The 115,343-nt window shown below is 41.9% G+C and carries 99 protein-coding genes (2 of these 99 only partly in view); 67 read left to right on the plus strand and 32 right to left on the minus strand.

The features are described from left to right. Together ACFSQ3_RS15190 and ACFSQ3_RS15195 are read right to left on the minus strand one after the other, a co-directional pair. On the minus strand, window positions 1-839 hold the 5' portion of the coding sequence (locus ACFSQ3_RS15190) for a sigma-54-dependent transcriptional regulator (RefSeq protein WP_380870424.1). 520 nt of this gene lie to the left of the window's left edge; 839 of the gene's 1,359 nt are visible here — the first part of the coding sequence; its start codon is at window positions 837-839; its stop codon lies off the left edge, out of view. Between the two features lie 20 nt (window positions 840-859). Further along, a complete protein-coding gene (locus tag ACFSQ3_RS15195; RefSeq protein WP_380870425.1) occupies window positions 860-2,173 on the minus strand; it encodes a TolC family protein in 1,314 nt (437 codons plus the stop codon). A gap of 302 nt (window positions 2,174-2,475) precedes the next feature. On the opposite strand from ACFSQ3_RS15195, the gene ACFSQ3_RS15200 reads away from it, so the two are divergent. The 6 genes from ACFSQ3_RS15200 to ACFSQ3_RS15225 all read left to right on the plus strand — a co-directional run bounded on the left by ACFSQ3_RS15200 (window position 2,476) and on the right by ACFSQ3_RS15225 (window position 14,495). Next, a complete protein-coding gene (locus tag ACFSQ3_RS15200; RefSeq protein WP_380870426.1) occupies window positions 2,476-3,729 on the plus strand; it encodes an efflux RND transporter periplasmic adaptor subunit in 1,254 nt (417 codons plus the stop codon). A 112-nt stretch (window positions 3,730-3,841) separates the two neighbouring features. Continuing rightward, window positions 3,842-6,211 carry an ABC transporter permease gene (locus ACFSQ3_RS15205; protein WP_380870427.1) on the plus strand — a complete coding sequence of 790 codons (2,370 nt, stop codon included), beginning with the start codon at window positions 3,842-3,844 and terminating at the stop codon, window positions 6,209-6,211. Window positions 6,212-6,323: 112 nt separating this feature from the next. Beyond that, window positions 6,324-7,001, plus strand: coding sequence for an ABC transporter ATP-binding protein (locus tag ACFSQ3_RS15210; RefSeq protein ID WP_380870428.1), 678 nt, complete (start codon window positions 6,324-6,326; stop codon window positions 6,999-7,001). 131 nt (window positions 7,002-7,132) lie between these two features. Next, complete coding sequence (locus tag ACFSQ3_RS15215) at window positions 7,133-9,523, plus strand: ABC transporter permease (protein WP_380870429.1); 2,391 nt, start codon at window positions 7,133-7,135, stop codon at window positions 9,521-9,523. A 26-nt stretch (window positions 9,524-9,549) separates the two neighbouring features. Further along, on the plus strand, window positions 9,550-11,976 hold the full coding sequence (locus ACFSQ3_RS15220) for an ABC transporter permease (RefSeq protein WP_380870430.1): 2,427 nt from the start codon (window positions 9,550-9,552) through the stop codon (window positions 11,974-11,976). Window positions 11,977-12,092: 116 nt separating this feature from the next. Continuing rightward, entirely contained in the window at window positions 12,093-14,495 is a 2,403-nt protein-coding gene (locus ACFSQ3_RS15225) for an ABC transporter permease (RefSeq protein ID WP_380870431.1), read from the plus strand. A 68-nt stretch (window positions 14,496-14,563) separates the two neighbouring features. Here ACFSQ3_RS15225 and ACFSQ3_RS15230 read toward each other — a convergent pair whose 3' ends face one another. After that, entirely contained in the window at window positions 14,564-14,947 is a 384-nt protein-coding gene (locus tag ACFSQ3_RS15230; RefSeq protein WP_380870432.1) for a hypothetical protein, read from the minus strand. Window positions 14,948-14,990: 43 nt separating this feature from the next. Continuing rightward, the gene (locus tag ACFSQ3_RS15235; protein ID WP_380870433.1) at window positions 14,991-15,380 is read right to left on the minus strand and encodes a DUF3192 domain-containing protein; all 390 of its coding nucleotides are present in this window, start codon (window positions 15,378-15,380) and stop codon (window positions 14,991-14,993) included. A gap of 166 nt (window positions 15,381-15,546) precedes the next feature. Between ACFSQ3_RS15235 and ACFSQ3_RS15240 the strand changes: the two genes are divergently transcribed. The 5 genes from ACFSQ3_RS15240 to ACFSQ3_RS15260 all read left to right on the plus strand — a co-directional run bounded on the left by ACFSQ3_RS15240 (window position 15,547) and on the right by ACFSQ3_RS15260 (window position 18,486). Next, complete coding sequence (locus tag ACFSQ3_RS15240; protein ID WP_380870434.1) at window positions 15,547-15,927, plus strand: hypothetical protein; 381 nt, start codon at window positions 15,547-15,549, stop codon at window positions 15,925-15,927. 84 nt (window positions 15,928-16,011) lie between these two features. Beyond that, entirely contained in the window at window positions 16,012-16,878 is an 867-nt protein-coding gene (locus ACFSQ3_RS15245) for an AraC family transcriptional regulator (protein ID WP_380870435.1), read from the plus strand. A gap of 10 nt (window positions 16,879-16,888) precedes the next feature. Continuing rightward, window positions 16,889-17,530: a DUF2911 domain-containing protein gene (locus ACFSQ3_RS15250; RefSeq protein WP_380870436.1), complete on the plus strand. Its 642-nt coding sequence runs from the start codon at window positions 16,889-16,891 to the stop codon at window positions 17,528-17,530. A gap of 139 nt (window positions 17,531-17,669) precedes the next feature. Continuing rightward, entirely contained in the window at window positions 17,670-17,873 is a 204-nt protein-coding gene (locus tag ACFSQ3_RS15255; RefSeq protein ID WP_380870437.1) for a hypothetical protein, read from the plus strand. A gap of 52 nt (window positions 17,874-17,925) precedes the next feature. Next, the gene (locus tag ACFSQ3_RS15260) at window positions 17,926-18,486 is read left to right on the plus strand and encodes a type 1 glutamine amidotransferase domain-containing protein (RefSeq protein WP_380870438.1); all 561 of its coding nucleotides are present in this window, start codon (window positions 17,926-17,928) and stop codon (window positions 18,484-18,486) included. Between the two features lie 92 nt (window positions 18,487-18,578). Here the strand turns inward: ACFSQ3_RS15260 and ACFSQ3_RS15265 are convergent, their stop codons facing one another. After that, window positions 18,579-18,956, minus strand: a complete 378-nt coding sequence (locus tag ACFSQ3_RS15265) for a hypothetical protein (RefSeq protein ID WP_380870439.1) — start codon at window positions 18,954-18,956, stop codon at window positions 18,579-18,581. Window positions 18,957-19,266: 310 nt separating this feature from the next. Here ACFSQ3_RS15265 and ACFSQ3_RS15270 point away from each other — a divergent pair, with 310 nt between their 5' ends. The 4 genes from ACFSQ3_RS15270 to ACFSQ3_RS15285 are packed head-to-tail and all read left to right on the plus strand — an operon-like array spanning window position 19,267 to window position 27,501. After that, window positions 19,267-21,663: an ABC transporter permease gene (locus tag ACFSQ3_RS15270; RefSeq protein ID WP_380870440.1), complete on the plus strand. Its 2,397-nt coding sequence runs from the start codon at window positions 19,267-19,269 to the stop codon at window positions 21,661-21,663. Window positions 21,664-21,715: 52 nt separating this feature from the next. Continuing rightward, complete coding sequence (locus tag ACFSQ3_RS15275; RefSeq protein ID WP_380870441.1) at window positions 21,716-22,690, plus strand: DUF4097 family beta strand repeat-containing protein; 975 nt, start codon at window positions 21,716-21,718, stop codon at window positions 22,688-22,690. Between the two features lie 6 nt (window positions 22,691-22,696). Next, entirely contained in the window at window positions 22,697-25,111 is a 2,415-nt protein-coding gene (locus ACFSQ3_RS15280) for an ABC transporter permease (protein WP_380870442.1), read from the plus strand. Between the two features lie 11 nt (window positions 25,112-25,122). Then, the gene (locus tag ACFSQ3_RS15285) at window positions 25,123-27,501 is read left to right on the plus strand and encodes an ABC transporter permease (protein WP_380870443.1); all 2,379 of its coding nucleotides are present in this window, start codon (window positions 25,123-25,125) and stop codon (window positions 27,499-27,501) included. Between the two features lie 206 nt (window positions 27,502-27,707). Here the strand turns inward: ACFSQ3_RS15285 and ACFSQ3_RS15290 are convergent, their stop codons facing one another. Beyond that, window positions 27,708-28,316, minus strand: a complete 609-nt coding sequence (locus ACFSQ3_RS15290) for a hypothetical protein (RefSeq protein WP_380870444.1) — start codon at window positions 28,314-28,316, stop codon at window positions 27,708-27,710. A gap of 200 nt (window positions 28,317-28,516) precedes the next feature. On the opposite strand from ACFSQ3_RS15290, the gene ACFSQ3_RS15295 reads away from it, so the two are divergent. Both ACFSQ3_RS15295 and ACFSQ3_RS15300 read left to right on the plus strand, forming a co-directional pair. After that, window positions 28,517-29,476, plus strand: a complete 960-nt coding sequence (locus ACFSQ3_RS15295) for a glycoside hydrolase family 43 protein (protein WP_380870445.1) — start codon at window positions 28,517-28,519, stop codon at window positions 29,474-29,476. A 166-nt stretch (window positions 29,477-29,642) separates the two neighbouring features. Continuing rightward, window positions 29,643-30,308 (plus strand): ABC transporter ATP-binding protein, encoded by a 666-nt coding sequence (locus ACFSQ3_RS15300; RefSeq protein ID WP_380870446.1) that lies wholly within the window; start codon window positions 29,643-29,645, stop codon window positions 30,306-30,308. Between the two features lie 258 nt (window positions 30,309-30,566). On the opposite strand, the gene ACFSQ3_RS15305 is transcribed toward ACFSQ3_RS15300, so the two are convergent. The 3 genes from ACFSQ3_RS15305 to ACFSQ3_RS15315 are packed head-to-tail and all read right to left on the minus strand — an operon-like array spanning window position 30,567 to window position 35,928. Beyond that, window positions 30,567-32,876: a GH92 family glycosyl hydrolase gene (locus ACFSQ3_RS15305; protein WP_380870447.1), complete on the minus strand. Its 2,310-nt coding sequence runs from the start codon at window positions 32,874-32,876 to the stop codon at window positions 30,567-30,569. An 11-nt stretch (window positions 32,877-32,887) separates the two neighbouring features. Continuing rightward, complete coding sequence (locus ACFSQ3_RS15310) at window positions 32,888-35,200, minus strand: GH92 family glycosyl hydrolase (RefSeq protein ID WP_380870448.1); 2,313 nt, start codon at window positions 35,198-35,200, stop codon at window positions 32,888-32,890. 26 nt (window positions 35,201-35,226) lie between these two features. Further along, window positions 35,227-35,928: a basic secretory protein-like protein gene (locus tag ACFSQ3_RS15315; RefSeq protein ID WP_380870449.1), complete on the minus strand. Its 702-nt coding sequence runs from the start codon at window positions 35,926-35,928 to the stop codon at window positions 35,227-35,229. Between the two features lie 199 nt (window positions 35,929-36,127). On the opposite strand from ACFSQ3_RS15315, the gene ACFSQ3_RS15320 reads away from it, so the two are divergent. The 3 genes from ACFSQ3_RS15320 to ACFSQ3_RS15330 are packed head-to-tail and all read left to right on the plus strand — an operon-like array spanning window position 36,128 to window position 39,134. Further along, the gene (locus tag ACFSQ3_RS15320) at window positions 36,128-37,558 is read left to right on the plus strand and encodes a sensor histidine kinase (RefSeq protein WP_380870450.1); all 1,431 of its coding nucleotides are present in this window, start codon (window positions 36,128-36,130) and stop codon (window positions 37,556-37,558) included. Window positions 37,559-37,567: 9 nt separating this feature from the next. Beyond that, a complete protein-coding gene (locus ACFSQ3_RS15325) occupies window positions 37,568-38,269 on the plus strand; it encodes a response regulator transcription factor (protein WP_380870451.1) in 702 nt (233 codons plus the stop codon). A gap of 22 nt (window positions 38,270-38,291) precedes the next feature. Continuing rightward, on the plus strand, window positions 38,292-39,134 hold the full coding sequence (locus ACFSQ3_RS15330; RefSeq protein WP_380870452.1) for a transglutaminase-like domain-containing protein: 843 nt from the start codon (window positions 38,292-38,294) through the stop codon (window positions 39,132-39,134). A gap of 45 nt (window positions 39,135-39,179) precedes the next feature. Here ACFSQ3_RS15330 and ACFSQ3_RS15335 read toward each other — a convergent pair whose 3' ends face one another. Further along, window positions 39,180-40,403, minus strand: a complete 1,224-nt coding sequence (locus ACFSQ3_RS15335) for a hypothetical protein (RefSeq protein WP_380870453.1) — start codon at window positions 40,401-40,403, stop codon at window positions 39,180-39,182. A 159-nt stretch (window positions 40,404-40,562) separates the two neighbouring features. On the opposite strand from ACFSQ3_RS15335, the gene ACFSQ3_RS15340 reads away from it, so the two are divergent. The 3 genes from ACFSQ3_RS15340 (at window position 40,563) to ACFSQ3_RS15350 (ending at window position 44,960) form a co-directional block, all read left to right on the plus strand. Then, window positions 40,563-41,735 carry a trans-sulfuration enzyme family protein gene (locus ACFSQ3_RS15340; protein ID WP_380870454.1) on the plus strand — a complete coding sequence of 391 codons (1,173 nt, stop codon included), beginning with the start codon at window positions 40,563-40,565 and terminating at the stop codon, window positions 41,733-41,735. Between the two features lie 75 nt (window positions 41,736-41,810). After that, window positions 41,811-42,260 carry a hypothetical protein gene (locus ACFSQ3_RS15345; protein ID WP_380870455.1) on the plus strand — a complete coding sequence of 150 codons (450 nt, stop codon included), beginning with the start codon at window positions 41,811-41,813 and terminating at the stop codon, window positions 42,258-42,260. A gap of 69 nt (window positions 42,261-42,329) precedes the next feature. Continuing rightward, window positions 42,330-44,960 carry a TonB-dependent receptor domain-containing protein gene (locus ACFSQ3_RS15350; protein ID WP_380870456.1) on the plus strand — a complete coding sequence of 877 codons (2,631 nt, stop codon included), beginning with the start codon at window positions 42,330-42,332 and terminating at the stop codon, window positions 44,958-44,960. Between the two features lie 118 nt (window positions 44,961-45,078). Here ACFSQ3_RS15350 and ACFSQ3_RS15355 read toward each other — a convergent pair whose 3' ends face one another. The 3 genes from ACFSQ3_RS15355 to floA form a co-directional block, all read right to left on the minus strand. Further along, complete coding sequence (locus ACFSQ3_RS15355; protein WP_380870457.1) at window positions 45,079-45,675, minus strand: Maf family protein; 597 nt, start codon at window positions 45,673-45,675, stop codon at window positions 45,079-45,081. Between the two features lie 8 nt (window positions 45,676-45,683). Then, on the minus strand, window positions 45,684-46,202 hold the full coding sequence (locus ACFSQ3_RS15360) for a KdsC family phosphatase (RefSeq protein WP_380870458.1): 519 nt from the start codon (window positions 46,200-46,202) through the stop codon (window positions 45,684-45,686). A 117-nt stretch (window positions 46,203-46,319) separates the two neighbouring features. Then, window positions 46,320-47,297 (minus strand): flotillin-like protein FloA, encoded by a 978-nt coding sequence (floA, locus tag ACFSQ3_RS15365; RefSeq protein WP_380870459.1) that lies wholly within the window; start codon window positions 47,295-47,297, stop codon window positions 46,320-46,322. Between the two features lie 127 nt (window positions 47,298-47,424). On the opposite strand from floA, the gene ACFSQ3_RS15370 reads away from it, so the two are divergent. The 7 genes from ACFSQ3_RS15370 (at window position 47,425) to ACFSQ3_RS15400 (ending at window position 58,332) form a co-directional block, all read left to right on the plus strand. Continuing rightward, the gene (locus ACFSQ3_RS15370) at window positions 47,425-50,862 is read left to right on the plus strand and encodes a response regulator (RefSeq protein WP_380870460.1); all 3,438 of its coding nucleotides are present in this window, start codon (window positions 47,425-47,427) and stop codon (window positions 50,860-50,862) included. Further along, entirely contained in the window at window positions 50,850-51,689 is an 840-nt protein-coding gene (locus ACFSQ3_RS15375; RefSeq protein ID WP_380870461.1) for a CheR family methyltransferase, read from the plus strand. Before ACFSQ3_RS15370 ends, ACFSQ3_RS15375 begins: the two co-directional genes overlap by 13 nt. Before the next feature lie 92 nt (window positions 51,690-51,781). Continuing rightward, complete coding sequence (locus ACFSQ3_RS15380; protein ID WP_380870462.1) at window positions 51,782-53,383, plus strand: response regulator; 1,602 nt, start codon at window positions 51,782-51,784, stop codon at window positions 53,381-53,383. An 84-nt stretch (window positions 53,384-53,467) separates the two neighbouring features. Next, window positions 53,468-53,998 carry a plastocyanin/azurin family copper-binding protein gene (locus ACFSQ3_RS15385; protein WP_380870463.1) on the plus strand — a complete coding sequence of 177 codons (531 nt, stop codon included), beginning with the start codon at window positions 53,468-53,470 and terminating at the stop codon, window positions 53,996-53,998. 136 nt (window positions 53,999-54,134) lie between these two features. Then, window positions 54,135-55,541 (plus strand): dihydrolipoyl dehydrogenase, encoded by a 1,407-nt coding sequence (lpdA, locus tag ACFSQ3_RS15390; RefSeq protein WP_380870464.1) that lies wholly within the window; start codon window positions 54,135-54,137, stop codon window positions 55,539-55,541. 94 nt (window positions 55,542-55,635) lie between these two features. Then, complete coding sequence (locus ACFSQ3_RS15395; protein WP_380870465.1) at window positions 55,636-56,037, plus strand: acyl-CoA thioesterase; 402 nt, start codon at window positions 55,636-55,638, stop codon at window positions 56,035-56,037. A gap of 102 nt (window positions 56,038-56,139) precedes the next feature. Then, a complete protein-coding gene (locus tag ACFSQ3_RS15400) occupies window positions 56,140-58,332 on the plus strand; it encodes a catalase (RefSeq protein WP_380870466.1) in 2,193 nt (730 codons plus the stop codon). A gap of 94 nt (window positions 58,333-58,426) precedes the next feature. Here ACFSQ3_RS15400 and ACFSQ3_RS15405 read toward each other — a convergent pair whose 3' ends face one another. Beyond that, on the minus strand, window positions 58,427-59,035 hold the full coding sequence (locus ACFSQ3_RS15405; RefSeq protein WP_380870560.1) for an ankyrin repeat domain-containing protein: 609 nt from the start codon (window positions 59,033-59,035) through the stop codon (window positions 58,427-58,429). A gap of 44 nt (window positions 59,036-59,079) precedes the next feature. On the opposite strand from ACFSQ3_RS15405, the gene ACFSQ3_RS15410 reads away from it, so the two are divergent. Then, window positions 59,080-60,264: an FAD-dependent monooxygenase gene (locus ACFSQ3_RS15410; RefSeq protein ID WP_380870467.1), complete on the plus strand. Its 1,185-nt coding sequence runs from the start codon at window positions 59,080-59,082 to the stop codon at window positions 60,262-60,264. Between the two features lie 166 nt (window positions 60,265-60,430). Here the strand turns inward: ACFSQ3_RS15410 and sucC are convergent, their stop codons facing one another. Continuing rightward, on the minus strand, window positions 60,431-61,624 hold the full coding sequence (gene sucC / locus ACFSQ3_RS15415) for an ADP-forming succinate--CoA ligase subunit beta (RefSeq protein WP_380870468.1): 1,194 nt from the start codon (window positions 61,622-61,624) through the stop codon (window positions 60,431-60,433). A gap of 89 nt (window positions 61,625-61,713) precedes the next feature. Between sucC and ACFSQ3_RS15420 the strand changes: the two genes are divergently transcribed. The 6 genes from ACFSQ3_RS15420 to ACFSQ3_RS15445 are packed head-to-tail and all read left to right on the plus strand — an operon-like array spanning window position 61,714 to window position 67,592. Continuing rightward, window positions 61,714-62,370 carry an ABC transporter ATP-binding protein gene (locus tag ACFSQ3_RS15420; RefSeq protein ID WP_380870469.1) on the plus strand — a complete coding sequence of 219 codons (657 nt, stop codon included), beginning with the start codon at window positions 61,714-61,716 and terminating at the stop codon, window positions 62,368-62,370. A gap of 8 nt (window positions 62,371-62,378) precedes the next feature. Beyond that, window positions 62,379-62,837, plus strand: a complete 459-nt coding sequence (locus ACFSQ3_RS15425) for a hypothetical protein (RefSeq protein ID WP_380870470.1) — start codon at window positions 62,379-62,381, stop codon at window positions 62,835-62,837. 7 nt (window positions 62,838-62,844) lie between these two features. Then, window positions 62,845-63,390 carry an HAD family hydrolase gene (locus ACFSQ3_RS15430; RefSeq protein ID WP_380870471.1) on the plus strand — a complete coding sequence of 182 codons (546 nt, stop codon included), beginning with the start codon at window positions 62,845-62,847 and terminating at the stop codon, window positions 63,388-63,390. Between the two features lie 42 nt (window positions 63,391-63,432). Next, on the plus strand, window positions 63,433-64,950 hold the full coding sequence (locus ACFSQ3_RS15435) for a S41 family peptidase (RefSeq protein ID WP_380870472.1): 1,518 nt from the start codon (window positions 63,433-63,435) through the stop codon (window positions 64,948-64,950). A gap of 60 nt (window positions 64,951-65,010) precedes the next feature. After that, window positions 65,011-66,564: a S41 family peptidase gene (locus tag ACFSQ3_RS15440; protein WP_380870473.1), complete on the plus strand. Its 1,554-nt coding sequence runs from the start codon at window positions 65,011-65,013 to the stop codon at window positions 66,562-66,564. A 17-nt stretch (window positions 66,565-66,581) separates the two neighbouring features. Then, entirely contained in the window at window positions 66,582-67,592 is a 1,011-nt protein-coding gene (locus ACFSQ3_RS15445; protein ID WP_380870474.1) for a LacI family DNA-binding transcriptional regulator, read from the plus strand. Between the two features lie 12 nt (window positions 67,593-67,604). On the opposite strand, the gene ACFSQ3_RS15450 is transcribed toward ACFSQ3_RS15445, so the two are convergent. The 3 genes from ACFSQ3_RS15450 to ACFSQ3_RS15460 are packed head-to-tail and all read right to left on the minus strand — an operon-like array spanning window position 67,605 to window position 69,727. Continuing rightward, window positions 67,605-68,180, minus strand: coding sequence for a non-canonical purine NTP diphosphatase (locus tag ACFSQ3_RS15450; protein WP_380870475.1), 576 nt, complete (start codon window positions 68,178-68,180; stop codon window positions 67,605-67,607). Next, complete coding sequence (locus tag ACFSQ3_RS15455) at window positions 68,173-68,739, minus strand: hypothetical protein (protein ID WP_380870476.1); 567 nt, start codon at window positions 68,737-68,739, stop codon at window positions 68,173-68,175. Before ACFSQ3_RS15455 ends, ACFSQ3_RS15450 begins: the two co-directional genes overlap by 8 nt. A 7-nt stretch (window positions 68,740-68,746) precedes the next feature. Further along, window positions 68,747-69,727, minus strand: a complete 981-nt coding sequence (locus tag ACFSQ3_RS15460) for a deoxyhypusine synthase family protein (protein WP_380870477.1) — start codon at window positions 69,725-69,727, stop codon at window positions 68,747-68,749. A gap of 323 nt (window positions 69,728-70,050) precedes the next feature. Here ACFSQ3_RS15460 and gltB point away from each other — a divergent pair, with 323 nt between their 5' ends. From gltB to ACFSQ3_RS15535, 15 genes are all read left to right on the plus strand, one after another. Then, entirely contained in the window at window positions 70,051-74,568 is a 4,518-nt protein-coding gene (gltB, locus tag ACFSQ3_RS15465) for a glutamate synthase large subunit (RefSeq protein WP_380870478.1), read from the plus strand. Between the two features lie 13 nt (window positions 74,569-74,581). After that, the gene (locus ACFSQ3_RS15470) at window positions 74,582-76,048 is read left to right on the plus strand and encodes a glutamate synthase subunit beta (protein WP_380870479.1); all 1,467 of its coding nucleotides are present in this window, start codon (window positions 74,582-74,584) and stop codon (window positions 76,046-76,048) included. Between the two features lie 103 nt (window positions 76,049-76,151). Beyond that, on the plus strand, window positions 76,152-76,724 hold the full coding sequence (locus ACFSQ3_RS15475) for a Crp/Fnr family transcriptional regulator (RefSeq protein WP_380870480.1): 573 nt from the start codon (window positions 76,152-76,154) through the stop codon (window positions 76,722-76,724). 102 nt (window positions 76,725-76,826) lie between these two features. Continuing rightward, window positions 76,827-77,240, plus strand: a complete 414-nt coding sequence (locus ACFSQ3_RS15480; RefSeq protein WP_380870481.1) for a VOC family protein — start codon at window positions 76,827-76,829, stop codon at window positions 77,238-77,240. A gap of 20 nt (window positions 77,241-77,260) precedes the next feature. Next, entirely contained in the window at window positions 77,261-77,710 is a 450-nt protein-coding gene (locus tag ACFSQ3_RS15485; RefSeq protein ID WP_380870482.1) for an SRPBCC domain-containing protein, read from the plus strand. A gap of 60 nt (window positions 77,711-77,770) precedes the next feature. After that, window positions 77,771-78,142, plus strand: coding sequence for an iron chaperone (locus ACFSQ3_RS15490; RefSeq protein WP_380870483.1), 372 nt, complete (start codon window positions 77,771-77,773; stop codon window positions 78,140-78,142). 83 nt (window positions 78,143-78,225) lie between these two features. Next, window positions 78,226-78,666, plus strand: coding sequence for an SRPBCC domain-containing protein (locus ACFSQ3_RS15495; protein ID WP_380870484.1), 441 nt, complete (start codon window positions 78,226-78,228; stop codon window positions 78,664-78,666). A 215-nt stretch (window positions 78,667-78,881) separates the two neighbouring features. Further along, on the plus strand, window positions 78,882-81,185 hold the full coding sequence (locus tag ACFSQ3_RS15500; RefSeq protein WP_380870485.1) for a putative monovalent cation/H+ antiporter subunit A: 2,304 nt from the start codon (window positions 78,882-78,884) through the stop codon (window positions 81,183-81,185). 8 nt (window positions 81,186-81,193) lie between these two features. Next, window positions 81,194-81,607 carry a Na+/H+ antiporter subunit B gene (locus ACFSQ3_RS15505; protein ID WP_380870486.1) on the plus strand — a complete coding sequence of 138 codons (414 nt, stop codon included), beginning with the start codon at window positions 81,194-81,196 and terminating at the stop codon, window positions 81,605-81,607. 5 nt (window positions 81,608-81,612) lie between these two features. Continuing rightward, the gene (locus tag ACFSQ3_RS15510; protein WP_380870487.1) at window positions 81,613-81,969 is read left to right on the plus strand and encodes a Na+/H+ antiporter subunit C; all 357 of its coding nucleotides are present in this window, start codon (window positions 81,613-81,615) and stop codon (window positions 81,967-81,969) included. Then, window positions 81,966-83,474 (plus strand): proton-conducting transporter transmembrane domain-containing protein, encoded by a 1,509-nt coding sequence (locus ACFSQ3_RS15515; protein WP_380870488.1) that lies wholly within the window; start codon window positions 81,966-81,968, stop codon window positions 83,472-83,474. Before ACFSQ3_RS15510 ends, ACFSQ3_RS15515 begins: the two co-directional genes overlap by 4 nt. A 6-nt stretch (window positions 83,475-83,480) precedes the next feature. Next, on the plus strand, window positions 83,481-83,957 hold the full coding sequence (locus ACFSQ3_RS15520; RefSeq protein WP_380870489.1) for a Na+/H+ antiporter subunit E: 477 nt from the start codon (window positions 83,481-83,483) through the stop codon (window positions 83,955-83,957). Further along, entirely contained in the window at window positions 83,954-84,226 is a 273-nt protein-coding gene (locus ACFSQ3_RS15525) for a cation:proton antiporter (protein WP_380870490.1), read from the plus strand. The genes ACFSQ3_RS15520 and ACFSQ3_RS15525 overlap by 4 nt, the downstream gene beginning before the upstream one ends. Then, the gene (mnhG, locus tag ACFSQ3_RS15530; RefSeq protein WP_380870491.1) at window positions 84,219-84,656 is read left to right on the plus strand and encodes a monovalent cation/H(+) antiporter subunit G; all 438 of its coding nucleotides are present in this window, start codon (window positions 84,219-84,221) and stop codon (window positions 84,654-84,656) included. The genes ACFSQ3_RS15525 and mnhG overlap by 8 nt, the downstream gene beginning before the upstream one ends. Before the next feature lie 115 nt (window positions 84,657-84,771). After that, window positions 84,772-86,169, plus strand: coding sequence for a peptidylprolyl isomerase (locus ACFSQ3_RS15535; protein ID WP_380870492.1), 1,398 nt, complete (start codon window positions 84,772-84,774; stop codon window positions 86,167-86,169). Between the two features lie 91 nt (window positions 86,170-86,260). On the opposite strand, the gene tpx is transcribed toward ACFSQ3_RS15535, so the two are convergent. Continuing rightward, window positions 86,261-86,758 (minus strand): thiol peroxidase, encoded by a 498-nt coding sequence (tpx, locus tag ACFSQ3_RS15540; protein WP_380870493.1) that lies wholly within the window; start codon window positions 86,756-86,758, stop codon window positions 86,261-86,263. Window positions 86,759-86,949: 191 nt separating this feature from the next. Between tpx and ACFSQ3_RS15545 the strand changes: the two genes are divergently transcribed. The 4 genes from ACFSQ3_RS15545 to ACFSQ3_RS15560 all read left to right on the plus strand — a co-directional run bounded on the left by ACFSQ3_RS15545 (window position 86,950) and on the right by ACFSQ3_RS15560 (window position 91,285). Further along, window positions 86,950-88,164: an OmpP1/FadL family transporter gene (locus ACFSQ3_RS15545; protein WP_380870494.1), complete on the plus strand. Its 1,215-nt coding sequence runs from the start codon at window positions 86,950-86,952 to the stop codon at window positions 88,162-88,164. Window positions 88,165-88,175: 11 nt separating this feature from the next. Further along, entirely contained in the window at window positions 88,176-89,480 is a 1,305-nt protein-coding gene (locus ACFSQ3_RS15550) for an SGNH/GDSL hydrolase family protein (protein WP_380870495.1), read from the plus strand. 104 nt (window positions 89,481-89,584) lie between these two features. Further along, window positions 89,585-90,001, plus strand: coding sequence for an OsmC family protein (locus ACFSQ3_RS15555; RefSeq protein ID WP_380870496.1), 417 nt, complete (start codon window positions 89,585-89,587; stop codon window positions 89,999-90,001). A gap of 153 nt (window positions 90,002-90,154) precedes the next feature. Beyond that, window positions 90,155-91,285 (plus strand): hypothetical protein, encoded by a 1,131-nt coding sequence (locus tag ACFSQ3_RS15560; RefSeq protein WP_380870497.1) that lies wholly within the window; start codon window positions 90,155-90,157, stop codon window positions 91,283-91,285. Window positions 91,286-91,470: 185 nt separating this feature from the next. Here ACFSQ3_RS15560 and ACFSQ3_RS15565 read toward each other — a convergent pair whose 3' ends face one another. Beyond that, window positions 91,471-92,799 (minus strand): PQQ-dependent sugar dehydrogenase, encoded by a 1,329-nt coding sequence (locus ACFSQ3_RS15565; RefSeq protein WP_380870498.1) that lies wholly within the window; start codon window positions 92,797-92,799, stop codon window positions 91,471-91,473. 75 nt (window positions 92,800-92,874) lie between these two features. Then, window positions 92,875-95,100 (minus strand): OstA-like protein, encoded by a 2,226-nt coding sequence (locus ACFSQ3_RS15570; protein WP_380870499.1) that lies wholly within the window; start codon window positions 95,098-95,100, stop codon window positions 92,875-92,877. 108 nt (window positions 95,101-95,208) lie between these two features. Between ACFSQ3_RS15570 and tilS the strand changes: the two genes are divergently transcribed. From tilS to ACFSQ3_RS15600, 6 genes are all read left to right on the plus strand, one after another. Next, window positions 95,209-96,543 carry a tRNA lysidine(34) synthetase TilS gene (gene tilS / locus ACFSQ3_RS15575; protein ID WP_380870500.1) on the plus strand — a complete coding sequence of 445 codons (1,335 nt, stop codon included), beginning with the start codon at window positions 95,209-95,211 and terminating at the stop codon, window positions 96,541-96,543. Window positions 96,544-96,550: 7 nt separating this feature from the next. Beyond that, window positions 96,551-97,030 carry a hypothetical protein gene (locus ACFSQ3_RS15580; RefSeq protein ID WP_380870501.1) on the plus strand — a complete coding sequence of 160 codons (480 nt, stop codon included), beginning with the start codon at window positions 96,551-96,553 and terminating at the stop codon, window positions 97,028-97,030. A gap of 83 nt (window positions 97,031-97,113) precedes the next feature. Next, window positions 97,114-97,413: a DUF4834 family protein gene (locus ACFSQ3_RS15585; RefSeq protein ID WP_380870502.1), complete on the plus strand. Its 300-nt coding sequence runs from the start codon at window positions 97,114-97,116 to the stop codon at window positions 97,411-97,413. A 21-nt stretch (window positions 97,414-97,434) separates the two neighbouring features. Beyond that, window positions 97,435-98,547, plus strand: coding sequence for a DNA replication/repair protein RecF (gene recF / locus ACFSQ3_RS15590; RefSeq protein WP_380870503.1), 1,113 nt, complete (start codon window positions 97,435-97,437; stop codon window positions 98,545-98,547). Beyond that, window positions 98,534-98,848: a DUF721 domain-containing protein gene (locus ACFSQ3_RS15595; RefSeq protein ID WP_380870504.1), complete on the plus strand. Its 315-nt coding sequence runs from the start codon at window positions 98,534-98,536 to the stop codon at window positions 98,846-98,848. The genes recF and ACFSQ3_RS15595 overlap by 14 nt, the downstream gene beginning before the upstream one ends. Beyond that, window positions 98,817-99,791, plus strand: coding sequence for an EamA family transporter (locus tag ACFSQ3_RS15600; protein WP_380870505.1), 975 nt, complete (start codon window positions 98,817-98,819; stop codon window positions 99,789-99,791). Before ACFSQ3_RS15595 ends, ACFSQ3_RS15600 begins: the two co-directional genes overlap by 32 nt. 23 nt (window positions 99,792-99,814) lie before the next feature. Here the strand turns inward: ACFSQ3_RS15600 and ACFSQ3_RS15605 are convergent, their stop codons facing one another. From ACFSQ3_RS15605 to pdxA, 5 genes are all read right to left on the minus strand, one after another. Continuing rightward, window positions 99,815-100,435, minus strand: coding sequence for an L-threonylcarbamoyladenylate synthase (locus ACFSQ3_RS15605; protein WP_380870506.1), 621 nt, complete (start codon window positions 100,433-100,435; stop codon window positions 99,815-99,817). Between the two features lie 45 nt (window positions 100,436-100,480). Beyond that, window positions 100,481-101,386: a tRNA (adenosine(37)-N6)-dimethylallyltransferase MiaA gene (miaA, locus tag ACFSQ3_RS15610; protein ID WP_380870507.1), complete on the minus strand. Its 906-nt coding sequence runs from the start codon at window positions 101,384-101,386 to the stop codon at window positions 100,481-100,483. 27 nt (window positions 101,387-101,413) lie between these two features. Then, window positions 101,414-102,001, minus strand: a complete 588-nt coding sequence (locus ACFSQ3_RS15615; RefSeq protein ID WP_380870508.1) for an IS1096 element passenger TnpR family protein — start codon at window positions 101,999-102,001, stop codon at window positions 101,414-101,416. A 34-nt stretch (window positions 102,002-102,035) separates the two neighbouring features. Beyond that, a complete protein-coding gene (locus tag ACFSQ3_RS15620) occupies window positions 102,036-103,457 on the minus strand; it encodes a CCA tRNA nucleotidyltransferase (RefSeq protein WP_380870509.1) in 1,422 nt (473 codons plus the stop codon). An 87-nt stretch (window positions 103,458-103,544) separates the two neighbouring features. After that, the gene (pdxA, locus tag ACFSQ3_RS15625) at window positions 103,545-104,600 is read right to left on the minus strand and encodes a 4-hydroxythreonine-4-phosphate dehydrogenase PdxA (protein ID WP_380870510.1); all 1,056 of its coding nucleotides are present in this window, start codon (window positions 104,598-104,600) and stop codon (window positions 103,545-103,547) included. 108 nt (window positions 104,601-104,708) lie between these two features. Here pdxA and rsmA point away from each other — a divergent pair, with 108 nt between their 5' ends. From rsmA to ACFSQ3_RS15645, 4 genes are all read left to right on the plus strand, one after another. Further along, the gene (rsmA, locus tag ACFSQ3_RS15630) at window positions 104,709-105,491 is read left to right on the plus strand and encodes a 16S rRNA (adenine(1518)-N(6)/adenine(1519)-N(6))-dimethyltransferase RsmA (protein WP_380870511.1); all 783 of its coding nucleotides are present in this window, start codon (window positions 104,709-104,711) and stop codon (window positions 105,489-105,491) included. Beyond that, window positions 105,488-106,660, plus strand: coding sequence for an FAD-dependent monooxygenase (locus ACFSQ3_RS15635; RefSeq protein WP_380870512.1), 1,173 nt, complete (start codon window positions 105,488-105,490; stop codon window positions 106,658-106,660). The genes rsmA and ACFSQ3_RS15635 overlap by 4 nt, the downstream gene beginning before the upstream one ends. Further along, complete coding sequence (locus ACFSQ3_RS15640; protein WP_380870513.1) at window positions 106,657-107,583, plus strand: NAD(P)-dependent oxidoreductase; 927 nt, start codon at window positions 106,657-106,659, stop codon at window positions 107,581-107,583. The genes ACFSQ3_RS15635 and ACFSQ3_RS15640 overlap by 4 nt, the downstream gene beginning before the upstream one ends. Before the next feature lie 69 nt (window positions 107,584-107,652). After that, complete coding sequence (locus ACFSQ3_RS15645; RefSeq protein ID WP_380870514.1) at window positions 107,653-108,429, plus strand: hypothetical protein; 777 nt, start codon at window positions 107,653-107,655, stop codon at window positions 108,427-108,429. Window positions 108,430-108,558: 129 nt separating this feature from the next. Here ACFSQ3_RS15645 and acs read toward each other — a convergent pair whose 3' ends face one another. Continuing rightward, the gene (acs, locus tag ACFSQ3_RS15650) at window positions 108,559-110,475 is read right to left on the minus strand and encodes an acetate--CoA ligase (RefSeq protein WP_380870515.1); all 1,917 of its coding nucleotides are present in this window, start codon (window positions 110,473-110,475) and stop codon (window positions 108,559-108,561) included. Window positions 110,476-110,703: 228 nt separating this feature from the next. On the opposite strand from acs, the gene ACFSQ3_RS15655 reads away from it, so the two are divergent. Continuing rightward, window positions 110,704-111,522: a hypothetical protein gene (locus tag ACFSQ3_RS15655; protein WP_380870516.1), complete on the plus strand. Its 819-nt coding sequence runs from the start codon at window positions 110,704-110,706 to the stop codon at window positions 111,520-111,522. Window positions 111,523-111,527: 5 nt separating this feature from the next. On the opposite strand, the gene ACFSQ3_RS15660 is transcribed toward ACFSQ3_RS15655, so the two are convergent. The 5 genes in view from ACFSQ3_RS15660 to ACFSQ3_RS15680 are tightly spaced (at most 4 nt apart) and all read right to left on the minus strand, a layout consistent with a single transcriptional unit that may run on beyond the window. Beyond that, entirely contained in the window at window positions 111,528-112,193 is a 666-nt protein-coding gene (locus ACFSQ3_RS15660; RefSeq protein ID WP_380870517.1) for a class I SAM-dependent methyltransferase, read from the minus strand. A gap of 4 nt (window positions 112,194-112,197) precedes the next feature. After that, window positions 112,198-113,010 carry a siderophore-interacting protein gene (locus ACFSQ3_RS15665; RefSeq protein ID WP_380870518.1) on the minus strand — a complete coding sequence of 271 codons (813 nt, stop codon included), beginning with the start codon at window positions 113,008-113,010 and terminating at the stop codon, window positions 112,198-112,200. A gap of 2 nt (window positions 113,011-113,012) precedes the next feature. After that, complete coding sequence (locus tag ACFSQ3_RS15670) at window positions 113,013-113,951, minus strand: siderophore ABC transporter substrate-binding protein (protein WP_380870519.1); 939 nt, start codon at window positions 113,949-113,951, stop codon at window positions 113,013-113,015. A gap of 4 nt (window positions 113,952-113,955) precedes the next feature. Beyond that, complete coding sequence (locus ACFSQ3_RS15675; protein WP_380870520.1) at window positions 113,956-114,717, minus strand: iron ABC transporter ATP-binding protein; 762 nt, start codon at window positions 114,715-114,717, stop codon at window positions 113,956-113,958. After that, window positions 114,714-115,343, minus strand: the 3' portion of a protein-coding gene (locus ACFSQ3_RS15680; protein ID WP_380870521.1) for an iron chelate uptake ABC transporter family permease subunit. Its footprint extends 321 nt past the window's final position; only the last 630 of its 951 coding nucleotides appear in the window; its start codon lies off the right edge, out of view; the stop codon is at window positions 114,714-114,716. Before ACFSQ3_RS15680 ends, ACFSQ3_RS15675 begins: the two co-directional genes overlap by 4 nt.

The raw sequence follows: 115,343 nt of genomic DNA on the forward strand, positions 1-115,343 counted from the left end.
TCCACCGGAACCGGATCGGCCGATCCTAGTGGAACCACTTGACGATTTTGTAAAACGCTCAATAATTTTGCTTGCTGATGCAAACTAATATTTCCAATTTCATCTAAAAATAAAGTTCCTGCATGGGCGTGCTCAAAACGACCTTTTCGATCTTCACGCGCATCCGTAAATGCACCTTTTTTATATCCAAAAAGTTCGCTTTCAAATAAAGTTTCCGTCAACGAACCCACGTCCACCTTGACGTAAGATCGATCGCGGCGCAACGATTGCTTATGAATAATTTGTGCGATTACATCCTTCCCGGTACCGTTTTCGCCCATAATTAGAATGTTCGCATCCGTCGGCGCAACCTTGCTAATCTTATATTGCAAATCCTCCATCACGGCGGAATTGCCGATGAGCGGATTATCTTCTTGTGTTTTCTTTTCGCTGACTTTCGATCGCTTCGTTTGCGCTTTCACTTCCGAAATCGCACTTTCCAAAGTTTCTAAAAGCTGTTCATTATGCCAAGGTTTGACAATAAAATCCGACGCACCCAATTTGAGTGCTTTTACTGCCAAATCCACAGCGCCATAGGCGGTAATCATCACCACACGAATGTGCGGATATTTATCTTTGATGGCTGAAAGCCAATACAATCCTTCGTTGCCGGTATGGATCGTACTTTTAAAATTCATATCCAACAATACCAAATCCACCGTTTCCTTGGCAAGAATATGGAGCAAGTTTTCAGGATTCGGTTCAATGAAAACCTGATGAACTTTTGGACGCAATAAAATTCGAACTGCGGTTAATAAATCCTGATCATCATCTACGACCAGTATGGAAGCCTTCTTCATAATTGTATGGCTAAATATAACTATAAATCCAGCGAACCGGCGTAGAAATCGTTGATATATTTTTGCAGCAACCATTCGTATCGCTTGATTAGCAATTGGTTTTGCGCGTTTTCTAATTTATTTTTTGCCGTTAAATACGTCACGGAGTTGGTCGCTCCCAAATCAAATTGAATTTGCGCTACGCGGAATGCTTCCGCATAACTTTGCTCCTGCTCCAACAGATTATCAATATTTCGCTTCGCGATCACCAAATCAAATACCGCTTTGGAAGTTTGTTCGCGAAGCTGATTTAATGCAATCTGCTCTTCCCATTGCACGCGTTCTAACTCTACTTTCGCCAAATCAATCTGGTTGCGCACCGCAAAGCGATTGAAAATCGGAATGCTCAAACCCACGGATGCGAATCTTCCCAAAAAATTGCGCGCTTGCGTAAAATAGGAAGCGCTGTTCAAACTTGAATAATTGGTATTCAATCCGGCATCGAATTGTAGCGACGGCATGAAGCCCGATTTTTCGCTTTTTATAATACTTTCTGCCTGTTTCTTGCGCCAATCCCAAGCCTTAAATTGCGGAAGATTCTGCTGTGCCAATTCATACAATTCCTGATCATTGGCAACTTGCATCTGCGCTGGAATGTCAATTCTCCTAAGTTGACCAATTTGATTGACCCGAACGTTTAATAAGCTGGCTAATTCGGTTTTACTATCATTCAGCGCTTTGCGATTCTGCTCAATCGTATTCAGGTTCATGCTGTATTCTCCTTTAATATCATAATAATCGCCTGGAGAAATCGCTCCTTCACGTTGCTTCACTTCGGCATTACGCAAGCGCTCTTTGGTCACTTCAAATTGTTGCTGAGTTTGTGTCACCAAATCTTCCGCGGTCAGCACCTGAATGTATGCAGTAATGACATCCAATTTCAGCATGTTGGCTTCGCCATCAAATTCCAGTTTCCCCGCTTCGCGTGCCGAAGATCGTGCACGGATATCGTGGAAAATCTTGAAACCATTCAGCAAAGTCAGGTTGGTATTCAAATTCATCCTACCGGAATTTACGGTTTCCTCGACGAACTGATTGGTTGTCGGATCCACATTTCGCCCTGTACTAATACCGTGGCTAAGTCCTCCGTTTAAGTTTGGCAACAAGCTTTGTCGCGCTTGCTTGTATTGAATATTGTTTTCGCGAAGATTCAAAGCCGATTGTCGCAACGTTGGATTATTCTCGATGGCCAATGTTATACAATCGGATAAGTTACGCACGCTATCAACTTGACTGAATGATTCGGCGATGTACGCAACGAAGGAAATTAATAATATGATGAGTTTAATACGCATAGCTTCCAGTTTGCTCCATCAATCCACAGCTAATGCCAAAACCAAAAAACACTGATAATCAATAGTATTTCTATTTACCAGCAAAAAGAACTGTTCGAAAACGAACAATTTCTGTCCACAACTGAACAACCGCACAATTGTCCATCTTCGCACAATAAGTGTACGATATCGGACATAACAACCGCACAACAAACGCGTAAATAAAACATTTTCAACGCGTTAACCTTTTGGCACATCATTGTATATAGGATTGGTGATTCAATAAAATACGTTTATCAAACAATTTAATATTCGGAGTATCCATGGACAGAGCCATAGAGAAAAAAAAGTGGGGAACTAAACGCATACTAACTATCGTCGGTGTGTTGGCATTGGTCGGATTAATTTGCGCAAGCTATTATTATACAAGCGGAAATAGCAGATTGAACGTGGATAGCGAGCGGATCAGTATTTTCGAAGTGAAAGAAGGTACTTTTCAAGAATTCATTCCGATCAACGGAACGGTATTGCCCATCAGCAGCATTTATTTGGATGCATCCGTTGGCGGCCGTGTGGAAGAGAAATATGTGGAAGATGGTGCGCATTTGAAAAAAGGCGAAGCAATCATGCGTTTGTCGAACACCGATCTGGAATTGAGCTTGGTAAATCAGGAAACGCAGGTACTTAACTTATTGACGCAAGCGCAAATTGCGCAAACCAATGCACAGCAAGTAACCATTTCCAACCGCAACCAGATGGCAGATGTGGAATTAGCGCTAACTGAAGCGGAACGTTTGTATAAATTGAACAAAAAGTTGTACGATGAGAAAGCGATCGGATCGCAAGAATATCAGGAAGCAGTCAACAATTACAACTACCAAAAGCAGCGCATCGAACTAACACGCCAAATTTTGGCGCAAGATGAGGTTTCTAACAACCAAAAAGCGGGACAGGATCGCAAAACATACGAACGTACGCAAAGCGCATTGGAATTGATGCGCCAAAAGGTGGGCGATTTGATTGTACGATCTCCGGTGGATGGACAATTAACTTCTTTTGATGCGGAAATTGGACAAAGCAAAAATCCCGGCGAACGATTGGGACAGATCGATGTGCTAACAGGATTTAAGGTGCGCGCTGATATCGACGAGCACTACATCAGCAGAATTTTTCCGGGATTGGAAGGGCAATTTACGATCGGCGGAAAACCATATCGATTGGAAATCAAAAAGGTCTATACGCAAGTAAAGGACGGCCGCTTTCAAGTGGATATGGAATTTATCGACGATGTGCCTAAAGGCATTCGCCGTGGACAGACCCTGCAAACACGTCTAGCATTGAGCGACGAAACCAAAGGCATTTTATTAGCCAAAGGTGGATTCTACCAACAAACCGGCGGTAACTGGATTTTCAAATTGGATAAAGATGGCACAACGGCTTACCGCATGGACATTCAGTTAGGTCGCCAAAACCCGGAATACTATGAAGTGATCGGCGGATTGAAACCGGGCGACAAAGTGGTAGTCTCGAGCTATGAAACATACGATAAAGTGCAAGAATTAAATATTAAGAAGTGAGAGATTAGAAGTGGGAAGTGAGAAATGAGGTTTGAAATGTGGGAAGTGAGAATATCTCAATACACACATCTAAATACTCAATACTAAAATTTCAATACTAAGAACTAAAAAAATGATTCGCAATTACATTAAATCCGCGTTCCGCAATCTTTGGAAAACCAAAGGATACAGCTTTCTGAATATTTTCGGCTTGGCTGTAGGTATTACCGCGGCGGCATTAATCTTTCTTTGGGTGGAAGATGAAGTCACCAAAAACGATCACTTCGCGAACAAAGAAGATATTTATGTCGTAAAGTCCAAGCAAAAATATGATGGGCAAACTTTCGTATTCGAATCTACCCCAGGCCCATTTGCGAAGGCTGTTGCTGAAGAAATTACCGGAGTGAAACATGCTGCACGATTGGATTGGGGAAATTCCTTTCTTTTTAATGTTGGTGACAACAGCTTATTTCAACGCGGTTTCCATGCTGACCCGCCGATATTGGATATTTTGTCGGTAGAATTTTTAGAAGGCGATCGCAAATCTGCGCTGAACGAACTAAACAATATCGTTTTGGCAGAAAGCGCTGCTAAAAGATTGTTCGGAAATGAATCTGCAATGAACAAAACAGTTCGAGTTAATAACAGCGAAAGCTACACGGTAAGCGGTGTTGTGAAGGATTTTCCCGTGAACAGCAGCTTTACGTTTGATTGGTTGATAAACTTTCGAAAATTCGAATTGCAAAATCCGTGGCTAGAAAACTGGAATGCGAATGGCTTGATGACGGTCGTACAACTTCAGCCAAACGCCAATCTTGCCAACATAAATAACACGCTGTCCGATTTTGCCAAGCGTAAAACGAAAGGCGAAGTGACCTACTACAAAAATATGCTTTATCCGATGAGCCGCTGGAATATGTACAATGTGTTTGACAGCGACGGAAACGAGCAAGAAGGAAATATCAAAAATGTTCGTTTGTTCAGCATCATTGCTTGGGTTGTATTATTGATTGCCTGCATCAATTTTATGAACTTGGCGACAGCACGATCCGAAAAACGTGCCAAGGAAGTGGGCATGCGCAAAGTAGTGGGCGCAAAACGTGGCGCATTGATTTTGCAGTTTTTAAGTGAATCCCTAATTAGCGCTTTGCTTTCGGCAATTTTAGCGGTGGGCTTGATCTATTTAACTATCAAACCGTTTAACGAAATCATCCACGCCGACATCTCCATTTCGCTTTTCAAAGCCACACACATTTATTTCCTAATTGGTACCGTATTGATTTGTGGACTTTTGGCAGGTAGCTATCCGGCATTTTACTTATCCTCTTTCAATCCATTGAAAACGCTCAAAGGTGCAAAACAAAAAGCGGGAACGGCAGGATTTATCCGTCGCGGATTGGTGGTTTTGCAATACACTGCTTCGGTTTTATTAGTAATCTGCACAGCGATTATATACCAACAAATTCAACATACCAAAAATAGAGATTTAGGTTTTGAGCGCAGCCAAGTCATAAACACGTACCTTCAAGGAGACATGTCTAAGCACTTGGATGTGATTAAAGATCAGCTCACGGCAACTGGAAACATTGAAGCTGTAGGAGTTAGTGACAACAATATTATCGATATATCTTCGAACAGCAGCGATTTCGACTGGGAAGGTCAAGATCCAAATAGTGACATATTGATCGGTATTATGAAAGCAGATGAAGGATTAATTCCTGCTGTAGGTATGACGTTACTAGATGGTAGAAACTTCAATCCTCATTTAAAGGGCGACAGCTCTTCATTGATTATCAATGCCACATTAGCAAAAATGATTCAGGCGGATGGTTTAGTTGCTGGGAAAATTTTGCGCTGGCATAATGAACCCTACACCATTGTCGGTGTGGTAAACGATTTCATGTTTAACAATTTGTTTACAATCAATCCAGAGCCGACGATCATTGCCCCTACCGATTACGCTTATGGCGTATTGAACATTAAGACAAAAGCGGGAGTTGATTTACAAAAAACGCTATCGCAGATTGAGGAAATCGTCAAAGCGAACAACCCGGCCTATCCATCCGAATACCGCTTTTTGGACGATACTTTTAATAGCAAGTTTGCTTCCGTTACGATGGTGCAACATTTAGCTTCCGTTTTCGCAGTGTTATCTATTATTATTTCGTGTTTGGGTTTATTCGGTTTAGCGTCTTACACCGCGGAACAAAGAGCGAAAGAAATTGGAATTCGGAAAGTATTAGGTGCTTCAATAACACATTTAGTCAATATGCTCAATAGAGAATTTGTCATGCTGGTTGGTATTTCCTGTCTGATTGCCTTTCCGTTAGCTTGGTGGTTTATGCACGATTGGTTAAGTACGTACAAATACCGAATCGATATTGGATGGGCAGTTTTCGTGTTAGCGCCAGCTTCAGCCATATTAATTGCCGTGTTCACCGTAAGTTCGCAAGCATTACGCGCAGCAACGGCAAATCCTACAAAAACATTAAAAGAACAATAGAAATTAAAAAAGAAAAATTAAAAGTTAAAAAGGCAGAAGCGGGAAGTTAGCATATCTCAATACTTACCTCTAAATACTCAATACTAAAATCCAAATACTAAGAACAAAAAAAATGATCAAGATAACTAACCTTCAAAAATTTTACCGTACCGAAGAAGTCGAAACGGTCGCCTTGAATGATTTGAACATCCACGTACAAGAAGGCGAATTCGTCGCCGTGATGGGACCTTCCGGTTGTGGAAAATCCACATTGCTAAACATCATCGGTTTGTTGGATGATTTGGACGAAGGCAGCTACGTATTTAACAACGTCGAGGTAGCCAAATTCAATGAGCGCAAACGTTCTGATTTACGCAAGCACAACATTGGCTTTGTATTCCAAAGTTTCAATCTTATCGATGAATTAACCGTTTTCGAAAACGTAGAACTTCCACTAATCTACACCAACGTACCTGCCACAGAACGCAAGAAACGTGTGGAAGAAGTTTTGGAAAAGGTGCAGATTATGCACCGTCGCAATCACTTCCCACAACAGCTTTCAGGTGGTCAGCAGCAGCGTGTTGCCGTAGCGCGTGCGGTCGTTAACAATCCGAAATTGATTCTGGCCGATGAGCCGACCGGTAACTTGGATTCATCGAATGGTAACGAAGTAATGAACTTACTAACTGAGTTAAACGAAGCTGGCACTACGATCGTAATGGTTACGCACAGTGAGCACGACGCAAAATTCTCGGATCGTGTTATTCGCATGCTGGACGGTCAGGTCATTATGGAAACCGCAACGGTGTAAAAGAAGTAAGAAGTGGAAAGTTAGAAGTCGGAAATGAGAAGTTAGAAATAAAAACACCTCAATACTAAAATCTAATTACTCATATCTAAATACTCAATACTACTATCTAAATACCAGAATCTAAACATACCATGATAAAAAACTATATCAAGATTGCCGTCAGAAGTTTAAGAAAAAACAAATCTTTTTCTTTGCTTAACATCTTGGGTCTATCTATCGGGATGGCAGCTGCTATTTTCATTTCACTTTGGGCGCAGAATGAGTTGAGTTTGGAACGCTTCCATGAAAAAGGGGATAGATTGTACAAAATGTACAACAGGGATACCCACGAAGGAGAAACCTGGGCATGGGGCACTACGCCTGCCATTCTAGGACCGACGCTCGCTCAAGACTACGGTGAGGTTGAAGCGTTTTCACGATATAGTGATGGTTTAGATTTTCTTTTCACGATTGGAGATAAAAAACTGAAAGCCAAAGGTGCTGGCGTAGATAGTCTTTTCTTGACGATGTTCAGCTTTCCGCTAGTTGAAGGACAGGCTACACAATCATTAAATGATCCATACAATATCGTTCTAACTGAAAGTTTCGCAAATACCTTGTTCGGCGATAAGAACCCAATTGGAGAAGTGGTCAAGATTGACTCTTTGCATCAGTTTACCGTGACTGGAGTTCTTAAGAACTTGCCCAACAACACACTGTTCGAATTTGAATATCTTGTACCCATTAGCTATTTAAGAATAATCGATTTCATCGACGAAAAAGGTTGGGGGAACAACTCTTCTGTGAACTATGTTTTATTAAAAGACGGCGCTTCACAAGATGCGTTTGATCAAAAGATAAAAAATATTACCATCGACCATACGCAGACAAGCGCTACTCCGAGTACCACCACGGTATTTACCCAACCTATTAATAGATCATACCTTTATGGAAAATCAGAAAACGGAAAACTCGTTGCTGGCGAACTTGTTACCGTTCGGCTCTTTATCGGAATTGGCGTACTTATTTTGCTGATCGCTTGCATTAATTTCATGAACCTGAGTACCGCAAAAAGTGAAAAAAGAGCGAAAGAAGTTGGTGTCAGGAAAGTCGTTGGTGTCAGAAAATCCGGCCTGATTGCGCAGTTTTTAACAGAAAGCCTTCTATTAAGCTTTCTTTCCTTTGTCCTCGCATTGCTGATTGTTCTGTTGCTGTTGCCTGCCTTCAATCACTTAGTACAAAAAGAATTATCCCTGATATCTCAGAGTTTGCTATTCTGGTTCGGTCTTCTCCTTTTCGTCGTCTTCACGGGCTTTGTCGCGGGAAGTTATCCTGCATTCTACTTATCCTCGTTCCGGCCGGTAGAGGTACTTAAGGGAACTTTCAAATCGACTCTTATTGCGTTGAGTCTTCGAAAAGTACTTGTCGTAACCCAGTTTACATTTGCCATTTGTCTTATCATTTCGACGATTGTAATCGCGTCGCAAATTAAATTTGGCTTGGATAGAGAGGTTGGATATGATAGGGAACAGCTCATATACATTCCAATGGAGGGAGATATCTTGAAGAAATACCCAACCATTCGTCAAGAACTGTTTCAAAACCAGTCAGCGTCCGCAATAACGAAAAATGGGGCTCCAATTTCTGAAAGATGGTCAGATTCATGGGGTTTTGAGTGGGACGGAAGTTTGTCGGGCGATGAAAAGACGTCATTCCTTAGATTGGCTACAGACGCCGACTTTGTAAAAACCTTGGGCGTAAAATTAGTCGAAGGTCGAGACATCGATATCTACACCTTTCCAACCGACAGCAATGCTATGCTTATCAACCAAGCTGCAGCTACGGCGATGCGACTCGATCAACCAATTGGAAAAAGAGTGTGGTACAAGGGAAGCCCCGAAACCTTCAGAACCATAGTTGGAGTAGTGGAAAATTTTGTAACAGAATCCCCCTACCGCGAACGTATCAATCCTATGTTCATCGAAGGGCCAAAATACATGTGGGAAAGCACCATACATATTAAGCTTCCTGCTCATAAAACCACTAAAACTGCGTTGAACGATATAGAGCAAACATTCAAAAAGCACAACCCAGAGTACCCTTTCAACTACACGTTTGTGGACGAAGCTTTTGCGCTCAAATTTGCGCGTTCCGAACGCATCTATCGCCTCGTCGTTGTTTTCGCTGGATTGACCATTTTTATTTCTTGCCTAGGATTGTTTGGTCTAGCGGCCTATACCGCCCAAAGCAGGACAAAAGAGATAGGAGTACGAAAAGTTTTGGGTGCATCCGTATTTGGTATTACACAATTACTTTCTAGAGAATTTTTGGTTTTGGTACTTATAGCTTTCGTTGTTGCCTCCCCGATCGCCTGGTGGGCAATGAGTAGATGGTTAGATGACTATTCCTACAAAATAGCTATCGAGTGGTGGATTTTCGCGCTCACGGCCTTATTGGCTGTTGTAATCACACTGGCTACCGTTAGCTTTCAATCGATCAAAGCTGCAATAGCAAATCCAGTGAACAGTTTGCGGGACGAATAAAACAACCTATTTAACAAAGACAAATTATGAAAACATATAACATAAAGTCGACGCTACGCTATCTGTGGAAAAACAAGTTATTCACAGCACTAAACATTGTCGGGCTGTCGATCGGAATAAGCGCATGTTGGTTGGTGTTCAGCATTGTGCAATATGAGTTTTCTTTCGACAAAGGTATTCCTGATGCCGAACATATTTATCAAATCACATCTGATAATGAATACGAAGGCGAGGTCGATGGCTTTGCTGGCGTCCCACTCGGGCTTCCTCCGCTCCTAGTAGAAGAATCGCTGGACGACGCCCTCGTTGTACCAATGTATTCCCAATATTTTGAACGGCTGTTTACGAACGAAGGTTATAAGAATACGCAGCTTACCTTTGACGAACAAGAAGGAATTATAGGAACACTTCCTACCTATTTTGAGCTGTTGCCATATGAATGGATTATTGGAAATCCAAAATCGGCATTCGCAGCACCGAAGCAAATCGTGCTTACAGAAAATCGAGCAAAAAGATATTTTCCAAACACGGATCCTGCAGATTTGATCGGAGAAGTCATGTTATTGGACACCATAGAATATGCAATATCTGGTGTGGTAAAAAATCTTTCCTTTCCGTCAAGCTTTCCCGCTGAAGTATTTACCGCTCTTCCACAAGATAAATGGAACAATCATAATTGGTCCGCGATGAATTCGGCTCACCTCTTATTTATCAAAACCAAAAACAAAGCTTCTTTAGATCATCTATTAACCCTAGCCAATAAAAGATACAAAGAAACTGCCGCAGAAGGTCATGCAAAAATGGGCCTGAAAGTAAGTTTTACTTCCTTCCCTCTGCCAGAAAAACATTTTGAGCCACAGTATGACACAGATGGTTTAGTCGTTGAAAAGAAAGTAGTTTATGGTTTGATTGCTATTGGCGGATTTCTGCTAATATTAGCTTGTATTAACTACATCAACCTGAGCACCGCACAGGTGCCACAGCGCGCAAAAGAAATCGGCATTCGCAAAACATTAGGCGCGCGCCCGTCCACATTAACATGGAACTTCTTCGCTGAAACATTCAGTATTTGCTTGTTCGCCTTAATTTTGTCTTGGCCGATTGTTTCCATCTTCAGAAAAGTGTATCCAGAGTTCATCCCAGATGGATTAGTTAATTTCTCCAATCCCTGGCTGATTACTGCTTTTGTATTCGGGCTAACTATTCTTATCGCGGTTTTTACAAGTCTTTACCCGTCTTATCTGATCAATAAGTTACGCTCCATCGAAACGTTAAAAGGTAAAATGGAAACACGGATTCAAGGAACAAGGCTTACCTTACGAAAAGGTCTGATTATTTTTCAGTTTATCATCGCTCAATTCTTTATTGTCGGTGCTATGATCATGGCATACCAATTAAATTTCACGTTAAACAAAAATTTGGGATTTGAGCACGATGCAGTAGTAACGGTACGAATGCCTTACAAATCCTATCAAAATGCAGATGTCGATCCGCTTCTATATAAACATGCACTTGCTAAGCGCCCAGAAATATCAAAAATTGCTATGGGACACGAACCCCAAAACTCCAATCATTGGGGAAGCATTTATTATCTCGCATCGGATACGGGACAAATTCAACTTTCTTCTGCATATAAATATGTAGATGAAGATTTTATAGATCTCTACGAAATCAACTTATTAGCAGGAGAAAACCTTCCACATGGTGATACCATGCGAAATGTTTTAATCAATGAAACTGCACTTAAGATGTTGGGCATGAATAATCCCGAAGATGCTATCGGTAAAAAACTAACTTACGATGCGGAAAGATCGCACACCATTTTAGGCGTATTTAAAGATTTTCACCAAAAATCATTACGTAACAAAATGGAACCGTTATTATTCGAGTCATCTACCAAATCGGGACATTTACAAGTTTTCCATATCAAACTACCGAAAGATCGTCAACAATGGAAGAAGACATTTGCAACGATGGAAAGTGAATGGAAAAAATTATATCCAGACGCTCCATTCAGCTATGAATTTGTGGATGAGAAAATAAAAAACCTTTACGAAACAGAGCATCGTACAGCAAAACTCGTTGATTTGGCAACTGCGGTAACCATTTTTATCAGTTGTTTGGGATTGTTTGGATTAGCCACTTTAACAGCATTTCAGCGCACCAAAGAAATTGGCGTTCGAAAAGTGCTGGGCGCTTCGGTAAGCGGCATTGTAGGATTACTTTCCAAGGATTTCGTAAAACTAGTCTTGATCGCGATTATCATCGCTTCGCCAATCGCCTGGTGGGCGATGAATAAATGGTTGGAAGATTTTGCTTACCGCATCGACATTCAATGGTGGATGTTCGCTTTAGCGGGCGTGCTGGCAATTGCTGTTGCATTGTTGACAATCAGCTATCAAGCAATCCGCGCCGCCATTACCAATCCGGTGAATAGTTTGCGGGATGAGTAGTGGGAAGTAAAAATTAAAAAGGAAAAATTAAAAAGTGAGAAATTGGAAGTCAGAATATCTAAGTACTAAATACTAGACTCTACTATCTCAATACGCACATCTCAATACGTAATGTTATGATAAAAAACTATATAAAAATTGCTTGGCGAAATTTCAAGAAAAATATTCTTTTTTCTGGATTGAATATTCTGGGTTTGGCCGTAGGTTTTGCGGGTTTTATTTTATCCTATCAATACATCAACCGGGAAACCAGTTTTGATCAATGGAACCCGAATTTAGAAAACATTTATCTCGTTGGGCTTACTCTCAATGGCGAATACACGGATCAAACACCTCCATCTTTAGCACCGGCAATTATGGAAGAGTTCCCTGAAATCATACTCGCCGGCCGTAAAATGTCCTATATTTACGGCACCTACCCTATTTTCGGAAAAGAAACAGTGCGTGTGGAAAATACTGTGATGGTCGATTCTGCAGCCGCAACCATCTTTCAAATGAAAACAATAGATGGAAAACCGTTTAGCGCGTTCGAAAGATCGGAAGGTACTATTGCTAATCAAGAAATCTCAGCACAGCTTTTCTCAAAAGATTCGCTTCCAAGCACTGAGAATCCTATCGAACTGCGTTCACTTTCCACACAGGTCGACTTCTACGAAACGTTCTATGGTATTGCCGAAAAACGGAAGTTGTCGGTAATCGATTATGATATGCTGCTAGTAAAGCGTATTTACGACGAGGTGGATAATGGCAATCCTTTCACCTTCGAAACTTATATATTGGTTAAACCCGAAACGGATATCGCCGCCTTAGAAAATAAAATAAGCAGCTACTACGAAAATCATACTTCTAAAAATCACATCGTAAAATCTTCTGCTTTTGCTGATGGAAAAGTGTATTTAGATCCACTGAAGAATCTTCACCTACAACCAAAACATGGTTCGAATATGCCGTACCTTACCATTTGGGTATTGGGGGGATTATCAGTTATTATTTTGATATTATCGGCTATCAACTTCACCAATTTAATAATTGCGCAGTCTGAAATCCGAGGAAAGGAAGTCGGCATAAAAAAGCTATTCGGAATCTCTAGAGGAGCATTGATCTTTCAGTTTATATTGGAGGTTTTCTTACAATGTGTGGTTGCTGCTTGCCTCGCTTGGTTTGTTTTGATCATTTCCAGCAATGCGTTGACCAAATGGTTCAATGACGACCTGACGGAATATTTATATCACACTGATACGATGGTCCAATTGTTATCCGCAGTTTTCATCGTAACGATCATCGCGGGCACATATCCTGCATTATCTTTATCCGGTTTCAAACCAATCTCTGTTTTGCGTGGAAGCATGCAAACGTCGCACGCGCGCATCGGATTTCGCACAGTGCTACTCACCTTTCAGTTCATCATCGCTAGCATATTTATATCCGGAATCATAATTATCAACAACCAGCTTGACTTTATGCGGTCGAAAGCACGCGGATTTGAAACAGAACAAGTAATCAGTTTCAAAGGGATGTCTTTAGTATATGAAGTTGGCAATGGTTGGAAAAATGATTTCCGGAATCGTTTAATCAATTCGGGAACGATTACGCACGTTGCCACCACATCGAATAGCCCGGCGGAAGGACAACCACCGGCGAAAAAGCAATTCTCGGGTGGTCGCAACAAAATGGAAGTAGATTTAGTAGGTATAGATTTAGATTTCTTTGATTTATTGTCCATTCCTACCATTGCAGGAAGAAGCAAATTGACTAATCAAGAATTCGAAACTGACACGGTCAATCACTTTGTAGTAATCAACGAAAGTATGGCTGCCGCTATGGAAGTTGACAATCCAGTTGGCCAAAAGATTAGCGGATGCGATACGGATTTCACTGTCGTAGGCGTGGTGCAAGATTATAAAGCATACGGCTTCGAAAGCAAAGTAGCACCATCAGCCTATATTTTCAAAGATGAATGCGGAGTCGGTTCTTATAAACTGGACGTTTTGATTCGCACAGAAAAAGGAAAGACAAAAGATGCAATCTCTACGATGGATGCAGAATGGAAGAACAACCCCAATTCCGACCGACTTCCATTAAGCTATACATTTATGGATAGCAACTATGCACAATTGCACGAAAAACAAGAACAACTAAAAAATGTGTCCAGTGCTTTTGCATCTTTAGCAATTGCTATTGCCGCATTAGGTTTATTTAACCTTGCAGCTTTTCATGTAGTTTCTAAAAGAAAGGAAGTAAGTATTCGAAAAGTACTTGGCGCAAGCGTTGTGCAATTATTCTTTCTGCTGAATCGACCTTTTTTAAAAGTATTCGTTGTATCAAATCTTATTGCCATACCCGTAGGATTTTTCTTACTTAAACGTTGGTTGCAAAATTTTGCTTATCAGGTTGACGTAAGCATCTGGCCATTCGCAATATCCGCTGTGAGCTTAATTATTATCATGGGGATTACGATCACCGTGCAGTCGCTCCGCGCCGCCATCGCCAATCCGGTAAACAGTTTACGGGATGAGTAGTGGGAAGTAAAATTAAAAAATGAGAAGTTAGAAGCCGAAAGTGAGAAATTGGAAGTCAGAATATCTAACTACTCAAATATCATAACGAAATCTTCCTCCTGCTCTTCTTGCGAAAGGACAGAAAGCAAATACAATTCGCAGCCACGAGCATCCATAGGAGGATTTTTATCGTTTGAGCACACTTCTCGAAGTTTCAGCTGATACTGAAAACCTTCAACGTACAGGCTATCAAAGCCAATGATGCTGGGATATCTCGTGTGTACAAAATTTCCACCATGTTCTTGAATGGCATAGTAGTATCCAATAAATGATATTTCGTCGCGATAAATTTTATTCTGCATGACAATCGCTTCAAATTCTCGCTCCGTATCCGCAGGAGAAATATCCTCTTTCTGGCAGGATACGAACAAAGTAATAGCGACTAGCCCGAGGAAATATTTTGACCACTTCATAAGGCGATGATTAATTGGTAGACTGCAAGTTACACAAAATCAATTATAATCGCGAACGCTTCGTTTGATAATCTCGGGATCGGTTCATAAGCGAACGTCGGAACGCCGAATCCAATTCCCAACTTTCGCCTGGTCCCCATTCGAATAATTCATTGTTAATGAAATATGTCCAGATCGGTCGAACTTCATTTTGATCGGTCAATGAATTGTGCTCATAACGCACATATTCCAGCACCTCAATCACATCTCCCGCCTCCGTGGTATATGCCGACACGACCATCTGCGGCCGACCAAGCATCTCCATGACCTCTTCTTTTTGCATACCAATGCGCACATCGGCCATGTTCAAAGCGATTTGCTGTTTCATTAATCCGCACCCAGAAAAGAATAACAATGCGGTAAGTAGCGGTAAAAATAGTGACGTCTTTCTCATAAAACAGGGGTTTTGAAAGTAGGACAGCGAATTTTACCGAAAGTATTAATACGGTGTAAAATATTTTTCATCTTGAAGATAAAAGCTCCATTCAGAACGACATTCGATCTTCAATAAGCTTTGTCGATTTGGAAATTATCGATGTGAAACAATATCTTTGTAGATCGTGAAACGTTGCATCGTCGTCATATTGAGCTTATTGGTTTTAGCACAGAGCGTTTCTGTGCTGGCTGTTTATGCAGGCTTCTATGCAAATCGAGATTATATTGCCAAAAACCTGTGTGTAAATCGGAATATGGAGAATTCGATTTGTGGCGGACAATGTGTGTTGATGAAGAAGCTGAAGGCTGCACAGGAGCAACAGCAGGAAGATTTCTTACGACAATTGCCTTCTATTTCTGCGTATGTTGTTCCTCAATTTGAAAGGTTCGAACCGAAACAACGTCAAGTTATCAATCCGGAAAATAATCCCAGCCAATGGACTTCCGAAGCGTATGCGTTTCAATTCTACGACGCGATTTTTAGACCGCCGCTAGCGAAAGCTTAACTAATCCTACCCTATTTTTTAGTTTTCGCTTCTCGTTATTTTTATGAGCAGCCATTATTGTATATCCCAGCGATAAATCATGCTATGGAATCTTCGCGGTCTTTAAAAGAACATATTTACAATCTCCGAATCGACGACGCTTGCGCGCAAGCAACAAACTTTTGTGTGCTACAGATTTCGAAAAATGCTGTATTTGCAAGTCAGATTGCTCAACAGCATAAAGCTGAATTTTACTGTTTACTTTTTCTGCAAAGCGGAAAAGCAACGGTTTACGTCCAGAATGACGAAGTTCAATTGTATAATCAGCAAGTAATTATTATCAATCCATCTTCTTTACGCAGCTTTCAGTTTTCGGCGGACGCAAAGGCGTATGTTATTTGCTTCACAGAAACGTTTTTCTCCTTAAGATACCATGATCACATACTTCAGAAATTTGCTTTTTATAATCAGGATAAAAGCACATTTCCCATTTCGATTGATGATCAGAAAAAATGGATAAGCTTGATGGACTTTATGCTTCAAGAAGATGTAACATATCCAACATCGCAAGCTACGCTCCGGTCTTACCTAAATATTTTGCTTCAGGAAACTGAAAAATATTTAAGCGACGAATCCCATCAAAAACATGTCAACGAAAAAATCACTCACTTTATGCAGTTGGTAGACGAGCAATTTCGACATCACAAAAATCCATCGTATTATGCCGATCGATTGCATATTTCGCCGGGCTATCTCAACAAATTATGTAAGCTAGAACAACTTAATACGAGCAGTGAAATCATTAGAAACCGCATCTTGATGGAAGCAAAACGACTGCTCAATCATACTAAAGACACGGTATCTGAGATTGCTTACACACTTGGATTCGAGAGTCCATCATACTTCAACACATTTTTTAAAAAGAATGCCGGTATTACGCCAGAGAAATACCGTAAACAAGAACTTACTTAAATCCAAACAAATGAAAATCAGAAATTATCACTTCCTATTCGCAGCCTTAACAGCTCAACTTTTCCTATTCGCTTGCAACGGTATCCCAAAATCTGACAAAAAAGAAGCGGATGAAAGCCATGAGCATCATCACAAACCAAGTAAAAATGCCGATGCATATATTGACAGCCTAAATAAGGGATTGGTTAAAGTAGATTCGTTGAAAGGAAGTCCGCAACGCATAGCCATGACAAACGTTGGAGATGCACATATTCACATCAGCTATCGTTCTCCAGGCGTAAAAGATCGTGTGATCTGGGGTGGACTCGTTCCTTACAATCAAGTTTGGGTTACGGGCGCGCATAGCGCTACCAGCATTTCTTTCAGTCATTCCGTTAAAATCGCTAATCAACACGTTGAAGCAGGAACCTATGCGATCTTTACGATTCCAGGTGAAGATGAGTGGATTTTTATTCTGAACAAGAATTACCGTCAACACCTTGCTGATGACTATGATGAGAAAGAGGACGTATTGCGTATAAATGTCAAACCTGAGCAACACGACATGACGCAACGTTTAACATACGAAGTGATTGATTCCGGCGAAAACCACGGAACCGTAAGTATCGCTTGGGAGAAGCTGAAATTAGCAATTCCTTTCGTTGTGCAGTAGTTTTAAATACGCAAAAGGTAAGAAACGCAGGAAGATGCACCCAATACGCTAACCTCCTGAGTACATACCCCTAAAAATCGATTAGTTCGTAACATTACGTAAAAGTTGATGTTGATAATGGTAAACAATACGACACGCCATGAATCGATATACACTTATCATATTACTAGGAGGCGTAATAGGTTACACCTCCTGTTATAACCGAAGCGCGGAGAAGGAAACCCCGTTGCAAGAAACAAGCACAAGAGAAATGAATCCCATGCTGAAGAGCGATTCAGCAAGTCGGGATACGATGTCAGACGAGTCTTTAGATCCGATGATGGATACACCTGCCACTATCTAAGCTTTAGTAGGAAGTTTTATTTCAAAATACATATTAACATAAACAACATATTATGGGCAAGCTAACAGAGAAGAAAATTGCGATTTTAACAGAAGATGGATTTGAGGAAATAGAATTAACAAGCCCAAAGTCGGCATTGGAAGAAGCTGGTGCGACGGTGCATATTATTTCTCCGAAAAAAGATAAGGTGAGAGCGAAAGAAGGCGATGATTGGAAAGGCGATTATCCAGTTGATGTAACGTTATCCAATGCATCTGAATCGGACTATGACGGCTTATTAATTCCGGGAGGTGTTATCAACCCCGATAAGTTAAGGGTAAATGAAGCGGTGCTTTCGTTCGTAAAATCATTCTTTGATGCTGGGAAGCCAGTATCAGCAATTTGTCATGGCCCTCAAGTACTGATCGACGCAGAAGTTGTGGAAGGTAGAAAAATTACATCTGTAGGCGCGATAAAGAGAGATTTGATCAATGCTGGTGCTCATTGGGAAGATAGCGAAGTAGTTACTGATCAGGGTTTAGTGACCAGTAGAACACCAGAAGATTTGCCTGCTTTCAATAAAAAAATAGTGGAAGAGTATGCGGAAGGCAAACACAAAGGACAACACGCGTAGGACTATAACGCAACAACTATATATATGAAAAATGGGCAGACCGATCAAAACGGCTGCCCATTTTCCTTTTATCTTATTGTCATAAACATCCCTTAATCCAAATCGGACATACTCCGTTTTCCGGCTTCCAAAATTGGAATATTTCCTTCCGTCGGTACGTAAATAATTTGGCTAATCGTTCCAGCTTTCAAAGCTTCACCAAATGCTCCAATAAATTCTTGCTTACGATATTCTGGGTAGCGCTGCGCTGCTTCGCCCATAATCTTAATAGCTTCAGCTTGCAGTGTTGCTGCTTCTTTTTCCGCTCGAGCTTGCTCAATCAAAATTTGTCGAGATTGTGTGGCTTCCGCCAAACGCGCACGTCCGGCCATTTCTTGCTGCCAAACCGAATAGCGTGGCAATCCAAACATTAATCCGAGAATGATTCCGATAGCTACTACCACAATCAACAAAACAGGAAGTATTTTCATATGTAATTTTTTATTTTGATGGCCATATGGAATGTCCTGATCACTTTAATTGGTATTTGTATTGCGCAATCATAGACATTTCACATGATATCTTAGGTATTTGTAAAAATATACGAAAATTTCCGCTTTCGATCAATACCTGTTCACTTTCGAACGAAATATTGTCCATTATCGAACAGTTAACAATGCCTTCAAAAATATTAAAAAACTAAAAATCAATGAGTTAATTATTAGGTTTCAAATTTGGTACAGCAGCATTGACGTCATTGCAGAAAGTTTTTGCGAAAAATGACAGATTAACTCAACCAACATGACAACGAATATCAAAAATGCTTGGCGAAATATACGCAACCACAAATTATTCAGCACTCTGAACATTGTCGGCTTGGCGATTTCTTTTGCGGTAACCATCTTGCTTCTATCTTTTGTGCAAAAAGAAACCAGCTTCGATAAGTTTCACACAAATTGGGAACATATTTACCGCGTGAATACGCAGTTCGACGCCGAATACAATAGTTCGAAGTGGTCTCGATTGCCAAACGCCGTTGCGCCGGCGATGATGGCGGAAGTTCCCGGTGTAAAAAATGCTGCTCGTTTGGTAAAACGCGATTTTGGTGCGATCGCGTCCATCCGAGTTGGCGAAGAAAGCTTTAGCGAAAACAGCATTTACCTTTCAGATTCCAGCCTATTCAGCATCTTCGATTTTCATTTCGTTGAGGGCAATGCCGCGCAAATATTCGAACATCCAAACAGCGTCGTAATCTCCACATCCACGCGCGATAAATTCTTTCATGGCGAATCGGCCGTTGACCGATTGATTACCGTAAATAATCGTGATACCATGCGTATCAGTGGTGTTTTCGAGGATATGCCTGAGAATAGCTTTCTAGATTGCAATGTTGTCTACAACATTATGGACAGCTGGATGGGGAAAGATGTGTATTGGTCAAATTCGAGTTACGAAACCTATTGCCTATTGGATCCAAAAGCTAATCCGATGGAAGTAGAAGCGAAAACGGATGCGCTGCTGGATAAATACATGACTCAAAATCGCTTCTTGACGCAACTATTCTTACAACCTTTGAAAGATATTCATTTGCATTCTAGCGAGCTGAACGAAAGTTATTCATCCCGATCCGGTAGTTATTCCAGCATCAAACTAGCAACGATTCTGGCAATAATTACCTTAGTGATTGCCTGCATTAATTACATGAATTTGGCAACAGCGCGTTCGTCCAAAAATGCACGCGATGTTGGTGTCGCAAAAGTGCTTGGTGCAAGCTCGGCGCAGGTAGCGAAGCGTTTTTACACGGAAGCAGCCTTAGTCACGCTGATTGCTATTGTGATTGGTTATGTGCTCGCGATTCTCGCATCGCCCTATTTCGAACACATTACGCAATCGCAATGGGGCTATCAAGAACTCATCAACCCAACATTAATCGGAATAACGTGTATGCTCTGGATTGCGATCACCTTATTGGCGGGAAGTTACCCGGCATTCTACATGACACGCATTCGTCCACTTATCTTGATGAATCAAAGTGCGCTGAAAAACACATTTGCCAACGGAATGCGCCGCGTGCTTGTCGTAGCTCAGTTTTCGGCCTCCATTATTTTGTTGAGTTCCATCATCGTGATCGCGCAGCAAATGAACTATATCAGCAATAAAGATTTGGGCTATGAGCCGTCCGGAGTACTTGCAATATCGATCAATTCCTTGTCGTCAAGAACACAGCTTCAGGCACTAACTGATGAGATCAGCAAGTTGGCAGGAACGCAGGATATGGTGGCTGCGCAAAGTTTGATGGGTGACCGCGAAAGCGGGAAAAATGTGTACAAAAATGTAACGGACGAAAAAGGATTGGATATTTCAACAAACAGCGTCAACGGTCCGATTGTCAACACATTTGAGCTCAATCTTTTAGCAGGAAACGATCTTCCGGCGAACCTATCAGAAACAGATACAACCTGTTACGTACTGATTAACGAAACGGTGGCGAAGTATTTAGGTTATAAAAATCCGGAAGATGCCGTCGGAAAACCAATTATTACAGAAATGCGAAGAAACAATTCGGTCATATCAGGGGTGCTTCGAGATTTTCATTATACTTCATTAAAGCAGTCGGTTGGCGGTTATGTGTACTATCGCATGAATCGTCCGAACGAATCACAAATGCATTTGTTCACACGTTTTCAAACCGCCGACATTGGTAATTACGTGGCTAGCGTGGAAGAAGTTTTCAAGAAAAATGTGCCGGAAGGTGCGTTCGTATACGAATTCACGGACGACCATGTTGCCAAAATGTATAAAGAAGAAACGCGTACTGCCAACATTACGGGATTGTTTTCTGCTTTGGCCATATTAATTTCCTGCTTGGGATTATTCGGATTAGCGACATCCACGGCAGAACAGCGCATTAAAGAAATTGGAATCCGAAAAGTTTTAGGTTCCAGCGTTAGCGGCGTTGTGATGCTGCTCTCTAAAGATTTTGTTAAGTTGGTGTGTTTATCAATTGTCATCGCCACACCGATTGCATGGTGGGCGATGAACAGTTGGTTGGCCGATTTTACATATCGCGTCGCGTTAATGTGGTGGGTTTTTGCCGTTTCGGGATGCATAGCGATTATCATCGCGTTATTAACCGTAAGCGGACAAGCTTTGCGCGCTGCTTTAGCAAATCCCGTAGAAAGCTTACGCAACGAATAAACAATTATTAATCATTATTTACACAACATATTCATTTAAAACAGACCTAATTATGCGTTACATTATCTTCATCATCAGTTTTATCGCCAGCATTCTTTTTGCGGAAGCGCAACAAAAAGATGTGTCATACACCCTTAAAAAGTTTTCGTCTTCCTCTATCAAATCATTAGATGCAACTACCGTCGGCGGTTGGGTTCGCGTGGATGGCGGCAGTCAAAAAGAAGCTTCTGTCGAAGTAATCTTAAATCCGAATGGTAATTCTTGGCGTTCCAAAGACGGCGATCTGAAAACTACATTCGAGCGCGAATTTGATTTAGAATTGGGCGTAAGCTCCGGCAAATTGGTAGCGAAAGTGAAACGTAAAAATGGAAAAAATGGCAATAGTCCGCTTTCTATTTCCTACATCATCACCGTTCCGACAACTATTCATTCCCAAGTAAAAACAGCAGGCGGAAGCATCAAAATGAACAATTTAAAAGGCAACCAAGTATTTTCTACTGCTGGCGGAAGTTTAACGGCAAGTAACCTGAGCGGAACGATTGATGGGAAAACTTCCGGTGGAAGCATCACGGCAACGGACTGCGATGGCGATATCCAAATCTCCACTTCTGGCGGTTCTATCCGTATGGAAAATTTGAAAGGAACAATTATCGCTAAAACGGCAGGTGGATCCATCACCGGTAAATCTGTCGACGGCAAATTGGACGCATCCACTTCCGGCGGATCCATTCGTCTAGAAGAAGCATCTGGGGATATAAAAGCTGCAACTTCAGGAGGAAGCGTAACTGCGTCGGTAACGGCAGTAACTAGTCCATTGCATTTCACCACTAGCGCTGGCAGCATCAATCTCACTTTACCAAAAGGATCGTATGATTTGGATTTGAGCGGCAGCCGCGTCAACGTAGATCATTTGCAGAACTTTTCCGGCAGCACACAAAAAGGAAACATCAAGGGAAGCTTGAACGGAGGTGGATATGCTGTTAAAGCAACCACGTCGGCTGGTTCGGTAAACCTGTCTTGGCTATAATTCACTATGCAAAATCATCTAAAAACCGCTTGGCGGAATATCCGCAGAAAAAGTGCTTTTAGCGCCATCCATGTCTCGGGCATGGGTGTCGCTATTGCTGTTGCAACCTTGTTGTTCCTAACGGCCATGTTCGAATTGTCCTTCGATAATTTCCATTCCGACCGGGACAAAATCAGTATGCTTTATTTTAAATTGAATCCCGTCGCGGGTGATCGATTTGGAGAAACTATGCCAACGCCATTTGCTCCAACGCTGAAAGCAGAGATCGAAGGGTTTGAACAAATCACACGTTATTATCAAGGCGGTGCACTATTTCGGAATGGCGACAAACAATTTCAATCCGATACGAAATTCGTTGATCCAGCGTTTTTCGACGTGTTCAATTTCACCATCGAAAAAGGTAGCAAAGCGAGTGCACTAAAAGGTTTAGATGATATTGCGTTAACTGATCGCTTGGCGACATCATTGTTTGGAAATAGCGATGTGGTTGGGAAATCGGTGGAAGTTTACCTGAACGGCATTTGGACGACCAAGATGATTTCCGCCGTTATGGATGATATTCCGAAAAACTCCAGTTTGCAATTCACGTCGCTTATTCGTTTTGAACACAAGCCGATTTACAAAGAATATTTAGACCATTGGAATCACAACGATCATACGGTATTTGCTAAATTATCCTCCGAAAATCTACAACCATCGGTCTTTCGCGAGAAAACAAAACCATTTCTAGAAAACCATTTCAAAACGCATATTGAGGAGTTAAAGCGCGATGGTGCAAGTGCAGATGCGAAGGGCGATTATCTATCGTTACATGCACTTTCCATGACCGACTATCACCTTAATAGCGATGGCCTGGGCGATGGTGGGTCGCCTACCTTTCCCTGGATTCTGTTATCCATCGCCGGATTGCTAATCTTTATCGCTTGCTCCAATTTCATCAATCTATCGCTGGCATTAGGCTTAAACAGAAAACGGGAAATCGGAACGCGCAAAACGCTGGGAAGCACCAACGCGCAATTGATCTTACAGTTTTGGTCAGAATCTCTATTGATTACCTCCTTTGCGTTGATCTTTGGTTTAGTCTTGGCAGCGTTGATATTGCCGATGTATAATGCCAATATGGGATACAGCATCAAATTGTATGAACTCCTAACGCCGATTAATTTATTTTTATTTTTGATCACTTTCCTATTGATCACGGGTGTTGCCGGAGGATATCCTGCTTGGAATAATGCGCGTTCTAACGTGATTGAAGCATTAAAAGGCGTAAAATCGGGTCGTAATAAAAATACGGTTCGAAATAGCTTAACGGTGGTTCAATTTGCTATTGCAACGTTGCTAATCATCGGCACTATCGTTATCAGCAATCAATTGCACTATTTAGCGAACAGACCGCTGGGCTACAACAAAGCAGAAGTTATCAGTATTCCAATCGGCGAAGGCATTGACGGACAGCAAGCGCTCGAACGGATGCGCATAGCACTATCGTCCGCACCGTTTGTCACGCACGTAACCGGAACCGACATTAACATGGGACGCGGTCGGGATGGCAGCATTTCCAATTCGAAGTTAGGGTTTGATTACGAAGGTCGCGGCGTGTCCACACATTATCTACGCATTGACTACGATTATTTGGATGCCATGGACATTGAGTTGTTGGCGGGTCGTGATTTTTCAAGAAGCTTTGGAACGGATACTAGTGCGGTAATTATCAATGAACAAATGGCCGCAGCTTTAGGCGGGATTGACAAAGCGTTAGGAAAGAAAATTGACATCGATGGTGAACCGACCATTATTGGCATTGTCAAAGATTTCAATTTTAAAGATCTAAGGCAGGATGTTGCCGCGCTAACCATGTCCATCAATCCAACTACGAATTTTGCGGTGAGGTATATATTTGTGCGCGTAAAAACCGACAATCTTGCAAAAGCGTTGGCCGACGTCGAAAAGGTTTGGAAAGATATTAATCCGAAAGCTATCAGCGAAGCTTCCTATTTGGATGAAAACACAGAAAATATGTATCAACGCGATCGTCGGTTCGCGCACATTATTGTTGGTGGAGCGATCGTCGCTATCCTTATTTCCTGCATGGGCTTATTCGCGATGGCGTTGCTTACGATTAATCTTCGCATTAAAGAAATCGGTATCCGGAAAGTATTGGGTTCCAGCATTTCGAGCATCGTATTATTATTATCTAAAGATTTTATCAAACTCGTTGTTCTGGCTTTATTGATTGCCTCACCAATCGCTTGGTGGATTATGCAGCGTTGGCTCAGCGATTTTGCATATCGGGTCTCGATTTCCTGGTGGATATTTTTATTGGCGGGAGCTATATCCATTACCATCGCGCTGCTCACCATTAGCGGACAAGCTATCCGCGCAGGAAGACGCAATCCGGTGAAGAGTTTGCGAGATGATTAAGAACTGATGTTATGTGGAAAAACTATTTGAACGTAACCTACCGCAACTTATTACGGTATAAAGCATTTTCGCTATTAAACATAGTCGGACTTTCTGTTGGTTTGGCTTCCAGCCTACTTATTTTGCTTTGGGTAAAACATGAGCGCAGTTACGATCAATTTCATGATAAATCGGCAAAAATTTATCGTTTGACCAGCGGGCTTTCTCAGGAATTCGTCGCTGCGACAACTCCACCTCCCCTAGCTGAAGATCTTCGAAACAATATTCCGGCAATCAAAGATTTTGTCAGATTGACGCACCGTGTGAATCATCTTTTCGAAAACGACGGAAAGCGCTTTGAGGAGAAAGAAGGCTTCTACGCAGATTCCAATTTCTTCCAGTTTTTCTCCTTTCCAATACTTCATGGCAATATCGCTACCGCGATGAACACGCCGGATGCCATTATCCTTACAGAAAAAATGGCGATTAAATACTTTGGAACATCCGATGTAGTTGGAAAAACGCTTCAAAAGGATCATAAACAAGCTGTGAAAGTTTCCGCGGTTTTGGCCGACCTACCGACCAATTCTCATTTGCAATTTGATTTTCTGATGCCTTTGTCGGCAATACAAGAAGGTGCTTGGAATTATCCGAGTCAAGATTGGCGAAACTACATTTATTACACCTACCTACAGCTGGATGATAATTTTGAATCGTCGCCAAACGCGATACATGCTTTATCAAAAGACATCATTCGGCAGTACCAAAAGCATGTAGATGCTTCAATGCTTAAAACAATTTTCAATTTACAGCCATTAACGGACATCCATTTGCATTCGCAAAATTATCAAGTCGATTTGGCCGTACACGGGCATCATCAGTATGTAATCACATTATCTTTTGTCGGATTATTCATCTTGATCGTCGCCTGCATCAATTACATGAACTTATCCACCGCACGCTCTGCACGGAGAGCTCGCGAAGTGGGTTTGCGCAAAGTGGTTGGTGCCCAACGTCGCCAATTGATTTTTCAATTCCTTGGTGAATCATTTTTAATTACCGCGCTTTCGATAATCCTATCTTTGGCGCTCGTTTTCCTTTTACTTCCTTCTTTCGGTTTGTTGATCGGAAAACGTTTATCCATCACGTTGTTCGATCGTAGTATGCTTGGCTACGTATTGGCCATCGTACTATTCACCGCCTTATTCGCAGGAAGCTACCCAGCCATTTATCTGTCTAGTTTCAAACCTTTGCTCGTACTGAAAGGTATTTTGACCTCCCAAAGAAGCGGGCATCGAATATTCAGAAACAGCTTGGTGATTTTACAATTCGTGGTATCTATCTTTCTTTTAGTCGGTACCATCGTAATTTATAAACAATTGGAATTCATCCGAAATCGCGATAATGGATTTGATAAATCGAATTTGCTTTATGTATCCATGAGTGGGGAAATCTGGAGTAAGCAATCGGCGTGGAAAAATGCCTTATCCGAAAATCCGCTAACCAGCAATTATACCATAACCGACGCACTTCCATCGAACCTAGTAAGCGGAACGGTCGATTTCCAATATGAAGGAAAAGATCCAAACTCAGAAATGGTGGTTCCAATGATGGATATTGATGAAAGTTTTGTCGATGTTTTTGGAATGGAAATGATTGCCGGACGAACTTTCTCTAAAAGCTACACAGATTCTACGAGCTATATTGTAAATGAGCGGATGGTAGCCGTTATGGGAATGACACCGGAAGAAGCTATTGGAAAGCCCTTTGCCGTTTGGAGCAAAAAAGGCCAAATTGTTGGTGTAGTCAAAGATTTCAATTTCAAACCAATTAGCCAATCGGTAGGTCCGCTTATGTTGCAATATAACCAATGGGGTGGAATGGCAGTTATCCGCACCAAACCTAAAGAATTGCAAGCCACGATCAATGCGATTACGAAGATCAACGATCAACTCAATCCGAACTACCCGGTGAATTATGGTTTCTTCGACGAGGATTTGGAGAAATTATATGCATCGGAACAACGATTAAGCAACTTATTTTCTGTGTTTGCAGGCTTGGGGATCTTTATTTCTTGCTTGGGATTATACGGATTATCTGCATTTATGGCAGAACAGCGTTTCAAAGAAATTGGTATTCGAAAAGTGTTGGGATCATCTATCCCACAAATCATTTTTCTGCTCATCAAAACCTTTATCAGCTTAATGGCAATTGCCATTTTAGTTGCTATTCCATTGTCTTGGTACAGCTCGATTCACTGGCTGAATGGTTTCGCATATCGAATTAATATGAATTGGCAAATCGCACTTTTTGCGACCTCAATCGCAGTATTTATCGCTTTGCTGACTATTGCTTTCGAATCCGTCAAAGCCGCCGTAGCGAGTCCGGTAAAGAGTTTGCGAGATGATTAAGGGAAGATTAGAAGTATGATCAGTGATGCGATCTAGCATTTCATATTTTAGCGAGTTATTTATCGTGAGATTGTTTCGTAATTTCCTTGCAAGGACGAAAAGATCGTCATCGCGACGCCGAGGCACGAGTGGTAAAGCGATCTGCAACGGCACATTTTAGCTAGCTGTCATCTAGCGAGATTGCTTCGTGATGACGACATCATTCGCTAAATAAAAATGTGTGACATAAAAACGATTGGGACAAGCAGAGTCGGTAATAATACAAAAGGAAAATAGAGAACCGCAACATTAGGTTGATCAAAAGCGAATTGTTGTATAGGAATTGGCGACGACAAAATCCCCATCAGTAACACTGAGGACAACGATATCATTCCGAAAACAGACCAAATTCTAATTATGCTTTTGAGCTTCGATTGATCAAAAAATTTCAATCCAATTAAAATTAGTAGTGCACACAAGCCAATTAAAATATCAAAATTATAACCTCGGAAGGTCATAATGATTGGCAGTTGATTGGAAATAAACAACTTGTAAAGTATAAACTCAACAGGTATCCTAAGTATGTGTATCAATAACAATGTCTTTATATTAAAACGTCTATTCTTCAGCAACTGAATAATGGTTAAACAAATCAAAGTTGTACCTACAAGGACGATCGCCAAGAAATGAGGCTTTTCTACAAATACGCCTTTTAGACCAAGAAAAGCGACAATAGAACTCCAAATAGCCAGTAGCATAATGGATTTCGCATCTTTTATTTCATAAGAAAAGAGGAATAAAGCCAGTATGGCGATTAATAAGAAAGTGATATCCATAGTTTAATAACTTGATACGTAAAGATACCAACTCAGCTATTTACAAACCTTGCCATATGATAATAAATCAACACGAGAATTGTACGCTTCCACAACGCTATCCATCAAAAATACTTCCCCAACAACAACTTCCAATCGAACAAAAAATACTATATTAGAAACTCGATACCATGAAAATATAAACGCTAAATCGAAAAAGCATGAACAAAATAATCACGTTGTTGGCTGCAGGTTTGCTGGGATCCAGTTCCTATGCAGTAGCGCAACAAAACCCTGTTTTCCCCGGCAATTACGCCGATCCTGAAGGGATTGTATACAATAACACGTACTGGATCTTTCCTACGTACTCTGCGCCATACGAAGAGCAGATCTTCTTCGATGCATTCTCATCCAAGGACTTGGTAAACTGGGAGAAGCACCCTCGAATCTTGGACAACAACGAGGTAAAATGGGCAAACAAAGCGATGTGGGCACCGGCTGTATTGGAAAAAGATGGAAAATACTACATATTCTTCGGTGCAAATGATGTGCACCCGGGCGAAACGGGAGGCATCGGCGTGGCTGTCGCCGACAAACCAGAAGGTCCGTACAAAGACTTGCTAGGCAAACCACTAATCCAAGAGAATGTTAATGGTGCGCAGCCTATTGACCAGTTTGTTTTCAAGGATAAAGACGGCACTTATTATATGTATTACGGTGGCTGGAAACATTGTAATATGGTGAAATTAAAACCAGATTTCACGGGCTTATTACCTTTCGACGACGGTAGCTATTATAAAGAAGTAACGCCAGAAAATTATGTGGAAGGACCGTTTATGTTTATCAAAGATGGTAAATATTACTTTATGTGGTCGGAAGGAGGTTGGACTGGTCCAGATTACAAAGTGGCGTATGCTATTGCAGATTCTCCATTTGGTCCTTTCAAACGTGTGAACACCATTCTGGAACAGGATCCGGCTATCGCTACTGGCGCAGGACACCACTCGGTAATTAAAACGCCCAATGAAGACAAATACTTCATCGTATACCATCGTCGTCCATTAGGTAAAACGAGTGCACACGACCGCGTTACCTGTGTGGAAGAATTGCATTTTGATGAACATGGACTTATTAAGCCGGTCAAAATGACTTTCGAAGGCGTCAGTCATCCATTAAAATAATCTATGATTTTTTAATAGTTTACATGCTGTTCGAAATTGGACAATCCACTGTTCAGTTTCGAACAGCTTTTTGTTTAATAAAAGAATTAAACATTAATAACCAAATACTTACCAGCTTGGCAATATCCTTGAAACTGCCGAATACATCTAACATATTATTGCATACATGATCGAACTTAAAAATATATTCAAGTGGTACAATGTCGGCGGAGCCAGAACATTCGTATTGAAAGATATCAATTTACGTATTGAGGAGGGCGAATTTATTTCCATTATGGGACCATCCGGTTCAGGAAAATCCACCCTACTGCATATTCTCGGTAATTTGGATATGCCCGACGAAGGAAGTTATCATTTCTTGGAGGAAGATGTGTACTCCCTTAAAAATAAAAAGCGCGCAGAATTATTTCAATCTCGTGTCGGATTTGTATTCCAATCCTATCATTTAATCGATGAATTGACAGTTTATGAAAACATCGAAACGCCGTTGATCTATAAAAATATTTCCGGTTCGGAGCGTAAAGCTATTGTCGCCGATATGTTAGACCGGTTTGGGATAGTCGGTAAAAAGGATTTGTTTCCGAATCAATTGTCCGGTGGACAGCAACAAATCGTAGGTATTGCACGCGCGTTGGCTGGATCGCCGTCGCTAATTCTGGCCGACGAACCTACCGGAAACCTGAATTCTCAACAAGGAGAAGAGGTGATGAAATTATTTAAACAACTTAATGAAGAAGGCGTTACGATCATTCAAGTTACGCATTCCGAGAAAAACGCAGAATATGGAAACCGAATTATCAACTTATTGGATGGGCAGGTAAAAGCTGGATAAGAGGTTTTTTGGTTTTGAGTTGATAAAGTTGAGGTTGTGGATAAGGTTGATATATTGTTGAGGCGTGAAGATGTTAAGTTTTTAAGTTGTTAAGTCGAGCATTTATGAAAATCTGTAAATATCTGTTTGTGTGATATTTTTCCGCTTCGCGTATCGGCTAACGGGAAATAATAAACGAATTTCCGTAGAACTAAAAAGCAAAAAGCCAGCGATCAGATAAACAGATCGCTGGCTTTTTGCTTTTTTTCAACCGAAAGCTTATGCTTTCTTATTCGGTTTTGATCCCATTTTAAACTGAAGCTTTCCACCATTAATGATGTCGGCATGTTTTAAAATGTAACCTTTCAACGGCTTTCCATTCAAACGAACTTCTTGCACGTAAACGTTTTTATCGCTTTGGTTTGTGGCTTCCACTTCGAATGTTTTACCATTTTCCAATTTTATAGATGCTGATTGTACAAGCGGACTACCTAACCAATAATCGTCCGATCCCGGCGCTATCGGATAGAATCCCATGCTTGAAAACAGATACCAAGCGCTCATTTGTCCACAATCATCATTTCCGCCTAATCCGTCTGAACCATTATGATATTGGTCTTTCAAAATCTTGCGAATCCATTCTTGTGACTTCCAACCTTCGCCTACCATCTGATACAGGTAAGCAACATGATGCGATGGTTCATTTCCATGCACATAGTTTCCGATAATTCCTTCACGCGTAATATCTTCGGTTTGCGCAAAAAACTCATCCGGCAAATACATAGTGAATAGCGAATCCAAATAGGTAGCCAATTTCTTTTTACCACCCAATTGTTCCATCAAACCTTCCGGATTATGCGGTACATACAAGCTGTAATTCCACGTATTTCCTTCGATAAAACCTTGACCATGTGTTTCCAACACATCGAATTTCTCACGGAATTTACCTTCCGCACTTTTCGGACGCATAAATCCGATTGATGGATCAAACATATTGCGCCAGTTTTCTGCGCGTTTCGAGAATACTTGGTAATCTTCTTCCCTATTCAAGTGTTTTGCCAATTGCGCGATGCACCAATCATCGTACGCATATTCCAACGTGTTAGAAACCGAAGTTCCATTCGCTTCATCAGGAACAAAACCTAGATCGATATATTCACCAATTCCTTCGTAGCGACGGTAGTTTGCTGTCGCGATACATGCATCTAACGCTTTATTTGCATCGCCTTTATAAACACCTTTCAATATCGCATCCGTGATAACAGAAACTGCGTGGTAACCGCTCATACACCAATTATCGTTTCCGTAATGTGACCAGATCGGCAACATTTTCAATGTGCTTTGATCGTAATGTGCTAACATGGATTCCACCATATCCGAATTCCGCTTTGGATTGACCAAATTCAGGTAAGGATGAAATGCGCGGAATGTATCCCAAAGGGAGAACGAAGAATAGTTCGTGAAACCATCTGCTTGATGCACCTGATGATCTAAGCCCCGATATTGTCCATTTACGTCCATGTATTCCGTCGGCATCAATGCCGCGTGATACATCGCGGTGTAGAAGTTTACGTAATCCGATTTAGTAGGTAAAGTTGCCTGAATGCGACCCAATTCTTTCTCCCACAAATCTTGTCCTTCGCGTTTGGTACGTTCGAAATCCCAATGCGGAACTTCTGCTTCCATATTCGCCAAAGCATTATCCATACTTACCGGAGAAATAGCCAATTTCACTTGGACATCTTCATTAGCTGCGACATCAAAATCGAAGTGCATGCGAATTTTCTTTCCGGCAATATCCGGGAAGTTATCCGTTTGGTCGAACTTACGCCAAAAGCCTTTGTAAACCTGTTCTTTTTCGAAATTCTTCGTCCCGTAGTTTTTAAAAGGTTTTGAGAATTTCATCGCGAAATGAACAACACGCGTGCGTGCCCACCCGTGAGTTTGGCGGTAACCAACCACGGTATGATCATCCAAAACGCGCACAACAGTCCATACATTTTTATCATCGTAGTTATAGATGCCGTGCATCAAATCGAAGATAATATGGCTTTCTCCAGCTTTCGAAAACGTGTATTTATGATGCCCAACGCGCGAACTCGTTGTAAGTTCCGCCGTGATATCATTCGCATCTAATTTCACCTTGTAGTAATTCGCTTCGGCTTCCTCATTGTCATGATTGAAGGCTGATCGATAACCACTTCCCGGTTTATCGGCTGTTCCAGGATTCAATTTTAAATCTCCGCTGGTCGGCATCAATAGAAAATCTCCTAAATCCGAATGTCCCGTTCCACTAAAATGCGTGTGGCTAAATCCAACGATCGTTGCATCGCTGTATTGGTAACCTGCACAATATTTATACACGTCGCCATTATAACGACCGTTTACGGCATACGGAATCGTATCGGTATCTGGACTCAATTGCACGGAGCCAAAAGGAACAGTAGGGCCAGGATAGGTATGCCCCATCTTCGCCGTACCAATCATTGGATCGACATAGTCGACCAATCGCTTATCTTGAGCTTGGGATGCTCCACAAACGTGCATCATCCCAAGCAAACATATCGCTGCTTTTCCTAAGCTGCTCATTCTGTTTATCATTATTTATATTTTCCTTCCATTTCTAAAGACAACGAATAAGGGAAGTCGGCAGCTTGCGTACCACGTTGCTTATTCGGTTGTGCTCCCATCGTAAAGTCGATTTTCGAACCTTTTTGAAGCTGTTCGTGTGTGATGAAGTTTTTCCCATGCGCTTTTCCATCTACACTAAGCTGCTGCACATATTTGTTTTCTGCGCTGTTCGCATCCGCTTGAATGGAAACTGTTTTACCGTTCGCTAAAGTAATTTCAGCTTTTTCGAATAATGGCGCACCGAAAACATACTCGTTTACGGCTGGACATACTGGATAGAATCCTAACGCAGAGAATACATACCAAGCAGACGTTTGTCCATTATCCTCGTCACCGCAGTATCCGTCTGGATATGGCGTGTACATGCGATCCATCGTTTCGCGTGCCCAATATTGTGTTTTCCAAGGTTCGCCAGCGTAGTTGTATAAATACACCATGTGCTGAATTGGCTGATTTCCGTGTGCATATTGTCCCATATTCGCTACCTGCATTTCACGAATTTCGTGAATCACGCCACCGTAGTAACTTTCGTCGAATACCGGAGGTAATGAAAATACAGAATCCAATTTCGTGGTAAATGCTTGATGACCGCCCATTAAGCGCGCTAAACCTTCAATATCGTGGAAAACGGACCAGCTATAGTGCCAGCTGTTTCCTTCGGTAAACGCATCACCCCAAGTGAATGGGCTAAATGGTTTTTGGAAAGAACCATCTTTGTTCTTGCCGCGCATCAATCCTGTGGAAGGATCAAATAAATGGCGGTAGTTCAAACTGCGTTTTTTGTATAATTCGATTTCTTTTTTCGGCTTTTTCAATGCTTTTGCCAATTGATAAATCGCAAAATCGTCGTATGCATATTCCAACGTTCTTGCCGCATTTTCATTGATTCCAACATCGTAAGGCACATAACCCAACTCCAAGTAATATGGTGCACCAGCACGACCAACAGCAGTCATCGGACCTTCGTTGTTCGCACCATTAAGCAACGCTTCGTACAATGTTTCAATATCGTATCCGCGCAAACCTTTTATGTGTGCATCTGATACCACAGAAGCAGAGTTGTTTCCAACCATGATGTTTGCATAACCTGGACTGCTCCATTCTGGCAACCAACCGCCTTCTTTATACGCGTTGGCCAAACCTTCTTGCATTTCCACATTGATTTCTGGATATACCAAGTTCAAGAATGGATATAATGCACGGAATGTATCCCAAAATCCAGTACCGGCAAACATGCGCCCAGGTAAGATTTTACCGTTGTATGGACTCCAGTGCACGGGCTCATTGTTTTTATCCAATTCGTACAATTTGTTCGGGAACAACACCGTACGGTAAAGACAAGAATAAAATGTTTTTAACTGCTCAAAAGTTCCACCGCCCACTTTAACGCGGCTTAAAGTTTTATTCCAAGCATCTTTTGCTTCATCGTGCACGTTAGCAAACGATTTAGCACCGACTTCACGACTTAGGTTTAGTTCAGCCTGTTCGTAGCTTATGAAAGAAGATGCTACGCGCATGTTGACTTGTTCGCCTCGTTTAGTTTTGAAACCGACGATTGCACCCGTATGATTTCCGGCAGCAGCATTTTCAGTCGCAGCTTGGTAAACGCTATCTTTCCAAATTTTCGTGAACGTTACATCCTTATCGAAGTAAATAACAAAGTAGTTTTTGAAATTCTCGTATTTGCCACGGCTATAACGACTGGAATAACCAACAATCTTGTTTTCTTCCGGAATAAATTTCACTTCCGATCCGCGATCGAATGCGTCGATTGCTACGAAAGAGCTATCGCCTTCCGGAAAGGTAAAACGGAATACCGCAGCGCGCTCCGTCGGCGTAATCTCCGTGGTAACATCTGCATCCGCTAAATAAACGCTGTAGTAATAGGGCTTTGCGGTTTCCGATTTGTGCGAAAACCAACTAGCGCGTTTATCTTGATCTATTTCCGGTGTTCCGCTACCCGGCATGATAGAAAATTGACCGTAGTCGTTCATCCACGGAGAAGGTTGATGCGTTTGTTTAAAACCACGCAATTTGTCGGATGAATAGGTGTACATCCAGCCATCGCCCATTTTTCCGGTTTGTGGACTCCAGAAGTTCATGCCCCAAGGCACAGCGATCGCAGGATAGGTATTTCCATTGGACATGGATACTTTTGAATCGGTTCCCATTAAGGTGTTTACCCATTCTTCAGGTCTTTCTACTTGGTCAATTTTTTGGGCAGAAAGTGTTCCGATCGAACAAAGTAACGATAGGGAACAAATTAAATAACGAAGGTTCATATTTCGAATATAACTAAAAAATTGTTCTATGCTTTATTATTAGCGGCAACGTAGGCAGCCCACAGCGTATCCAAATCCGATCCGGTCAGTGATGTCCAGATTTCCGGTGTATATGTTTTATTGCGCATCGCAACATCAAGAGCTTTCACCGTTCCTTTTTTCTTGTTCGTTTCAATCCAATCCAAGAAACGCGCGGAAATGCGGTAGCTGTTCTTGTAGTGATGATCTGGCTTCAGCTCTGGCAAGTTCCAATTTCCCGCTTTATTGTTTACGCCATATTTGTAGCGCACATAATCCGCAATACCTTCCACTAACCATCCCGGTCCGCTGTTGGAAGGATAAGCTTGCACAATATGCATCACTTCGTGTGTGACCACGTCGATATCTTCTGGCATTTTCTCCATCCAAGCTTGACTAATCACGATTTGACCATTGTGTGCGTAAGCGACACCATCATAAGCGGTATCGATTGTGATAGTCACTTCTTTCAAAGATTCTTTATTGAAATCTTTAACCAATTTGGGATAGTTCGTGAAGAATACATCTTGCAATCGCTGCTGTTGTTTTGCATCGAAAGTGGGATTCTGCGCATGAAAATGCAGCGTATAACCTTTTTTTGTAATGGTTTGCGGTTCTTGAGCCGAAGCCGAAAACGGCGAAGATGCTGCTAAAAGCAAAGCCACAGCGAAAGCCTTAAAAGCAGCTTTAAGGATTGAAAAGTTTAACATTGGAGTCGTTATAAATGTATAAAAAATGCTGGCTAAAAGCCATCTTAACAAATAAAAGTACTTGGAATTCAATAATATCGCTGTTAACGAAACCCCAACAAATTGTTAACAAAAAGTAAATCTACAACGCTTGACTAGTGCTTTTCCGTATCTTGAGGACATATATCGTTGAGTGCATTAAGAATAGATCGCTGTACACATGAAACTTACTTCTATCAATTTCATATACAAAATTGCCGCTGTATTGAGCTTTATCATACTCATTAGCTTATTGGTGTATCTGACGTATAATACATTTGTCCTTAACGACCAACAGTACCAAACCACCGAAAAACTTCTCATTAAAGAATCGTATTACAATGCTATCCGTAACGACAAGCTTTATCCTGGCGGACAGCGGATTTTCGACGAAAACATTAACACTAAGCTAAACTTATTAGATAGTTTGCAACTAAATGATGAGGAAGCATTACAGCAAACTGCGGAAAAAATTCTGCACGATATTCAGCGTGATCTTCGAAAGCACAACACCATGGACAGTGTATTTCATCAAATTATCCGCAACTTCCAACTTGGTGATGATTGGGAATATGCACTGAATGTAAATCGCATTCGGGTTTTCCTGACGGATGATCGGAAAGTTGATATTTATACGCCAGCGCCGATCACGAAAGGCGATCAGAGTACCACGTTCGGTATGAATGGCTTCCGCATTGGCGGAACATTGAAAAAACTTCGACCGCACAACGCCATCTCCGAGATTAATGTGAGCAGCGCAGAAGATTACAGTTATCAAGTATCTTTTGCCTTATTTGCCGATCGAAAAAATCGAACTTTAGCCCTGCTCCAACTCGTCGCCCCTGTGTTTCTATTGGGTATTTTCGCGATGGTTACCATTATCATTATTTACCTCGCTACCTATAGAAATTGGATTCGTCAAAAACGTTTGGCCGACATGAAATCGGACTTTGTAAACAGTATTACGCATGAGTTTAACACACCAATCGCGACGATACAGGTAGCCAACAAAACCTTAAAATCGCAACAACTGGTAAAAGAAAACAAAGGCATGGAAGCATTAACAGATGTAATCCAACGCCAATCTGCACGGTTGCAGCGGCTTTTTGCGCAAGTTTTGGATATCACATCGATGAGCGGTTATGCCTTAAAAAAGGAAAACACAAGTTTATCTCAGATCTTACACGATATTGTAGCCGACTATCAAATAAAAAGTAACGACTCCGCGATTGACATTTCTTTCCAATCCACTCTGCAGCAAGATGCTGTTGCCACAATGAATCCATTTTTCTTCACTACGATGGTATCCAATCTATTAGAAAATGCCATCAAATACAATAAGAAATCTGACAAAAAGGTTAAGGTTGAATTAATGGAACAACATTATACGTGGCGAATTCGGATTTCGGACAATGGGGAGGGCATACACGACAAAGAAATAAAACTGATATTTCAAAAATTTTACCGTTCAATGGAGAAAAGCGGAAGCGGATTGGGGTTAGGACTTTATTACGTTCGTCAGTGCGTTCAGGCGCATGGCTGGTCTATCGATGTGGAAAGCGTTATTGGTTTGGGTAGTACATTTATCATCGATATCCCTAAAAATTCGTAATATAGCTGTATGAAAACGCGCATTCTATATGTGGAGGATGAATCCGACTTAGGAAATGTTACCAAACAGTATCTGGAGTTGGTTGGGTTTGAGATGAATTGGTGTTTGGATGGATCGTCTGCGCTGAAAGCATACAATCAGGAGGCCTACGATATTGTCATTATTGATATCCAGTTGCCCGATATGGATGGATTTGCGCTAGCGAAGGAAATCAATCACATCAACGAACATGCTCATTTCCTATTTTTGACGGCAAGAAATTTAAAGGAGGATCGCATTCGCGGATTGGAATTAGGGGCGTTCGACTACATTACCAAACCGTTCGACGTGGATGAGTTAGTGCTTCGCGTGCGTAATTTTGTTAATCGGCAGCTACGCTATTCGGATACTCCAGTTGCTTCCTCTTCAGATGAAATACAGATGGATGACGTAAAAGTGGACTTAAAATTGCTCTCTATATCTATAGGTGACCATTTCAGCACCAGTCTTACGCTTCGCGAAATGGAACTTTTCACATACCTGTATCAACAAAGAAATCAGATTGTGAAACGCGAAGAAATTCTGCTCCACATTTGGGGTGACAACGATTATTTTTTAGGACGCAGTTTAGATGTGTTCATATCTCGACTTCGAAAGGTATTATCAAAATCGAGCAGCGTTAAAATTGAAAATGTATATGGGGTTGGCTTTAAATTGGTTTCTCCGAAATAGCATAAAATAAAACATTCCACGTATGACCAACAACGAATATCAAGCACTTGTATCCTTGTTGGACGATCCGGATCAGGATATCTTCCAGCAAATCGAACATACGCTGATTACCTGCGGGCCAGATGTAATTCCTTTTTTAGAAGAATCTTGGGAGGAATCTTTCAATCCCTTAGCGCAATCGCGCATTGAAAATATCATCCACAAAATACAGTTTGATCAGGTAAAAAACGATCTCCAGCTTTGGCAGTTACATAATTCATCGGATCTGTTGGATGGTTTGATGATAATCAATCGCTATCAATATCCGAACATGAATGAAGATCAGGTTTACTATCAACTGGCTGAACTTCGAAGTACGGTTTGGAGGGGTCTGATGTACGATATGAGCGCCATTGAAAAAGTCAAATTACTTAACAACATCATTTTCCGCGAGTTTGGCCTTTCCGGCAACACAGCCAATTACCACGATCCCCAGAATTCATTCATCAATCAGGTACTGGAAACCAAAAAGGGAAATCCGATTTCCTTAGCATGCATTTACGCTTTAGTTGCACAAAAACTGGATTTACCTATTTACGGAGTGAATTTACCGAAGCATTTTGTATTGGCTTACATGGATGAACAATCGCCACAAAAAGTTTTGTTCTATATCAATGTGTTCAACAGAGGACAGATTATGAGCGAAGAAGATATTTACGGCTTTTTGCGGCAGTTAAACCTACCGCTTTCGGAAGAATACACGATGCCTTGCGACAACACATCCGTGATTAAACGCGTGTTGCGAAATCTAATTTCCGCATATGAACACGTGGATAATCATGTGAAAAGAAACGATATTGAGCTATTGATGAACTTAATACAATAAACGTTTTTTTGAGGGCAGCTCGCTCAACTATTGCTGCAAGAGTTACTATCGACGACGTACTGTAGCTCGCGTGGTATCGGAACCGCCTCCATCTTCGGGAATTGTTCCACGTGCATCCAATGAAACACCAACCGGTGTACGTCCAGCGATTTGCAACACAGCGTTGGGAGCAACACCTCCTTCATCGTTAATGTTGAAACGTAGCACACCCGAGACAGCTCCAGAGATATCTACTGACGCATTAGCAACATAAATGTATTGCGCCCCTTCTCGCTTATCGATGGAAACACTCGACGGAGATCCCAATTGACTTTGTCCGCCTGAAATTACGCGATCCGGAGCTATTTGACTGTCACCAGTGTGTTTCGAAAACTCATTGAAGAAAAGAATACGCCCAGGTGAACCAACAGGAGCTTCCGTCGCTACCATCAGATCCAACGTCGGAGAATAGGCCATGCTCGTTAAATTTCTAGCAGTTGGAACAGATAAAGTAAAGTCTGGGTTGATATCTCTTCGGACGGAATCTGGACTATTGACCAACTTTTCAGTTAATTCGTTGTAAACCAAGATATCTGTCGAAGAAGAATTGTACGTAGAAACATACGTGCGATTTCTAGTTTCTTCCGGCCGAATACTGAGGTCGTGAACAAATAGTGCATAGACCGTCCTATTAGTAAAAGGGATTCGGTATGTAGGCAAGCTGATTCCATTTTTGGAACTCGGACGACGATACACATACAAGTCGGATTGCGTAGCACCCACTTGTGCCATAACCGAAGTTGGGCTAATTGTGGGTATTGTGCCGGTAGGCGCTGCTGCAGAGTTCGGCGCAAACAATAAATCACGATTTGGATGATAAACCAGCGAACGAACTGCCGTCAGCAATTCGGAGGTTATCACGCCTCGCTGTGCTAGTGAACCTCGCAACGTGTCAACGCTGTAAACCTGAATGGAATTATCTACGGCCCGAACATTTTGACCGGATTGAAATAAAAGTTGTGCTTCAGGACTGTAAACTACCGCTGAACCACCTAATGCATTAGTACGAAAACGTCTTGATATTGTATCGAACAATTCCGCATCTGCAGGTTCAACCAAATACACATTCTCTAAACCTTGTGTGTTATTTGTTGGTTGATATTCCGATGTGGAGATGTACAACCTACTTATCGGTCGACTGGGTAACGTAGGTTCATCATCATCTCGTAAACAGCCCACCATAGAGGTAGTGGCCAAAGCTAAAAGAACCAATCGACTCCAAATCTTCATGTGCGTAAATTATAATTCAACCACACAAAGGTAAAAAATAAACCGCAACGAAATATCGCGTCTCGCATTTCTTAACACATTCTGGCAGAAATCACTATTGATTACAAAAGTTGTTTATCGGTTGGAAATGAATAGTACATTTATGTACATTTGCCGTGTATGCAAAAAGACGAATCGAAAATCATCAGAAAACAGGTTCCTCGTTCGGATAAACGAGAACATTCTGTACCATTATATTTAACTTCTAGCTTCATTTTCGATAGTGCCGAGCAAGGCCGCGCCATTTTCGCCGAAGAAGAGGAAGGAATGGTTTATTCGCGGTATTCCAACCCAAATACTGATGAATTTATCAGCAAAGTGTGCATTATGGAAGATGCTGAAGCTGGACTATCATTTTCATCGGGTATGGCAGCAGTATTTGCATCCTTTGCAGCCTTCATCCATAGCGGCGATCATATCGTTTCCTGCCGTGCCATATTCGGATCAACACACCAGCTATTTACGCAATTGTTTCCACGTTGGGGCGTGACTACCACTTATGTTGATGCTGTACATCCCGAGCAATGGGAAGAAGCGATTCAAGAAAATACGAAGATCATTTTCTTGGAGTCGCCATCTAATCCGGGTCTAGAATTGGTCGATTTAGAATGGTTAGGATCATTGAAAAAGAAATATCCGCATATTCTATTTATGATTGACAATTGCTTTGCAACACCATATCTACAAAAGCCCTTGCAATATGGTTTCGATTTATCGATCCATTCTGCCACGAAATACATGGATGGGCAAGGGCGTGTGCTTGGCGGCGTAGCTGTTGGAAAGCAAGAATTGATTAATACGATGATGTTTTTCATTCGTCACACCGGACCTTCGATGTCACCGTTCAATGCTTGGGTAATTTCCAAAAGTTTGGATACATTAGGTTTGCGCATGGATCGCCATTGCTCGAACGCATTAGCTTTGGCAGAAGCTTTGGAACAAAACCCAGAAATTGAAGAGGTAAAATATCCATTTCTTCCGTCACATCCGCAATATGAATTAGCTAAGAAACAAATGAAAGCTGGTGGCGGCATTGTGACTTTTGTCGTAAAAGGTGGGTTTGAACGCGTTAAAAATTTTATTGATCAGTTGGAAATGATTCTTTGCACATCAAATTTAGGCGATAATCGTTCTATCGTAACGCATCCAGCCTCGACAACACACTCTAAATTATCAGAAGAAGAGCGATTGAATCTGGGTATCAAACCGGGGTCAATCCGATTATCTGTGGGCTTGGAGGATCAAGCCGATATTATTCAAGATGTAACCGAAGCTTTGTTGAAAACAAGGTAGTTCATCCAACCTTTCCGGAAAATCGCAAAGAGTACAATTTGCGATTTTCCTATTTAATATTGACATTTGTAGTTGATGATCAGAATTTTGTCCATATTTCTATTGATGATATACACCCTGACGAGTACGGGAGCAACGGTATATTACCATACTTGTGGACAGAATGCGCGCGTTTCCTTATCTGAAAATGAAACATCGCATCGTTCTTGTGCATTTTGTGCCAAAGAAGAACGTCATCATCAACACAGTAAAGATTGCTCGTCCAACCAAGAATCCTGCGATCATAAAAGCAATTGTTGCACCGACGTTCAAGTGCAATTAAAAAATAGCGACGAGCAAGTCGTTTCTGGATTTTTAAAAGCTTTCAACGTATTATCGCCAGCTGAAATTGTAATCCCTTGGATTATTTTATTTTACCAAAATTGGTTCGAGGAACCTACACAGAGCTTTTCTGCCATTTTAGATATTGGATCATTAAGCACCTACCCCGATCCATACTTATTGCATTGCAACTTCCGTATTTGATTTCTGTATAGATCAACATAAATCTGCCTTCACATAGGCAGCATTGTTTTACTATACACTAGAAATCACATGAAAAAAATTCTTTATATCTATATCGCCGTACTATTATCGGCATTACAAATTGCTTACGCGCAAGATCAATCGACTACCAAATTTGAAGTAGCAGGAAATTGCGGAATGTGCAAAAAACGCATTGAAAAGGCTGGGAAAGATGCCGGAGCAAAAGAAATCGTTTGGGATCCGAATACGGGTACCGCAGAAGTAACCTTCGACTCGAAAAAGACTTCACTTACGAAAATAAAACAAGCTATCGCAGCAGCTGGCCATGATACGGATGAGTTTCGCGCACCCGACGAAGTCTATGAAGCTTTACATACTTGTTGCTTATACGACCGCATGGGAGAAGAAGATCATGACGATCATGCACATGTAGGAAATGATCATAAAGGTCATGCAGATCACAAAAACGATAGCGGACACGACCATGACCACGACCATGAGTTACGCGGTGTCGTCGTGAATGAAAATGAGAATGGCAGCCTAAAACCGATAGAGGGCGCTACCGTTTATTGGGCAGAAGCTCCCCATAATAAAGTGCAATCTGATAAGGACGGCATTTTCAAAATCACACATGTGAAAGGCTACAAAAACATTATCGTGGAGCACACCGCGATGCAAGCCGATACCATTGAAGTTAAAAACCTACACGAAGTACTGGTTGTACAAGCGAAAAACAATGTACTTAGAGAAGTAGTGGTTTCTCGCAGACAAAAATCGAACTATATTTCTCGCATGAAGGCAACGCGCGTTGAAACGTTGACAGCGCGTGAGCTGTTTAAGGCGGCGTGCTGCGACTTGAGTGAAAGTTTTGAGACGAATGCATCCGTAGACGTAGTGAGCAGCGATGCCGTAACTGGAAGTAAACAAATTCAGATGTTAGGCTTAGCAGGAATTTACACACAACTGACGGTAGAAGGTTTACCGGGACCTCGCGGATTTGCGATTCCTTTAGGTTTAAATAGCATTTCAGGAAGCTGGATTGAGTCCATCAATATCAGCAAAGGAATTGGTTCGGTGGTTAATGGTTTCGAGAACATGGCTGGACAAATCAACGTAGAATTGAAAAAGCCAAATAATACCGATCGATTGTATTTTAATGCGTATGCAAATAACATGGGACGTACAGATGTGAACCTCAATGTATCTCAACAGATCAACGACAAATGGTCTGTAGGTTTTCTATTGCACGACAACTTTATGTACAACCGCCACATGAACTTCAGCAATAATGGGTTTCGTGATATTCCGGTTGGAAATTTATTCACTGGGGTAAACCGCTGGCATTATCAAAACGATAACGGCGTCATTGTTCAATTCGGTGTGAAATACCTTAATGATAGTCGCGTTGGCGGTCAAACGGATTTTGAGAAAAGCACGGATCAGTTTACCACAAATATATATGGTTTAGGTTTTACAAATAAACGTATCGAAGGTTTTGCTAAGGTAGGTTATGTATTTCCCACCAACCTACACCGAAGCATTGGATTACAATTATCAGGAAGCAATTACGATCAAGAAAGTTTCTTCGGTTTAACAGGGTACAACAACGAGCATTCGTCGGGTTACGCGAACTTGATCTTTCAGGATGTAATTGGCAGCGAAGCCCACAAATATAAAGTTGGCGCTTCTTTGCAATACGATAAATACCGTGAAGATCTTCGCTACACCGCTACCGACATCAACTACAACATGGGCAGGCAGGAACGAGTTGCGGGCGTTTTTGGAGAATACACATACAGCCCAGCAGAAAATTTAGATGTTGTTTTAGGATTGCGCCAAGACCATAATAATCTTTATGGTTGGTTCACTACGCCGCGTGGCGTTGTTCGTTATCAGCCAGCGACGAATACAACGTTGCGTTTAAGTTCTGGTCGTGGGCAACGCACAGCGAACATCTTTGCCGAAAATCTGGGGATTTTCGCCTCAAGCCGAAGCATTACGAATTTAGAAGGGATTGCTAATGGCGCAGGAGCTTATGGATTGCGTCCAGAAGTCTCTTGGAATACCGGATTCAGCATTGATCAGGATTTTCAATTATTCGGTCGTGAAGCAGGTGTTTCTGCGGAAATATTTCATAATAGCTTCCAAAATCAAGTTGTGATCGATTGGGAAAATCCGCGCGAAGTTGGCTTTTACAACTTGGATGGCAAATCCTTTTCGAATAGTCTGCAAACCGAATTCAGATTCATGCCTGCGCAACATGTGGAAGCGCGTTTAGCATATCGTTATTTGGACGTTCAGACTGATTATCAAACCGGGCGTATGACGAAACCACTTATCGCCAAGCATCGTGGATTTATGAACTTGGCTTACAATACGCACGCTGGCTGGTCGTTTGACTATACACTGAACGTAGTCGGCCCGAAACGTATTCCACCAACCACTGGCAATCCTCAACAATATCAGTTAGCTAATCGTTCCGAGGCTTATGTAACGATGAACGCACAGATTTCGAAGACTTTTGGCAAAAACAAAAATTTCGATGTATATGTTGGTGGTGAAAACCTAACGAACTTCTTCCAAAAAGATCCCATCTTAGCTTTCGATCAACCTTTCGGAGAAAACTTCGACACCAACATGTTGTGGGGACCGTTGACCGGTAGAATGTTTTATACCGGAATTCGCTATCACATCAAATAGTTTCGAAATATAGATAACGACGAAGCGATGGTTTTAAATATCAAAAAACCATCGCTTCGCTTTTTTAAACAGTTGGAGTGAGCTATTGCAAATGCGCACTGCTTAAAATTTCTAAGATTTAATCTACTAAGAATTGCTTCAATTCCTGATACAATCGAGCTGTGGGCAATCCCATCACATTCTCATAAGATCCATCAATTCGCGCTACAGCGATCCGTCCGATCCATTCTTGAATACCATAAGAGCCCGCTTTATCTAGTGGATTATAATTCTCCACGTAGTAATCAATTTCCGATTGTTCCAGATCGACAAACCACACGGCAGTGCGTTCTACAAACTGACGAACGCGTCCTTGGTAAGCCAAAGTAACGCCGGTGTACACGGCATGCTCTTTACCGGAAAGTCTTTGGAGCACACTTTTCGCTTCTTCGCGATCGGCAGGTTTACCCAACATTTTACCGTGTTCATCCGCCACCAAAGTGTCTGCGACAATAACCAATTTATCTGCGTATGTATCTGAAGAAAACACGCCCAATTTTACCGCAGCAATGGCTTTAACGATTTCTTCCGGACTGAGGGACGTATCAATATGCTCATCCGTTTCCGGAACTTCTATAGTAAAGTCCAGATCCAAACGTTGCAATAATTCTTGTCGACGTGGGGATTGAGACCCCAATATGATAGGAATATCTTTTAGCTTATCTATAATTGTCATATCGATTATTAAATACTTTTCGAATTAATTGTGCTTGGCCATTTGCCTTGAATTTTCAGTACTTTCTCTAAAATATCGCGTACCGCTCCGGCTCCGCCTTTCGCCGGCGACATATACCGACTAATTGCTTTGATTTCTTCCGCAGCATCGCTTGGGCAAGCAGGCAATCCCACCAACTGCATGGCATCCAAATCAGGCATATCGTCCCCGACATACAATACTTCACCTGCATCCACATCGAAATTCCGTATTAATTCTTGCAACAGGCTCTTCTTATCGGCAACACCAAGAAAAATGCATTCAATCCCTAAACCACGCAATCGCTTCTCTACACCGATAGATTGACCTCCGCTGATCACCCAAATTTGTATCCCTGTCTTAATGGCTTCCTGCATCGCGTAGCCATCGCGCACGTGGAACATCCGAAGTTGCTCACCGCTTTCGGTTACCAAAACTCGTCCGTCCGTCAGCACACCGTCTACATCCAGCACCACTACTTTGATCCGTTGAAATTCCCTCAAAATCATATGCTGCCAAAAATAGAGATAAACTTTTGGATGATTATTCCAATGGAACATTTGTCGCAAAAAAAAAGACCTTCCAATCGGAAAGTCTTTTTCATAAGATGCACTTCGTGTAATAAATTATTTTTTGCCCTGATCGTTTGGCTTTGCGATCGACGTACGCATATCCGTATCGGCTTGAATGTTTTGCATTTTATAATAATCCATAATCCCTAAGTTTCCATTACGGAATGCTTCTGCTAGTGCCATGGGTACTTGCGCTTCCGCTTCGATTACTTTAGCTTTCGCCTCTTGTGCTTTCGCGCGCATCTCTTGTTCGTTCGCAACTGCCATTGCACGACGTTCCTCCGCACGCGCATTTGCCACTTTCAAGTCGGCTTCAGCTTGATCCGTTTGAAGCTTCGCACCTACGTTCTCACCGATATCAATGTCCGCAATATCAATGGATAAGATTTCAAACGCCGTACCTGAATCCAATCCTTTTGAAAGAACAGTTTTCGAAATACGATCTGGATTTTCCAAAACATGTTTATGATCAATAGATGAACCAATTGTAGTTACAATACCTTCGCCTACGCGAGCCAATATCGTTTCCTCACCAGCACCACCTACTAACTGGTTGATATTTGCACGAACGGTGACACGTGCTTTTGCGATCAACTGAATTCCATCCTTGGCAACGGCTGCTACTGGTGGCGTATTTATAACATTTGGATTTACAGAAAGTTGAACTGCATCAAACACATCACGTCCAGCCAAATCGATTGCTGTAGCTAATTTGAAATCCAGCGGAATATTGGCTTTATCAGCAGAAATTAAAGCTTTGATCACCTTATTTACATTTCCGCCCGCCAAATAATGCGTTTCAATTTCGTTCGTAGAAATGCGTAGACCAGCTTTCGTAGAAGTAATCATGGCATTGGTAACCAATGCTGGTGAAACTTTACGCAAACGCATCAGTACCAAGTTTAGCAAACTGATCTTCACGTTAGACAACTGAGCTGTAAACCACAGATTTACAGGTAGAAGATAAAGCAATAAAAACAAGGCAACAACAGCGCCGACAATAATTAAAACGATTTGTATTTCAGATCCCATATTTAGATTAATTGTTATTCTCCTAAAGATATAAAAATATGCTGAATGATTCGTTAAAATATTTCAACATCTAAATCATTTTATCCATCTTTGATTTTGCGTTGACTGACGACTACCAAAGCATCTTATGAAAAAACACCACTTACTCAAGACCCAGTTTTTGGCTGGTGTAATTATAGCTTACAGCATTCTAATAGGTGCTTTTTTCTATTATCTTTCCAAACAAAATGATTACGCAAACAACACTTTTGAATTCTCCGAATCATTCCGAAGCAAATCAGAAGAGTTAAGTAGTTTTGAAAATCAATTACTTAAAATTTATAAGATTAAATCTGATTTTTTAATATACGGATCATCTAGACAGCTCTCTCAAATCAATGCGCACGCACAAAGTGCGCACGACTACCTATCCAATTTTGAAGAAATAAATCCATTCTTCGACAAAAACCTTCCTGAAATTTCCCGTTTACGTAAACTTCTGGCTGATGTCACAAATATCGATTCCCTGCAAACAGCGAATACCGATAAAAGTATAGAGGAAAGGGCTATTGCGATGGCTTCAGAAGAGCAACACATCCACAACACATGCGATGAGGTGATCGCAACAGTTTTTCAACTGAAAAAACAACGAATTGAACAAGAGAAGCATGCCCTGAATAATGCATTTAGGATTGTTCTCCCCTTAGGCATTATCGCTTTGTTGGCGATTTTGTATGTATTATATGCCACATTTAATGTAAGTGAAGGAATGCGTGTTTATTCTGTTCGGGAGAAAAAATCCAGAGCGGAGCTAAGCGTGGCTAATGAGCGCTTCGAAACGATTAATTGGATTTTGCAAAGAACGAATAATATTTACGATGATCTGATAGGGATTGATGAAATCGAAAAAGTGGGGAATATAGCCTTAGATAGTATTGCCCAATCTCTCACGGAATCTTTCTATGCGGGAGCCATATATGTAAAGTCGGAGAAATCGGACGTGTTTAAAAGAATAGCTATTTTAGGATTCGACACAACGGAAACCATCAATGAATTTAAAATAGGGCAAGGCATTCTTGGCTTGGCAGCCCAAGACAAAAAGCAAAAAATCTATGAGCCAGAAGAAAACGCATATATCCATTTAAACAGCACCTTTATTGATCGGATCAATCCGCAAATCGCGCTTGTTCCCATCGTACATGAGCATGAGATCGTCGGATTGCTTGAGTTTGCCGGCAAGATTGATGACGATAATAAAGAACGAATCACCGAATATTTATCTCGAGCAACACGTACCGTAGCGGCAGCTATTAAATCTGGAAAAAACCATGCGGTAGTGCAAAAGCTTTTGGAGATGACCCAAAAGCAAACGGAAGAGTTACAAGCTCAACAGGAAGAACTTCGTATTACCAACGAGGAATTAGTCCATAAAACGAATATGCTTGAATCTTCTGAGGAGGAACTTCGCGTGCAGCAGGAAGAACTTTCGCAGTCTAACCGCGAGCTAAATGTCAAAGCCGCGGAACTTGAAAATCGCAACTTGGAACTCAAGCAGGCTCAAAAAGACGTAGAGCTAAAAATCAAAGAAGTAAAGCAGGCCAGTGAATACAAATCGGAATTTATGGCTAATATGAGCCACGAACTTCGTACGCCATTGAATAGTATTCTAATACTAGCCAAAATACTACAGGATAATAAAACCGCAAACCTTACTGATGAGCAATGTAAGTATGCTTCGGTCATTTACGGCGCAGGCTCGGACTTGTTGGAGCTTATTAACCAGCTGCTGGATCTAGCAAAAATAGAATCTGGCAAAGTAGAGGTGCTATCTGACAATATACATTCGAGCGGCTTAGTACTTAGGCTGGAGAATCTGTTTAAACAAACGGCGCAAGCGAAGAATATTACTTTTAGCAGTTCTAAAGAAACATTCCCAGATTATTTCGTGTCCGACGAATATCGACTGGAACAGGTTTTGAAAAACTTTTTATCCAATGCTTTTAAATTTACCAATGCTGGAGGGAAAGTACTTTTAGCGTTGTCGCATGATGAAAAAGAGCTTCATTTTTCGGTTGTAGATAATGGAAAAGGTATTCCAGCGGAAAAAATTGAACTTATTTTCGAAGCGTTCCGTCAAGTAGATGGTTCTACGAACCGCAAATACGGCGGTACCGGATTAGGGCTTTCTATTAGCCGCGAAATCGCGACCTTGTTAGGAGGACGAATAGATGTGGAAAGTCAGATCAATGAAGGTAGCCGATTTACACTTTCGATCCCTTATACAAACCTCGCTCCTCGCACAATCAGTACGCAGGAAGTGTTGGAAAGTCAGGTCTTAGCATCTAACCCCAAAGCTTTGGAAAGCTTAAGCGTAGAACTTTCTAAGGATGCCGGAAAGTCAAGGACAATTTTAATCATAGAAGATGACTTCAACTTTGCCAACATCCTTAAAGATTTCGCGGAACAATTTATGTTTGATACGCAAATTGCATACGATGGCGAACAAGGTATTGAGATGGCCAAAAAACACCTTCCAGATGCCATTATTTTGGATGTTATGCTTCCTATATTCGATGGATGGGAGGTGTTACAAACCTTAAAGGCTGATCCGGTCACAAAATTTATTCCCGTGCACATGATGTCGTCGGCCACCTACAACCAGAAAGACATCTTAGAGCGCGGAGCTATCGGATTCTTGCCTAAACCTTTGTCGGAAGAACATATCAAGAAAGTCTTTTCCAACATTATTCTCAATATTGATCAAGGCGTGCAGAAAGTACTTTTAGTCGAAGATCAAGAAGTGATGAGCGATCTCATCAAGAATACTTTCGCCGAAAAAAACATCAATTTGCTACAGGCATTTACTAAAAAAACGGCGCTCGAAAAATTACGAACAGAGGAAAACATTGATTGTGTTATTTTGGATGTAAGTCTGCCCGACGGCAATGGCTTGGATTTATTGGAAGAAATTAAAACAGACGAAAACCTCAAACATATTCCGGTCTGCATCAATACGGCGGAGGATCTTTCGGAAGAGCAAGCATATCGTATTCGTAAATACACAAAAGCCTTAATCCGTAAAGATGGTACCTCAAATAGTCGACTCATAGACGAGGTTGGGCTGTTTCTCAATAAGCTAAATGATTCTGAGTATCAACCTATCCACCATAGTAGAAGCTTTGAGAAAGCAAAAATTACCGATGCGGATACGCTTAAAGGCAAACGGGTACTATTGGTAGATGACGATATGAGAAACGTATTTGCATTGACGACGGCATTGCAGGAGCATGAGTTGATCATCGAAATTGCCAATAATGGGCGGGAAGCGTTGGAGGCGATGGAGGCTGCGAAGGAGAACTTTGATATCGTGTTGATGGATATAATGATGCCCGAGATGGATGGTTATGAAGCTATAGAACATATTCGTAGCGAACCAAAAAATGCCAAGCTCCCTATTATTGCGGTAACAGCAAAGGCGATGAAAGGCGATCACGAAAAACTTATTCAATTAGGCGCTAACGATTATGTGAGTAAACCGATAGATATGCGCCAGCTTATAGCTTTGATGCAGGTATGGTTAAGTTAGAAGAAGATTTACCACAACATATTACTTTCGAGCAGTTAGAGGATTTTGTGACGCTCTTGATGAATATATCGGGTTTTGATCTTTCCGGATATACCCGTTCCTCATTAAAACGCCGCGTAGAACGCGTGATGGGACTAAACGGAATGGATTATACCTGCTTAAAAAATGCGCTGACTAACAAATCAAACTTCCCCACCTATTTGATGCACGAGATCACGGTTAATGTGACCGAAATGTTTCGAGATCCGCTTTTTTATCAAGAATTGGAGCAATCTGTCGTGGCCTATTTACGTACATTTCCACGTATTAAAGCCTGGAGCGCCGGTTGCTCTAGCGGAGAAGAAGTGTATTCGTTAGCTATCCTTTTAGCGGAAAACAACCTGTACGAACGATCATTCATATACGGCACAGATATTAATACCTCGGTAATAGATATTGCCAAAAAAGGCATCTATCCACTACAAAAAATCAAAACCTATTCGGAGAATTTCCAGCAGTACACCAGCAACATTTCGCTTTCAAAATATTACACGGTAAAATATGGGATGGCAATCGTGATCAACGAACTGAGGAAAAACTTGCTTTTTTCTACGCATAATTTAGCAACGGATAATGTTTTTAATGAATTCCAGTTAATAAGCTGTCGGAATGTACTCATATATTTTAGTTTAGAATTGCAACGCCGTGTCATTCAACTGTTTTATGATTCTTTGTGCCCATTCGGCTTCCTTTGCTTAGGAAGTAAAGAAAGTTTAGTAAACCATGAGATTAAAAATAAATTCAGAGTCGTCAGTAGAAAATACAATATCTACCAAAAAATTGCATAACAACTGGAACCTCTATCCGTCCGTTTACTTTAAATTAATTCCTATATTACCTACGACGAAATAAGCATCTGTTTTGGCTAATGCCCAATACCATGAAAAAAATAAACCTACTCATTCTTGATGATCGGGAAGAAAATATCATCAGCCTAACTGCGCTTCTGCAAGAACTTGATGGTATCAATATCATATCACTTACCGACCCCAACGAAGCGCTCAAAGTGTGTTGGCACGATGACATCTCCATAGCCATGGTAGATGTGCAGATGCCGGAAATAAATGGGTTTGAATTTGTTTCTCTGCTAAAATCTAACCCGAAGACAAGCCATATTATGGCTATAATGGTAACGGCGATTTCTAAAGAAGATCGGTATTTGTTGGAAGGGCTGCAAAGTGGCGCGGTGGATTATTTGTACAAACCTCTTAACCCAGATATTACGCGAGCTAAAGTAAAATCTTTTGTTCAGCAAATTCGTTTGCAAGACGAGGTTAAGGAGAAAAATTTAGAGATGCAGCGTGCAGCAAAAGAACTTTTAATTGCGAAAGAAGAAGCGGATCACGCAAGACAATCAAAGGAAATTTTCTTGGCAAATATGAGCCACGAGATTCGCACGCCCATCAACGGTATCATGAGCATCATCCATGCGCTGAAAAATTCACCTTTGAATACAGACCAACTGGAATGGATCGGCATGTTAGATAATGCTTCTCAATCTTTACTCATGATTATCAACGATATTTTGGATTTATCGCGTATTGATGCCGGCAAGTTTAAAATTGAGGTAGAGGATTTTTCCCTTAACAAATTCATTGCAGACATGGATCGTATGTTCCGCATAAAAGCAGATCACAAGGGGTTAGATTTCATCATTGAGAAGGAAGGAGTATTACCGGATTATGTCATTTCCGATGCCTTACGTTTGCAACAAATCATCAGCAATTTCATCGCTAATAGTTTAAAGTTTACAGAAAAGGGAAGTATTACTTTCCATATTAAATTGATTGAATGTTTGAAATCCAGTTTCAAAATTCGATTTACTGTTCGCGACACCGGGATAGGTATTCAGCAGGAACATTTACCGAAAGTTTTTCAAGCCTTTGAGCAAGCTGATGGAGCAATTACAAAGCGATATGGTGGCACCGGCTTGGGGCTAGCTATTGTTAAGAAATTAGCTTTTTTATTAAACGGCGAGGTCGGCGCAGAAAGTGTCCCCGGTGAAGGGTCAAGTTTCTTTTTTGAGGCTTCATTCGAAAAGAGTGAAACCGAAAAAGATGAAAAAATTCATCAACCGTACACCAATTTTCCAAAACTTGTTGGTGCGAAGATCTTGGTAGCGGAAGACAATGAATTGAATGGCTTTATGCTAGATCATATGCTGAAAACCTGGGGTTGCGAGGTCGATTTGGCGAAGAATGGTCAGCAAGCACTCGATTTGGTCGAACTAAAACCATATCATGTCATACTAATGGATACACATATGCCTGTAATGAGTGGTTTCGATGCTATAAAAGCGATAAAAGCACATACTGATCCGGCAAAACAGTCGATTCCTATCATCACCATATCAGCTTCAGTACTTGCGCACGAACAAGCGGCAGCGTACGAAGTTGGCGCACGCTATGTTGTAGGAAAACCTTTCGATCCGCTCGATCTTTATGAAAAGATTTCCGACTTACTGAAAGAAAAGCAAACATAGATTTGACTTTCCGTGTTAGGAATATGCCATCAATGTGATGAATATTATGTAAATTCGTTCTAATAAATACAAACAATATAGACTATGAAAAAAATCTTTATTGCCCCTCTAGCAGCTTTAGCCATCGGTTTAGCATCTTGCGGAGGCAACACGGACTCAGAAAAAAAAGATAATACACCTTCTGAAGAAGCGACTCCAGTATCGGAATCGGCTACCGTACCAGGTATTGAAAATGTCGAAATTTCAAACACATGGAAAGTAGAAGGTAACGATCAAATGAAATACGACGTTAACTTGATCCGCGTTAAAGCTGGTGAACCAGTGGAGTTGACATTGAAAAATGTGGGTGAACTACCTATCGAATCTATGGGACACAACTTAGTCGTATTAAATCCAAGTGTAGATATCCCAACATTCGGAAGCGAAGCTTCTGCTGCTGCAGATAACGGATACATTCCTAAATCTTCGTTGAGCTCCATCGTTGCGCACACAAAATTATTAGGTCCAGGTGAAGAAGATAAGATTTCTTTCACATTGGAGCCGGGCGTATATCCATACATCTGTAGTTTCCCTGGCCACTTTGGTATTATGCAAGGAAAAATCGTAGCGGAATAAGCTCCGATAAACTTTATAGAAAACCGACTTGCTATCCAGCTTGTCGGTTTTTTTATTTATCGTACTGATTTTACGGTGATATGTTCGACGATTGTTAATTAAATCGTATTTTTGGGAATAGATAAAACACAACCATATGCAGTATGACGTAATCGTAGTCGGAAGTGGGCCAGGCGGATATGTAGCCGCCATCCGTTGCACTCAGTTAGGACTAAAAACAGCTGTAGTAGAAAAATACAGCACATTTGGTGGAACTTGCCTTAACGTAGGATGTATCCCTTCCAAAGCCTTATTAGACACTTCGGAGCACTACCACAATGCTGCTCATAATTTTGCTGATCACGGAATCAGCCTAGATAGCCTAAAGATCGATGTTAAGAAAATGATCGATCGCAAAAATGATGTTATCGCACAAAACACAGCAGGTATTACTTTCTTGTTCAAAAAGAACAAAATCGACAGTTTTGAGGGCGTTGGTTCGTTCGTGGACAAAAACACCATCAAAATCGAAAAAGAAGGTAAAGATGCACAAGAAATAAAAGGTAAAAACATCATCATCGCAACAGGTTCCAAACCGACTGCTTTGCCATTTTTGCCAATCGACAAAAAACGAATCATCACTTCTACGGAAGCGTTACAGTTACAAGAAATTCCTAAACACCTTATCGTTATCGGTGGCGGTGTAATTGGTTTGGAACTGGGTTCAGTTTACGCGCGTTTAGGTGCTAAAGTTTCGGTTATCGAATATGCTAAATCCATCATTCCAACGATGGATGCATCATTAGGAAAAGAATTGCAACGTGTGTTGAAAAAACAACTTGGTTTCGAGTTTTTCTTAGGCCATAAAGTTACGGGCGCAACCGCGGAAGGAAGTGAAGTAACAGTTACCGCTGAGGATTCGAAAGGTAAAGAAGTTTCTTTCCAAGGCGATTACTGCATTGTAGCTGTAGGTCGTACAGCGTATACCGAAGGTTTAGGTTTAGAAACCATCGGTATCAAAACCGAAGAACGCGGAAACAAAATCCCTGTCAACGAGCATCTAGAAACATCCGTTGAAGGTGTTTATGCCATTGGTGATGTGATCAAAGGCGCGATGTTGGCACACAAAGCCGAGGACGAAGGTATTTACGTTGCTGAACGTATTGCCGGACAAAAACCGCATATTGATTATAATGCAATTCCTGGTGTGGTTTACACATGGCCGGAAGTTGCTGCGGTTGGTCAAACAGAAGAGCAGTTGAAAGAAGCCGGTAAAAAATATAAAACCGGAAGCTTTTCGTTTAAAGCTTCGGGTCGTGCGAAAGCATCCGGTGACACTGATGGATTCGTCAAAGTTTTAGCGGATGCCGAAACCGATGAGATTCTTGGTGTTCACATGATCGGCCCACGCGCTGCAGACATGATCGCCGAAGCGGTGATAGCATTAGAATACCGCGCATCTGCTGAAGATGTAGGTAGAATTTGTCATGCTCACCCAACCTATACTGAAGCATTCAAAGAAGCTGCCTTAGCAGCTACAGATAACCGAGCAATTCACGCTTAGGTCGTCAGAAATAAGAAAGGGAAACGCAATGTTTCCCTTTCTTATTTCTATTTATTCCCTTAACAAAAACACATAAAAACTACCCTACTATCTAATGAATTTTTACACCCGCAAATGGATCAAGCCCGAAGATTTAAACCCAAACGGTACATTATTCGGAGGCACACTACTCCGATGGATCGATGAAGAAGCTGTAATCTACGCGATCGTGCAACTTGGTAACCCAAACATTGTTACGAAGTACATTTCGGAAATAAATTTTGTGAGCTCTGCACGCACCGGCGATATTATTGAAATGGGCATTGAAGCGATCGACTTTGGTCGCACCTCGTTGACTATGCGCTGCGAGGTACGTAACAAGATCACCCGTAAAACCATTCTATCGATCGATAAGCTAGTATTCGTTAACCTTAATGATGAAGGCACGCCGACTCCGCATGGAAAAACGGAAATCCATTACAATTACTTAGGAATAGAACCAGACAAACGAGATTAAATTATAAGTGGACATCTTCGCATATTTAACTCGACTTTTTGAAACAAAATAGGAAGCCTGTATGTAGTGTTATTTGAGAGATCAGATAATGATAACCATATCATGGCAAAAAAAGACAAAACAACTGCTAAGCGAGGTACAGAACCCGTAGTAGATAAACATGCTGTTGAAAATCCTTCTAACGAAAAAGTCGAGCAATTAGCTGCATTCGAAGTATCGGATAGCGGAAAGGAAATGACGACTAATCACGGGATAAAAATCAACGATGACCACAACTCCCTAAAAGCGGGTGACCGAGGCGCGACGCTTTTGGAAGATTTTATATTAAGAGAAAAGATCACACATTTCGATCATGAACGGATTCCGGAACGCGTCGTACATGCACGTGGTGCAGGTGCGCATGGTACGTTCAAATTATATAAATCTCTTTCGAAATATACACGAGCAGCATTTCTAAATAATACGGAAGAAGAGACGCCCGTTTTTGTTCGGTTTTCCACAGTTGCTGGATCAAGGGGTTCTACAGATTTAGCGCGCGATGTACGTGGATTTGCCGTCAAATTCTACACCAAGGAAGGCAATTTCGATTTGGTAGGGAACAACGTCCCTGTTTTTTTCATTCAGGACGCGATGAAATTCCCAGACCTTATCCATGCTGTGAAGCCAGAACCAGACAACGAAATTCCGCAAGCCCAATCCGCACACGATACATTTTGGGACTTCATTTCAACAGCCCCAGAGTCTGCGCACATGATCATGTGGGCAATGAGCGATCGCGCATTACCAAGAAGCTATAGCATGATGGAAGGATTCGGCGTGCACACATTTCGCCTAGTTAACAACGAGGGAAAATCACACTTTGTTAAATTCCATTGGAAACCTTTGCTAGGCGTGCATGCAGTTAGCTGGGACGAGGCACAAAAAATCTCTGGTAGAGACCCCGACTTCCATCGTAGGGATTTATGGGACAGTATAGAAAGTGGTGCCTATCCAGAATGGGAATTAGGTCTGCAGATTATTCCGGAAGAAGATGAGCATAAATTCGATTTCGACCTACTCGACCCTACAAAATTGGTTCCGGAAGAATTAGTTCCTGTAGAAATTGTAGGGAAACTCACATTGAATAGAAATCCGCAGAATTATTTTAGTGAAACGGAACAAGTTGCTTTCCACGTCGGACACATTGTTCCCGGCATTGATTTCACGAACGATCCGCTTATGCAAGGGCGTTTGTTCTCTTATACGGATACCCAGCTTATTCGCTTAGGCGGGCCAAATTTCCAAGAAATTCCAATTAACCGTCCCATTATCCCAGTTCACAACAACCAACGCGACGGCTTTATGCGACAGGCGATTAATGTAGGGAAAACGGCTTACAGCCCAAATCTTATCGCTGACAATGCACCAGCACAGGTGAAGGAAAGCGATGGCGGATTTACATCGTATAATGAACGTATCGACGCTAAAAAAGTACGAGGGCGCAGCGAAAGCTTCTTGGATCACTATAGCCAAGCTCAACTTTTTTATAATAGCCAATCGACGCCCGAGAAAAATCATATTGTGAACGCGCTCACTTTTGAATTGAGCAAAGTGAAGCAAATTGCGATACGAGAACGCATACTGATGTTATTAGGAAATATTAACGAAGACCTTCAAAGGCAAGTTGCCGACAACCTTGGATTGGAAATACCATCATCAAACACAGATCTGAATTTAGTAGTGCCTGCGGATGGAGATATCAAATTACATCAGTCGAAACAACCGACTTCATCGATCGAAAGATCCGAAGCGTTGAGCATGGAAAAAACAAAAAAAGAAAGTATAAAATCTCGACAGATCGCCGTCTTGCTCGCTGATGGCTTCATTGCAGAAAGTTTAACTTCCATTCAACAAAAAATCGAGCAGGAAAATGGGTTGATACAAATTATAGCACCAAGCTTGCGTGCTGTAAAATCAAACAACGGCAGTACTGTTCAACCTGATCAAGCCTTCCTAACAGCGGATGCGGTTCTATTTGATGCGGTTTGTGTGCTTGGCGGGGAGGATAGCTTCGCAACACTCGCATCTATACCAGATGCCGTCCAGTTTGTAAATGATACTTACAAACATTGCAAAGCTATTCTATTGGATAAAGACGGTAGCCAAAAATTCATCCAAACCACGCATTTGGATAGCAAGAATGATGATGCATTTTTTATATCTAAGATCGATAAGGAATCAATAAACAGATTCATAAAGGCGATTGCAGCGCATCGCGTTTGGCATTTGGAAGATAAAAGATTAGTGCCGGCATAAAATTGGCTTTCCGCCAGACAAAACGAAAAACGCCCTTAATGAATACGATAGATTCTTAAGGGCGTTTTTATGTCATAATAATATGAGTACGCTACTAATTGTGAGAAAGCAAGTTATAACCGTCCACGTTATTCTGATTTCTCGCATGATCAGCAGCCGAAAGTCCCCTAGAATCTAAAATGCCTGTATCGGCTCCCGCATCCAAGAGGACTTGCATAGCTTCATTTCTGCCAAACATACTGGCAAACATAAGTGCAGTACCACCATTGCCATGTTGTAAATTAACTGATGCACCACGATCAATCAATGCTTTTACGATGGCATCATGGCCTTTAAAACACGAACCCATTAAAGCGGTATTTCCGTTCGCATCAGCTTCATCAATTGCTGCGCCATGGTCGAGCAGCGCATGCACAGCATTTAACCTATTGTTATAACACGCTATAATTAGTGGTGTATATCCCTTATCATCTTTACAATTCACCGATACCCCCAACTTAATAAGTTCTGAAATTACGTCTACATTGTCTACACGCGCGGCATGAATCATCACCGCCTCATAATTTTGATTTTCCATTATATTATTCTCAAATTCAACGTTAAGTATTATTGACGGAAGAACTGCCTGTCGCCTTAAATAACGCTTTCCCCATAAAATAGTTTGATTAATGATACTTCCAAAACAAGCATCCAGCGAAACAATGTGTCCCTATCAATCGTATTTAGTTAGAATGACATCTGTATTGTATGAAAAAAGTACTTATATCCGGAGCAAGTATTGCTGGCCCCACCATTGCGTATTGGCTAAGCAAACTTAACTATAACGTTACCCTAGTAGAGCGAGAGGAATCCATTCGTCTAGGCGGACAAAATATAGACATCAAAGGTGCTGCGAAAGAAGTGGCCGAGAAAATGGGTATTTACGATCAGATTAAACAAGCAGGCACTGGGGAAGTCGGTACGCACTATGTGGATAAGGACGACAATATTACCGCAACCTTTGACATGGGCGAATTTGGCGGATTAACCAGCGAATTAGAAATCCTACGCGGCAATCTGGTGGAGATTCTCTTTCACTTAACCAAATCCAAAGTCCACTATCGATTTGCAGACCACATCACAAATGTAAAAAATCATGAAAAGGATGTGGAAGTGACCTTTCATAGCGGGAAAGTGGCACGATACGATTTGCTTATTATCGCGGAAGGACAGCGTTCGAAAACACGTGATCTTGTCTTTGCTAATCAAGTAGATACCAAGTACCTAGGCTTGTACACCGCATATGCCACTATTCCAAAGACGAGCAACGATACAAGTTGGGCGAAGTGGTACGTTTCTACCAAGTCGCGAAGCATCATCATGCGGCCGGATAATCAGGGCACGACTCGCGTAGCATTAAACTTTCTATCCGAAAGGGATCAATATCAAGACCTCAGTCATCAAGAGAAACAGCGATTAATTAAAGAGATATTTCAGGATGCAGGGTGGGAATCCAATCGGATTCTTGACGCTTTGGATAAGGTGGACAACATTTATTTGGATTCCGTCACGCAGATTAAGATGGATAGTTGGTCTGAAGGAAGAGTTGTGTTGCTAGGAGATGCAGGCTACTGCCCTACCACTCTTACGGGAAAAGGAACCGCACTAGCTATGATAGGAGCGTACATATTGGCGCATGAACTACATGCGGCGAAAGATCACCAGATCGCCTTTCAACAATATGAAAACAAGTTTCGTGGATACGTGGAATCTGTGCAAAATTTCCCCGAATCTTTCATCAAATTGGCTTATCCATCGAGCGCGTTTGGTGTGTTCATCTTCAACAAAATAGAAGGTATGATTGCCAGCAAAACGTTTCAAAGTTTTACTAAATTTTTCAATTCGGATAAATCTGATGAAGATGACTTCAAACTACCGGTATATCAAGATTGATTTTTTGCTCAGTTATTTTACAAATGATCTTTTGCATTTACCGGATCAGGTTAAATCAACTATCTAAAAAGATTGGTACTACAATTTGGCAAACCGTAGATGTTTAAAACAAAACGCCCTTTCGAAAACCGAAAGGGCGTTTTTGCTATGATAAAAAGACTTTAGATTAGCCTTTCAATACTTCAGTTACTAAATCAGCAGCTTCTTTCAAAGCAATTGCCGAGTACACTTTCAAGCCAGAACCGTCAATTAATTTTTTCGCTTCTTCTGCATTTGTACCTTGCAAACGAACGATAATTGGCACTGGAATATTACCAATTTCTTGGTAAGCATCGATAACACCTTGAGCTACACGATCACAACGAACGATACCACCGAAGATGTTAATCAAAATTGCTTTTACATTAGGATCTTGAAGAATGATGTTGAAACCAGCTTTCACTGTTTCTGCATTCGCAGTACCACCAACATCTAAGAAGTTTGCAGGCTCACCACCAGCCAACTTAATGATATCCATAGTTGCCATCGCCAAACCAGCACCGTTCACCATACATCCTACGTTACCATCTAATTTCACGTAGTTCAAGTTTGATTTACCAGCTTCAACTTCCGTAGGATCTTCTTCTGAAAGATCGCGAAGTGCCGCGTAATCAGCATGACGGTATAATGCGTTTTCGTCCAAGTTTACTTTAGCATCAACTGCCAAAATTTTATCGTCCGAAGTTTTCAATACAGGATTGATTTCGAACATAGAAGAATCTGTTGCATCGTATGCTTTGTACAAAGCAGCAACAAATTTCACCATTTCTTTCAACGCGTTGCCTGACAAACCTAAGTTGAAAGCAATTTTACGCGCTTGAAATCCTTGCAAACCAACTTTAGGGTCAACTTCTTCTTTGAAAATCAAATGAGGAGTAGCTTCAGCCACTTCTTCGATATCCATACCACCTTCTGTAGAATACATAATGATGTTACGACCAGAAGCGCGATCCAAAAGAACAGACATATAGAATTCTTTGGTTTCACTTTCTCCAGGATAGTAAACATCTTGTGCGACTAACACTTTGTTTACTTTTTTACCTTCTGGGCCTGTTTGCGGAGTAACCAACTGCATCCCGATGATATCCGTAGCGCGTTGCACTACTTCGTCATGGTTTTTAGCCAACTTCACACCACCGCCTTTTCCGCGGCCACCGGCATGAATTTGGGCTTTAACTACAACCCAGTCCGAATTATACTCTTCTTTCAATCGCTTTGCAGCATCTAAGGCTTGCTCAGGGGTTTCGGCCACAATACCTTCTTGTACGCGTACTCCGAAACTTTTAAGTATTTCTTTTCCTTGATATTCGTGAATATTCATCGATTCTATATTTGCAGTAAAAGTAGCTTTTTTATTTGTAAGGGGCAAGTTATTGTTATGTAAACGACGATAATCCGTAACTTCGCAATATGATACTACAAGCTAAAGATATTTTTAAAACTTACGGCGAATTACAAATCTTGAAAGGCGTAAGCTTGGAGATAAACAAAGGTGAGGTAGTATCCATTGTTGGAGCTTCCGGCGCAGGAAAAAGCACTTTATTGCATATTATTGGCACATTAGACCGTCCAGACAAAGGTTCGTTGTCGATCAACGGGCAGGTGCTAGATACACTCAGCGAAAAAAAACTAAGCGATTTCCGAAACCGAAATATTGGCTTTGTATTTCAATTTCATCATTTGCTCCCAGAATTTACAGCGCTGGAAAATGTAGCCATTCCAGGCTATATCGCCGGAAAAACACAAAAGGAAGTTGACCGACGCGCGATGGAGCTTTTAGAACGTCTTGGCGTGGCGGATCGTGCTACACACAAACCTACCGCGCTTTCCGGCGGTGAGCAACAACGAATTTCTGTTGCACGTGCCTTGATAAATAATCCGTCCATTATTTTGGCGGATGAGCCGTCAGGAAATTTAGATTCTGAAAATGCAGCTTCCTTACATCGCTTATTTTTCGATCTCCGCGACACAATGGAACAAACTTTCATCATCGTTACGCACAACGAAGAACTAGCAAATATCTCCGATCGAACGATCCACATGCGCGACGGATTGATCTACGAATAACACATTTCATGGCAAAATTATTATTGACTTACGGCACAAGGCCGATAACACAACGGATTGCTAATTTACTTACTGATAAACATGAGGTTGTTTTGGCTACGTACGAGGAAATACCTTCTGTTTTAGTAAAAAAGTTTAAATCTATTCCGAATGCAGCAAATCCCGTATTTGCGCATGAAATGCTAAAGCTTTGTTTGGATCAAGGAGTTGATTACCTGCTCCCTTTAGGTTTATCTGAAATAGAAACGCTAAAAGCTTCTACACTTCTTTTTGAGGAATACGGCATTCAAATATTAATCCCATCCTTGAAGGAGAACCAAGCTTTCACAAATCAGATTCCAAGCAATACACCCATTGATATTCTGAAGGATGGACAATCCCTGATCGGTCAGCAGGATAAAAATGAAACCGATAAAAACGGCATTTACGTCCTGACGGAATCGACTTGGATACCAGTTATTATCTAAAGACAATATGAAGATCATTCAACCGCAACCGGAAAAGTCCTTGTATTTATTTGAAGTGGATGATGTGCTTTATCCACATCGCGATTTCATCCTTCAAATCTACTACCTATTCGGGCAATTTGTGGAATTCACGGAATCTAGACCCATCGGATCGATGGTCACTGAGTTTATGAAATCGCGTTACGAAGCAAATCAAACCGACGATTTATTAGGGGCAACTAAAAAAGAATTCGAGCTTTCGCAAGATTACTCCGAAAACTTCGAACGCCTGCAAGCAAACGGCCATCTGCCGTTGAAACTTTTGCTTTTCGATGAAATCAAAGCAAGTTTTCAAGCGCTTACTGATGCTGGAAAGCAAATTGCCATCCTGACTGAAGGAAACCCGGTTTTGCAGCTCAATAAACTTAAACACATGGATTGGGAAGGTTGGGACAAGCAGTTAAAAATTTATTTTACCGATGAATTGGTTTTTAGAAAGTTAGCGCCTTTTTCCTATATTGCCGATGAGTTTGGTGTGGATGCTGATGCTATAGAATATATCCGAAAGCGTTGATCCTACCAACAAATCAACGCTTACATTTAAACGGATACTGTCATGAAAAGATTACTACACATAATCGTGGCATTAACAATGGTTGGATTGACTTTCCAATCTTGCAAAAAAGAAACACTCAATAACCAAAACGAGGAAGATTCGCCTGTACTAAGCGATGAACAGGAAAAATTATTGATGGATTCCACCTATCTGCTCACGTATCAATTTTCGCTTTGGAATAAACCCAATATGCCGGAACCGACAAAAGCCAGTGATTTACGTGCGTACACGAAAAACTTTAAAAGCGCAGAGGAAGTTTTGGCATCGCTTATGGCATTAACGCCAAAAATTGGCCCAAACACACAGCCGGTAGATCGATTTAGCTTTATTGACCGTACCAATCGTGTAGGCGAGCAAATCGGTCAGGGCATTCATCGAGACCTTGGATTAAGTTTACAAGCCTTAATTTTCAATGAAGCATCAAGAGAAGTCGGTGTCGTTATTCGCTTGACACAAAAGAACTCACCAGCAGCAAATAGTGGACTAAAGCGTGGTATGCGTGTGATTAGCGTAGATGGTGAGTTGCTAAAGCTTACGGTTTCTGCTGATAACAGAATTGAAGGCAATGTCGACGTTGCTAATAAATTGTACAGCGGGAATGTGTCGAAAGTAGGGGTTCGCGACCTAGCTACCGGCTCAGAGTCGGATATAACTATACAAGGAAACAGCACATATACCTTAAACCCAATTTTGGAAAACAAGGTCATCACGTTAGATGCAGGTAATAAAAAAGTGGGCTATTTAGCGTACACTTCTTTTGTGAGCGTAATCAGTAACCAACAACCCAACAGATTTCATCAAGATCTCACTGCGGCATTTAACACGTTTAGTGGGGCTGGTATCGATGAGCTCGTGGTAGACTTGCGTTACAATGGTGGCGGAGAAACTAACGCCGCCCAATTGCTTACGAATTTAATTATTCCTACAGGAAATAACGGAAAAATCATGTATTCCTACATGATGAACGAATTATTGACCAAAAGCGGTTTCACGGATGCAAATCGTAGTGATGCGCCATTTAAGCCGGTTTACGTCAACAAATCGAATAGCTTAAACTTGAAACGTGTTTATTTCCTAGTAACATCATCTTCCGCGTCTGCGAGCGAATTGGTTATCAACGCACTGAAACCTTATATGGACGTTCAAATAATCAGCATTGGTAATCGGGGAACTTATGGAAAACCGGTTGGCTCATTTGGTAGAGCTGTGATGAGTAATAGTGCACGCCTTTACATCACGTCCTTTAAAATGGCAAATGCAGCAGGAGAAGGCGATTATTTCAATGGCTTGATAGGTACAAAAAACAATTCGAGGGATACCTACACCGAAGCTTTGGGTAGCGAAAAGGAACAAATGTTAAGTGATGCACTTTATCATATTGCTAACGGCTCGTACCGCGCAACGACATCTTCTAATGCACAAGCTAAACTAAACAAAAGCACAAGTTCCTTAAATACACCTATCGCTGTGGATCTATTCGTTGATAAACAAGTCCAAGGTTTGTATAAATTAAATTAATAATTCCGCAAAGAATGGTAATCGAAAGTCATTTCATTTCTAATTATGCCGCTATATCTCATGTATAAGAAGAAAGTTAATATCTGCAGTTGTAAAGCATCATCCAACCTATTTTTACTTGTATTAACCATTATCGGATTGTTGTCTGCTTGCAAAAAAGAGATTGAACCTGTAGCACCAGAACCTCCAGTAGAAAGAAATGCGGATCAGAAACTGCTAGATGACATTTATAAATATTACAAAGAGCAATCTTACTGGACTGGAAATGTGCAAGCAGCAGATCCAATTAGCAGATTTACGGATCAACATTACCAATCCAGTGCGAGCTTGATTACAAATGCGAATACTATCTTATCCGCTTTAAAATCACAAACGCCCTTCCATGCTGCATATAATGGACCACTAGATCGTTTTTCATTCATTGCCGAATCATCCGGCAGTAGCACGGTGTCACGTGCCGATAAAGAAGATGGTTACGGAATTACTGAAGCAGTCGTCAGCATTGACAATTCGACAACTGGGTATATCTATATTGCATTCGTCGAAGGCGGATCGCCGGCAGCAAATGCGGGCTTAAGACGTGGCGATAGAATCGATGCCATTAATGGAAATCGAAATTTGACAATTCCGCTACCTAGTAGCGGTCCAATTTCAGATCAACCAGCAGCAAAGTTAGTTTCGGATGCCCTTGAAAGCAATTCTTTCACAATAGAAGTTAATCGTGAAGGAACTGTTATTGAGCGAAGTATGCAGTTTGCAAACTATGAAATTGATCCGTTGATTCTCGATACGGTGTACACCATTCAAGGACGACGCGTCGGATATTTTGCTTTATCTTCTTTCGAGCAATTAAGAGGAAATGGTGGTACATTAGGTAGCAGATTGGATGCAATGTTTGCCCGTTTCGCCCTCGCGCAGGTTCAAGATGTAATTGTTGACTTTCGATATAACGTTGGTGGTTATGTAAGCAGCGCCGAATATCTAGCTAACAAACTCATCAACGGTGATGGAAATGGTAAGCTGATGTATAAATCAGATACTAATCCAAATCTTCGTCAAGGAAGATATACCGGCGAATTTGATGATGTCTTTTATGAAAAAAATAGTGAAATCAATCCCGAAAAAATCTATTTTCTAATCGGTCGAAATACAGCTTCCGCAAGTGAATTAGTGATTAGCGCTTTGATGGCACATTATAATCCGAATGGGAATGCAGATGCAAATCGCCGTTTGCATATCATAGGAAATCCATCCGCAGTTAAAAATGGAACAAGTACACCAAGTACCTATGGCAAACCGATGGGATTCTTTCCGCAAGATATTGGTGGCAAGCTAGAACTTTGGGCAGCCTCATTTAAGATTGTCAACGCCCGTAACTACACCGACTATTGGGATGGCATTCCGGCAACCTTTACTACGCCGATCCAAGATAATGTATTATACAATTTCGGTGACACGCGCGAATCGATGATTGCGGCAGCGTTGCGGCTAAACAACACCCCAGCAAATGTGTCAACACAAGCACGTGCGGCAAGATCCTCCAACAACGAAAACATCCAAATTATAAAGGATTTGAACACCCGGCAACCGCGCGAGTTGATGAAGCGCAAATAAATGCATACATTTATCTTATGCCTAATAAAAAAAAGCCTGCTACCATAAAAGAAATCGCTCGGAAACTAAAAATATCGACTTCGACTGTATCCAGAGCACTTAATGATCATCCAAGTATTGGTTGGGCGACGACTACGCGCGTCAAAAAAATGGCAGAAGAACTGAATTACGAACCAAACCAAACCGCCATATTTTTTAAGCAGCGGAAAACCTTTACCATCGGTGTTATTTTACCCAAATTGGCAGAGCCCTTCTTCACGGAAGCGATCAGCTCCATCGAACAGTTTGCCAACGAACGTAATTATACCGTATTATTGGGACAGTCGTTGGACGACGAGCAGCGCGAACTAAACATTATTCAAACGTTCAAGAAACACCGTGTAGATGGACTCCTAATCTCCTTAGCGAAGAATACGGGGAGTTTCGAATTCGTCGATATACTGCGACAATCCAATATTCCGGTGGTATTTTTTGATCGCGTACCCGAGCGTACGGACACACATCGTGTTTACAGCGATTTGTCGACAGGAATGAACGAAGCGATCCAAGCATTTGTAAGCAGAGGACATAAAAACATCGCGTTGATCAATGGTCCGAATACCTTGATTGCTTCTAAACAACGTTTAAATAGTTTCGAACTGGCATTAAAAAAACAAGGTTTGACCTTCGATCCAAGTTATACCGTGCACACAGATTTAACTTTGGAAGGCAATGAACATGCAATGGAAACGTTGTGTAATTTACCCGATCGACCGTCGGCGATTGTTTCTTTTAATGATTTCGTTATGTTGGATGTGATTCGTTATGTGAAAACGAAAGGCATCGTGCTGAATCAAGATATGTTTTTCATCAGCTTCGCGAATTATCCGCTTTGGCAATATATGGACAATCCGCCGATGGGAAGCATTGAACAATATCCGGGTGAACAAGCATTGAAAGCCGCAGATATTCTCTTTCAGGTAATGGAAAGCAAAGACCCACTTCCCTATAATACCATCGTTTTGACTTCTAAATTGTCCCTGAAGTAAAACGCTTGTTCGTTATCGGCTTTTTAAGAATTCGACTAATTTCTTCACGGCCACCGCGCGGTGACTAATTTGGTTCTTTTGGTCGGCCGTCATTTCTGCAAATGTTTGTTCGTAGCCATCAGGGATAAAGATGGGATCATAACCAAATCCGGCTACGCCGCGCTCTTCCGTAATAATATTTCCTTCCACCGACCCTTCGAAAAAATGTTGCTCGTTATGGATTGCCAAGGAAATCACCGTACGAAACCGAGCTTTTCTGTCGGACGTTCCAGCCATTTTTTCTAAAACCAACGCGATATTGGCATCCATATTACGCGATCCGCTGTATCGTGCGGAATATACGCCAGGCTCACCATTCAACGCATCAATTTCTAAACCCGAATCATCAGCAAAACTATCCAATTGGTAATTGGAAACAATAAAATCGCTTTTCTGCTTCGCATTTTCTTCGAACGTGACGCCCGTTTCGGGAATATCATCCGTGCAACCAATGTCCGCTAAAGACAACAAAGTAAGTTGCCCATCTAGCATGGCACTCACTTCTTCCAACTTATGCGCATTATTCGTTGCAAATACCAGTTTACTCATTGGTCATAAATTTTTTGAATTCCAGCCAAAACGCTTTCTTCTTTTCCAAATCCACAAACATCTCCTCAAAACTGTAGGTATTGAAAACCGTTGCAACCTTGCCCTTCATGTAGGAATTATGAGCAATATGCGGAAGCACTAACGAAGCAGGTTCTACGCCTAACAACGTGATGCGTGTCGGCTTGAAGAATTGCATAATGCGCTTAAAATCGTTTGGATTATGGCTATTCGCCAAATTGACTACCGCCACATCGGCTGTCGTCAACTGAATAGCCGAGAGCGATTTTTCAAAAGCATCCTCCGCGCCCGGCGAAAAATAATCGAAATCAGGATAGCGAAGAATAAATAGAATCCCCTTTTCGGGCGATCCTTGATAAATAAACTCCTCCGGAGCCTGTGCACTTGGCACCTGTTCCGAAGGAGCTTTTAAAGAATTGGTAGTCGCCTGCTCAAATCCAGAAGAAGTCACCGAATCTTCCACAGCAAAATCGATGGAAAATAACGTTTCGTTCATCAGCGCTTGGAGCGCAATCGGATTATCGGTAAGCAGATTCGACATATTTGATTTACTGACCTAGTATCCAAGCGAAGATCAATGGAGCAACAATCGTCGCATCCGACTCGACGATAAATTTCGGTGTATTAATATCCAGTTTTCCCCAAGTGATTTTCTCATTCGGAACAGCGCCTGAATACGATCCGTATGAAGTTGTTGAATCAGAAATTTGGCAGAAATACGACCAAAAAGGCACATCATGCCATTCCAAATCCTGATACATCATCGGAACCACACAGATTGGAAAATCTCCAGCAATACCACCACCGATTTGGAAAAATCCTACGCCTTTACCACCGGAATTTTCGCGGTACCATTCTGTTAAGAACACCATATATTCAATACCGGATTTTACGGTCGAAGCTTGCAATTCGCCTTTAATCACGTAAGAAGCGAAGATATTACCTGTAGTAGAATCTTCCCATCCCGGAACAACGATTGGAATATTTTTTTCAGCTGCCGCCAAGATCCAAGAGTTCTTCGGATCAATCTCATAGTATTGCTCCAACTCACCAGATTTCACAACTTGATAAAGGAATTCATGTGGAAAATAGCGCTCACCGTTCGCTTCCGCCTTTTTCCAAGCTGCCTCCAAATGCGATTGCAAACGACGGAAAGCTTCTTCCTCCGGAATACAAGTATCCGTAACACGGTTGTAATGGTTTTCTAACAAATCCCACTCATCCTGCGGAGTTAAATCGCGGTAATTAGGTACGCGTTTGTAGTGCGAGTGCGCTACCAGATTCATTACATCCTCTTCCAAATTGGCTCCGGTACATGAAATAATCGCTACTTTATCTTGGCGAATCATCTCTGCCAACGAAATACCCAATTCAGCGGTACTCATCGCACCAGCCAAGGAAACCAACATCTTCCCACCTTCGTCCAAATGGGTTTCGTAACCCTTCGCAGCATCTACCAACGCCGCCGCGTTAAAGTGAAGGTAGTTCTTCTCAATAAATTGAGAAATAGGACCTCTGTTTTTTGTCATGATCTGTTATAAAATTTAGATGTCAAATCTTTTAAAACAAAGGTAGCCTTTTTTAGGTAAACACTAAACGAAGGGATAAATTCTATAGCGAAGACGGAATGACTTTGCGTTTATAAGTTGCATTTAGGATGATGTTTACACGAAATCACCGTCTACAATCCAGATTTCCATTTTATCAAAAATATGGCTATATAATATAAATTAAGTGAATCGAAGCCTGCTTATTTAGATTTGTTTCAATATATAGCTATCAAAAATGTAAATTAATTAATGATATAATAGAATAATTGCTATATTAGCAGAACTTAAATAATAGAGGAAGTATGATGTACGATAGTTTGCAGGCATCCGGGTTGTATAATCCGGAGTTCGAGCATGATGCCTGCGGTGTAGGGTTTGTTGCACATATAAAAGGATTAAAATCGCATAATCAAGTTGCTGATGCCTTAACCATGTTAGAAAACATGGAGCATCGTGGCGCGTGCGGTTGTGATCCGGAGAGTGGCGATGGTGCCGGCATAATGATTCAGTTGCCACACGAATTTCTTTGGGAAGAATGTATTAATCTTGGCATTCAATTGCAAGAACCCGGCTATTACGGCGCGGGGATGGTTTTCTTACCGAAAGATGCAGAGCTCAATGCACTTTGCCGTCGATTAATTCAAGAAGCCACGACAGAGCGTGGAATGGAGTTTTTGGGCTTCCGTAACGTACCGGTAAATCGTGAAGGAATTGGTGCAACGGCGCTAAGCGCAGAACCGGAAATCGTGCAATTCTTTGTATCGCGTCCAGAAGGCATTAAAAACACGGAAGATTTTGAGCGTAAGCTATATGTTTTGCGCCGCCTAATTGTTCAGAAAGTAAAAGAACATCAGGAATATCCGCTTCCTTTATATTTTGCATCATTATCTTGCAAAACTATTATTTACAAAGGGCAGCTTACTACTTACCAAGTAGGCACCTATTATAACGATTTACGCGATTCGCGCGTGGTCTCAGCTTTTGGCTTGGTTCACTCGCGATTCTCCACCAATACATTTCCTTCTTGGGCATTGGCGCAACCATTCCGCATGATGGCGCACAATGGGGAGATCAACACCCTGACCGGAAACTTAAACTGGTTCTACGCAGGTATGCGTTCGCTTTCTTCGCCGTATTTCACGAAAGAGGAAATGGACATCTTGCTTCCAGTAGTTGATAAAGGCCAGTCGGATTCAGCTTGTTTGGATAATGTGGTCGAACTTCTGCTTCACTCCGGTCGTAGCTTACCGCACGTCATGTTGATGCTCGTTCCGGAAGCTTGGGATGGCAACGAGCAAATGGAGCCGCTGAAACGCGCGTTTTATGAATACCATGCCACATTGATGGAGCCATGGGATGGTCCGGCGGCTTTATGTTTTACGGATGGAAAGATCATTGGAGCTACGCTAGATCGTAATGGATTGCGTCCGTTGCGCTATGCCATTACTTCCGATGATCGAGTTGTCGCTTCTTCCGAAGCAGGCGCTTTACCAATTCCGGAAGAATTAATCATTCAAAAAGGCCGTCAACAACCCGGAAAAATATTCGTGGTGGATATGGAAGCAGGCCGTTTGCGTACCGATGAGGAGGTGAAAGGCGAATTGATTCGTCAACAACCTTACGGCGAATGGTTGGATAACTATAAAATTAAGATGAAAGAGCTGGCGGAACCACGCATCACTTTCACGTACCTATCCAAAGAATCCGTTTTCAAATACCAACAATCATTCGGTTATACGCGAGAGGATTTGGAAACCATCATTGCTCCAATGGCATTGACGGGCTATGAACCGATCGGATCAATGGGAACAGATGTGCCATTGGCGGTACTTTCCGATCAACCGCAACATCTTTCCAGCTATTTCAAGCAGTTTTTCGCGCAGGTTACCAATCCTCCGATTGATCCCATTCGCGAGCGCTTAGTAATGAGTTTGGCGACATTTATCGGAAATGCCGGAAACATTTTGATTGAAGACAAAAAATTCTGTCACTGTGTGAAGTTGGATCATCCAATTCTCACATCCGACGAATTAGAAAAATTACGTTCGATCGATACGGGCGTTTTCCAAGCGAAAACGCTACAAACCTATTTCAAAGCAGACGGTCAACCGGGATCATTAGAAGCCGGAATCGAACGCTTATGTCGCTACGCGGATGACGCCGTAAAAGACGGTTTCGAGGTGTTAATTCTATCGGATCGCGCGATCGATTCGCAACACGCTGCGATTCCATCCATCTTAGCCGTATCCGCTGTTCACCATTACCTAATCAAAACCGGAAATCGCGGAGCGGTAGGTTTAGTGGTTGAGGCAGGCGATGCTTGGGAAGTACATCACTTCGCATGTTTGCTAGCATTTGGTGCTACTGCAATCAATCCTTACATGGCCTTGGCGAGTATCCGCACCATGAAGGAAGAGAAGCAGTTAGAAACAGATTTGTCTTGGGATGCGCTTCGCAAAAACTACGTGAAAGCGGTCTGTGCAGGATTACTAAAAATCTTTTCTAAGATGGGTATTTCCACGCTACAATCGTATCACGGTGCGCAGATTTTCGAAGTTTTAGGTATCGACAAGTCGGTAGTTGACCAGTATTTCTGCGGTTCCGTTTCTAGAATTGGAGGTTTGACTTTGGATGACATTGCACGCGAAGCTTTAGCAAAGCATGCAAAAAGTTTCGATCAAGGTCGTGTGCCAAAAGAAATTCTTCCAGAAGGTGGTATTTACCAATGGAAACGCCGCGGAGAAGGTCACTTGTGGAACCCACAAACGGTACATTTACTGCAACAAGCTTGTCGCAACAACGATTACGAATCGTACAAAAAATATGCTTCATTAATCAACAATCAGCGAGAACGTATGTTTACGCTGCGCGGATTATTGGATTTCGCCAAACACCGTACACCAGTTCCATTGGAGGAAGTGGAATCGGCCGGCGAAATCATGAAACGATTTGCAACGGGCGCAATGTCATTCGGATCGATTTCGCATGAAGCGCACAGCACATTGGCTATCGCTATGAACCGCATCGGCGGGAAATCGAATACCGGAGAAGGTGGCGAGGATGAAATCCGCTACCAAACTTTGGAGAATGGCGATTCCATGCGTTCAGCCATCAAACAGGTTGCATCGGCGCGTTTTGGCGTAACGTCCAATTACTTAACGCAAGCCGACGAAATTCAGATTAAAATGGCGCAAGGTGCGAAACCTGGAGAAGGCGGACAACTACCTGGTCACAAAGTTGATGAGTGGATTGCGAAAGTACGTCACTCAACGCCAGGAGTTGGTTTGATTTCCCCTCCTCCGCACCATGACATCTATTCCATTGAAGATTTGGCGCAGCTTATCTTCGATTTGAAAAACGCGAACCGCGCCGCACGTATTAACGTGAAATTGGTTTCCAAAGCCGGCGTTGGAACGATTGCTGCCGGTGTAGCGAAAGCACACGCGGATGTAATTCTTATCGCAGGTTACGATGGTGGTACGGGCGCATCTCCATTAAGTTCGATCAAGCACGCAGGTTTGCCTTGGGAGCTTGGTTTGGCCGAAGCACATCAAACATTGGTTCAAAACCGTCTTCGCAGTCGTATTGTGTTGCAAGCAGATGGTCAAATGAAAACAGGTCGCGATTTAGTGATTGCGACGTTGTTGGGTGCCGAAGAATGGGGTGTTGCGACGGCAGCATTAATTGCTGGCGGATGTATTATGATGCGTAAATGTCATCTAAACACTTGTCCAGTGGGTGTTGCAACGCAAGATCCAGAGTTGCGCAAATTATTCTCCGGTAAACCGGATGACGTAGTGCATTTATTCCAATTCTTGGCGGAAGAAATGCGTGAAACAATGGCTGAATTAGGTTTCCGTACGATCAATGAAATGGTGGGTAGAGCGCAGTTCCTGAAAAAACGCGAGGATATTCCACACTGGAAAGCACAAAAGGTTGACTTCTCGGGCATTTTGCACGTGGCAAGACAATTCCCGGAAGATTCTTTATACAATACTGAAGAGCAAGATCACGGCATGAGCATGATTTTGGATTGGGCGCTATTGAAACAAGCAACTCGTGCGTTAGAATCCAGAGACCCGGTTTTTGGCAACTTCAAAGTGAAAAATACGGATCGTACGATCGGAACGATGCTTTCGAATGAGATTTCCAAAGTTTACGGATCTAAAGGACTTCCGGACGATACCATCAACTTCAAGTTTGAAGGTTCGGCTGGACAATCTTTCGGAGCGTTCGCTACCAAAGGTTTATCCTTTGAGTTGGAAGGCGAAGCGAATGATTACGTTGGAAAAGGTTTGTCAGGTGCGCAATTAGCGATTTATCCTGCTAAGGAAAGTACGTTGGTTCCGCAAGACAACATCATCATCGGTAACGTGGCGTTGTACGGAGCAACCTCCGGTCATCTTTACATCAATGGAATGGCAGGCGAGCGTTTCGCGGTTCGTAACTCAGGCGCTACGGCGGTTGTAGAAGGAATTGGTGATCACGGTTGTGAATACATGACGGGCGGACGCGCGTTGATCTTAGGCGAAACAGGACGAAACTTTGCTGCCGGAATGAGTGGTGGTATTGCTTGGATTTACGACATCAACGAATCGTTCCGCGACAACTGCAATCAGGAAATGGTGGATTTAGATCCATTAGATACCGAAGATGAAAACGAGATTATCGTATTGTTGAAGAAACACATCCACTTAACGAAAAGTGAGCGTGCTTCACATATACTCCAACATTGGGCAAATGAAAAATACAAATTCATTAAAGTGTTCCCACGTGAGTATAAAAATGTATTAAGTAAGAAAAAATTAGTAGTCGCTTAGCCGAAGAATTATTATGGGAAAACCGACAGGATTTTTAGAATTTGATAGAATAGCTCCTCAAAAAGATAGCGCAGAAACACGCGTAAAAAATTACGAGGAATTTGTACACCTATATTCGGACACGCAACTGAACGATCAGGCAGCTCGCTGCATGAACTGTGGTATTCCGTTTTGCCATTCGGGCTGTCCGCTTGGAAACGTGATTCCGGAATTTAATGATGCCGTGTACGATGGAAAATGGGAAGAAGCATACCAAATATTGGTTTCCACGAATAACTTCCCCGAATTTACAGGGCGAATTTGTCCGGCACCTTGCGAAGCCGCTTGTGTTTTAGGGATCAATAAACCACCAGTTTCCATTGAGGAGATCGAAAAACATATCATTGAGATTGCCTATAAAAAAGGCTATGTGAAGCCAAGACAAAGTTTCTTGAAAACGGGCAAACGCGTTGCTGTAGTTGGAGGTGGTCCAGCTGGATTAGCCGCAGCAGCTCAATTGAACAAAGCTGGTCACGACGTGGTGGTTTATGAACGTGATGACAAAGTGGGTGGCTTATTACGTTATGGGATTCCGGATTTTAAACTGGACAAATCCGTGATTGACCGCCGCGTAGAAGTGATGCGCCAATCGGGCATTGAATTTAGAACCAACGCGGAAGTTGGAAAAAATGTTCCTGCTTCGGAATTGGAAGAATATGATGCGGTGGTATTATCCGGCGGATCGACTGTTCCGCGTAATTTACCGATTCCCGGTAGGGAATTAAAAGGCGTACATTATGCTATGGAGTTTTTAAAACAGCAAAACAAACGCGTTGGCAATTCGCCTATTGAGGTGGAAGAAATTACCGCGACAGGCAAAAATGTTTTGGTAATCGGTGGTGGTGATACGGGTTCTGACTGCGTGGGTACATCAAACCGTCATGGAGCTAAAAGCGTAACCCAATTCGAATTGATGCCGCAACCGCCAAAATCGCGCACCGCAGCGATGCCTTGGCCGAATTACCCGATGTTGTTGAAAACGACTACATCGCATGAAGAAGGTTGCGAACGTCATTGGAGCGTGAGCACAAAATCATTCTTGGGCGATGATAACGGCAATCTTCGTGCAGCTTTAGTGGTTGATTTAGAATGGGAAACCGATGCGCTTGGTCGCCCAACTAAATTTAAAGAAGTAGAAGGTTCTGAACGTGAAATTCCTTGCGAATTGGTAACGTTGGCGATGGGTTTCTTGCATCCGCAACACGAAGGTTTATTAGATCAACTGGGCATCGAATATGACCAACGTGGTAACGTCAATGCGAAAGAAGGCGAATACCAAACTTCAAAAACGAAATATTTCTCTGCCGGCGATATGCGCCGCGGACAGTCGTTGGTCGTTTGGGCGATTTCGGAAGGTCGTGAATGTGCGCGCAAAGTAGACGAATACCTTATGGGATATTCTGAATTAGAATCGAAAGATGCCATTTACAGCTACGCGTAGATTATTCGAAAACATAATTTTATAAACTTTTCATAAGCCTATCCAAAAAATGGATGGGCTTTTTTATATTCGTAGGTAGCATTACTAATCAATATAACTACCTATGAAAGAAGCCATATTGTCGCAAGTTTATCAGCATCCGCTTATTTCCAAAGAAGACTTAGCGCGTATTATTGCTGCGCACAAATCGATTACTTTCCGAAAAGGTGACAGCTTGTATTCGCGCGGACAAATATTGAACGAATATCTAATTTTAGAAGAAGGATTGGTTCGATCGTTTACGCATGACTTTAACGGCGACGAGATTACAATCGATTTTTTCGGACAACATGAGGTTGTCATCGAAGTGCTTTCTTTGTTTCAGCGTGTGCCGTTGCAGGAGGAGATACAGGCTTTAAGCGATGGTTCGGGTTGGGTAATTGATTACGATATCTTTCAAGAGCTTTTTCATGCTATCGACGGATTCAGTGAATGGGGTCGCCTTTGGATGACCAACAAACTTTTCCAATTTAAGCAACGTTCGATCGATATGATCACCCTGTCAGCGAAAGATCGTTACCTAAATATTCTAACCACCAAACCACAGATTATGCAGCACGTTCCTTTAAAACAATTGGCTAGCTACCTGGGGATTACTGATACATCGTTAAGTCGAATCCGAAAAGATATTGATTGATCTCATTTCTTGTCAAATGGCAAGTATGCGCGCGTATGAAATCTGTACTTTTGAGAAGTAAACAATGAAAATCAACATTATACATCTTAAAAACCAACAAATATGATCGCGAATCCTTATCTAAATTTCGACGGAAAAACGGAAGAAGCTTTTCGTTTTTATCAATCCATTTTCGGCACCGAACTTAGTCTGCAATTTATGCATGAAGTGCCAAATCTCCCCGTTTCAGACGAGGAAAAAAACTATGTTATGCACGCGTCCCTACCGATCAACGATCAGCAACAATTGATGGCATCGGACTGCTTAACCAGTCAGGGACATGTTTGGAAGCCGGGAAATAACGTCTCCATTTCATTAACACCGGATAGTCGCGAAGATGCCGATCGACTTTACAATGGATTGTCCGAAGGTGGCACGGTTGAGATGCCAATGGAAGATGCTTTTTGGGGCGATTATTTTGGTTCTTTCACCGATAAATTTGGTGTACAATGGATGATTAATTTCCCCAATTCCTAATTGTATTAAAACGCTAAAACATGGAAAAGCTACATTTTGAAATCAAAATAAATGCTCCAGCAAAAATCGTTGTCGAGCAAATGATTGGAAAAGAGACCTATCCTAAATGGACAAAACCATTCAGCAGCACATCCGACTTTGAGGGCGGATGGAACAAAGGCGATAAAATCCTATTTACCTCGTTGGACAAAGAAGGCAATAAGCATGGGATGGTCGCCAAAATCGCTGAACACATTCCCAACGAATTCATTTCTATACACCATTATGGCGTACTGGAAAAAGGAAAAGAGATTACCGAAGGTCCTGCGGTAGATAGCTGGGCAAACTGCTTTGAAAACTATTATTATCAAGAGAACAACGGCAAGACAACCGTACGTGTAGAAGTCGATTCGGCAGAAGATCATGCTGATTACATGGAAAGCATGTGGCCAAAAGCACTGGACATTTTGAAGCAACTTTGCGAAGCGTAGAAATCTTCGAATTTTAGGCACGATATTCGTCTACATTTTTTCAAGAAGCACAACATCAATATGGACAAGAAATCATGGTCGAATGTGACGGAATACATCGACTCATTTCCGAAAGAAGTGCAAGCTAAACTTCGATCAATCCGTGATTTGATTACCAGTTTAGTTCCCGAAGCAACGGAGCAAATTGCTTATGATATGCCGGCATACAAATTACACGGTAAACCTTTGGTCTATTTTGCCGCATTTAAAAATCATATTGGTTTTTACGCAACGCCAACCGGTCACGAAGCATTTGCCAAGGAATTGTCGAAGTACAAACAAGGGAAAGGTTCGGTACAATTTCCGTTGAAAGATGTGTTACCATTGGATTTGATTGAGCGCATCGTACTTTTTAGAAAGAACGAACAAGATATCAAAGCAAAGAAAAAATGAAATACCCCCGATTGCCGAACAAAAACACGAATGAAGGCTATCCGGATATCCCATATTAGCATAAAAAAATAGATCACTTACCTATGAACACGACAGCGATTACGATTTCAGCAACGGTCAATAGCACGTTAGAAAAAACGTGGGAATGTTATAACTCTGCAGATCACATTATTTATTGGAATTTTCCTTCAGAAGATTGGCATTGCCCAAGTGCGTCGGTGGATCTGCAACCGGGTGGCGAACATAAGGCGAGAATGGAAGCGAAAGATGGCGAAATGGGATTTGATTTTGAAGCAGTGTACACCGATGTCTCTGCACCGAATCACGTGGCATACACGATTGCAGACGGTCGACAGGTTAACACGCATTTTTCAGAAACAGAAGAGGGCATTTTGGTTACGACAATTTTCGAACCAGAGAACATCAATGATCCCGAATTCCAACGCGCCGGCTGGCAAGCGATTTTGAACAATTTCAAAAATTACGTGGAACTTCAAACGGAAACACCGCCGGATTTTGAGTAGGTTAAAAATCCGAACCTTCCTTCAAACACTAGATTCGAAAAGATCCATTGGGAAACGTTTTAGTCCATCGACGAAAAATGAAATTTTCTCTTGACTCGACGCGCAGTTAGTTAATCATTGCTGCTACTTAAACTTCAAACCTTACCGCTCAGAACACGAAAAAACGGGCATTTTTTAGTATTTTTATCGGCAACCAACATTTATTAGGTCGATACATGCTTTTAACGGTTATTTTAGGATTAATCAGTGCTTTGCTGATGTTGCCGTTTGGCAACAAAATAAAAACGAAGTGGAGTTTGCTACTTATCTTCGTGCCAGCCTGTATTTTTTTATACTATTTACAATACGTACCTGCGATATTTCAAGGATTTACCTATACACAAGTATTGCCTTGGGTGCCGTCTATGGATATCAACTTCGCGTTTCGCTTAGACGGATTATCACTACTTTTCACGTTGCTCATTTCCGGTATCGGTACAGCCATTTTTATCTACGGCCGTAGCTATTTAAAAGGACACGCATATTTTGATCGGTTTTTCGGTTATTTATGTTTGTTCATGGCTGCGATGTTGGGCGTGGTACTGTCCGACAATATATTTTCGCTATTTATCTTTTGGGAGCTCACAAGTATAAGTTCCTTTTTCCTAATCGGGTTTAACAATAACAATGAAGATTCGCGAAAAAGTGCATTGCGTGCATTAACGATCACCGGAATGGGTGGTTTCTTCCTGTTAGCCGGGTTGACCTTACTCGGAAATATCGCTGGAACTTATCAAATAGCCGCTTTGATCGATGCGCGCGATACGATCATCAACCATGCTCTTTATCCAGTAATCTTAGCACTTATCCTTTTAGGCGCGTTCACCAAATCAGCTCAATTTCCTTTCCATTTTTGGTTGCCGGGAGCGATGAAGGCGCCTACACCAGTTTCCGCATATCTGCATTCGGCTACGATGGTAAAAGCCGGCATTTATTTACTGGCACGTTTCAATCCAGTCCTTGGAGATACGCCATTATGGAGTTACACGTTAATGATTGTCGGTGGATTTACCATGATTTACGCCGCTATCCATTCTTTATTTAGAGTTGATTTAAAAGGTATTTTGGCTTATTCGACCATTTCTGCATTGGGAATTTTGACGTTTCTCATCGGATTGGGAACCAAAGAAGCCATCATTGCGGCATCCGTTTTCATTTTAGTGCACGCGCTTTACAAAGCGACGTTATTCATGGTAACCGGAATCATCGATCACGAAACTGGAACGCGCGATATCACTAAGCTAGCCGGATTGCGAAAGATCATGCCGGGCGTTGCTATTGCCGGACTTTTGGCAGCACTTTCCAGCGCCGGATTGCCGATCACCTTCGGATTTATTGGCAAGGATTTAATTTATGAAGCGACGTTGCACAGCGACAAGAGTATGCTCTTGACAGCTTTAGCCGTCTGTACGAATGTTGCACTTGTTGCTGCCGGATTTATGGCCGGAATAAAACCATTCAGCGGAAAACTTCCGGATGATTTTAAAGATGCACATAAGCCTTACGCTTCGCTTTGGGTTCCTCCTTTGGTGTTAGCACTGCTTGGACTGACTGCAGGAATTGTTCCCGGAATCTTCGGCGATTATTTCTCGTTGCAGACTGCTAACAGCATTTATGGTAGCGATACCGAAATGCACTTAGCCATTTGGCATGGCGTGAATACGGTATTGATTTTAAGTTTATCCACACTTGCTGCCGGAACAATCATTTATTTTGTCAACAAACCAAGCATCAAAAAATTGGCTACCGTCGAAAGATTGAATGTATTTGCTCCTCAACAATTTTTTGACGCATTGGGTCGCGGTTTATTGAAAATGTCGCAAGGATACACCAGCGTGGTACATAATGGATATTTAAGATCTTACCACCTTAAAGTCATCCTTTTTGCAGAAGGATTGTTAGCCTATAAATTGTGGTTGAGCGGCCCGATAACAATTGATTGGGCAAATTTGACGCCTTTATCTATTTACGAAGTGGCGGTAATGATCATTTTGATCGGCGCGATGTGTATGGTTTTATTTACGCCGTTTTTATTGACTGCAGTTGTATCCATGACGATCGTTGGGTATTGTATTTGTTTGATTTTCGTATTCTACAGTGCACCGGATTTGGCAATGACACAATTTACGATCGACACATTGACGACCGTCCTGTTCGTATTGGTACTTTACAAACTTCCTCCGTTTTTAAGATTGGAAAGTTCAACACGTCGTTATCGCGACATCGCGGTAGCCCTCGGTTTTGGCGTCATCTTATCGATGATCACGCTAAAAGTAATTAATGAACCCATCGAAAAAACGATTAGTCAGTTTTACGGGGAAAATGCTTATTTATTGGCAAAAGGTAAAAACGTAGTCAATGTCATTTTGGTAGATTTCCGCGGAATCGACACCATGTTCGAAACCGTGGTTCTAAGTATTGCCGCAATCGGGGTTTACAGCTTATTGAAGTTACGTTTAAAATCATCTGAAAAAGAATAAAACACAGCATGAGAAGTACAATTTTACAAACCGCTACGCGGTACTTGCTCCCTATATTGCTCCTATTTTCGGTGTTCTTATTATTAAGAGGGCACTATTATCCGGGAGGTGGATTTGTCGGTGGACTGGTTGCTTCCATCGCATTCGTTTTACACAGTTTCGCCAATGGCGCAGAAGCTTCAATGAAAATTATGCGACGCAAACCACTTTCTCTGATCCCAATCGGGTTGGGGTTGTCCATGTTTTCGATAATCATACCTACTTTTTTCGGTTATCCACCTATGACTGGACTATGGTTGGAAGAGAAATTCCCGGTTATCGGTTCTGTCGGAACAGCGCTCTTTTTTGATATTGGCGTTTACTTGGTCGTTGTCGGCGTTGTATTAACTATTCTGTTCACCATTTCCCTTAATCAAGATTAGCAGCTATGGAATTAATACTAGTTTTGGTTTTAGGATTGATGTACGCTGCAGGCGTTTACCTGATTCTGCGCCGCAGTATGATTAAGTTGCTGTTGGGAATTATGATGATGGGAAATGGAACCAACATCCTGATTTTTTTAATCGGATCGATCACAAAAGGGCAACCCCCGGTAATTGATGCGCACCACAATATCTTTCAGGATATTTACGCCGATCCAATTCCACAAGCCTTAATATTAACTGCTATCGTCATCAGCTTCGCGCTTTCCGCATTTGCTATCGTTTTATTGAAACGCGCATACGCCTTGTTGCAAAAAGATGATTTGGATGACCTTAATACTCCCGAAGAAGAAGATATATGATTGATAACCACATTTTAGCGGCTATTTTTGTACACCTGATTACTGCCATTGCACAATTAATCGCATGGCGCAAAACGGTAACGCAACGCTTTCTTTCGGTTGGAGGAACTTTCTTAGGACTTGTTGTTGCTATCCGATTATTCGAAAAGGTATTTAGCGAAGGTACGTTAACATTGAATGCATCCAACTGGGAAGCACCATTTGGGATTGTTTTCGTTGCGGATATGCTCGCTGTTACCTTAGTCTTGCTGACGTCAATTGCCGGATTTGCTGTATCTATTTTCTCCACAACCGGGCTTAGTCGGCAGCGGATGATGTATGGCTATTTTCCAATTTTCCATTTCCTATTAATGGGATTGATCGGTGCATTTTTAACGGGCGATATCTTCAATTTATACGTTTGGTTTGAGGTGATTATCATTTCATCCTTCGTATTGATGACGTTAGGAGGTAGAAAAGCACAGCTCGAAGGCGCGATCAAATACATGGCCTTAAACATTCTGGCATCCATGTTTTTCCTGACGGGAATTGGTATTCTTTACGGAATTACAGGATCGCTGAATATGGCTGATTTGGCGATTAAAATTCAAGCGGTAAAAAATCAGAACTTGGTCGGTATCACCTCCATATTCTTTATTTTGGGATTCGGTATTAAATCCGCCGTTTTCCCATTGTATTATTGGCTACCCTCCTCCTACCATACGCCTCCATCGGCCGTTGCCGCAACATTTGGCGGATTGCTTACAAAAGTAGGAATCTACGCCATGCTGCGCGTATTTAGTTTGATCTTCATTCCCGACGAATTTACCAAACAGCTTTTGCTCGTCATGGCCGTGCTTACCATTCTAACTGGATCGCTCGGTGCTTTGGTGAAAACAAATGTTCGTCGCTTATTTTCATACCTGATTGTTTGTCATATCGGGTTTATGATGGGCGGTTTGGCGATGTTCACAAAGCTCGCACTGATGGGAACGATCTTCTATCTCATCCACGACATTATGGTAAAAACCAATATGTTTTTGATTGCCGGTGTCATTCGCCAACTGCGAGGATCCATGGATTTAGGACGATTAGGTGGTATTTATGGTGAATATCCAAAAATTTCCTTGCTGATTGCTTTGGTTCTTTTCTCGCTGGTTGGTATTCCACCTTTGTCTGGATTTTGGCCAAAGATTTATTTGTTTCAAGAAGCTTTCGGACAACATAATTACGTTTTCGCGGGAGCGCTTGTAGTTGGAAGTTTAGCAACTTTGTATGTGATCGCATACATGTGGACGGAGGTGTTTTGGAAAGATGTTCCAGACATGTCTGTCATCGAAAATAAATTTGAACCTATGCCTTTGTTCAAGAAGATTTTATTGGTTTTGCCGGTTGGCATTTTAGCATGTGCCACGCTTTACATCGGACTGTACGCCGAAGGTGTTGTCCAAGTCGCCGACAGAATATCGAATGAATTAATTAATACAACGTCCTATATCGAAGCGGTATTAGGACCTAAAAGATAACGTCGTATGATTAAGTACTTTTTGATGAACCTGCTACTATCTTTTATTTGGGTAGCGTTAACAGGTTCACTTTCTTATTCCAGCTTCATCTTCGGGGCGTTGTTAGGTTTTTTCGTTTTGTGGGTAATGAGCCGTAACGAGCAGGATCAACGCTATTTTCATCGCGTCCCAAAGATCATCAGCTTCTTGTTGTATTTCATCTGGGAGATGATTAAAGCTAATGTGCAAGTTGCCTACGATGTAATGACACCGAAGTATTTCTTTCGCCCGGGCGTGGTACGATTCCCGCTTAGCGCAGAAACAGATTTAGAAATCAACGTATTGTCCACCTTTATTTCCCTAACGCCGGGCACACTGATCCTAGACGTTAGCGAAGACAAAAAAGCGTTGTATATACATGTGATGTATTTGAATGATCCGGAAACATTCGTTAATGGATTGAAAATGGGAGTTGAACGCAGATTGATGGAGGTTTTACGATGACATTAGGCACTTATTTCGATTACGTAATTCTGCCGATCCTAACATTGTCGGTCTTGCTGGTTTTTATCCGTATTTGGAAAGGACCATCTGTAGTGGATCGTGTGGTAGCATTGGATGTGATGATTACAATAGGAATCGGTATCATTACCATTTATGCCATCCGACAGAACCAAGAAGTATTGATGGATGTAGCGATTATCTTGGCGCTAATAGCCTTTCTGGGCACCATTGCATTCTCATATTACATAGAAAAACAAAAAGATGATTGATATAATATTGGCTTTTTTGAGTACAATTGGCGCGCTTTCTATCTTATTCGCTTCCATCGGGTTGATTAGAATGCCTGATTTCTACCTTCGTTTATCGGTTACCGTAAAGGCTTCGACATTAGGTGTTGGGTTATTTCTCATTTGTGCGGCCATTATGTTTCCAGATGATATATCCGTAACCACGAAAGCAATTGCTATCTTATTTTTTCTAATCATTACAGCTCCGGTTGGTGCACACATGATTGCGCGTACGGCTTATGTGACAGGTACCCCATTATGGAAAGAAACCGTAATTGATGAGTTGCATGGCATGTATAATCAGGAAACGCACGAACTGCATAGCGATCCGGAAGAAGCAGAAGAAGCTAATGAGTCTGAAGTAGATACGGCAAACGGACAAATCGCTGATACGGAAGAACAAACGGAATAGCTCAGGGTATAATCCTATTACGTTAAAAAGGGTTAAACGAATATATCATGGAATTAATTACCTACCTTTGTATCCCAAGTGCAGTGTAATGTCGTTGAATAAATTAAGAAGTAACATGAGGAAGTTCGGGGCTTTGTTTATTGTATTTGCGCTCTATTTAGTGCAAAACGTACAAGCGCAAGACAAATTGGTGGATCGCGTAGTGGCTACGGTGGGGTCGAATATTATCCTGCAATCCGACGTGGACATGCAGTATACACAATATCTAGCAAATGGTGGGGCACCTGATCCAAACTTCAAATGTCAGGCATTGCAGCAATTGGTCATGACCAAATTATTATCGCAACAAGCCGTGATTGACTCTGTCGAAGTATCTGAAGCGGAAGTTGATGATGAGATTAATCGTCGTATGCGCCACATGGTTCGCCAAGCTGGGAATCAAGAGCGTTTGGAAGGTTTCCTAAAACGGTCGTTATTGCAATATAAAGAAGAAATTCGTCCAACCCTGTCGGAGCAAATGCGCGCGGAACGTCTTCAAGGAAATATTGTACAGAAAATCAGCGTTACTCCGCAGGAAGTAAACCGCTATTTCGAAGGATTAGATAAAGACAGTTTACCTTATTTCAATACCGAAATTGAAGTTGGTGAAATCGTTATCGAACCGACTTTAACTAAATCGGAAAAAGAGCAATTCCGTAATAAGGCAGAAGGTTACCGTCAGCAAGTAATGGGCGGTTCCGATTTTGGAACAATTGCTCGTTTCTATTCAGAATGTCCATCCGCGCCGAACGGTGGCGATTTGGGATTCTCAACACGCGATGGATATGTAAAAGAATTTTCGGCAGTGGCATTTAAATTGAAGCCCGGAGAAGTTTCTCCAGTTTTCGAAACACCATTTGGCTTTCACTTCTTACAAGTTTTGGAACGCCGCGGTGAAGAAGTCCACGTTCGCCACTTACTGATTACTACGAAGCCAACGCAAGCAAGCTTGGATCGTGCCAAATCTAAAATCGACAGCATCTACAATTTGGTAGAAACCGGGAAAATGAGTTTCCACGCAGCTGCTGCCAAATATTCTGACGCAAAAGAAACGAAGTTTAACGGTGGTATGGTATTCGATCAAAACTCATACACACGTTCGACAATGATTTCTGTGGATGGGTTAGAGCGCGATTTATTTGCAGCTATCGACACATTGCAACCGGGTAACTATTCTAAACCTTACCAATTCAAGCACATCAACGAGTCGCACCGCGATGGTATTCAGGCGTACAAATTCAATTTCTTGAAAACACGCGTTGCACCACATGGAGCCAACATGGAGCAAGATTTCGCGAAGATTCAGGAGGCGGCGCAACAAGATAAGGTTAACCGTTTCTTAAGCGAATGGTTCGAAAAACGTACCGCATCGACCTACATTCACATCAATGAAGATTTTCAAACCTGTGATGATTTGGAGCTTTGGCTTAAAAAAGGAACTGCCGACGATAAAGTAGCGCAGCGCCAAGATTAGTTCCGAGAATCTATCACATCGTCAATAAAACATAAAACGGTGATTTGTCTGTCGAAAAATCACCGTTTCTTTTTACTTTCTTTATTGGAAACTACAATGCAGCGATGGCTGATTGATAGTTCGGCTCTTCGGTAACCTCAGCCACCTGCTCCGCATATTTTACTTTACCATCCGCACCAACAACTACTACAGCACGGCTCAACAAACCTTGTAAAGGACCGTCGCTGAATTTCACGCCATACGCATCAGAGAAAGCGTTGTCCTTGTATTCTGAAAGAGAGATCACTTGCTCCAATCCTTCTGCCGCGCAAAAACGACCTTGTGCGAAAGGCAAATCGCGAGAAATGCACAATACGACGGTGTTATCCAACTTCGACAATTCCTCGTTGAAACGACGAACCGACGCTGCACAAGTTCCCGTATCTACGCTTGGGAAAATATTCAATACCACTTGCTTTCCTGAAAAGTCCGCCAATGATTTTTGTGACAAATCCGCTCCGGTCAATGAGAAATCAGGCGCCTGCTCGCCTACTTTCGGCAAAGCTCCGTCGGTATGCACGTCGCTTCCTTTAAATGTTACTGTTGCCATAAAATGATATCTGTTTTTGATTTTTATACAAGATAGCAATTAATGATTTTCCGACGAAACAATCATGCTTTACATCGGTTATTCATTAAAAAAATAGTGGAAAGTTTTGGCTGATATTACAAATAAAAAATACTATGTTAGCATATTAAATCTAAACACTAGATTCTAACCTCTTATAAAAATAAACGCGTATGAAAAGATTACTACTCGGGTTATTGCTGGCTTCGCCCGTTTTTGCGTTCGCGCAAGGTTCTCAAGTCAATACCCAAAGTCAAAAAATCATCGGTATGGGTGGTGCAGGTAGCGCATTGTTTATTGATGAAGCGTCGATGGTGTACAGTCCGGGCGCATTAGCCAAAATGGATCACAACGCGGTACAAATTGGCGCTAGTGCGGTGATGTTTCGTTCGGCATTTCAGGAAGCTGGATCGATGATGCAGCATGATTCACGCTTTCAAGTTACGCCACCATTTGCCGCTTATGCTACATTCGGTCCGAAAAACAGCTTTTGGAAAGCAGGATTAGCCGTTTACACACCTTTCGGCGGAAGCGTCGATTGGGGACACGATTGGCCGGGTCGTTATGAATTGAGTCATCTGTCACTTCGTGCCATCTTCATTCAACCTACACTAAGTTTTAAACTAACGGATCAGTTCTCCGTTGGTGGTGGATTTATTTACAATATTGGATCGGTGGATTTAGGTCGCTCCTTGCCTGCTTTTCATCCTGACGGCAGACCAGCGACCGCAAATTTGAAAGGGAACGGAAGCGGAACAGGATATAATGTCGGTATTCATTATAATTTAGAAGATCAATTTGCTTTATCCGTAAGCTACCGTTCAAAAGTAATTACGCGTTTGGAAGATGGAGATGCCATGTTTGATGTTCCGCAAACCTTATCAGCAAACTTCCCGAACACGAAGTTTTCTTCTGAACTACCTTTGCCATCGTCTTTGAACGTTGGTTTAGCTTTTCCACTGAGCGAGAAAGTCGATATGGCCATCGACGGATCGGTATTGAATTACAGCATCTATAAGCAATTGGCTTTCGAATATGAAACGGATTTGATTCCAAATTCGGTATCGGAGAAACAATATGAGAATGCCTATTCAGCAAAAGTGGGTATCAATTACCAAGTAAATGATCGCTTAGCTTTGCGCACAGGTGCTGGATTCATCCGCACGCCCGTTCGTGGACAATATGTTTATCCGGAAACGCCGGACAACAACCGCTACGTAGCTTCTCTAGGTTTCACGTATGAGATGACGGATAAATGGCAGTTGAATGCGGCATACGCATTTCAGCACATTTTACCTCGTACAGGCACCAACATTTCCACCGGTTTGAGAGGTCGCTACGAAACGTATATTCATGCACCAGGTGTTTCACTTAGTTATAAATGGTAAACCAAACGATTATGAAAAAGATTTTTAACACCTATACCTCTGCTTTAGCAGCTTTATTCTTGGTCGCATCGTGTGCACCAAAAGAGCAGGATTACGAAGTACTCAATAGCACCGCAGATTTCGGAAAATATGTGGCGATCGGAAACTCCCTTTCAGCAGGTTTCGCCGACGGCGGATTGTATTTGGAAGGACAGAAAGTGGCATTTCCAAACCTAATTGCTGCGCAAATGCAGCAGATTGGCGGAGGTAGTTTCACCTCACCGTTTTTTAGTGAAAGTCAAGCAAATGGCTCCGGCTATTTGCGATTAGCTGCGCTGACCAACGGGGTTCCTACGACGGAAAATGTGACGACCAACTTAGCCATTCGAGGAATGAGCCCAGGGAACACACCGTTATACACAAAATACGAAGGCACCGAAATCAACAACCTTGGCGTACCGGGTATGCGTTTGGATATGGCTTTCGCTCCACGCGTCGGTTCGGCAGCCGGTAATCCTTATTTTGAAAGATTGCTAGTCGGAAACGATACAGAAACTACTTATTTTGGTTACAGCACAACTAAACAACATACCTTTTTCTCTTTTTGGTTGGGGAATAATGATGTACTGGGTTATGCTATGAACGGAGCCGTGCGTACAGGCTCGACGACGACATTAACCGAAGCCGGAATGTTTACCGCATTGTACAACAATTACATAACCGCCCTAACCGCACAACAGCAAAAAGGGGTGGTGGCCACTATTCCGGATGTGACGAGCATTCCATATTTTACGACGATTACGCAGGCTCAACTAGCAGAAGGTGTGCGACAAGCTACGCAAGGACAAGCTACGAATGTGTTGATTAGAACTAAAACAACAGTTCGACCAGCGACACCAGAGGATTATTTCTTTCTGACTTTACCTAGAGAACATCTCGGAAGGGACACTTATAATGGAGTTCCTTTATTTGGTATTTCACCAAATAATCCGATTCCAGATAACATGGTATTGGACAAAGATGAGGTCGAAGAAGTTCGCGCTCGCGTAAATCAGTTTAATGCGGTAATCAAACAAGCGGCCGAATCGAAAGGTTTAGCGTTGGTGGATATGCACGATTTCTTGAATAAAGTGAAAGCAGGAATTGTATACAACGGCGTTCCAATCAATTCGCAATTCATTCGTGGAAATGCATTTTCTTTGGATGGTGTCCATCTTACGCCAATTGGAAACGCGATTGTTGCCAACCAATTTATTGAAGCGATTAATCAGAAATTTAATGCCTCAATTCCTCGAGTTGATGTCACGCAATATTCCGGCGTTCGTATGCCAAATTAAAGACTGAATTTCATTTTTATTATCGCTGAAAATGACTAGGAGCTGATGGATCAAACCAATCGGCTCCTTTTTTCTTTCCGTCGATTCGTTATATTTGTGATACGATGAAAGTAACATTACAACGCGAAAACAATGCGGTGCATTTTTCGGGCACCAGCGGCACTTCTGATGTAAAAATCAATATTGACGGTTCTCCGGAAATTGGCGGCGAAGGCAAGGGCGCTCGACCGATGGAATTGGTGCTTTTCGCACTAGGTTCTTGTAGCGTTTTCGACCTGTCGACCATATTAAAAAAGCAGCGTCAGGAGGTTGATGATATTCAAGTGCAAGTAGAAGGAAAACGCCGCGAAGAAATTCCAACAATATTCACTCACATACATATCGAGTTCTTTCTGAAAGGTAAAATCGATGCAGAAAAAGCGGCTAAAGCTGCTGAATTAGCCGTAAAAAAATATTGCTCTGTACATGATATGCTAGCAGCCGGCGGCGTTGAAATTACGTACAGTTTGCAGATTAATTAGTCCGCAGGATATTAATAAAGGAATGTGCAATTCCTTCATATCACAATTTCCTAAAATCGCCACTCTTGATACCGAGCGATTGGTATTACAACGATATAAGGTGGCTTCAGCACATTTGCCTCAAAACCTTCTTATGGATTCTATCTTCTTCCTATGAAAGCTCATTTCTTAATTTTTGGTTTTCTTTTGGTGAATAGCTGGTCTTTCGGACAAAAGTTTACGACGAATTTTAATATTGATTTGAAGAACGAAGAGATGAAATCGATTGTGAAGTTGTGGCAAACTTACTTAACCGATCATTCTGATGAACATTGGGTCGATTCTGAACGTGAGCGGTTGAATCAAGTGAATATTTTGGACGTTCCGGGCATCATCAACCCTTCACTGATAAAATACGGCTTAAACAATCATCTTACCTCGATCAGCAAACTGGACGATGATTATCTAATTCGCTCTACTTTCCAATTAGCTGACGGTAATGTGTTCGCCAGCACGTATGTATTGGCGAAAAAACAAAATGATCAATTTAAGTTATCGAATTTCCTATATCATTCCACGAAAGATTGGACAAAAGCCAAATCGAAACTTATCGATTATTATGCAACACCCGACTTTTCTTTTAATCCACAAAACATCCAGAAGGCCGAAGATTTTTACGAAAAACTCTGTGCGTCCTTCAATTTAGAGCCGGAGCGATTATCTTACTTTATAACAAAAGATTGCGACGATATTTACAAATCGTTGGGCTACGATTATATCTTTTTGGAGGGCATGAGCGATGAATGCGGATATTATGTAGCGGAGAATAACTTTATTTTTTCTACGATTAAAGGGGGTGAAAATCATTATCACGAACTTACCCATGTTGTAAACAAGAAGTTTCCTAAAGCACATCCATTGCTTTTGGCTGGTCTTTCCGCTTATCTAGGAAAGGAAAAAGCGCATTTGGGTAAACCGCTAATTTATCATATAAAAAGAACCCAAAATTACCTTAAGGAAAATCCAGAGTTCGATCTTTCTAATTTCACAGATTTTAAAAATCTAGATTCTCAAACAAATCCACAATACGTTATTGGAGCAATTCTTTGCGATTTAATTCTTGAAAAAACCAGTAAGCAAGGGTTGATTTCGTTGCTTCAAGATTCCCAAAGCGATGAGCTTCTGTATGATCGAATAACATCCGCATTAGATATCAACAAAGATCAACTCAATGATTTTTTGAGAAATAGGATTTCGAAATTATCGACCGCTCAAGATTCCCCAAACAGGTTGTTTGCTGATTAAGTCGGGATGGTAATAGATTTTAAAAAGCTCACTATCAAGGAGAAATACGGAAGTTTCCACATCATTTATTCAAAGATTATTGAAGTCAATACTTGCAGTGACAAATAGCATTAAACTAAAACAGCTAAGCGCGCTGAATCTTCCATGATTCAGTGCGCTTGCTATTTATAATTGCGTGCAAATAACTAGTTACTTCGATCCGGAACAACTGCCCAAATTACATTCGCAGCATCATCCGCAACCAGCATATAGTTCTTCGTAAACGCAATGCCTACCGGACGGCCGTGCACTTCGCCCTTCTCTTTATTAGCAATAAATCCTGTCAAGAAATCCTGCATTTTTCCGCTTGGTTTCCCGTCTTCAAACGGAACAAATGCTACCTTGTAACCAACAAATTCCGATCGGTTCCAAGAACCATGTTGACCGATAAATACGCCAGTTTCAAAGTTCGGTGCTTTATTGAAAGCTAATCCAAGCGAAGCGGTATGCGCACCAACGGCGTAATCAGGAGTAATAGATTTTGCTAAATCCTTCGGCATTTTATCCTTCCACCGCGGATCAATATGCATTCCCCAATAATAATAAGGCCAACCATAAAATTTCTCGGATTGCACAGAAGTGATATAATCTGGAACAAGTTCATCGCCTAGCTGATCGCGCTCATTAACCGCAGTCCACAGCTTTCCTGAGTTAGATTCCCAATCCATTCCAACAGGATTGCGGATTCCCGAAGCATAAACTCGTTCGCCGGATCCATCAGGATTTACCTCCAAAATATTTGCTCGACGCACCTCGTGCTCCATTCCGTTTTCACCAACATTGCTCCCTGATCCTACAGAAATCAAAATCTTATCCTGTGCTTTGTTAGTGATAATATTTCGTGTCCAATGGTTGTTGTAGCCACCGGCAGGCAGCTTCACGATGGATTTACCGTTTGTCGATGTTAGTTTGCCCTGCTTTGCATTATAAGGATAACGCACTAAGGCATCCGTATTTGCTACGTAAAAATAATCGCCCAAGATCAACATCCCGTAAGGCAGATTGAGGTCTTTTAGAAATGTCGTTTGCTCGTCGGCCTTTCCGTCGCCGTCGTTATCCTTAAACAACAAAACTTCATTCGGATTTGCATCTTTATTCAGATTTCTTGCAGCCACTTTCTCTGCCGATTTACCTTCCGACGGCGTACGCGCCTGAGCGACGAATATATCACCATTGGCAGCAACGTAAATATTTCTTGGACTGTTTAATCCTTCAGCAAACTTTACCACCTTGTAACCTGCAGGAGCCTGAGGCATTTCTCCCTCATCCCAACCGACGATTTTAGCATACTTATCTATGGGCTCTGTAGCAAGAGGTTCTTGCACAGAAATATCCGAACCGTATTCCATAGACGACGAATCTTGCTTGCTAGATTCGGAATCCTTTTTATCGGTGTTGTTAGAATTATTACAGGAAGCGAAACTTATCGCGAGTGCTATCGCTGCAAAGGAAATGTTGTTTGAAAGTTTATTCATTGTGTTGGTGTAATTATGATGCTTTTACAACAACAATGCAAACAAATAGTTTACATTAGAAAATCAAGACTTCGATTATTCCTCAGAAACCGCCGTTTCTTGATTCCTTTCACGCCCTTGGGCATCTTCCTTTTCGCTTTCATCCTTATCGGGGATTGGCGCTGATTCGCGCTTTCGATTCATCATATCTTCCATAGATATCGGTCGATCTTGCGGACGCCATATAAATCCAGGAAGAATTTCGTTTTCTTGCGTAACCAGTTTTAGCGGATATAACTGCTGATTGGGTTTAGCTGTGTTATATCGAAAAACCTTTTTATCCTTAAACATAATCGAAATTCGAGCCCCTCGATCATGAAACATATCCTTGATAATTCCGGTCGGTTCATCCACGTTGAACACCAAATTTTCTGCATTCCCGTCGACAAATAATCGTTCTACGTAATTCTTATCGAAGAATGCGGTAATTTTTCGTCCTTTGAGCTGATTAAATTTGACAGAATCGAGCACCGCATTCACCATAAAAGCATTATCTTTTAGCAGAGCGTTATCCAACTTTCTATTAACCATTTGCATATAAATGGTATCCGAAGAAATCTGCGATCCATCCGACCAAATCATCGGTTTACCCATAAACCGGAACATGGAATCCTGCATCCCATAATACACCGAATCGGCCACCGCCTGCAAATCGGACTTAAACATCCGCACGTTTCGATATGCTTTCACAATACGCGTGCGCACCGTATCCGATAAATTTGCAGTAGAATCTTTGCTGGACAACGTATCTGTGCGCATAACGCTTTCCATTGCAGCATCAATCCGCGTACCCGCCTCGTTAAGTTTTGGAATCTCCACCTGATCGCGCAGCACACTATCCGCTTTCAGCGTTTTCGCAATAATCAACGAATCGCCTTTGCCTTTTAAATCGGGCGGGCGTTGTTTGGGCAATTGTTGGATAATATTTGTCGCCGAATCGGCCAATGGCAATTTAACCATCGCGGAATCAACTTTCGTGCTATCCGAACCGCTGGAAATTTCAGGGGTTGATTCTCCGTCCTCGCCCAAATCGTCCTCATCATCTCCATAATCGACATCCTCATCCAAGAGAAGTTGTCCTCCATCCCGACTCAATTGCAAATCCAAAGCGATGTATTCTGATCTTGGAATGGTACGCGAAAAAATCGTATCTGCAGTCAGATAGACCGTATCCACCGGATTTTTAGTACGCTCAACCACTTGCACCGTATCCAAATCAACCGTGGTATTCGGTACCGAATCCGTTGCTAACGACAATTCTTCTTGTTCTTCCGCTTCGCGCTTTCGTTGTCGACGTTCCCGTCGGGATAATTTTTCTTCGCTCTCTAATGAATCCGTCGCTAAACTATCGGTTGGCGCGTTGGAAGTTGTATCGTTATCCACCACCATTTTCACCAGCGGCTTCTCCGCCATGGTAATGGATTCTTCTTTCCCTCGATATTTCCCGTATCCACCATTTGCATAGAATTTCTCCAACGTATCGATGAAAACCACGTTCCTAAATGCCTCACCATCCCCAATTGAACGATCGTAATACAAACTATCGCCTTTCAGAAACTTAGATCCTTCGGTGTATAAATTATTTAGGTTGAATTTCGCAATGCCCGTCCCTGTGTTGTAAACACCGCGCTCCGTGTACAAATTTTCGCCGGCTCTTCCTTCAATATTCGTCGGACCGTAGAAAAAATTGTTGCGCGTGATCGAGTTGTAACGCATGGTATCCGTATAGATAATCACGTCGGGCGAGCGTACCACCACCTTCTCCCGAAAATAGGAATCCTTCGTTCGTTCGAAATAATAGGCATTTCTCGATGTGATCGTATCCAGTCCGCTGACAATACGCCCGCCTCCGGTGTAAGTTCCGCGCTGATCGCGAAAACTATATGTCAAATAATTCGTCGTCAAAACCGATTGCTTATCGACCACACGGACATTCCGCGTGATGATCGCATGTTGCGTAGCCGCTTCATAATGCAATCGATCGCCGTAAATCACCGTTCCGGATGGTTGCGTAATCACCACGTTTCCATAAGCCTCGAAAAACTCGCGTCCAATATCGTCACGCCAGAAATCACCACTATCCGCCATCAGCGTATTGCTCTTGTGTTCGTACACCGGATTGTAGTGGCGCATCACACGCTGCTCAATAATCACACCGCGCGTTGACGACACCAAACGCATAGCATCCGCCGGCGCCGATTGTTGCGCCTGCAATGTAGCTATAGAGAGCAGGTAGAAAATAACGATGAATAATGGTTTCACAAGCGCAAAAATAGACATTTAAACAGCAAAAAAGTGTTAAAAACTTGGCGAAGGATTTTCCGTAGAATAAATGAGCGAAAATTAGCCCATTGCTGATTACCTTTGGACATGGATATCCTGCAACGTTTAGCGGAATACATCGCGACAGAGAAGCTTTTCAATCGCGAAGATCATCTACTTTTGGCTGTCAGTGGCGGAAAAGATTCGATGTTGATGGCGGAATTGCTTTGGCAGCTCGGCTATGATATAAGCATCGCACATTGCAATTTTCAATTACGCGGTGCAGAATCTGATCTTGACCAGCAATTGGTGGTCGACTTTGCTGCTAAACGAAAAATCCCGTGCTATCATCAAAAGATGGAAACGGAAGCGTACGCCAAAAAACATGGTGTGTCCATTCAGATGAGTGCGCGCGCGTTGCGCTACGATTGGTTCGAAACCTTGCGTAAAGAGCTTGAATTGGATTACATCGCTATAGCCCAACATCAGCAAGATCATATTGAAACGGTTTTCGTCAATCTGGTACGCGGAACGGGATTGAGCGGACTGAAAGGAATCTCCGCGAAGCGCGATTACATCGTTCGACCGCTATTATGGATAACGATCGAAGAAATCACGAATGCAGTACAACTTCTCCAAGTTCCTTATCGTGATGACCAAAGTAACTTTTCTACTAAATACATCCGCAACAAGATTCGGCTTAATATTCTACCGCAATTCCGTGAAATTAGGTCGGACTTCGACAACGTTATGCTGGAAAATATTGAACGATTTGAAGAAACTCAATCTTTGTTGACGCGCTTAACCGATCAAATTCGGAGATCAACCTTCAAAGAAAACGGCAATCAAATAGAAATTTTAAAGGAGGATTTATCGGATTACCTGACCGACCTTCCCCTGCTCTATGAATTGTTTAAGCCATTTGGTTTTGAAAAAAATGTTTTAGAGGATTTAGTACGATCGCAGTTATTAAATATCGGCTCACGCTTCGAATCCGAAAGGTATCAGCTCACTATCGATCGCCAAGTTCTTATTCTGCGCGAGAAAAATAATGCTGCTTTAGCGGAGCAATGCATGAGTGAAACCGACAAACAAATCGATATTCATGGTAAAACTTTTAAGTTGACGCTACATACGGTTCGTGAAAATATGCTATTGGGTAACGCACCGAATTCCGCAGCCATCGATCAGGAAAAACTAATCTTTCCGCTGCGTATACGAAGTTGGGAAGTAGGCGATCGCTTTATTCCTTTAGGTATGAATGGTTCAAAGAAAATCAGCGATTTTTTTATTCAGCAGAAAATTCCGTTGACAGAAAAAAAACACATTCCCTTGCTCGTTAATGGAAACGGGGAAATTATTTGGATTGTGGGATATCGGTTAGATAATCGATACAAGATAACAGAAAATACGAAGAAAGTAGCTACATTCGTGTATAGCTAAATGGAGTATGGAAGAGCAATTTGCATTTGAAGAAAAGCAATATTTAGGCCGGGACATGACTTGGGTAAGCGTCCGTCTGATCTTGGCATTATTCTGTTTTATAGCCTATTACCTTAATTTGCATCACCTAGTTTCAAGGCAGCTATTTTTCATTGCGGGTGTGGGAATTTTGTTCGTTTCGATCATCATGCTATATATGATCAATTATCGAATCGTTGTCAAAGACAGCAAATTAATTATCAGCGGTTTGTGGACAACTAGTTTGGTAAAAATCGACTTACAATCGATCGCCTATGTTGAGGTGAAGCCCTATAGTACATTCATTTTCAACAATCCAGTCTATAATTTGCACAAAAATGGTAAGATTCGTTTTTACTCGGGTGGCAAATACGCTGTTTGGTTAACAGATCCAGATGGATTAATTTATGTGATTGGTACCCAAAGGCCGAATGAATTAGCGAAGGCAATCGAAGCTGCAAAAGCATAAATTTTGTTAAGTGATGTTGCCCTGACACTTCCACATCAACCATTTCGCTCAAAATTTGTTAAATTTGAACAAAGTGATTTATTATGGAGTTTTTGAAAGTTCTCGTCATCATTATAGCAAGTTATTACGCGTTAAAATTTGGGCTACGCCTTATGTTTCCATTCTTAATGAAGAAATTGGCGCAAAAGATGATGCGAAATGCACAACAAGGTGGTTTCAGTACTGGAGACAGATCATTTCAATATCAAAACTTTGGTCAACAAGAACGTCAGCAACCAAAAACTGACGGAAAAGTAAAAGTAGCATACGTACCGCCGAAAGAAGATCACAAGAATGGAGCTTCTACTGCTGGAGAGTTTGTGGATTTTGAGGAAGTTAAATAAGCCGATTGGCGCTACCTCTCTATGTGGCTAAAACAGCTTTCATTACTACATTTTAAAAATTACACGGAATCCAATTTGGTATTTTCGCCAGAAACTAATGCGTTTACTGGATTTAATGGTGCAGGAAAAACCAACTTGTTAGACGCCGTTCATTATCTTTCGTTATGCAAGTCCTACTTTAATCCAATCGATTCGCAACATATCAAAAAGGGCGAAGATTGGTTTATGGTGCAAGGTGTTTTCGAACGTGATCAGGAGATCAGCGACACCATATCTTGTTCGCTTAAAAAGAATCAGAAGAAACAATTTCGAAAAAATAAAAAGGACTATCCACGTTTGGCCGACCACATTGGTCAGTTTCCTTTAGTAATGATTACACCAAATGATGTGGGCATTATTTTAGAAGGTAGCGAAGAGCGTCGAAAATTTATGGATAATGCCATTTCGCAAACTGATAATCGCTATTTAGATACGCTGATTCAGTACAATCGCATTATGCAACAGCGCAACCAGATGTTGAAAACAGCGGCCAGCACACGTCAACTCGATTTGGGCTTGCTAGAAGTGCTAAACATGCAGTTGACAGAAGTGGGAGAACAAATATTCGTAAAACGAAAAGCGTTTATGGATGCATTTCGCCCGTACTTCGATACGCATTACGCCTACATTTCCGATCATGCGGAACAAGTAGAACTACACTACGAATCGCCTTTGCTACACAGCACGTTCGCCAGTCTTCTCGATGCCAATCTGGAAAAAGATCGCATTTTGGAACGAACCACGCAAGGCATTCATAAAGATGATTTGCTTTTTCACATTCATGATGGAATGTCGCTGAAAAAATTCGGTTCGCAAGGGCAGCAAAAATCATTTTTAATTGCACTGAAGCTTGCGCAGTATTCTTTCTTGCAAGCGAAAAAAGGATTTGCACCATTACTTCTGTTGGATGATATCTTCGATAAATTGGATGAAAACCGCACTAAGAAGATTATGCAGATGGTGTCGGATGATGCTTTCGGACAAATTTTTATCACGCACACAGATTCCCGTCGAATTCGCGATATTTTTCAGGAAATCGGCAAGCCGATTCGTATCTTTGATGTGAACGAAGGCGTAGCAAATGAAGAAATATAGAGGTGAAGATTTTCGGCGAAGTGACGACATTTCCATCAAACAAGCGGTGGAGAAAATGTTGGAGGTTTACCGATTGCGCCAAAAGTTCGATGAAACTTCTATTGTAAGCGCTTGGCCCAACATTATCGGTAATGCTATCGCTAACCGCACAGAACGCATATACATTCGCGACAAGAAATTGTATGTTTACGTGGAATCTGCTGTCATAAAAAACGAACTGGCGATGATGCGAAGACAGATTCTTGGTCGCGTCAACGAACATATCGGCTATGCTATGGTCGAAGAATTCATCATTCTTTAATATAACGTTTCTACTTTTTGAGGTGAACATAAAATACTACGCATCGGCTCTTTCCAGCTTCGTTATTTGGGGGCTTTTCAGTTTAGTTTTGAGACCGTTGCAAGAATATGCCGCGTTAGAAATTTTACTCTATCGTGTATTGTTTGCCACCGCCAGCATTTGGTTAGCCAACTTTCTATTCCGCCGCAAAGAAACCCAAAGGTCTTTCCAGCAGATTTCCAACATGAATTCTTCTGACAAAAGAAAAGTTGTCGGGAATTATGTAGTAAGTGCGCTAATGCTTTCGCTGAATTGGTTTTTGTTCATTTTTGTGATGAATACCATTAGCGTGAACGCGACGTCACTCGCCTATCTGCTATGTCCAATTCTTACGACTGCCTTAGCCACCATTTTTCTTGGTGAACGTTTGCGTATGGGACAATGGGCAGCGGTTTTCGTCAGTGTGTTGAGTTGCTTCATGTTATCCATTGGACATTTCGTCGATCTGTTTTACAGCTTAATGATAGCACTTACATACGCGATATATTTAGTACTTCAAAAAGCAAATACTGCGACAGACAAACTGTTTTCTTTATCTATTCACATCACGCTAAGTACGATTATTTTGCTACCATTGTTTGGAATAGTCGGCTTAGGGGCAAATAAATCAGCAATTTTCTATGAGCTCGTTTGGGTGATTGCAGTCGTTTTCACAATTGTACCACTATTCTTGAATGCTTACGCGCTGAAAGGTTTGAGCTCATCGCTCGTCGGAATACTATTATACGTCAATCCGCTATTGAGTTTCACGTTGGCGATCACGTATTTTAGCGAACCGATTACCCTAATTCAGATAACTGCTTACGGAATGATTATCGTTTCGGTTATTTGGTTCAACTTATTGTATTTCAAAAAGCAGAAAGCTGTAGATAGTGTGCCCGAACAGCCAATTATTCCGCATTAATCGGAAAGAACACATCGCTTTAATTACAAAAAAGCGCTTAGATCGCCTTTTCCTTCGCGGATAATCTCAAATTCTTTGTTAGTTAAATCAACGACCGTAGATGCGACGTTGTCGCCATATCCGCCATCAATTACTAAATCTACTTTCTCTCCGTATTTTTCGTAAATCAATTCCGGATCGGTTGAATATTCTACAATCTCATCATCATCGTGAATCGAAGTTGTCACAATTGGATTCCCTAATTCGCGAACGATTTCTCGAACAATATTATTATCTGGAACACGGATACCGACGGTTTTTTTCTTGGAACTCAACAATTTCGGCACCTGATTACTGGCATTGAAAAGAAAAGTAAACGGTCCAGGAAGCGCCTTCTTCAATACACGAAACACGGACGTGTCAAATGGTTTTGTGTATTGAGAAATATCGGTCAAATCATAGCAGATAAACGATAAATTCGCTTTTTGGGGATTCAAACCTCGGATTTGACAAACGCGCTCAATTGCCTTTTGATTTGTAATATCACATCCTATTCCATACACCGTATCCGTCGGATAAATAATTACACCACCACTTCGCAATACCTCGACGGCTTGCTCAATCGCTTTCGGATTCGGATTTTCATTATATATTCGAACTAACATATCTTGGTAACAGTTGGAAAGGAATTAAGTTTACAAATCGCCTTTTTACGATGCTTCGGATTGGTTTAGGAATTGTAGGATTTCTTGCAATTCGCTGGGCTCAAACCAATGCGTGGAACCATATTTTTTGAACCACGTGATTTGTCGCTTGGCATACCTCCGACTATTTTGTTTAATCTTATCGACTGCCTCTTCCAAAGAAATTTTGCCTTCGAAATGATCGAACAACTCCGCATATCCGACTGTTTGCAAAGCCGGATGATATCGAAATAATTGCAATTCTTTTGCTTCGTCCAACAAACCATCGTGCATCATCTTATCTACGCGCTTATTAATTCGTTCGTACAAGAATGCGCGATCTGTATTCAATCCAATGGTAACGACATCGAAATTACGCGCGGATTGCTTTCCTTTTTGATAAAAAGCAATGGAATTTCCAGTGGTTTCGAAAACTTCCAGCGCACGAACCACCCGCTGCGGATTTTGAAAATCCATCACCGCATAATGTTCTGGGTCGATTGCTTTTAAGCGATCTTGAAGCTTTGCTAAACCGTCTTCTGCCAATTGCTGATTTAAGCGGTCGCGGATTTCTTTTGGCACTTGGGGTAAATCATCCAAACCCTCAGTCAGCGCACGAACAAACAGACCAGATCCGCCGACCAAAATCACTTGATCGTGTGTTTGAAAAAGTTCTTGCAATAATTGAAGTGCGTCGCGTTCGAAATCCCCAGCGGAATATACGCTTTCTACGCTATGAGAATCAATAAAATAATGCGGAACAGCATTTAATTCTGAAGAATCAGGTTTTGCTGTTCCGATATTCATTTCCCGATAAAATTGTCGGGAATCCGCCGAAAGAACGACGGTTTTATAATGTTGCGCCAGCTGTATAGCTAAAGCTGTTTTGCCAACGGCGGTTGGACCTACCACGGCGATGAGTTTTTTTCTCATGCTTTCTATAAGCCCAAAACCAGCGGACTAATAATCGTCGCCAAAAGATTTACTTCCGCCTTCGGATTCTTCGCCTTTTTCATCCTCATCGTCATCGAAGTTGTCGAAATCCTCTTCCTCGTCAACGCCATATTCTTCTGCGTTTTCTGGCACAAAATCTTCTTCATCATCGTCCAAATCGTCAGCAACCGGAAAGTTCGCCGCAGCAATATTTTTAGGTGCTTGACCAATATTTTTGAATACCGATGGATATTCTTTGCCATCCTCTTCCTTCAAAATCTTCACCAACTCCACATGGAAATCGTACGGACGATCGAAGTTGTACACGTAATAGAACTTTTGATGTGGATCATCGATAAATTTACTCAAACGCACATCCGCCATTTCCAAAACCTGACTCGCTTTCTTGCGATCAGAAGGTTGGTGCGCGATCTCTGTGCCTTTCTTCCATTGATCGTTACTAACATAGAACGATGAAGAACGATCTATTTCGTAAGCCGTGGTGCTGTGAATAACCTCATGTAAATCGAGGAAAGTACTTTTGGATTGCATATCAATTTCGCGGTATACATCTTCATAATCTTCAAAAGTGACTTTAAATCTATAGATTGCCATGGTGCAATATGCTTTTTATCTTTATAAAATTATTTTAATCTTCTCTTTTTAATGGTTGAATGGGTAAACCCAACGCTTCGCCTTGTGATTTCATAAAATCAATTGCCGCTTCTCGTGAATTAGCAATATCGCCTTCCAAAATCGCTTCGCGTATCGCATTCTTAATCTTTCCAACCATTCTGCCCGGCTCCACGCCAAACATCTGCATAATATCTTCGCCCGTTACCGGGGGTTGCCAGTTGCGAATGTGGTCGCGTTCTTCCACATCTTTCAGCTTCTGTTTTACCAATTCGAAATTTTCGCGGTAGCGCTTTTTCTTATATGCATTTTTTGTGGTGACATCGGCGTGGCACAAAAGCATCAGCGCATCGATATCATCACCCGCTTCAAAGAGCAATCTTCGTACCGCAGAATCTGTAACGATGTCTTTCACTAAAACAATCGGCCTCAAATGCAATTGAACAAGCTTTTGAACGAATTTCATTTTTTCGTTTTGCGGAAGTTTCAGCTCTGCAAACAGCTTTGGCACCATCCGCGCGCCGCGATCTTCATGTCCATGAAATGTCCAACCAATTTTCGGGTCAAAACGCTTCGTAGCTGGCTTGGCAATGTCGTGCATAATCGCTGCCCAACGCAACCAAAGATCTTCCGACAACTCCGCCACATTATCCAACACTTCCAACGTATGGTAGAAGTTGTCTTTATGTCCTTTTCCGTCGATATAATCTACACCGTAAAGCTGACACATCACCGGAAAAATTTCTTTCAATAAACCGGAATCAAACAGATAGTTGAAACCAATCGACGGCTTTTTCGCCAACACGATTTTGTTCAATTCGTCGATAATCCGCTCTTTGGAAATGATTCGGATACGTTCCACATTACGTGTAATGGCTTCGAAAGAAGCTGGATCAATATGGAAACCCAATTGTGTAGCGAAACGAATCGCTCGCATCATGCGCAAAGGATCGTCTGAAAAAGTAATATCCGGATCCAGCGGCGTACGAACAACTTGTTTTTCAATATCACCCATTCCATCGAATGGATCAAGCAATTCGCCGAAGCTATCCGCATTCAACGAAAAAGCCATCGCATTAATCGTAAAATCTCTTCGATTTTGATCGTCGACCAACGTACCATCTTCGACGATAGGTTTTCGGGAATCTCCGCGATACGATTCCTTACGTGCACCAACAAATTCCACCTGCAAATCATCGAACATCAGCATGGCTGTGCCAAATGATTTGAAAACGGAAACTTTTACTCCCAGTTGTTTACCTACTGCAGTTGCGAAATCTATGCCGCTTCCCAACACCAAAATATCGACATCATTTTTGAAAGGTCGTCCCATAATACGATCGCGCACGTACCCACCAATCACATAACATGCGATCTTCTCACGATCAGCCAACCCACCAATTAATTGAAAAATAGGGTGTTGTAAATTATCATCCATAGTTGCAAGGCGCAAAAATACGATTTTTTCTCCAAGTACCGTTTGATCAAGCAAAGATCAATCCGTATCCTTTTGCTAATCTCGTAGTTAATCTCGATCTCTGGACAATCGACGGAATGTTAAAGGATTTGCGGTCAATTCCTTCTGCTCGCGACGTCGCTCAATGATGTGCACAGCCGAGAATAATGCTTCCATAAAAGAATCGGCGGAAGCTACATTTTTGCCGGCAATATCATATCCCGTGCCGTGATCCGGCGAGGTGCGCACGAATGGCAATCCGGCCGTAAAATTAACGCCCGAACGCGATGCAATATGTTTAAACGGAATCAAACCTTGATCGTGATACATCGCCAAAACCGCATCAAATTTCGTGTATTGATCGCTAGCGAAGAAACCATCACTTGGATAAGGTCCAAAACAAAGCATACCTTCCGCGCGCGCTTTTTCTATCGCCGGAATAATGATTTTTCCATCTTCCTCACCGATAAGGCCATTATCCCCAGCATGTGGATTTAATCCCAAGACAGCAATTTTAGGCTTTTGAATCCAAAAATCGGCTTTCAAACTGCTGTGCATCATGCGCAATTTATGCAAAATAGCATCTTCGCTTAGCGACGAAGCCACATCTTTCACCGGAATATGCCCGGTAACAACGCCCACTTTCAACGCATCGCTGACCATAAACATCAACACATCCTTGGCATCAGATTTCGCTTGCAAATATTCGGTATGTCCCGGAAATGAAAAACCTTCCTGCTGGATGTTGTGCTTATTGATTGGAGCAGTCACCAAACCATCGATCCTGCCCGCCAATAAATCTTCCGTAGCTTTCTCCAAAGAAAGGAAAGCATACTTCCCTCCGATTTCGTTTTGCTCACCTAAAGTAATCCGAACATCCTCTTCCCAACAGTTGATGATGTTTGCTTTGTTTTCTTGGGCTTGATCCGCGGAAGCAATCACGTTAAAGTTGAAATCGTTGACATTTATCGCCTTGCGGTGGAAAGAAGCCACTTTGGTATGTCCGTAAACGATTGGCGTAAAGAACGACAGAATACGACTATCGCAAAGCGATTTAATAATCACTTCCAAACCAATACCATTTATATCTCCAACGGTAATACCAATTTTTAGCTTATCTCTCATCCTGTGTTGCTTATTGCTCAAAAGTAAAAAGTAAATGGGGGAATGGCAACTATTAAAAAGCCCCTTCTCGGACTTTTTTGCGTACTTTTGAAGCATTAATACAGCAATATGAGTACAGTACGCGCGAAAAAACATCTTGGTCAACATTTTCTAAACGACAAAACTGCCGCGTTGCGCATCGTCGATGGCTTGCAACCGGAATTAGGTTTTCAGCAAGTTTTGGAAGTGGGTCCGGGCATGGGCGTATTGTCGGATATTCTATTGCCGCGAAGCGATCAATACCAAACCTGGTTAATCGATGTGGATGATGAATCCATTGATTATTTAGGCAGACAATATCCGGATTTGGGCGATCGTTTGATTCATGGTGATTTCTTAGCCCTAGATTTTCAAAGCTATTTTCCCGGAAAGTTGGCGATCATCGGCAATTTCCCGTACAATATTTCTTCGCAGATTCTATTCAAAATTTTGGACGAACGCGATAAGGTAGTACAGATGGTGGGTATGTTTCAAAAAGAAGTAGCCGAACGTTGCGTAGCAAAACCCGGCAGCAAAGAATATGGTATACTGAGCGTATTTTTGCAGGCTTATTACGATGTGGAGTATTTGTTTACCGTGAAAGCCGGAGCATTTACGCCGCCGCCGAAAGTGCTTTCGGGCGTCATGCGCATGACGCGAAATAATCGCGAAACCTTGGATTGCGATGAAAAACTATTTTGGCGCGTAGTAAAAGCTGCATTCAATCAGCGTCGCAAAACGTTGCGCAATGCGTTATCAGCAGTTGTGCCTAAAGATCGTATGAGCGACAATGCACTATACGAATTGCGCGCAGAGCGATTAACTGTTGCTGATTTTGAGAACTTAACCAACGAGATTATCGGCGTATTATGACGAATATCGACTGTGAATACGCAATAATTGGAGGCGGAGTCGCAGGATTGAGCATGGGCATCGGCCTGAAATCGCTCGGCAAAGATTTTCTCATTTTCGAACAAGCAAAAGTTTTATTGGGAATCGGTGCCGGATTCGGATTAGCTGCCAATGCCATGCAAGCGTTTGACTATTTAGGATTACGGCAGGAAGTCGAAAAAATCGGGTTCTACACACGCGATTTTAATATTTTAGACGATAAAGGAGCTGTGCTCATGGCTCCGGATACCGAAAGCTTAGGCGCAAAATACAATCAGAAGAACTTCACGGTTCATCGCGCAGATTTACATCAGTTCTTACTTTCCAAATCGGATGCTTCTCGAATTTTACTTAGAAAACGTTTACTACGATTTGAACAGAAAGCAGATGGCATTTCCTTGTTTTTTTCTGATGAAACTACATTCCGCTGCAAATATTTATTGGTAGCTGACGGGGTGAAATCACCTGCTCGTCAGCAATTGCTTCCGAAGTCTTCACCGCGTTATGCCGGATATACCTGTTGGCGTGCAACGATTGACAATTCGGATATTCATGTTACCCGCGGAACGGAAACTTGGGGCGCAAAAGGGCGCTTCGGATTGACACCGTTGGTGGATAACCGATTATATTGGTATGCCTGTATAAACGCACCTGCGCGCAGCGAAAAATATAAAAATTTCGGAGTAAGCGATCTGTTCGATCATTTTAAAGATTACCACCAATCGATTCCACAAATTATCCAGCGCACAGCGAACGAAGATTTGATTTGGAATGATATTATTGATATCAAACCCATCCGACAATTTGCTTTTGGTTCGGTACTTCTATTGGGCGATGCTGCGCACGCAACCACGCCGAATTTGGGACAAGGTGCTTGTCAGGCGCTAGAAGATGTGGCTGTTTTGACGGACGAGCTGAAAAAGAACATTCCGCCAGAACAAGCTTTTCTACATTTCCAACGTCGGCGAATCGACAGAACGCATTATATCACCAACACTTCTTGGCGAATCGGCAAGATTTCGCAATGGTCGAATCCGGCGATGATCGCCATTCGAAATACCTTGATGCGCATTATGCCTGCATCATGGAGCGAATCGCCGCTCAACAAACTTTTAAAACAACACTTTCTCACGATAAATGCGAAACCATGACTCGAATCCTTATTGTTGATGACCTACATCCCATCTTAATGGAAAAACTTCAAGCGGCAAATGTTTTTGTGGATTACCAACCTGATGCTACGCGCGCGGAAGCGGAAATATTAATTAAGGATTTTGATGGATTGATCATTCGATCCAAGTTCTTCGTGGACGCTGCATTTTTGGCGTTTGCTCCAAAACTTAGATTTATCGGTCGGTCGGGAGCCGGAATGGACAATATTGATGAGGTCGCTGCCACGAAGCAAAACATCACGCTAATTGCTGCAAACGAAGGGAATCGTGATGCCGTCGGCGAACACATGATCGGTATGTTATTAAGTTTGATGAATAACTTGCGTCGATCGCATACGCAAATCACTGAGCAACAATGGCTACGAGAAGAAAATCGGGGATATGAACTAAAAGGTTCTACCGTCGCACTAATTGGTTACGGGCATAATGGACAGGCGATGGCGAAAAAATTATCTGGGTTCGATGTAAACGTCATTGCTTACGACAAGTACAAAACTGGATTCTCGGATACGTATGCGCACGAGGTTTCTATGGAGGAAGTGGTTAAGCGGGCTGATGTGCTGAGTTTTCATATTCCGCTAACCCAGGAAACAAAGGGTTTGGTGGATGAAGAATATTTACGTCATTTCAAAAAGCCCATCTTTTTCCTGATGGGCGCACGTGGAGCAATCGTAAACGTACCAGCCGTATTAAAAGGTTTGGACGAAGATCGGATTCGCGGCGCAGCATTCGACGTATTGCCGACGGAGAAGTTTCCTGCTTTGGCAGAAGAAAGCTGGTATGCGGATTTAATCCGCCGGGATAATGTGTTGCTTAGTCCACATGTTGCAGGATGGACGTTTGAAAGCTATTACAAATTGTCGGACGTTCTGGCTGACAAAATCTTAAAGCATTTAAATTAAACACCAAACAAATTGTTTAGAATCATTTTAAATAATATATTTGTTGTTGGAATAAATACATTATCTAACATGAAAATCACGAAACAACTAGCTTGGCTGGCATGCGGATTCATGCTGACTTCTGCTACGGCCTTTGCCAACAACGACATTACAACAGACAATAAACCTTCGACTGAAGTTGAAAAATCTTCTGAAAAGAAAGCAAAAGATGTAGGTACTTTTACTGCCGAAGGAAAAACACATAGCACTAAATTCGTGCGCGTACTGTACGCGGCAGAAGGTTCGGAAAAGGAAGGCGAAAGCAACGATATTACGCCATTAGTTTACGACAGCACGGATCCTAAAGGAAACGCGGTGAAAGTACGCCGTTTCCAAATTACCGCCAAAAACACGGGTTACGACGAGGTGCAAACTTCGCAGGAAGAAGATTACAAATTAAAATCTGTGAAGGAAGGAATTAAGCTTTATGTGGAAGTTCCTGTTGCTGCGGACGGTTCGCTAGACTTAAAGAAAGCTTACGTAGGTAACGCTGCTTACAATTTTGGAACCCGAGAAACGCGCCACGCATTAACCCCAGAAACGAGCTCCGATTTCAAAATCAACATCAAACGTTTGGATTTGCCCACTTTTAACGAAAGCAATAAACCGGGCGATAAAGGCTTGATCTACAACCAAGGTTTCATCGAACTTTCGTTTAAAGCGAAAGCAAAACATTTGGCTTCCGATCAAATCAGTGATTTCACCGTGAACATTAAAGGTCCGATTTCTATTACCCACATCCGTGGAAAAGAAAGACAAGATGCAGCAGTTGTTATCAATCCTGAATTGGTAGCAAAAAACCTGTAATATTTCTTTGTGAAAAAACGAAAAAGCTTCCTGATATAAAATCAGGAAGATTTTTTGCTTAAGCAGTTCACTTATTGCGAGGACGTCAAATCATCGAATGAAATACACGTACCCCAACGCGCAAGGACTTTATTTCTTTTGCGCTTCAGCACCTTCCACAATCTTTTCGACTACGGACGGATCCAATAAGGTCGACGTATCACCGAAACTCGATGTATCCCCTTCGGCAATCTTGCGTAAAATCCGACGCATGATCTTTCCCGATCTTGTTTTCGGCAGATCGCTAACGAACTGGATGATATCCGGTTTGGCGATCGCACCAATTAAACGTGTTACGGTTTTTAAAATATCCTGCTTGGTTCCTTCTTCATCACGATGATGATTAGCAATCACATAAGCGTAAATACCCTGTCCTTTTACCGGATGTGGATATCCAACTACCGCAGATTCTACCACATCGGAGTGCATATTAATCGCGTTTTCTACTTCGGCGGTACCAATACGATGTCCCGAAACGTTCAACACATCATCAACACGTCCGGTGATTCTGTAATAACCTTCTTTGCTACGATAACAGCCGTCACCTGTGAAATACATATTTTCATACGTGGAGAAATAGGTTTTTTGGCAGCGTTCGTGATCGCCCCATGTGGTGCGTAACATTCCTGGCCACGGAAACTTAATACAAAGATTTCCGGTAACATCGTTGCCTTCAATTTCTTTTCCGTTCTCATCCATCAAACAAGGTTGCACACCCGGAAGTGGAAGCATTGCATAACCCGGAATAGTTGGCGAAACGCCAGCCATTGGCGCAATAAGTATTCCGCCGTTCTCAGTTTGCCACCATGTATCGGCGATCGGCGCATTGCCTTTCCCAATTTTTTCGCTGAACCAATGCCAAGCTTCCTCATTGATTGGCTCACCCACAGATCCCAACTTTTTAATGCTACTTAAATCCTTATTGTCCACATACTCATCCCCAAAGGCCATCAAAGAACGAATGGCAGTTGGCGCTGTGTACAAGATATTCACTTTGTGCTTCTCAACAATATCCCAAAAACGACCAGCGTCCGGATAAGTCGGAATTCCTTCGAACATCAACGACGTTGCTCCTTGCGAAAGCGGTCCATAAACGATGTAAGAATGTCCGGTAATCCAACCAATATCCGCCGTACAGAAATACACTTCGTTGGGTTGATATTGAAAAACATTTGAGAACGTATATCCTGTGTACACCATATATCCGGCCGTTGTATGCACAACACCTTTCGGCGTTCCTGTAGAACCGGAGGTATACAGAATGAAAAGCGGATCTTCGGAATCCATCTCCTCCGCCGGACAAGCCGGATTTCCCTGAGTTTCTACGTTCTTAATTTCATCTTCCCACCACACATCGCGTCCCTTGATCATGGAAACCGGCGTACGCGAACGCGTCAAGACGATCACGCGTTCTACGGATTTACATTGCACCAATGCATCATCCACAATATTTTTCAACTCCAACACTTTATTTCCACGGAAACCGCCATCGGAGGTAATGACCAATTTACATTCTGCGTCGTTTATACGATCTGCAATGGATGTTGCTGAGAAACCACCAAAAACTACGGAGTGAATAGCGCCGATACGCGCGCAGGCCAAGGTCGCAATTACTAACTCAGGCACCATCGGCAAGTAAATACATACGCGATCGCCTTTGCGAATGTTATTGTTTTTTAATACAACGGCAAATTGCTCAACCTTCGCTAAAAGTTGCTTGTATGTAAGCACGCGATGTGCTTCCTGTGGATCATTGGGTTCCCAAATAATGGCGGGCTTGTCTCCCAAATTGTAAATATGACGATCCAAACAGTTTTCTGTGATATTCAACTTACCACCTTCAAACCATCGGATATCCGGATCTTTAAAATTGTATTCAAGAACATTAGACCATTTTCTTTTCCAGAAGAAATGTTCAGCAATTTCTCCCCAAAAAGCTTTCGGATCTTCCAAGCTTTTTTGGTAAGCCTCTTGATAGGCTTCAAAGGTGTTAATTTGGAAACTCATCTCTCTCAAGTATTGTATTAGGTTTACAGATCGTGTTACATTTATTATTTACGGCCAAAAGCTTATTTGACTTAGTAAAACCGACGTAACTTTAACTAATTTAGCTTTATATCATTAAAAACCAAATATGGGGAGAATGTTTGAACAAGATTTTTTTAAGGTGCTGACGTGAAAAGATTAACTCTTCAACTCTTTCGGATATTGGTTTTTTCCAACTGCTTGATCGCTTTGGCAAGCGTTGCACAAAGCGCGTTGACCTACCTGATTTTGAACATCCCTAGCAATCCATTGATTTTGTTGATTGAAGGATGTTCTACCATGGCGCTTTACAATATGAGCTTGTTCTATTCTAAACCTGCCGATCCGCTAAACGCGCCGTTCGCAAGAACGAGATGGTTTTTTCGCTACCAAACAGCCATGATCGTCCTGACTGCGCTTGCATTGTCGTTATTGTTGTACAGCGTTTTTCATCTTGGATTTTATTCCATGTTATATTTGGGTTTCGTGGGAATTGCTAGCATGCTGTACAACTTGCCTTTTCTGCGATTGGGGAAGAGCAAAGGCGGATTGCGCCAAATTCCGGGTTTGAAATTATTTCACATTGCCATTGTTTGGTCGCTGAGCACGGTCGGATTGCCGATTGTTGACGCATGGGAACACGGATTACCGATTGATTGGCATGCCGCCAATTTCTTGGGAGCAATTAAAGTACTTTTCTTACTGATCTGCACATTGCCATTCGACGTTCGGGATTTTCGCCAAGATTCTTACTACAACCTCAAAACGATTCCTACGATGATCGGCACGCAACGTTCCATTCGTCTAAATTACCTGATGATTGGTATGCATTCGTTGCTCATCGCGTTCGCTCCTTATGGCTTAGCGATCAAAGTTGGATTGTGGATCAGTAATATTTTCATCGTTTGTGTGCTGCGGAAGTTTATCTTCCTACCGCAGCAAAATCATTATCACGCTGCTTATCTTTTGGATCTAGCGCTGGTTGCGCAATTTGTCGCCGTGCTGATGATGATCTATATCATGTGTTAATCTATTTATCTCCGCTGCAAAACCAACACATAATAAATCCGCTCCACCATATCGCCGACCTTGCTTCGCACGTGCTCTTGTTTTTGGATAATCTCCAATATTTTCCATGAAGAAGTTTCCAAGAAAGACGTCAAATCTTCCGGTTCGTAAAGCGTAAAACCATATTGCGTAAATGGTAAGGTTTGCATGAAGGTTTTACTGGCGAATGTGATGGCTAATAACGCACTTGGCTCAGCTACGCGCGCCAATTCCTGCAACATAGCGCTTGGATTTGACCAAAAGTAGAGCGTATTGACGGTAAAGATTTTATTGAAAGCAGCATTCGAATAAGGCAGGTTTCCTCCATCATAACAATCGAAGGAAATCGATTCAGGATGGCGATCTGTCAATTCCTTATTCATGCGACAAGCTTCCGATTGCATCGTCTCCGAAATATCTGCTCCCGTATAAGTCATATTGCTTGCGCTGCCAAACAAATCCGCAACATGGCCTGCGTTGCCGTAACCGAGCTCCAATACTCTGTCGGCGTCCTGCAGTTTCAGCGCAGCAATTGTCTGCACCGTCATCTGCATATTCGTTTCATTCATATTGTCGCCAACCTGCACGCCGTGATGACCATCCGGACAACGCAGTTGAGCCGCAATTCCTTTTAATTCTTCTTCCGTTGCCATCGCTTTAGCTTTCTTTCTCTTCTCGCCGATCTTGCGCCGACTTATCCTCCGCAACACCCGCTTTCCAATAGGAAAAAGCGTAGAATTGCTTGTTATCCCATTGCAATTGTTCCTTGAAATACTGACGAATATTTTTGACGCTTTGGTATTCGCATGCCACGTAACCAAAGCAATTTATATCGCTCGGCACTTTCAACGCACGCACGCGTTCTGATAAGGAACTGCCTTGTTCAGGATGTTCGTTTACAACCCAGTCAAATGTGAAACCGAGATGTTCTATATCGCGCTGCACATCATCTTCCGAAGGAACCTCAATAATGCAATGTCCTTTCGCCGTTGCCGGCAAGCTTTCCAAAATTACCGACAAAACCGGAATCGCCGTCGCATCGCCTACCAACAAATACCAATCTGCAGGCGCGTAAAGCGTGCTTTTCCTCATCTTCATCGCAACACCCAACTCATCGCCTACTTCTGCTTGCCTTGCCCAAGAGGATGCTGGCCCGGTATCACCATGATCTACAAATTCGATGGTAATTCGGTTATTGGCTACGTCGATTGCGCGATGTGTGTATGTTCGAATTAATGGCCGTTCATGTTCTTCAGGCAACTTCCATTCGTTATTTGCTTCATCCCAAACGGCCAACTTCACCTCCTTTTGTCCAGCAGGCGGAACCATAATCTTGTTATTTGCGCCTAAGCTACACGATGCAAAATCCTGTGCTCCTTCTCCTTCCAAAACGACGCGGATGTAATGCGGAGTGACGTATTCTTTGTGCCAAACACGGAAAACGTGTTTGGCGATTGCTGGTCTTTCCATCCTTATCCTTTGTTTAGCGCATTCACGACTTCGTCAATCATTAAATTGGTTGATGTAATTCCGCCACCAGACAAATACCAAACCTGCGGATTTAGGTAGATGATATGCTTATTTTTATAGGCTTTCGTTTGTTGAATCAGCTCGTTTTCGATTTCACTTCTGTCTGCTCCTTTTCCTTTCACTGCTTCGTTACGATCCACGATGAACAGATAATCTGGATTTGTTTCCACAATAAATTCGTTCGACACTTTTTGTCCGTGCGTTGCTTCTTCTAGGTTTTGAGCCGCCGGTTTGATCCCTAATTCTCCGTGGATAAATCCAAAACGAGAACCAACACCATAAACGCTTAAGCGTCCGTTATTATGCAACGCGATCAATGCGTTTTCTTCATGCGCTTTTAATTGCTCCTGCGCCTGTTTCAGCTTCGCTTTCGCAGCTTGCACTTTTTCCTTCGCTTCTTGATCATGCCCAGTCAATTGCGCTAACAACAACGTGTTTTTTTCAAACGAACTCATGTAATTTTCGGGATCGATATCGATAAAAATCGTCGGAGCGATTTTGATGAACTCGTCGTAAAAACGTTCTTGACGCGGAGAAATAACGATTAAATCCGGCGCTAAGCTGTTGATTTTTTCAAAATTGGGCTCCATCAATCCGCCAGCATCCGCAATCTGCGAATCATCTTTCAACGACGATAAATGATCCGGCGTAAAATTCTTCGGAATACCGACCGGTTTTACACCCAATTCATTAAGGGTTTCCATAGAACCGATATCGAAAACAACGATTTTCGTCGGTTGCCCGTAGACCACGGTTTTCCCTAATTTATGATCCACCACCACAGAATCTGTTGCTTCGGTAGATTTTTCAGTAGAATTATTGCAGCTTGTAGCAGTGAATATTACGCAGGCTGCTGCGAAAATTTTAATCAGATTGTTCATGTTTTTATATGTTGAAATAATTGCAAATATTTTTTCCGTCTTTCCTTATAATGTCGAAATCAATACCGAAAACATCTTGTAGTTTTTCAGCTTGAACGACTGATTCCGTAACGTCGCTGTACGCAATCTTGCCATCTTTCATCGCTATAATATGATCCGAATATTGCGAAGCAAAATTGATTTCGTGGATGACGATAACAACGGTTTTCCTAAGCTCATCCACCAAACGCCGTAATGTTTTCATCACCAATACCGCATGCTTCATATCCAAATTATTCAGTGGTTCGTCGAGCAAAATATATTCCGTATCCTGCGCGATAATCATGGCAATAAATGCACGCTGACGCTGTCCGCCGCTCAATTCGTCGATGTAGTTATCTTGCATATCTTCCAGCTGCGCAAATGCAATAGCTTGTGCAATATGTTGTTGATCTTCCGCGGTTAATCGTCCTTTCGAATAGGGAAACCGACCGAATGCCACCAAATCCTTCACAGTCAGCCGTAAGTCCAAATGGTTGGATTGACGGAGGATAGACAATCGCTTCGCCAAATCGTCGGATTTGTAATCGGCCATTCCTCGTTCATCCAAGAAAACCTGTCCGTTATCGGCGTCTAATAACCGGCTGATAATAGAGAGCAACGTACTTTTTCCGGCTCCATTCGGCCCGATCAAGGACGTAATCTTTCCTTTCGGCAACGCGCAGCTAATATCATCGAGCACCACATGCTTGCCATACGATTTGGAGATGTGTTCAAAACGAATCATAAGGCTTTACGTGTTTTTAGCATTAAATACATAAAATAAATTCCTCCCACGAAGTTCACAACGATGCTAACCGTCGTGGAAAAGTTAAAGATATGTTCGACCAAAAATTGTCCTAACAGCAAAGCAACGCATGCAATTCCGCTACATAGCCAAACCATATATCGATGCTTTCGTGTTTGAAATAATTCGTACGTTAAGTTGGTTACCAAAATACCTAAAAAAGTAACTGGACCGACCAGCGCGGTCGACACAGAAACTAATAAAGAAATCATGAGCATATAAATCCGCACCAACTTCTGATAGTTCAAACCTAAATTAATCGCGTGCTCCTTTCCTAGAGCCAGCACGTCCAAATATTTTAGATACCGCTGCCCGACAATCAGCGTAGCTAACAAGGTGATTGCAGCGATTGCCAATAAATCGGTGTTGATCTTATTGAACGAAACGAACATAAAACCTTGAATCACCGAGAACTCATTCGGGTCGATTACGATTTGAAGAAATTGACCGAAGGTTTGAAAAAGCGCTCCGAGCACCAATCCAAGCAACAACAAATGATAGATGCTGTGTTTACTTTTGCCAAAAACCAATAAATACATCATCAACGAAAACGCCATCATCAGCAA

The organism is Sphingobacterium corticis, from assembly GCF_042684745.1.
GTDB classification, from domain to species: domain Bacteria; phylum Bacteroidota; class Bacteroidia; order Sphingobacteriales; family Sphingobacteriaceae; genus Sphingobacterium; species Sphingobacterium corticis.

Excerpts from the sequence above, each read along its gene's own strand:
- ACFSQ3_RS15425 (WP_380870470.1), top strand. The coding sequence starts at position 62,379 with ATGGCAAAATTATTATTGACTTACGGCACAAGGCCGATAACACAACGG.
- ACFSQ3_RS15295 (WP_380870445.1), top strand. The coding sequence starts at position 28,517 with ATGAACAAAATAATCACGTTGTTGGCTGCAGGTTTGCTGGGATCCAGT.
- ACFSQ3_RS15400 (WP_380870466.1), top strand. The coding sequence starts at position 56,140 with ATGGCAAAAAAAGACAAAACAACTGCTAAGCGAGGTACAGAACCCGTA.
- ACFSQ3_RS15275 (WP_380870441.1), top strand. The coding sequence starts at position 21,716 with ATGCGTTACATTATCTTCATCATCAGTTTTATCGCCAGCATTCTTTTT.
- ACFSQ3_RS15445 (WP_380870474.1), top strand. The coding sequence starts at position 66,582 with ATGCCTAATAAAAAAAAGCCTGCTACCATAAAAGAAATCGCTCGGAAA.
- ACFSQ3_RS15210 (WP_380870428.1), top strand. The coding sequence starts at position 6,324 with ATGATCAAGATAACTAACCTTCAAAAATTTTACCGTACCGAAGAAGTC.
- ACFSQ3_RS15480 (WP_380870481.1), top strand. The coding sequence starts at position 76,827 with ATGATCGCGAATCCTTATCTAAATTTCGACGGAAAAACGGAAGAAGCT.
- ACFSQ3_RS15410 (WP_380870467.1), top strand. The coding sequence starts at position 59,080 with ATGAAAAAAGTACTTATATCCGGAGCAAGTATTGCTGGCCCCACCATT.
- ACFSQ3_RS15665 (WP_380870518.1), bottom strand. The coding sequence starts at position 113,010 with ATGGAAAGACCAGCAATCGCCAAACACGTTTTCCGTGTTTGGCACAAA.
- ACFSQ3_RS15245 (WP_380870435.1), top strand. The coding sequence starts at position 16,012 with ATGGAATCTTCGCGGTCTTTAAAAGAACATATTTACAATCTCCGAATC.
- ACFSQ3_RS15500 (WP_380870485.1), top strand. The coding sequence starts at position 78,882 with ATGCTTTTAACGGTTATTTTAGGATTAATCAGTGCTTTGCTGATGTTG.
- ACFSQ3_RS15310 (WP_380870448.1), bottom strand. The coding sequence starts at position 35,200 with ATGAACCTTCGTTATTTAATTTGTTCCCTATCGTTACTTTGTTCGATC.
- recF (WP_380870503.1), top strand. The coding sequence starts at position 97,435 with ATGTGGCTAAAACAGCTTTCATTACTACATTTTAAAAATTACACGGAA.
- lpdA (WP_380870464.1), top strand. The coding sequence starts at position 54,135 with ATGCAGTATGACGTAATCGTAGTCGGAAGTGGGCCAGGCGGATATGTA.
- ACFSQ3_RS15535 (WP_380870492.1), top strand. The coding sequence starts at position 84,772 with ATGAGGAAGTTCGGGGCTTTGTTTATTGTATTTGCGCTCTATTTAGTG.
- ACFSQ3_RS15250 (WP_380870436.1), top strand. The coding sequence starts at position 16,889 with ATGAAAATCAGAAATTATCACTTCCTATTCGCAGCCTTAACAGCTCAA.
- ACFSQ3_RS15325 (WP_380870451.1), top strand. The coding sequence starts at position 37,568 with ATGAAAACGCGCATTCTATATGTGGAGGATGAATCCGACTTAGGAAAT.
- ACFSQ3_RS15320 (WP_380870450.1), top strand. The coding sequence starts at position 36,128 with ATGAAACTTACTTCTATCAATTTCATATACAAAATTGCCGCTGTATTG.
- mnhG (WP_380870491.1), top strand. The coding sequence starts at position 84,219 with ATGATTGATATAATATTGGCTTTTTTGAGTACAATTGGCGCGCTTTCT.
- ACFSQ3_RS15355 (WP_380870457.1), bottom strand. The coding sequence starts at position 45,675 with ATGACAATTATAGATAAGCTAAAAGATATTCCTATCATATTGGGGTCT.
- ACFSQ3_RS15285 (WP_380870443.1), top strand. The coding sequence starts at position 25,123 with ATGTGGAAAAACTATTTGAACGTAACCTACCGCAACTTATTACGGTAT.
- ACFSQ3_RS15370 (WP_380870460.1), top strand. The coding sequence starts at position 47,425 with ATGAAAAAACACCACTTACTCAAGACCCAGTTTTTGGCTGGTGTAATT.
- pdxA (WP_380870510.1), bottom strand. The coding sequence starts at position 104,600 with ATGAGAGATAAGCTAAAAATTGGTATTACCGTTGGAGATATAAATGGT.
- ACFSQ3_RS15280 (WP_380870442.1), top strand. The coding sequence starts at position 22,697 with ATGCAAAATCATCTAAAAACCGCTTGGCGGAATATCCGCAGAAAAAGT.
- ACFSQ3_RS15230 (WP_380870432.1), bottom strand. The coding sequence starts at position 14,947 with ATGAAGTGGTCAAAATATTTCCTCGGGCTAGTCGCTATTACTTTGTTC.
- ACFSQ3_RS15220 (WP_380870430.1), top strand. The coding sequence starts at position 9,550 with ATGAAAACATATAACATAAAGTCGACGCTACGCTATCTGTGGAAAAAC.
- ACFSQ3_RS15460 (WP_380870477.1), bottom strand. The coding sequence starts at position 69,727 with ATGACAAAAAACAGAGGTCCTATTTCTCAATTTATTGAGAAGAACTAC.
- ACFSQ3_RS15380 (WP_380870462.1), top strand. The coding sequence starts at position 51,782 with ATGAAAAAAATAAACCTACTCATTCTTGATGATCGGGAAGAAAATATC.
- ACFSQ3_RS15605 (WP_380870506.1), bottom strand. The coding sequence starts at position 100,435 with ATGTTAGTTCGAATATATAATGAAAATCCGAATCCGAAAGCGATTGAG.
- sucC (WP_380870468.1), bottom strand. The coding sequence starts at position 61,624 with ATGAATATTCACGAATATCAAGGAAAAGAAATACTTAAAAGTTTCGGA.
- ACFSQ3_RS15270 (WP_380870440.1), top strand. The coding sequence starts at position 19,267 with ATGACAACGAATATCAAAAATGCTTGGCGAAATATACGCAACCACAAA.
- ACFSQ3_RS15435 (WP_380870472.1), top strand. The coding sequence starts at position 63,433 with ATGAAAAGATTACTACACATAATCGTGGCATTAACAATGGTTGGATTG.
- ACFSQ3_RS15595 (WP_380870504.1), top strand. The coding sequence starts at position 98,534 with ATGAAGAAATATAGAGGTGAAGATTTTCGGCGAAGTGACGACATTTCC.
- ACFSQ3_RS15305 (WP_380870447.1), bottom strand. The coding sequence starts at position 32,876 with ATGAGCAGCTTAGGAAAAGCAGCGATATGTTTGCTTGGGATGATGCAC.
- ACFSQ3_RS15585 (WP_380870502.1), top strand. The coding sequence starts at position 97,114 with ATGGAGTTTTTGAAAGTTCTCGTCATCATTATAGCAAGTTATTACGCG.
- ACFSQ3_RS15290 (WP_380870444.1), bottom strand. The coding sequence starts at position 28,316 with ATGGATATCACTTTCTTATTAATCGCCATACTGGCTTTATTCCTCTTT.
- ACFSQ3_RS15340 (WP_380870454.1), top strand. The coding sequence starts at position 40,563 with ATGCAAAAAGACGAATCGAAAATCATCAGAAAACAGGTTCCTCGTTCG.
- ACFSQ3_RS15350 (WP_380870456.1), top strand. The coding sequence starts at position 42,330 with ATGAAAAAAATTCTTTATATCTATATCGCCGTACTATTATCGGCATTA.
- ACFSQ3_RS15200 (WP_380870426.1), top strand. The coding sequence starts at position 2,476 with ATGGACAGAGCCATAGAGAAAAAAAAGTGGGGAACTAAACGCATACTA.
- ACFSQ3_RS15195 (WP_380870425.1), bottom strand. The coding sequence starts at position 2,173 with ATGCGTATTAAACTCATCATATTATTAATTTCCTTCGTTGCGTACATC.
- ACFSQ3_RS15205 (WP_380870427.1), top strand. The coding sequence starts at position 3,842 with ATGATTCGCAATTACATTAAATCCGCGTTCCGCAATCTTTGGAAAACC.
- ACFSQ3_RS15565 (WP_380870498.1), bottom strand. The coding sequence starts at position 92,799 with ATGAATAAACTTTCAAACAACATTTCCTTTGCAGCGATAGCACTCGCG.
- ACFSQ3_RS15265 (WP_380870439.1), bottom strand. The coding sequence starts at position 18,956 with ATGAAAATACTTCCTGTTTTGTTGATTGTGGTAGTAGCTATCGGAATC.
- ACFSQ3_RS15300 (WP_380870446.1), top strand. The coding sequence starts at position 29,643 with ATGATCGAACTTAAAAATATATTCAAGTGGTACAATGTCGGCGGAGCC.
- ACFSQ3_RS15675 (WP_380870520.1), bottom strand. The coding sequence starts at position 114,717 with ATGATTCGTTTTGAACACATCTCCAAATCGTATGGCAAGCATGTGGTG.
- ACFSQ3_RS15235 (WP_380870433.1), bottom strand. The coding sequence starts at position 15,380 with ATGAGAAAGACGTCACTATTTTTACCGCTACTTACCGCATTGTTATTC.
- ACFSQ3_RS15420 (WP_380870469.1), top strand. The coding sequence starts at position 61,714 with ATGATACTACAAGCTAAAGATATTTTTAAAACTTACGGCGAATTACAA.
- ACFSQ3_RS15450 (WP_380870475.1), bottom strand. The coding sequence starts at position 68,180 with ATGAGTAAACTGGTATTTGCAACGAATAATGCGCATAAGTTGGAAGAA.
- ACFSQ3_RS15430 (WP_380870471.1), top strand. The coding sequence starts at position 62,845 with ATGAAGATCATTCAACCGCAACCGGAAAAGTCCTTGTATTTATTTGAA.
- ACFSQ3_RS15525 (WP_380870490.1), top strand. The coding sequence starts at position 83,954 with ATGACATTAGGCACTTATTTCGATTACGTAATTCTGCCGATCCTAACA.
- ACFSQ3_RS15485 (WP_380870482.1), top strand. The coding sequence starts at position 77,261 with ATGGAAAAGCTACATTTTGAAATCAAAATAAATGCTCCAGCAAAAATC.
- miaA (WP_380870507.1), bottom strand. The coding sequence starts at position 101,386 with ATGAGAAAAAAACTCATCGCCGTGGTAGGTCCAACCGCCGTTGGCAAA.
- ACFSQ3_RS15455 (WP_380870476.1), bottom strand. The coding sequence starts at position 68,739 with ATGTCGAATCTGCTTACCGATAATCCGATTGCGCTCCAAGCGCTGATG.
- ACFSQ3_RS15345 (WP_380870455.1), top strand. The coding sequence starts at position 41,811 with ATGATCAGAATTTTGTCCATATTTCTATTGATGATATACACCCTGACG.
- floA (WP_380870459.1), bottom strand. The coding sequence starts at position 47,297 with ATGGGATCTGAAATACAAATCGTTTTAATTATTGTCGGCGCTGTTGTT.
- ACFSQ3_RS15395 (WP_380870465.1), top strand. The coding sequence starts at position 55,636 with ATGAATTTTTACACCCGCAAATGGATCAAGCCCGAAGATTTAAACCCA.
- ACFSQ3_RS15640 (WP_380870513.1), top strand. The coding sequence starts at position 106,657 with ATGACTCGAATCCTTATTGTTGATGACCTACATCCCATCTTAATGGAA.
- ACFSQ3_RS15255 (WP_380870437.1), top strand. The coding sequence starts at position 17,670 with ATGAATCGATATACACTTATCATATTACTAGGAGGCGTAATAGGTTAC.
- ACFSQ3_RS15495 (WP_380870484.1), top strand. The coding sequence starts at position 78,226 with ATGAACACGACAGCGATTACGATTTCAGCAACGGTCAATAGCACGTTA.
- ACFSQ3_RS15520 (WP_380870489.1), top strand. The coding sequence starts at position 83,481 with ATGATTAAGTACTTTTTGATGAACCTGCTACTATCTTTTATTTGGGTA.
- ACFSQ3_RS15315 (WP_380870449.1), bottom strand. The coding sequence starts at position 35,928 with ATGTTAAACTTTTCAATCCTTAAAGCTGCTTTTAAGGCTTTCGCTGTG.
- ACFSQ3_RS15375 (WP_380870461.1), top strand. The coding sequence starts at position 50,850 with ATGGTTAAGTTAGAAGAAGATTTACCACAACATATTACTTTCGAGCAG.
- ACFSQ3_RS15515 (WP_380870488.1), top strand. The coding sequence starts at position 81,966 with ATGATTGATAACCACATTTTAGCGGCTATTTTTGTACACCTGATTACT.
- ACFSQ3_RS15545 (WP_380870494.1), top strand. The coding sequence starts at position 86,950 with ATGAAAAGATTACTACTCGGGTTATTGCTGGCTTCGCCCGTTTTTGCG.
- ACFSQ3_RS15360 (WP_380870458.1), bottom strand. The coding sequence starts at position 46,202 with ATGATTTTGAGGGAATTTCAACGGATCAAAGTAGTGGTGCTGGATGTA.
- ACFSQ3_RS15615 (WP_380870508.1), bottom strand. The coding sequence starts at position 102,001 with ATGGCAATCTATAGATTTAAAGTCACTTTTGAAGATTATGAAGATGTA.
- ACFSQ3_RS15510 (WP_380870487.1), top strand. The coding sequence starts at position 81,613 with ATGGAATTAATACTAGTTTTGGTTTTAGGATTGATGTACGCTGCAGGC.
- ACFSQ3_RS15645 (WP_380870514.1), top strand. The coding sequence starts at position 107,653 with ATGAAAATCACGAAACAACTAGCTTGGCTGGCATGCGGATTCATGCTG.
- rsmA (WP_380870511.1), top strand. The coding sequence starts at position 104,709 with ATGAGTACAGTACGCGCGAAAAAACATCTTGGTCAACATTTTCTAAAC.
- ACFSQ3_RS15555 (WP_380870496.1), top strand. The coding sequence starts at position 89,585 with ATGAAAGTAACATTACAACGCGAAAACAATGCGGTGCATTTTTCGGGC.
- ACFSQ3_RS15475 (WP_380870480.1), top strand. The coding sequence starts at position 76,152 with ATGAAAGAAGCCATATTGTCGCAAGTTTATCAGCATCCGCTTATTTCC.
- ACFSQ3_RS15560 (WP_380870497.1), top strand. The coding sequence starts at position 90,155 with ATGAAAGCTCATTTCTTAATTTTTGGTTTTCTTTTGGTGAATAGCTGG.
- ACFSQ3_RS15550 (WP_380870495.1), top strand. The coding sequence starts at position 88,176 with ATGAAAAAGATTTTTAACACCTATACCTCTGCTTTAGCAGCTTTATTC.
- ACFSQ3_RS15385 (WP_380870463.1), top strand. The coding sequence starts at position 53,468 with ATGAAAAAAATCTTTATTGCCCCTCTAGCAGCTTTAGCCATCGGTTTA.
- ACFSQ3_RS15470 (WP_380870479.1), top strand. The coding sequence starts at position 74,582 with ATGGGAAAACCGACAGGATTTTTAGAATTTGATAGAATAGCTCCTCAA.
- ACFSQ3_RS15335 (WP_380870453.1), bottom strand. The coding sequence starts at position 40,403 with ATGAAGATTTGGAGTCGATTGGTTCTTTTAGCTTTGGCCACTACCTCT.
- ACFSQ3_RS15580 (WP_380870501.1), top strand. The coding sequence starts at position 96,551 with ATGGAAGAGCAATTTGCATTTGAAGAAAAGCAATATTTAGGCCGGGAC.
- tilS (WP_380870500.1), top strand. The coding sequence starts at position 95,209 with ATGGATATCCTGCAACGTTTAGCGGAATACATCGCGACAGAGAAGCTT.
- ACFSQ3_RS15635 (WP_380870512.1), top strand. The coding sequence starts at position 105,488 with ATGACGAATATCGACTGTGAATACGCAATAATTGGAGGCGGAGTCGCA.
- ACFSQ3_RS15505 (WP_380870486.1), top strand. The coding sequence starts at position 81,194 with ATGAGAAGTACAATTTTACAAACCGCTACGCGGTACTTGCTCCCTATA.
- ACFSQ3_RS15260 (WP_380870438.1), top strand. The coding sequence starts at position 17,926 with ATGGGCAAGCTAACAGAGAAGAAAATTGCGATTTTAACAGAAGATGGA.
- ACFSQ3_RS15330 (WP_380870452.1), top strand. The coding sequence starts at position 38,292 with ATGACCAACAACGAATATCAAGCACTTGTATCCTTGTTGGACGATCCG.
- gltB (WP_380870478.1), top strand. The coding sequence starts at position 70,051 with ATGATGTACGATAGTTTGCAGGCATCCGGGTTGTATAATCCGGAGTTC.
- tpx (WP_380870493.1), bottom strand. The coding sequence starts at position 86,758 with ATGGCAACAGTAACATTTAAAGGAAGCGACGTGCATACCGACGGAGCT.
- ACFSQ3_RS15600 (WP_380870505.1), top strand. The coding sequence starts at position 98,817 with ATGCTATGGTCGAAGAATTCATCATTCTTTAATATAACGTTTCTACTT.
- ACFSQ3_RS15620 (WP_380870509.1), bottom strand. The coding sequence starts at position 103,457 with ATGGATGATAATTTACAACACCCTATTTTTCAATTAATTGGTGGGTTG.
- ACFSQ3_RS15490 (WP_380870483.1), top strand. The coding sequence starts at position 77,771 with ATGGACAAGAAATCATGGTCGAATGTGACGGAATACATCGACTCATTT.
- ACFSQ3_RS15440 (WP_380870473.1), top strand. The coding sequence starts at position 65,011 with ATGTATAAGAAGAAAGTTAATATCTGCAGTTGTAAAGCATCATCCAAC.
- ACFSQ3_RS15215 (WP_380870429.1), top strand. The coding sequence starts at position 7,133 with ATGATAAAAAACTATATCAAGATTGCCGTCAGAAGTTTAAGAAAAAAC.
- acs (WP_380870515.1), bottom strand. The coding sequence starts at position 110,475 with ATGAGTTTCCAAATTAACACCTTTGAAGCCTATCAAGAGGCTTACCAA.
- ACFSQ3_RS15225 (WP_380870431.1), top strand. The coding sequence starts at position 12,093 with ATGATAAAAAACTATATAAAAATTGCTTGGCGAAATTTCAAGAAAAAT.
- ACFSQ3_RS15660 (WP_380870517.1), bottom strand. The coding sequence starts at position 112,193 with ATGGCAACGGAAGAAGAATTAAAAGGAATTGCGGCTCAACTGCGTTGT.
- ACFSQ3_RS15670 (WP_380870519.1), bottom strand. The coding sequence starts at position 113,951 with ATGAACAATCTGATTAAAATTTTCGCAGCAGCCTGCGTAATATTCACT.